Below are 115,343 nucleotides of genomic sequence, written 5' to 3'. Positions count from 1 at the left end.
CCGGCGTGCCGCTCAATAATAGCCTGGCATGGCGACCGACGATTTCCTCGGCCGGATAACCGGTAATATCCGTAAAGGCGTCGTTGACCCGAACGACGGCGCCGTGGGGATCGGCAATCAGGATGGCCTCGTGGGACTGAAACGTCGTCGCGGCGACGCGCAGTTCGTTCTCCTGGCGCTTGCGCCGCTCGATCTCGATGTTCAGGGCTTGATTGCTGCGTAGCAGGTCGCGGGTTTTCAGTGCTACCAGTTCTTCCACCCGGGCGGTGCGGCCGGTGATCAGCATCAAACCGAACGCGGTCAAGGCCGAGAACACGAAGCCGCCAAGCAGCAGCCAACGCGCGTTCCAGGTGTGCTGAAGCGCATAGAACTCTGGCGCCGGCCGATAAATCAAGGTCCAAAGACGGTCCGCAAAAGCGATGGTTTCTCGTTTTTCGAAAGCAGGCAAATGCAGACTGTCGAAGCGGTTCTGGGTTTGATTGTCGAATAGCGGAGTATCGCCCTCCTTGATCGCCAGAACCAGCCGACTGTCCGGTAGTAGCGCGCGCGGATGGGCGATTTCGTCGCTCAACGTGAACACGCTGGCGAGCATACCGATTAATCCGGCTCGGCGTTCGGACGCGGACCGACCGACGCCGCTGGCGTATACCGGCGTATACAGCGCCCAAGCGCGATCTCCGCGGCGGGCCAATGTCGATTCGCCGCTGCCCGCCGCCGTCAGAATCGCGGCGGCGGCCTCGGGTTCGCTCGCGGCATCAAAGCCATCGGGCTGGCTGGTGCCGACCCGATAGAGTTGGGGGAAATAGTAAGGGCGGTGTTCGGCGGCCAACCAGCCGCCGGCGGAATACTCGAGTACATCTAGGCGATACTGGGCTTCGAAACCCAGTCGATCTTCGGCGCGCACCAGCGGCAACCATTCCAGCGCTAAAAACTCGGGATGAGCCTCGAGCAGCGCTTTGCCAAACACATTGAATTGCTCGCGGCCGATGAATTTGTTGCTGTCGAATAGCGCCCGCAACGTGCGGTTGACTGACAGGTGATCGGCGATGTGTTGGCGCAGCGTCGCGCTCAGCAATGCGGTTTGCTTGCCGAAGCCATCCCGGAGACGTTGAATCTCTTGGTGCCGGTTAAACTCGAAGGCGGCGGCGACCAAACCGACGCATACCAGGAGCGGCATCACCACCGACACCCGCCGACGCCGCCAAACGTGGCGCGGCGCGGCAATGAAGGGTAACAACAGCGGCGTGAAAATCACCGTGCCTATCGAATCGCCGACCCACCAAACGCCCCAATTGAAGGCCAGATCGGCCGGCGCGACCAATCCTCTGCTGAACAAGTAGGTACAGCCGACCGTCGCGGAAACCAGGCAACTGAGGATGGCCAATGCAAAAAAACTGACGATGTGCCGGCTATCCATCAAGGGATTGAATTGCCCCAGCCAGCGCCGGATCGAAAAAGCGCCCAGCAGGGCTTGGCCACAGGCGCCGAGCGCGGCGGTAGCGCCCAACCACAATGGCGCCAGATTATCTTCGAATAGCGTTGGGTTTAAAAAGGCGTGGACCTGCGCGGCCAAAGCGCCGAGGAACAATCCGGGCAGGATGGTTTTGCCGTAAACCAGCGTCACGGCCAGGGCGATGCCGGCCGGCGGCCACACTGGGCTGGCGTAGTTGGGCGGCGTCGTTAGCAGGCCACCCAGGTAACCGCCAACGAAATACGCCAGCGCCACCGTCAAATTCGCCAATATAAGTTTCAGTGCGGCAGGCATGATAGAGGCGCTGTTTTAGGTCGAAAGCCTCTAATCAGCGGATTCGCCGAAACGGCGGGTATCCAAATCGTAAGCCTGGCCAAAGCCGGCGATATACCGGCCGTGGATAGGGGTCAGCGCCAGCAACCGAAAATCGGGCAAGCTTCGCAGCAATGCCACGGTCGCGCCCAAGCGTTGCTGCATCGAATCCAGCACGCTGCCGTATTCACCGCTATCGGCCTCGACTTCCGCGACCCGACACTCGAAACTGGCCCGGCGCCGAGCAAGGGATTCGCGGCGTCCGCTTCCGGTTCGATCAGCAGAACGCCGGCCCGACGATGCGTCAGCAGGTTACCGGTATGACTGGCCAAGGCGCTAACGAAAATGTGGAACGCGCCGCGATCGAACAGAAACGGCGCGTAACTGGCTTCAGCGTGATGTTGTTCGGAGCGGGTCGCCAGCATCAAGCTATCCAGACGCGCGATTAAGGCCAGGCATTCGGCGTCCGGTTGCGGTGAATTCATTGAAGGGCGGGCGAAAGTTGCGGGTGGCGAAAGCAATCGACGGTGTGGTCGTTGACCATGCCGACCGCCTGCATATAAGCATAGCAGATGGTTTTGCCGACGAATTTAAAGCCGCGCTTTTGCAGATCCTTGCTCATTCGCGCCGATGCTTCAGTGTAGGCCGGAATCTCGGCGTGAGCGCGCCACCGATTTTGCACGGTTTGACCATCGACGAAATCCCAAATGTAGCGGTCGAAGCTGCCGTAGGCTTGACGGACCTCCAAAAAGGCTTTGGCGTTGGCGACGGCGGCCTGGACTTTCAGTCGGTTGCGGACGATGCCGGGATTTTGCAACAGCCCGTCTATTTTGCCCTGATCGTAAGCGGCGATTTTCAGCGGATCGAAGTCGTCGAACGCCGTACGATAAGCCGGCCGCTTGTCCAGTATCGTTCGCCAGCTCAAGCCGGCCTGGGCGCCTTCCAGAATCAAGAACTCGAACAGCCGCCGGTCGTCGTGCAGCGGCACGCCCCATTCGTGGTCGTGGTAATGCTCTTCGTTGGCGCTGGCCAGCGCCCAGACGCATTTGCCGGCCATCAGTCTTTGTTCATCAGCTTTTTCAGATCCGCGAAGGGGTTGAAGGTAGCGGTCGGCGACTTGCCGTCCGAGCTGCCCTTGCTACCGTAGCGCACTTGCTCCTCATAGCGTTGATGCTCGTTGTCGTGGCAATACAAGCACAGCAATTCCCAGTTGCTGCCGTCCGGCGGATTATGGTCGTGATCGTGGTTGACGTGATGCACCGTCAATTCGCGCAAGTTCTTGTGGTCGAATTCGCGAGCGCAGCGGCCGCAAATCCACGGAAACAATTTCAGCGCTTGCTCGCGGTAGCCTTTTTCGCGCTCTTCCTTGTAACGCCGGGCCTCGGCGATGATGTGATAGGCTTTGTTGTCCGACATGTCGATACTCCTGGGTCAGCCGCCGGTCGCGCTCATGTGCCGCAGAATGACCGGCTGTTCATGGATGTTGAATTCGTGCTTTTCCGGCTTGATGCGCATCGCCGCGACGATAGCCTGTTGCAAGACCGCCAAATCGCCCGGATGCGCGCGGACCACCGCCTTCAAATCGACCGAATGTTCGTTGCCCAGACACAGTAATAGCCTGCCTTCGGCGGTCAGGCGCACCCGATTGCAAGCGGCGCAGAAATTGGCGCTGAGCGGCGAAATAAAGCCCACCCGGCTGGCACTGCCAGCCACCCGAAAATACGCCGACGGGCCGCCGGTCGAGTCGGCGATGGCTTCGAGTTTGAAGCGCGGCCGTAAGTCGGCGCGGATCGCCTCGCTGGGATAATAACTGTCGCCGCGCCGGTGTTGATCGACTTTGCCCAACGGCATTTCCTCGATAAAACTGATGTCCAGACCGCGCTCGACCGCGAATTGCACCAGATCGCCGACTTCCGCGTGGTTGCGATCCTTCATGACGACCGCATTCAGCTTGATGCGCTCGAAACCCGCCGAGCGGGCGGCCTCGATGCCGGCCAGCACTTGGCCGAGTTCGCCGGTACGGGTCAAGGCTTTGAATTTGACCGGGTCGAGGGTGTCCAGGCTGATGTTGATGCGTTTCACGCCGGCGGCACGCAAGTCGCCGGCCATATCGGCCAGATGCGAGCCATTGCTGGTCAAGACCAATTCGTTAAGGCCGGATATGGCGCCGATGTTGCGTAATAAATCCAACGCACCGTTACGCACCAGCGGTTCGCCGCCGGTGACCCTAATCTTGTTGACGCCAAGGCCGACGAAGGCTTCGCAGATGAATTGGATTTCTTCCAGACTGAGAATTTGCTTGCGCGGCAGAAACGTCATGTCTTCAGCCATGCAGTACACGCAACGAAAGTCGCAACGGTCGGTAATCGATACCCGAAGGTAATTGACGACCCGCCCGAAGCGGTCTGTCAGTTGGAAGGGTCTAATCGCTTGTACGGAGCCCATCGAAATTGTCCGGGAAAAGAGGCGAAAATTCTACCACAGACTCGCTCGGCGGCCAGTTACGGCGGCCAAGCTCGGCTGAAAGTGCGGCGATAGACCTTGGTGGACGGGATGGGTTCAGTTATCCACCGGTTTCGCGGCGACTTTCCGGTAAGTGCGCGAGCAGAAAATCGCCGATTCGTTGCTCCAGCCAAAATGCCGGCCGCCACGGCAAACGGCCGCCTACGAAACCGACGTGGCCGCCGCCGCCACAAACCTGCAACGTCACGCCGGACGCCAACTCGGCGGCGGCCGGTAGCACCGCCGGCGTCATGAACGGGTCGTCCTCGGCCTGCAGAATCAAGGTTGGAACCTCGATTCGTCCCAGAAATTGGCGCGAACTGGAGCGTCGGTAGTAATCGTGCGCGTCGCTGAAACCGTGCAGCCGCGCCACCACCCGGTCGTCGTATTCCCAAAACGAACGGATCGGCGCCAGATCGCCCAAGTCGTCGAGCAAGCCGGCTTGCTCGATACGGCCCAGGCGGTGCAGATGGCGACGCTTGGCGACGATGTATTGTTTTAGCTCGCGCAATAGATAATCGCGATAGATTCTGGATAGGCCGCGATCCAAGCGGTCGGCGCACAGATTCAACATCAACGGCACGGACACCGCGACGGCGCCGAATAGCTCAATCGAATCGCGTCGTTCTCCCAGCCATTTCAACAATACGTTACCGCCCAGCGAAAACCCGACGGCCGCCAACGCGGTGTCCGGTAGGCGCCGGCGCAACGTGCGGTAGAGAAAATCCACATCCTCGGTGTCGCCGGAATGATAGCTGCGCGCCAGCCGATTCATCTCGCCGCCGCAACCTCGAAAATTCAGGGCTACGCTGCCGATGCCGAGTAGATGGAGTCGCCGCTGCACGCCGACGATATAACCCGAACGGCTACTGCCGGCTAGGCCGTGCAGCAAGATCGCCAGTGTGGGTTGCCGGTCGTAGAGCCAATCCAAATCGACGAAATCGCCGTCCGGCGTCTCCAATCGCTCGCGCCGCAAGTCGATCGGTGCTTCGACGCGGCGCAGCAAGGCTGGATAGATAGTTTGCAAATGGCGGTTGTTCAGCCACCAAGCTGGGCGGAATTCGTTGGACATTGACTACCGCGGCATTTCAGGCGAACCGCGAAACGGTTCGGAGGCGTCCCGAGAATCGCCAACCGAGCGGCCAAGAACCCAATCGGGACCAAGCCGCTCAACCGAGGCCGTCAGTTTGGAATGTAAGGACATCATTGAAACATTCGTTCGGTAATCGGCCGATTCGCCGCCCGGTCGGCCTGGTGTTACCATGATCTCATCTCAAGCTGGTTGCGTTGACCGACGAGCATAGACGATTTACCGGCCACAATGCCAGAACCCGCACCCGATTCGCTCACGATGTCCAGACCCGTTGCCGTTAAGCCCAAGAAACTCGCCGCGCCGGCTCGCAAACCGAAGCCTGCGGGGCCATCCGCTCGCAAACCTCGGCGTAAACCGCCGCCGGCCCCGCCATCCGACTGGCGTTTGCTGGCGGCCGAAGCCGTCGGATTGGGCTTGGCCGCCGTGTTGGCGACGATGGTGGTGCTGGGCTATTCAGCGAGCTGGTTATCCGGCTCGGGATTTTTAGCAGCTTGCTACCGTTTGCCGGCGGCGTCGTGGCGTTGATCGTGACAGCGGCCTTGTTGTTGGTCGGCTGGTATCAATTGCGCGTGCCATTGGCGCGGCGGTTGGCGCAGCTGCCGGCCGGCCTGGCGCTGAGCCTGGCGCTGGGGATGCTGTGGTTTGTGTTTCACGACGGCTATACCCCGGTATTCGGCCACTTTCGCACGTTGGTTGGCGGTAAGTCCGAGGCTGAGCGAGTGACGCTGGCTCACCAGGTTTACGCCGCTTACCGTCGCCACGAAATCGGCGGCCTGCAAAAACTGCTGCAACGCGCCGACGCCTACCGTTCGGCGATCCGCGAAGCTGCCGACGCCATCGGCGTCGACGAGCACCTGTTGCTGGGGGTAGCCGCCACCGAATCGTCGTTTTTACCGCGCGACAGTCATGACGGCGGTAAAGGTTTGTTCCAGATTACCGCGGTACCCAAGTTCATCACCCGTCGAGCCGCCGATTTACTCGACGTGGCGGAACCGCAAGTGAACGATCCGCGCCATAACGCTTATCTGGCGGCCGCCACGTTAAAGCACTATCTTGAGGAAATGCGCGGCGATTTGTTTCTGGGTTTGCTGGCTTACAACATCGGGCCGCGCAACGGTGGTTTGCGCTTCATCATGCAGCAATACGGCGCGACCGATTTCGTGACGATGCAGCCCTATTTGCAAACCCTGCCGCGCGACTATCCGATCCGGGTTTTGTCCTACGCGCTGGCTTTCAAGCTGTGGCAACGGGACGGCAAATTGTTGGCCTACGAAGAAGGCGATAATGCCGTCAAAATCCAGCAGCTTGGCATACCGGGGTTTTGATCGCCAGGGCTTAAACGCGAGCCTCGCGAAGTCGGCGGGAATGGGTCAGCGGAAACTCCACGGATTTGAAGATCTACGACATTCGAATTTCTAGGGTTGCCAATAACCGCTCATTGGCCGATCTTGGACATGGGTGCGGCAGGTTAGCTTGTATCGCCTGTCGCCATATCCGCTGTTATTTGTCCGGGCTGGCCGTCGGCAAGCGCATCAGCACAAGCACCAACACCACTCCAGGCAGGCCGATCACGGCTGAATACACGAAAAAAGCATGGTAACCGAACTGCGCGACCACTTCGCCGGAAATACTGCCGATCAATTTGGCTGGCAAGGTCATCAACGAGCTGAACAAAGCGTATTGGGTGGCGGTGTAAGCCGTATTGGTCAGACTGGACAGATAGGCGATGAAAGCCGCCGAGGCAATGCCGCCGCTAAGATTGTCGGCGCTGATTACGCCGGCCAATAAGCGGGTATCCGGCTCTACAACCGCCAATGCGGCGAACAGCAAATTGGTGGCGGCTACAATCACGGCCCCGAGCAACAGAGGTCGCATGATGCCGAACTTCATCACCAGAACCCCGCCCAGCGAAGTACCGAGGATGGTCATGAAAAAGCCAAAAATTTTGCTGACGTCGGCAATATCCTTTTTACTGAAACCCAGTTCCAGATAAAAGGGATTTGCCATCACGCCCATCGCGATGTCGCTCATCTTGTAAACCGCGATCAGCAGCAATATCAGCAACCCGGTTCTGCCGTTTCGCCGGAAAAACTCGACAAACGGGCTGAGCACCGCATCCGACAACCACCCCGCCAATCGCTTGAGCGGCGAAGACAAATCGGCGACACCCAGCGCCGATTCAAGCGATGCTTCCAACAGCCGCTCTTCAGCCGCTTGCTTGTGAGACGGCTCTTTAACCAGCAGCGTCGTGATGATGCCCAACAACATCGACGCGGCCATGACTTGGTAAGCCAATCGCCAACTGGCGAATTCGGCGATATAAAAAACACCGGCTCCGGCGGCCAATAACGACAAGCGATATCCAAATACATACATGGCGGCCATCGCGCCTTGAAAGCGGACAGCGGCCGCCTCGATTCGATAGGCATCGATGGCGATATCCTGGGTCGCCGAGCAAAAAGCCACACAGACGGCCAGCAATGCGACATCCGCCAAGTGACCTACCACATCCGCACCGCTGATCGCCCACAGGCCAACCGCGATGCCGAGTTGCGCGCTCAGTATCCAACTACGCCGCCGCCCTAGCCAGGAATCCAAAAGTGGTAGCGGCAAACGATCGACCACCGGCGCCCACAACACTTTGACGGAATAAGCGACGCCGACCAAGCTGAAGTAGCCGATGACCGACAAATCGACGTGTTCGTCGGCCAGCCAAGCGGAGAGCGTGGTCGAAATCAACGAAAAAGGCAGGCCGGCCGAAAAACCCAGAAAGATCATCGCCGCGACCCTCGGCCGGGTATAAACAAAAAAAGCGCTGTGCCAACTACCAGAAGTATTTGACACGCGCTTTCCTTGGTTTACAACGACAATCCGACCGACGGCGCTTAGCCGTTGATCAGATAATGGGTCAAAATACTAGCCGCATAGCCAGCGGCGATAACCGGCGTCCATTTCAAGTGACTGAAGAAGGTGTACTTATGATTGGACTGCCCCATCAGCGCCACACCCGCGGCCGATCCGACCGAAAACAGCGAACCGCCGACGCCAGCCGTCAATGTCACCAACAACCATTGGTACAAGTCCATGTCCAGATTCATGTTCAGCACCGCGAACATCACCGGAATGTTATCGACGACGGCGGATATCACACCGACCAGGATGTTGGCGGTGGTTTGGCCCAAGCCGTCGTACATCGCGGCAGACAGCAACTCCAGATAACCGATGTAACCCAGACCGCCGACAGCGAAAACCACGCCGAAGAAAAACAGCAACGTATCCCACTCAGCTTCTTTTACCCGATCAAAGACATCGAGACGCACTTCATCAGCCGCGGAGAAACGAACCTTTACGTAATAAATGAATAGCATCAGGATGGACAAACCCGCCATCATGCCCATGAACGGCGGCAAATGCAGAAACTGTTTGAAGCTAACCGCCAAACCGATGGTAACGCCAAACAAACCGCACACCACCCAACCACCGGGCTTCAATTCAACAGCGGCCTCGTTGGTTGCTTCAGGCTGTCCGCTTGGAACCGCTTGCGCCATGAAAAACGCCGGCACCACGAAATTCACGACCGAAGGAATGAACAACTTGAAGAAGTCGAAAAATTCGGCATAACCGGCTTGCCAAACCATCAGGGTCGTAATGTCGCCGAATGGGCAAAACGCGCCGCCGGCATTCGCGGCAATCACCAAATTGACGAAACCGACAGAGACGAATTTTTCGTTATCCGCGCCGACCGCCATGACCACGGCGCCGACCAGCAAGGCAGACGTCAGGTTGTCGGCTACCGAGGACAGGAAAAAGGTGATGATGCCGGTGATCCAGAACAGCTGTTTGTAGCCGAACTGCTTTCTGATCAACCAGGATCGTAACGCTTCGAAGACGTTGCGCTCGGCCATGGTATTGATATACGTCATCGCCACCAGCAGGAACAGCATCAATTCGGCATATTCCTTGAGGTCGTGCTCGAATGCGCTGTGCAGCTCTTCGCCGGATACGCCAGCGTCGTGAGCCAAAATCGCCACGTGCGCCCAAATGACCGCCGCCGCGAATATGACCGGTTTCGATTTGCGCAAGTGAGTAAATTCCTCGGCCATGACGAAACCGTATGCAACCAGGAAAATCAGAACGGTATAGACGCCCCGCTCGGTTCCGGTCAGCCCCAGATTCTTAAATTCTTCGGCCATGGCGAGTTCCGGTAGGAACAACAAACCGGCCAAAATCAACAATGCGCGCAACAAGATAGCCCCCTTATCCTCTATATGTTCTAGTCGTTATCAAAAGCGGAAAAATCTAACCGGGCATGGTACCACCATACAATATTCTTTGTCATTTAATCCCAGCGAGTATAATATTCAATTACCTATCAAATTAGTCAGTAAAGCGATCCGCCCACCTAAATGTATCAATACAATCAAAGAGATCAAACACTTATCGAAGAGCGAGTCCGGCAGTTCCGCAGGCAGACCGAACGATTTTTGAACGGGGAATTGGACCCCGATCAGTTCCGCGCGCTACGCCTAATGAACGGCCTTTATATCCAAACGCACGCGCCAATGTTGCGCGTCGCGGTGCCTTACGGATTACTGTCGTCTCGACAATTACGCAAACTTGCGTCGGTGGCGCGCGACTATGATCGCGGCTATTGCCATTTTACGACACGCCAAAACGTTCAATACAACTGGCCGGAACTTTCCCGAGTACCCGATTTACTCGCAGAGCTCGCGACCGTGCAAATGCATGCGATTCAAACCAGCGGCAACTGCCTGCGCAACACCACCTCGGATCATTTGGCAGGCATATGCCGGGACGAGATAGAAGATCCGCGCCCTTATTGCGAACTTATTCGGCAATGGACAACCTTGCACCCCGAGTTCGCGTATTTACCGCGTAAATTCAAGATCGCGGTCAGCGGCGCCGGTCATGATCGCGCCGCCGTGCAATTCCACGATATCGGGGTCTACCTGATAAAAAATGAGCAGGGTGAAACCGGCTTTAGAATTTTGGCGGGTGGCGGCTTGGGCAGAACGCCGATTATCGGTCAAACCGTCAAAGGCTTTCTGGAGAAAAAGCATTTGCTGTCCTACCTGGAAGCCATTGTGCGGATTTACAACTTGTTTGGTCGGCGCGACAACAAATACAAGGCCCGCATCAAGATCCTGGTCAAGGAAACCGGATTGGAAAAATTTACGGCGATGGTCGAGGAGGAATGGCTCAGAATCCGCGATTCCTTGGTGCTCGGCGACGAACGTATCGAGGAAATCAAGACCCAATTCGCGCCGCCACCCTACCGCGACTTTACCGGGGACGACACCGGCTTTTCGGCGAAACAAGCCGAGGACGGCCGTTTTGCGAAGTGGGTGAAGCACAATACCGTCGAACACAAAATCCCTGGCTATCGCGGGGTTTACGTGTCGTTGAAAGCGCCGGATTCGCCACCCGGCGACATTACCTCGGAACAACTGGACGCACTGGCCGAGCTTGCCGATCGCTACAGCTTCGGCGAAATCAGAAGCACGCACCGGCAAAATCTGGTGCTGGCCGATGTCGAGCAAGCCAGTCTGTACCAGCTCTGGCGGCAATTGGACGCGCTTAAGCTAGCCACGCCGAATATCGGCACCGTCACAGATATGATCTGCTGCCCAGGACTGGACTTTTGCTCGCTGGCCAACGCCGGATCGATCGGCGTGGCCAAGGAAATCAACGAAGCCCTGGATGATATCGATTACATCCACGACATCGGCGACCTGAAGATCAATATGTCCGGCTGCATGAACGGCTGCGCCCATCAAAGCGTCGGCCACATCGGCATTCTAGGCGTCGACAAGCATGGCGAAGAGTGGTACCAAATCACGCTCGGCGGCTCGTCGGAAAATGACGCGGCGATCGGCGAACGCCTGGGTCCGGCAATCGCCAAAGCCCAAATTACGGCCGCGATCACAACGATACTCGATGTCTACTTGCAACTGCGTCAGGAAAACGAAGCTTTTCTGCAAACCGTCTACCGCGTTGGCCTAGAACCATTCAAAGCAAAAGTTTATGCAAATCATTAAAGACCGTACATTAACCACGGACGCCTGGCGGTTTCTCGCTGACGATGCCGAGATCCCCGGCGATAGCGACGTCACCGTGACTCTTCAACGCTGGCTGAACGACAAAGCCGTCCTTTCCGGCCGGACAGGTCAAACCGGCGTGCGCATCGAGCCCGATGACAATATCGGCGACCTCGCCGGCGACCTACCCAATTTGTCGCTGATCGAGGTGGATTTCCCAACCTTCACGGACGGCCGAGGCTTTTCCCTGGTCCGGTTGTTGCGCGATAAATACGGGTACAGGAGCGAAATCAGGGCTGTCGGCCAATTTTCGGCGGATCAGGTTTTTTACCTTTCCCGCGTGGGCGTTGACACTTTCGCGCTAGCGGATGAAGCGCAAGCCCAAGTCGCCTTGGCAGCGTTTAACGATTTTAGCGTTACCTATCAACCCTCGGCTCGTTGAAGCCACCCACACTACTACTCGGGGCGGACGTTTAAACGCCGCGCCGTAAACAAACAAAAACCCGGCGACCTCTTGGCCAGCCGGGTTTTTTATGCGACTACGCAGCCGCCTACTTCTTGATGATGGCGATGCCTTTCAGCAAATTCAGCGCCTCATGCAACGGATAGTCACGCACTTCGGTTTCAGTGTCGCTACCGTCTTTTTGCAATACGTCCTTGGCGTCTTCCTTATCGTCCTCGTCCGCTTTTTTATCCGGTTTCGCATTCCCGTTGGTCAAATGGTGGGTCAAATCAGCCTCCTTGATCGACTCCAATTTGGCCTTATCCAACGCCTCCAGCTTGAAGCGGGCCAGCGTGACGTCGGGTTCGATACCTTCCGCCTGGATGGATCGACCCGAAGGCGTGAAGTAACGGGCCGTTGTAAGCTTCACCGCCGCGCCATTGCTGGTAGGCAATATGGTTTGCACGGAACCCTTGCCGAACGATTTTTCACCCATGATGATCGCGCGCTTATGGTCTTGCAGCGCTCCTGCGACAATTTCGGATGCCGAAGCCGAGCCGCCGTTAATTAGCACGACGATGGGCGCGCCGTTAATAACGTCATCCGGCGTCGCATTAAAACGCATTTCAGAATTCTTGATTCGGCCTTCGGTATAGACGATCAGACCGGATTCTATAAAGGCATCGCTGACATCGACCGCGGCGTTCAACACGCCGCCAGGGTTATTGCGCAAATCCAACACCAAGCCTTTCAGCGGGCCTTCGTTTTCTTTCTTCAATTCGTCCAGTGCGTCCAGCAGGCCTTGGCCGGTGCCCGATTGAAAACTGCTGATCCGCAAGTAGCCGTAGTTTTTCTCCAGCAAACGGTTTTTGACGCTTTTAACCTTAATGATGTCGCGGGTCAGCGTAAATTTCAACGGTGCTTCCTCTCCTTCGCGGATGACCGTTAGCACGATGTCGGTGCCCGGTTCGCCGCGCATCACTTTCACGGCATCCGCCAACGTCATTCCCTTGACCGGCTTGTCATCCAAGCGAACGATCAAATCGCCCGCCTTGATGCCGGCCTTTTGAGCCGGCGTGTCGTCGATCGGCGAAACCACTTTGACAAATCCGTTCTCCATCCCGACCTCGATGCCCAGCCCACCGAATTGACCGGTCGTGCCCTCTTGCAGCTCTTTATATTCCTCGCTGGCCAGATAAGCCGAATGCGGATCGAGGCCGGACAACATGCCGCGAATCGCATCCTCCAGTAACTTTTTATCGGATACCGGTTCGACGTAATCCTGTTTAATCCGCCCGAAAATCTCGGTGAAGGTTCTCAACTCGTCGAACGGCAACGATTGCAGGTCGTCGGCCTTGGCCGCCGCCGGCGCGGGCTTTTCCGCCCAAACGCTGCTGCACAAGCTAATCGCCGAACCTAAGATAAAGCCGACCAGTAAAATTAAAAGATTTCTGTTATTTAACATTTGTATTAAAGCTCCAACGACCTGATTCCTGTAAATAGATTAACCCTTGGCTGGCTTCCGGCACCACTGTGCTGGGTCGACGGGCCGGCCTTGCTTCCTGATCCCAAAATACAACGCCGCCTGAGAACGTCCGCCGCTGCGCCCAACCGAAGCCAAGACTTCGCCGGATTTGACATGATCGCCAACACTCTTGTGCAAACTTTGGTTGAACGCGTACAAGCTTAAATAGCCGTGCCCGTGATCGATGATGATCATCAATCCGTAACCGCGCAGCCAATCGGCATAAACAACCCGGCCGGCGGTAATTGCCCGAATTTCGGCGCCTTCGGGCGCACTGATTACCACGCCATCCCAGGTGGTTTCGTACCGACGTGACCCGAAATGCTCGACGACCGCGCCTTGCACCGGCCAAGGCAACCGACCTTGCAATTCCGGGAAGGGTTGGCGCCCCGCCTCCGGTTCCTTGACGGAGCGAATCTGCTCCGAAGGTTTTCCAGGCTGTTTGAGTGGGCTTGGTGCCGGAGGTTCCGGCGCTGGCGGGGCAACTCTCTCGGCATTATCATCAGTTTTTTGCAACGATGCCACCAAGGCCTGTAATTTTTTCTCGTCGCCGATTAAACGATCCAATAAATGCCGCTTTTCGGCGTGTTCTTTTTCCAGGCTCGCCAATAATTGCTCGCGCTGGACTTTCAGCGTCCGCATGGACTCGGCCTCCTCCTGTTTCTTCTCGAGCGAGACTCGCAGCAGTTGGGATTCGGTGTCGTTTCGCGCTTCTAACTGCCCGAGAACCCGGCTATCCTCCGCGATCGCGTGCAGTTTCTGTAAGCGCGCCTTGCCGATATAATCCGAATACACCCGCATCCGCCCAGACAGAGCCGGGTCACGCTGGTTCAGCACGACTTGTAAGCCTTTACTGTCTCCGCCCATCGCGTAGACCGCACGGATCAATCCCGCCAATCCTTTTTCCTGACTACGCAGATCTCTTTGAGTGTCGGCGAGTTTGGTTCGTATCTCTTGCAGCGATTGCTCATGCGCCTTGATCTCAACGCGAATCGTGCGTAACGCATTGGCAGCCTCGCCATATTGCCGTTCCAGTTTTTGCAGTTGATCTAGCAATCGACTTTTTTCCGCTTCCAGCTCGCGTACGTCGCCGCCGACGTGTTGAATCTTGTCATGAATCTCGGCCAAATCTCGGCTATCGGTATTCTCGGCACGAACCGGAATTGCCAGGCTCAATCCTGCCAGAAGAATCGACAAACGCAGGCAAACACGCATGGTTCAGGCCATAACCCGAAAAAGATAGGACGCTCGCATCAAAACAGGCGCGCTCGGCATATGTTCCCGAATATTAGGCGCCATCCTTGCCCCTTGCCGTCCAACCGGAAGCCAAAATCCCCGCGGTTTTACACTTCACCATTCATGGACCATTTATCTGTAAGGAAAAATCGCGCCGCCATTTAACGGATTTGCACGAAGACTATATTTTGGCAGCCATGAGCCAAGGTATTGAATTCGAAGGCTCACTCTGTTAGATTTGCACGCCTTTGACTGCTGCGGTTTCTGGCGATAGGCCAAAGGCTTGTGCTTCGGCATTATACAGCACAGAGATGGTGTCATCGCTTGAAAGCACCTGACTCGCCGCCCAATTCTTAGCTCATTTCGGGATCAATGGAAGAAATAGACCACAGCAATTCCTACGACGACCAGGACATCAGTCGCGCCGCCTGCTGCTTGAAAGCGATGTCTCACCCGTTACGCCTCAAAATTCTTTGCGTGTTGGGCAGCAACTCAATTAGCGTCCAGGATATTGTGGAGCAGGTCGGCACCAGCCAGAGCAACATTTCCCAGCATTTGGCCATTTTGCGGGACAAAGGCATCCTTGATTACAAAAAGGAAGCAAACCGCGTTTACTATTTTATCGACGACGAACGCGTAATACACCTGATCCAAATGATGCGCAGCGTGTTTTGCAGCACTTGAATTTTAGTTTCCGAAACCTCAACAGAATTTAACGATGGACCAATATATCGAATTTGCCACCAACCACTATTTGCTTGCCTTTTCGCTGGTCTGCGTCATTTTTTTGCTGATCCAGGATTTGATTTCCAACTCGTTCAATAAATTCGAAAGCATCTCCCCGCTGATTGCGGTGACCAAGATGGACAATACCAACAGCGTGGTGGTGGATGTCCGGGAGTTGAACGAATTCGGCAAAAGCCACATCGAGAACGCCATTAACATCCCATTAGGCAAACTGGAGGAGAAGCTGGCCTCGCTGGAAAAACACAAACAACACCCGGTAATCGTCACCTGCCAAACCGGCGCGCGTTCGGCGGCGGCATGCAAGACGCTGACCAAGGCGGGTTTCGAACAAGTATTTAACATGACCGGCGGAATGCAATCCTGGGAAGACTATAAACTGCCGGTCAAAATCAGCAAAACTCAATCCTAACCCACAACACCGAAGGGAAACTCATGGCCGAAATCAACGCCCAGACCGACAAGCAGTTCGTCATTCAAAAGATTTATACCAAGGACATTTCTTTTGAAACCCCCAACGCGCCGAAAATCTTTACCCAGAAATGGGAACCCACGCTGGACTTGAACCTGGGCACCCATGTCAACGCGATAGACACCTCGGTTTACGAAGTGTCGCTGACCTTGACGGTTACCGTCAAAGTGGGCGAGGCCACCGCATTTTTAGTTGAAGTCAATCAGTCGGGCATTTTCATGATCGCCGGATTCACCGATCAGGAAATGGGGCCGATGCTAGGCAGCTTCTGTCCCAACATTTTGTTCCCTTACGCTCGAGAAGTCATTTCCGACTTGGTCAGCAAGGGCGGCTTCCCACAATTGATTCTGGCTCCGGTCAATTTCGACGCGCTGTATATGCAGCAATTACAACAAGCTCAAGCTCAGCAAGCTCCTGAAGATAAAACCTTAAACTAAGCCGTTTTAATGCCGCCCGCGATCAGCATATTCGGTGCCGGTTCATGGGGAACGGCTCTGGCGATTCAAGCCGCCAGAAACGGCAGCGCCACCATGCTGTGGGCTCACAATCCACGGCATGTGGCCGACCTAAATACCGATCGGCAAAACCGGCGCTATCTGCCGGACAAACCGTTTCCGGCCAACCTGGCCGTCACCAGTAATCTGAAACAGGCGGTTGAATTCAGCGACATTTTGCTGATATCGGTTCCCAGTCACGCGTTCCGGAACACTTTGACCGCAATCAAGCCGATGCTAGACGAGTCGCCGAAAATTGCCTGGGCGACTAAAGGCTTTGACGGCGCGGAAGGTGCGTTACTCAGCGATGTTGCCGCCGACGTTCTGGGGCATGGCGCGGCGACGGCGGTACTATCGGGCCCAACCTTCGCTCGGGAAGTCGCCGACGACCTACCCACCGCACTCACCGTTGCATCGATTTCCGAACCTTTCGCGGCCGAACTGGCCGGAATTCTCCACAATCAACGCTTTAGAGTTTATACCAGTACCGACATCGTCGGCGTGCAAGTCGGCGGCGCGTGTAAAAATGTCCTGGCGATAGCGGCCGGCATTGCCGACGGCTTGGGGTTTGGAGCGAACACGCGCTCCGCGTTAATTACCCGCGGCCTTAGCGAAATTATCCGCCTTGGTATTCGCTTGGGCGGCCAGCCGGATACCTTTATGGGTTTGGCCGGTCTGGGCGATTTAATTCTAACTTGCACCGACGACCAGTCGCGCAACCGCCGCTTCGGATTAGCCTTGGGACAGGGTAAGAGCCAGAGTCAGGCGCTGGCCGACATTAATCAGGCCGTGGAAGGTATCTCCGCCGCGCGCCTGACCCAGACTCTCGCACAAAAACATCTCGTCGAAATGCCCATCACCGAGCAGGTTTACAACGTATTGTTCAATCAGCTCGCTCCGCTACAAGCCGTTCAAAATCTGCTGGGTCGTAATCCGAAATCGGAATATTGACCTGTCGCACCGACCTCCCGGTCATCAATACGCAATTCATTTTAAAAACAGGGGTATTACGCCCCACGGATTGTGCGTTGCCTAACAAATTCCCGTTAAGGTTTTGATAAAAATCGAGTTTCACTCGTTTCCCTGGATTTCGGGGTTTTTCCCAGCCAATCCTGTCTAAGTCATTGTAGAAAAAGAAAGAATTTAATCTAAATGCCTCTTGACTAACCCACCGTTGAAAACTATAGTGGTACAAAAGTGCTATAAAGTGGTTTAAAAGGGAATTTTTTGGAAATTTGAGGCGTATCTTGTTTCGAGGCATTAGTTCAATCAGTTTGGATGCGAAAGGGCGCGTTGCGATTCCTACCCGGTACCGGGAGGAGTTACAAGAGTGCTGTGACCGCCAAATGGTTGTGACTGTCGCCGTCGACGACAAATGCATAGGCGAGCCGGGCTGCCTGTGGCTGTACCCGCTTCCCGAGTGGGAAAAACTCGAACAAACCATCAGCAAGCTGCCGACGCTTAACAAGATGGCCGGCAAATTGCGCCGATTTGTGATTGGCAACGCTTCCGAATGTGAAATGGATACTCAGGGCCGCTTGTTGCTGCCGGAAAAGCTCAGAGAGTTTGCCGGCATGGAGAAACATATTGTTTTGGTCGGTCAACTGAACAAGTTCGAGATCTGGAACGACGAAGCCTGGAAGGCCAAGGAACAGGAGTGGATGGACGGCAACGACACCGAGGGCCTTGAAGAACTCGGCTCCTTGTCGTTCTGACCGGGATGTCCGGCCACCAGACTGTTTTATACGAAGAAGCCCTGCGGGAACTCCGGATAAAACCTAACGGCGTCTACCTGGACTGCACCTTCGGGAGAGGCGGCCACAGCCGCGGTATCTTGACCCGGCTTGGCGAATCCGGCCGACTATTGGCCACGGACCGCGATTACGATGCGATTGTTAGCGCGACCGCCGACGAACTGAAAGCGGATCCGCGCTTCAGCCTTCATCACGCTTGCTTCTCGGAGCTGGCTTCCGTGGCGGAGCAATCGGGCTGTCACGGCAAATTGGACGGCATCTTGATGGATTTGGGCGTTTCTTCGCCGCAACTGGATAAGGCCGAACGCGGTTTCAGTTTTCTCCGCGACGGCCCGTTGGACATGCGCATGGACTCGCAACGCGGCCCGACGGCCGCCGAATATCTGGCCAAGGTAGAAGAATCGGAACTGGCAAGAATTTTTTTCGAATACGGCGAAGAACGCTATTCGCGCAGAATAGCCAAGGCCATTGTCACCCAGCGGCAATCGCACCCGCTGACGACGACAGCGCAATTGGCCAAACTAATCGAAGACAACGTGCCGTTCCGAGACAAACACAAACACCCGGCCACACGCTGTTTCCAGGCCATCAGGATAGAAATCAATCAGGAATTGGAACAGTTACGCACCGCCCTGCGGCTGGCGCTGGAGGCGTTGGCGCCGGAAGGGCGATTAGTCGTGATTTCGTTTCATTCGCTGGAAGACCGCATTGTGAAGAACTTTATCCGCGACGAGGCCGGCGCGAAGCACGACCCAGGCAAATTACCGGTCCGGGAGCGCGATATTGAACAAGGCCGACTGCGCAAAATCGGCAAGGCGATTCGCGCCCAGTACGACGAATTGCAAGCCAACGCCCGCGCGCGTAGCGCGGTAATGCGCGTGGCGGAGAAACGCTGATGGCTATCGCTCGAAATATTTTCCTGACGGCGTTAGTGGCGATGTTGCTGATCTCGGCGATTGCAGTGATCTACAGCAAGTACGAATCGCGACTGTTATTCATGGAAATTCAGAAAAAGGAAAAGGAACTTGACGATTACGAAGTGGAATGGGGTCGCTTGCAACTGGAATTGACCACCTTGACCGAGGAAAACCGAGTGGAGATCGCGGCCCGGCAAAGGCTGATGTTGACGTTGCCAGCGCAGGACAAAATCATCTACATAAAACCGTAAATGCGTATTACCACGGGGGCGGTCGGGTTGCCGCAAAGTTCAGATTTTGTGATTCGACGCCGCATGTTGTTGACGTTGATGCTGGTGGCGATGTCGGCCTTGATCGGTCGTGCCGTGTATTTGCAGGTGCTGGACAAGGAGTTCCTGCAAGACAAGGGCGACATGCAGCACATCGACATCGTACCGGTGCCGGCCTATCGCGGCCAAATTCAGGATCGAAACGGCGAACCGCTGGCGATCAGCACACCGGTGCAATCGATCTGGGTCAATCCGCGACAATTGAAAGACGCCGAACAGGACAAGCTGACGCCGATGGCGAAAATCCTCGGCTATCCAGAAAAGGAATTACGGGCGCAGTTAAAAAAAGAGAAAGACGCCAACAAACGCTTTTTGTATCTCCGCCGGCAGATCAATCCGGATGTGGCTGAAAAAGTCAAGGAACTCGATATTACCGGCGTGTATTTCGAGCGCGAGTTCAAGCGCTATTATCCGGCCGGCGCGGTTTCGGGGCATTTGTTGGGATTCACCAACATTGACGATGTCGGCCAGGAAGGCATGGAGCACGGTTACGAACATATCTTGCGCGGCCAGCCCGGCAAAAAACGGGTGATTAAGGACGGCAAGGGCCAAATTATCAAGGATGTCGAAAATATCGAAGAAGCGGTACCCGGCCGGGATTTGGTCCTGACCATAGACGAGCGCATCCAGTATCTGGCATATCGGGAATTGCAGAACGCCATGCTTCAAAACAAGGCGCATTCGGCCTCGCTGGTAGTGTTGGACGCCAAAAACGGCGACGTGCTGGCCACGGTCAGCCAACCGGCGTTCAACCCGAACAACCGTAAGGAACTGAGCAGCAACCGTTATCGCAACCGGGCGATGGTAGACAGTTTCGAGCCCGGCTCGACGGTCAAGCCTTTCGTCGTCGCGGCGGCTTTGGACGGCGGCTATATCAGCCCGAACGTGATGATAGAAACCCACGGTGCCTATCACCTGGGCCGCAACGTCGTCAAGGACGTGCATAACTACGGCACATTGGATTTGACGCATGTATTGCAAAAATCCAGCAATATCGCGGTCACCCAAATCGCGATGACGATGCCGCCGGAATATTTTTGGGGAATTTACAGCAAACTCGGCTTCGGCACCTCGGCCGGCGTCGGTTTTCCGGGCGAAGCCAGCGGCACGCTATTGGATTATCAGAATTGGCATGAATTCGACCAGGCGACGCTGTCGTTCGGTTACGGCGTTTCGACCTCGGTATTGCAATTGGCCCGCGCCTATACCGCGCTAGCCGACGACGGCGTGCTGCATTCGGTCACCTTGTTGAAGCGCGACGAGGACCCGGACGCCCAACGCGTATTCAAACCGGAAACCGCCCGCCGAGTTCGGGACATGCTGGAACACGTGATCAGCAAGGAAGGCACCGCCTACCAAGCTCGCGTCGAAGGTTACCGCGTTGCCGGCAAGACCGGCACCGTCAAAAAAGCGATGGCCGGCGGCTATACCGAAGACAAATACCTGTCGGTGTTCGTCGGCATGGCGCCGGCCAGCAACCCGCGCTTCATCATCGCGATCGTCGTCGACGAGCCGACCAGCGGCCAGTATTACGGCGGTTTGGTCGCCGCCCCGGCGTTTTCGCGGGTGATGGCCGGCGCATTGCGGGTTTACGGGGTCGAACCGGACGGCGTCGACACCATGCATTTACTGTTGAGCAAACGATGAAATTGACCGAGCTACTTTCAGGCTACGCCACCGCCACCGACGATATCGACATCGCCGGTCTGGCCTTGGACAGCCGGCAAGTTCGCCCCGGCGACGCCTTCATCGCGCTGAACGGCTCGAACCAACACGGACTGACTCATGCCGGCCAAGCGCTGATTAACGGTGCTATTGCCATCATTTACGACCCGGCCGGCCGGCCGGAACAAGCGGCCGTTACGCCCGGAATAACCGCCGTCGCGGTCGCCGGATTGAGCGAGAGCCTGGGCGACATCGCCGCACGGTTTTACCAAAAGCCGTCCGACCGCTTGACGGTCATCGGCGTGACCGGCACCAACGGCAAGACCACTTGCAGCCAATTGATCGCCCAAGCGCTCGAAGCTTGCGGTGTGATCGGCACGTTGGGCTGGGGCGAGGTCGATAATTTGCAGCCGACCGCCAACACCACGCCGGACGCATTGGCGGTGCAACAAATGTTGGCCGAACTGCTGCGGCGAAACAAACGCGCGGTGGCAATGGAAGTCTCATCGCACGGACTGGAACAAGGCCGAGTCAACGGCGTGACATTCGCCGGCGCGGTGTTCACCAATTTAAGCCGCGACCACTTGGATTACCACGGCACGATGGCCGACTACCTGCAAGCCAAGTTGAAGTTGTTCGGATGGCCGACGCTGCAATTCGCGGTAGTCAACCTCGACGACGCCTGCAGCGCCGAAGTTTTGGCGAGCATCGCGCCGAGCGCTACGCACTGGACTTACAGCAAATCCGGCAAAACCCTGGCGGACGCACATGGCGTGGTCGCGGAAAACATCGAGTACCACGCCGACGGCATCGCATTCGACGCGGTGTACCAAAAGCAACGCCTACGCGCCGTGACCGGCATCGCCGGCGATTTTAACTTGGAAAACCTGCTGGCGGTGTTGTGCGTATTGCTGGCGACCGGCCATGAGTTCGCGAGCGCGGTTGCCAAACTGGCCGATTTGCGCGCGATTGCCGGCCGCATGGAACGCTTCGGCGGCCAGGACAAGCCGACGGTATTCGTCGATTACGCGCACAGCCCGGACGCGCTGGAAAAAGTATTGCGTGCGGTCAAGGGCGCTCGCCGACTGAAAGTCGTGTTCGGCTGCGGCGGCGATCGCGACAAGGGTAAACGACCCCAAATGGGCCGGATCGCCGAAACCTGGGCGGATCAGGTCATCGTTACCGACGACAACCCGCGCCACGAAGCGTCGGCCGACATTATCAAAGACATTTTAAGCGGCTGCGAAAGCCAAAAAATTACCGTAATCAACGACAGGGCCACCGCCATCGTCACCACCATTCAACAAGCCCAAGCCGACGACTGCATCGTCGTGGCCGGCAAAGGCCACGAAGACTACCAGGACATCGCAGGCGTCAAATGGCCGTTCAGCGACCAGGCCGTGGTTCGCCAAGCGCTGGCCGAATGGAGGGCGCCGTGAACCTAAACCTAATCGACATCGCGGCGGCCGTGGCCGGCAGCTTGACCGGACCGGATCGAACGATCAGCGGCATCGGCATCGACACCCGTACCTTACAGCCCGGCGATTTATATATCGCGATCAAGGGTCGCCAGTTCGACGGTCACGATTTCACCGCCAATGCGGAAGCGGCCGGCGCGGCGGCATTGTTGGTCGAGCGCCCGGTCGAATCGAGCCTACCGCAAATCGTCGTCGCCGACAGCCATTTGGCGTTGGCCGAGTTGGCCGGCCACTGGCGCCGGCAATTACCGGTGCGGGTAGCCGGCGTCACCGGCAGCAACGGCAAAACCACGGTCAAGGAAATGCTCGCCGCCATCTTCGCCACCCAAGGCGAAACACTGGCCACTCAGGGCAATTTGAACAACGACATCGGCGTGCCGCTGACCTTGTTGAAATTACGTGAATCCCACCGCTACGCCGTCATCGAAATGGGCGCCAACCACCCCGGCGAAATTGCCTACACCAGCCGGCGTGCCCAGGCCGATGTTAGCGTCATCACCAACGTCGGCCCGGCCCATATCGAAGGCTTCGGCGATACCGACGGCGTGGCCAGAACCAAGGGTGAAATCGTCGAGAATCTAGGCGCGGCGGGCATCGCGGTTTTAAATCGCGATGACGCCTACTACGACTACTGGCTGAGCTTGGCCGGCCAGCGCAAGACCGTGTCGTTCGGCTTGACGCCAGCCGCCGATATTCGCGCCGAACGGATCGAAACCGCGCTGGACCCGGCAGGCTTCGACACCCATTTCGACCTGATCGCCGGCGCCGAGCGCCTGACCATCCACCTAAAGCTGGCCGGCGCCCATAACGTCAAAAACGCGCTGGCCGCTTCCGCCGTGGCCCTGCAATTCGGCATTCCGCTTGCCGACATTCGGCGCGGCCTGGAACAACTGCGGCCCGTGACCGGCCGCATGCAGGCCTTGCAAGGCAAGCTGGGCAATATCGTCATCGACGACACTTACAACGCCAATCCAGCCTCGTTGAAAGCCGCACTGGACGCGGTACCTGTCCGGCAGCAGCCGCTATGGCTGGCGCTGGGCGCTTTCGGCGAACTGGGGCCGGAAAGCCCGCGACTCCACCGCGAGATGGGCGAATTAATCAAAGCCGCGGGCGTGACGCGCCTGTTCGCGACCGGCGAACTGACTCGCCATACCGTCGCCGCGTTCGGCGCCGGCGGCGATTATTTCGACACACAACAACAATTAATCGACGCGCTGACGACCGCGCTGGCCGGTTCCGAAACCGTATTGGTGAAAGGTTCTCGGGCCCAGAAGATGGAAAACGTCGCGGCGGCGCTCACCCACCCCTTTAGAGCAGCCTAATGTTACTTTTACTCGCAGACTACCTCAGCAGTTTGGACAGCGGTTTCCGGGTCTTACACTATCTGACCTTCCGCGCGATTTTGGGCGTGTTGACCGCGTTGGCGATGTCGTTTTTGATCGGTCCGGCGATGATCGAAAGACTAACTCGCCGTAAAATCGGCCAAAGCGTGCGCGACGACGGCCCGCAAAGCCATTTATCCAAATCCGGCACGCCGACGATGGGCGGCACGATGATCTTGTTTTCGGTGGCGATCAGCACCTTGCTGTGCGCCGACCTAAACAACCGTTACGTCTGGGTAGTATTGGTGGTGACCTTGGCGCACGGCGTGATCGGCTTCATCGACGATTATAAAAAAGTGCTGCTCGGCAACAGCGACGGCTTGTCCGCCAGGGCCAAGTATTTCTGGCAATCGGTGGTCGCGCTGGCGGCCGGCATTTATTTGTACAACACCGCGCAAGTCCCCGCCGAAACCCAATTCATCGTACCGTTTTTCAAACACGTCACGCTGGACATGGGGTGGAGTTACGTGGTGCTGACTTATTTCGTCATCGTCGGCTCCAGCAATGCCGTCAATTTAACCGACGGCCTGGACGGCCTGGCGATCATGCCGACCGTGATGATCGCCGCCGCGCTGGCGATCTTCGCCTATTTGTCCGGCCACGCCAATTTCGCTCAATATCTACAAATCCCGCACATTCCCCGCTCCGGCGAATTGGTGGTGTTTTGCGCGGCGCTGATCGGCTCGGGCCTGGGCTTTTTATGGTTTAACGCCTATCCGGCCATGGTCTTCATGGGCGACGTCGGCGCGCTGGCCCTAGGCGCAGCGCTGGGCATCGTGGCGGTCTTGGTACGTCAGGAAATCGTGCTAGTCATCATGGGCGGCATCTTCGTCGTCGAAACCGTGTCGGTCATCATCCAGGTTGCCTCCTATAAAACCCGCAAGAAACGGGTATTCCTGATGGCACCCATTCATCACCATTACGAACTGAAAGGCTGGCCGGAACCCCGCATCATCGTCCGCTTTTGGATCGTATCGGTCATCCTGGTGCTGATCGGCCTGGCCACCCTGAAACTGAGATAAGCATGGACATCGACGCGTTACTGGCCAAACTGGAACACCACTTCGCGCTGACCGCGGCGAACAGCAAGCTGTTGATCGTCGGACTGGGCGCGACGGGCCTGTCGGTTGCCCAATTCCTGCAAAAAACCCCGTTGAAATTCGCGGTCGTCGACAGCCGGAAAAATCCGCCGCTGATCGATGTCTTGCGCGAACAAATGCCTGACGTGCCGGTGTTCACCGGCGGTTTCGATCAATCGGCCCTGGCCGTCGCCACCCATCTGGTCATCAGTCCCGGCGTGTCGCTGGCCGAGGCCGCGATTTGCCAAGCCATACAAGCTGGTGTCCGTGTCATCAGCGATATCGATTTGTTTGCTTGCGCGACCGATAAACCGGTCGTCGCGATTACCGGCTCGAACGGTAAAAGCACCGTCACCACGATGCTGGGCGACATGGGCAACGCGGCCGAGGTTAAAACCGCGATCGGCGGCAATCTGGGCACGCCGGCGCTGGATTTATTGCAGCAAGACGCCGATCTATACGTGCTGGAATTGTCCAGCTTTCAGTTGGAACGGACCACCGCGCTGAACGCGGCGGCCGCGACGGTGTTGAACGTGACGCCGGATCATCTGGATCGCCACGCCGGCATGGCCGACTACGCCGCCGAAAAACAACGGGTATTCAGGGGCGACGGCGTGATGGTGTTGAATCTCGACGATCCGCTGGTGATGGCGATGCGCGAAGCCGACCGCCCCTGCCTGACCTTCTCGATCCGCGACACCGCCGACTTCTATCTGCGTCGCGGCGAAACCGATTATTTGATGCAGGGCGAGCAAGCCCTGATGGCCGCCAATCGCTTGCGCCTGGAGGGCAGCCACAACCTCGCCAACGCGTTGGCGGCGCTGGCGCTGGGCCAAGCGGTCGGTTTGAGCATGACCGCGATGTGCGACGCATTACGCAAGTTCAAGGGACTGCCGCACCGAATGCAGAAAATCGCCGAAAAAGCCGGCGCGCACTGGGTCAACGATTCCAAGGCCACCAACGTCGGCGCCTGTATCGCCGCGTTGCAAGGCTACGAACGAAAAGTGATTCTAATTGCCGGCGGCGACGCCAAGGGCGCCGACATGAGCGAACTGGCACCGGCCGTTGCCGAAAAGGCCAAGGCGGTCGTCGCGATGGGCAAGGATGCCGATCTGATCGCCGCCGCGTTGCAAGAGCGCGTGCCGGTCCATTTCGCCGGCAATATGAAGGAGGCGGTCCGGATCGCCGCCGGTCTGGCCGGCGAAGGCGACACGGTATTGCTGTCGCCGGCTTGCGCCAGTCTGGATCAATACCGCAGCTACGTGGATCGCGGCAACAAATTCGCCGAAGCGGTGATGGAACTGCCGTCATGCTGAAACCGACCCCGAAACCCCGCGCGCAAAATCGGCTCCACGTCGATCCGGTGTTAATGCTGGCTTGCTTCAGCCTGCTCGGCGTGGGCTTCATCATGGTCGTGTCCGCCTCGCTACATTTGGGCGTCAAGATGGCGGAAGACATTTCGCATTTTCCGTTTAAGCAATTGGTGCACATCGCGCTGGGCCTGGGTTTTGCCGCCGCTGTATTGAATGTGCCGATGAAAAGTTGGGAAAAAATGGGCCAGCCGCTGTTCATCGCCGGACTGGTATTGCTGTTGGTGGTGCTGGTGCCGGGGGTCGGCGTCCGCGTCAACGGTAGTATTCGCTGGCTATCGATACTCGGCCTGCGGATTCAGGTTTCCGAAGTGGTCAAATTCATTTCGGTCATTTACATGGCCGGCTATATCACTCGGCACGGCGATCATGTCCGACGCTCGATTTTCGGCCTGCTTCGACCGTTGATGCTGTTCTCGGTAGCCTGCATGTTGCTGCTGCTGGAACCGGATTTCGGTTCGGCCGTGGTCATTTTGATCATCGCCATGGGCATGATGTTTCTGGGCGGCGCGCGTTTGTCGCCTTTCGTCGTACTGGTGGCTTCGGTTTCGATGGCCGCCGCGATGCTGGCCTACACCTCGCCGTATCGCTGGAAGCGGGTGATCAGCTTTCTGGACCCGTGGGAACACGCCAGGGACAGCGGCTATCAGCTGACCCAGGCGCTGATTTCCTTCGGCCGCGGCGAGTTTGCCGGGGTTGGCCTGGGGAACGGCCTGCAAAAACTGTTTTATCTGCCGGAAGCCCACACCGACTTCTTGTTTTCGGTATTGGGCGAGGAACTCGGCTTGTTGGGCGTCATTCTGGTGGTTGGCCTGTTCACGGCGTTGTTGATCCGTGCCTTCGCGATCGGCGAGCAAGCCCAACTCGCCGGCCTGCAGTTCTCCGGCCTGGTCGCTTACGGCCTGGGCATTTGGTTCGGCTTTCAAGCCTTCGTCAACATGGGCGTCAACATGGGCATCCTGCCGACCAAGGGCTTGACCTTACCGCTGATGAGTTACGGCGGCGGTAGCATGATCGTCATGTGCGGAGCGGTGGCGGTGTTGTTTCGGATTCATTACGAGGTGACCGAACACAACAAGAACAACGTGAAAGGGCGGCCGGTATGAGCGGGCACATTTTAATCATGGCCGGCGGCACCGGCGGCCATGTCTTCCCAGCATTGGCCGTCGCCCAAGAGTTGCGCGAACGCGGCTGGCGGGTCAGTTGGCTGGGCACAGAGAAAGGCCTGGAAGCCAAGGTGGTGCCTACTCACGGTTTCGAAATCGATTGGCTGGCCGTGGCCGGCCTACGTGGCAAGGGCTTGCTCGCCAAGCTGGCCGGCGCCTTACGTTTACTAAAAGCCTGCTGGCAGGCGCGAACCATCTTGCGGCAACGCCATCCCGACCTGGTTTTAGGTATGGGCGGATTCGTCGCCGGTCCGGGCGGTTTGATGGCGAAATGGTTGGGCATCCCGCTGATAATCCACGAACAAAATCGGGTGCCCGGCACGACCAACCGCTGGCTAGCCCGTTTGGCGGCCCGCGAGGTATTGGAAGCATTTCCGAACAGCTTCGAAAGTGACGTCGGCGCCATCTGTACCGGCAATCCGCTCAGACAGGCTTTCGCCGAAATCGCCGATAAATCCGAATGGACGCCGAGCGCCGGCAGAAATGTCCGGATTCTGGTGTTGGGCGGCAGTCAGGGCGCGAAAGTCTTGAACGAGACGCTGCCGGACGCCCTGGCCGGCCTGGACAAACTGGACGTCAAACACCAAACCGGCGGCGCCATGCAAGCCGAGGTCGCGGCGCGTTACCGCGAGTTGGCAATGAACGCCGAAGCGCTAGCCTTTATCGACGACATGGCCGGCGCCTACCAATGGGCGGATCTGATCGTTTGCCGGGCCGGCGCGATGACGGTCAGCGAAGTGGCCGCATGCGGGCTGCCGGCGATTTTCGTGCCGTTGCCGCACGCGATCGACGACCATCAGAACGCCAACGCTCGCTATTTAACCGAGGCCGGCGCCGCGCTGCTGCTGCCGCAATCCGAATTGAACGCGCAAAACCTGCGCAAGGCTATCCAACAAGCGATGACCGCATTACCTGAAATGAGCCGCGCCGCCAAGGCCCTCGCCCGCCCCGACGCCACCCGAACCGTCGCCGACTTGTGCGCCGAGTTGCTTAGCCTAGAGGCCGCGTCATGAACCGCCCCAGCATTCCCGCCGCCAATCAGGCGCTCGGCGATATCGACAAAATCCATTTCGTCGGCATCGGCGGCACCGGCATGAGCGGTATCGCCGAAGTGTTGAGCAACCTGGGCTACAGCGTGTCCGGCTCCGACATCAAGGCGTCGCCGGTGACCGATCGCCTGGCAAGCCTGGGCGTCAAAGTCTATTTCGGCCATCGGGCCGAAAACGTCGCCGATGTCGATGTCGTGGTCACGTCGACCGCCGTCGACCGTAAAAACCCGGAAATCGTCACCGCTTACGAAAATCGGGTTCCGGTGATTCCCCGCGCGGAAATGCTGGCCGAACTGATGCGCTTCCGCTTCGGTATCGCCGTCGCCGGCACCCACGGCAAGACCACGACCACCAGTTTGACGACGATGATGCTGGCCGAGGGCGGCCTGGATCCAACTTTCGTGATCGGCGGGCGCTTGAACAGCGCCGGCGCCAACGCCAAGCTCGGTTTGGGCAAATATCTGGTCGCCGAAGCCGACGAAAGCGATGCCTCGTTTTTGTTCCTGCAACCGATGATGGCGATCGTCACCAACATCGACCAGGACCACATGGAAACTTACGGCGGCAGCTACGGCAAACTGAAGGAAACCTTCCTGAAGTTCTTGCACCAACTGCCGTTCTACGGGTTGGCGGTGATGTGCATCGACGACCCCGGCGTTTGCGACGTGCTACCTAACGTGTCCAAACCGGTGAAAACTTACGGCGTCAGCAGCTACGCCGACGTGCGAGCGGTCGACATCCAACAAGACGGTCTGCGCACCCACTTCACGGTACTGCGCTGGGGCAATTTGCCGGCGTTGCAAGTCACGCTGAATTTGCCCGGCTGGCACAACATGCTGAACGCGCTGGCGGCGACCACGATCGCCACCGCGCTGGGCGTGGCCGACGAGGCCATCGTCAAAAGTCTGGCCGAATTCAAGGGCGTAGGACGGCGGTTTCAAATCAACGGCGACATCGAATTTGCCGGCGGCAAGCTGACGCTGGTCGACGACTACGGTCATCACCCGCGCGAATTGGCCGCGACCTTGGAAGCCCTGCGCCAAGCCTGGCCGACACGCCGCAAAGTGGTGGTATTTCAACCGCACCGCTATACCCGCACCCGCGATCTGTTCGAGGATTTTGTCGACGTCTTGTCCGGCGTCGACGTGCTGATCTTGCTGGATGTCTATTCCGCCGGGGAAGCGCCGATCACGGGCGCCGACGGCAAGGCTCTGAGCCGTTCGATCCGAACCCGCGGTCAGGTCGATCCGGTGTTCGTGCAAAACCGCGAGGACTTGCCGACGATATTGGCCGGTATCGTTGCCAAGGATGATGTGATTTTGACGATGGGCGCCGGCAACGTCGGCCAGATCGCCGCCGATCTGCCGCAAAAACTGGCCGAGGCGCTGGCCTCCCAGAGGCTGGCGACATGATGGCTACCGCGACCTGGAAAGGCACTTTGCTGACCGACGAGCCGCTGGCCAAGTACACCAGTTGGCGGGTCGGCGGCCCTGCCGAGCGCCTGTATGTACCAGAAAACAAAGCCGACCTGATCGCGTTCATCGCCGAGTTGCCGGTCGAAGAACCCTTGTATTGGTTGGGGCTGGGCAGCAATCTTTTGGTGCGCGACGGCGGTGTCAAAGGCACGGTGGTCCACACCCGGAATCGATTGAAAGACCTGTATTTGCTCGATTCCGAACGCGTCTACGTCGAAGCCGGCGTGCCCTGTGCCCACGTCGCCCGGTTTTGCAGCGATCTGGGGCTGGTCGGCGCCGAGTTTTTGGCCGGGATTCCCGGCACGATGGGCGGTGCATTGCGGATGAACGCCGGTGCCTTCGGCGGCGAAACCTGGCGTATCGTCGATAAAGTGGAAACGATCAACCGCGCCGGCGCCGTCGCGTTGCGCAATCACGGCGAATTCGAAGTGGCCTACCGCTCGGTGCAAGGCCTCAGAGACGAATGGTTTTTATCGGCCCAATTGCTGTTGCGTAAGGGCGATAGCGAAGCCAGTCAGCAACACATCAAGAGTTTGCTGGAAAAACGCAACGCCAGCCAGCCGACCAACAAGCCCACCTGCGGCTCGGTGTTCAAAAACCCGCCCGGCGATTACGCGGCGCGGCTGATCGAAGCCTGCGGCCTGAAAGGCTACGCGGTCGGCGGCGCTGTGGTCTCGGAGAAGCACGCCAATTTTATCGAAAACAGCGGCAAGGCCAGTTCGGCGGACATCGAAACCCTGATCGAACTGATCCAAAACCGGGTACAGGCGCAATTCGGCGTTGTGCTGGAAACCGAAGTTTGCCGGATAGGTGAGAAACAATGAAACCCTTGCAAATCAAAAACCCGAGCGAATTCGGCAAGGTCGCGGTGCTGCTGGGCGGCACCGCCGCCGAGCGGGAAGTGTCGCTGAACAGCGGTAATGCGGTTTACCAGGCGTTGAAAGCCGGCGGCGTCGACGCCGTGGCGATCGATGTCACCGCCAGCCCGATCGACGCGTTGGCCGGCCAGCGCTTCGACCGAGTTTTTAACGTGATCCACGGCCGCGGCGGCGAGGACGGCGTGTTGCAAGCGGTGCTGGAAGCATTGGGATTGCCGTATACCGGTTCCGGCGTGCTGGCCTCGGCGTTGGCGATGGACAAACTGCGCACCAAATTGTGCTGGCAAGGCGCCGGTCTACCCACGCCGCGCTGGTTTTTGCTGACCGGCGACCAGGACCTCGACACCTGCATCAATGCCCTGGGTTTTCCTGTCATCGTCAAGCCGGCCCAAGAAGGCTCCAGCATCGGCATGAGCAAGGCCCACAATCGTGAAGAACTGGCTGCCGCGCTGAAACTGGCCAGCCAATACCGTTGCGATGTGTACGCCGAACAATGGATACAAGGCCAGGAATACACGATAGGCATGCTCAACGGCGAGGCGCTGCCGGCGATCCGGCTGGAAACGCCGCACACTTTTTACGATTTCGACGCCAAATACCGTGCTAACACCACTCAATATCACTGCCCTTGCGGCTTGGACAATGAACGGGAAAAAGAACTGCAAGCCCTGGCATTGAAAGCCTGTCAGACCGTCGGCGTCAGCGGCTGGGGCCGGGTCGATGCCTTCATCGACGACAGCGGCCGGCTGCAATTGATCGAAGTCAATACCGTGCCGGGCATGACCGACCACAGCTTGGTACCGATGGCGGCCAAGGCGGTGGGCATCGATTTCCAAGAACTGGTCTGGCGAATTTTGGAAACCAGTATGGTGGCGAGCGGTGATCAGGCTTAGGACTTTATTGCTCGCGGCCTTGCTGTGCGGCGGCGGTTGGTGGGGCTGGCAAAAAGTCAGTACCGGCATGCTGCGCAACCAGCCGATCCGCTACGTGAAGATCGAGGGCGCCTTTCAATATACCGATAAGGAGCGCCTGAAACAGGTGTTGGCGCCGCAAATGAAGCTGGGTTATTACCATGCCGATATGCAGGCGGTTCATCAGGCCATTAAGGATTTGCCGCTGGTGGACAAGGTGGACGTCAAGCGGGTCTGGCCGGACGCGGTGCATATCAAAATCGTCGAGCACAAGCCGGTGGTTCGCTGGGGAAGCAATGCTTTGCTGAACAAGCAGGGCGATGTGCTGACCCCGGACAATATCGAACCGTTTCGGCATCTGCCTTTGATTACCGGTCCGTCCGGTCAAGAGAAGAAACTGCTGGAAATCATGAAGGGCGTTTATATCGTCTTGAAGGATAAATCGTTGCAGCTGGCGGAGTTTCACGTCAACGAGCGGCGCGCCTGGCGGCTCAAGTTGGCCAGCGGCTTGGAAATGCAGTTGGGCCGCAAGGCGCCGCTGGAAAACATGCAACGCTTTTTAAAAACGATGGATTTGTTGGGCGCCGAGCAAGTGGCCATGATGGCCAGCGTCGATACCCGCTATCCGAACGGATACGCGGTGACCTGGAAACCGGAAGTGGCTGCCATCGATTGGAAAGCCATTGTGGAAAAGAATAAGAACTTGATTTAAACGCTTACAGAGCAAACGAAAATGGCCAAAAAGACAGATCGAAATATTTTAGTGGGGCTGGACATCGGCACGTCCAAGGTCGCGGCCATCGTCGGCGAGTACCGGGGCGGCGATGAAATCGAAATCATCGGCATCGGCACGGCACCGTCCAAGGGCCTTAAAAAAGGCATCGTCGTCAATCTGGAATCGACCGTGCACTCGATCCAGCGCGCGGTCGAGGAAGCCGAGCTGATGGCCGGCTGCCAAATCAAATCGGTGTTCGCCGGGATTGCCGGCAGCCATATTAAAAGTCTGAATTCGCACGGCATCGTCGCGATCAAGGAAAAGGAAGTCACCCAGCACGACATCGACCGGGTGATCGATTCGGCCCGGGCGGTGGCGATTCCTGCCGATCAGAAAATCCTGCACATCCTGCCGCAGGAATTCGTGATCGACCAGCAGGAAGGCATCAAGGAGCCGATCGGCATGTCCGGCATCCGTTTGGAAGCCAAGGTACACATGGTGACCAGCAGCGTCAGCGCCGAACAAAACATCGTCAAATGCATCCGCAAATGCGGTTTGGACGTGGACGACATCGTGCTGGAACAACTGGCCTCATGCTCGGCGGTGTTGACCGACGACGAAAAGGATTTGGGCGTGTGTTTGATCGACATCGGCGGCGGCACCACCGACCTGGCGATTTTTTCGGAAGGCGCGATCAAGCACACCGCTGTGATCCCGATCGCCGGCGACCAGGTCACCAACGACATTGCGGTCGCACTACGTACTCCGACCAAGAACGCCGAGGACATCAAGCGCCAATTCGCCTGCGCGCTGACCCAACTGGCCGATCCGCAGCAAACGATAGACGTGCCCAGCATCGGCGACCGCGAGCCGCGCAAGATCTCGGCGCAAAATCTGGCCGAGATCGTCGAGCCGCGCTACGAGGAATTGATGCTGCTGGTGCAGGCCGAACTGCGCCGCAGCGGTTACGAAGATTTGATCGCCGCCGGCATGGTCATCACCGGCGGCAGTTCGCAAGTGAAGGGTTTGACGGAGTTGGCGGAGGAGATATTCCACATGCCGGTCCGCATGGGTGTTCCGCTGCACGTGTCGGGATTGACCGATGTGGCGGAAAACCCGATTTATTCGACCGCGGTAGGCTTGCTGCTATACGGCAAGGACCATCATGGCCGGGCGTTGGGGTTGAACGAAGAAGGTCTGGATTTGTTTTCGAAAATCAAAAGCTGGTTTCAAGGTAATTTTTAATTGTTTGTCTGGAGGGCGTAAAAATGAAATATGAATTATTGGACAGTAGCGGCACGGCGGTTATCAAAGTCATCGGCGTCGGCGGCGGCGGCGGCAACGCCGTCAATCACATGGTGGAAACCGGCATCGACGGCGTGCAATTCATTTGCGCGAATACCGATGCCCAAGCCCTGAGACAAATGAGCGTGGATACCATCGTGCAACTCGGCGTGGAACTGACCAAGGGTCTGGGCGCCGGCACCCGGCCGGAAGTCGGCCGCGCCGCCGCCGAGGAAACCCGCGAGCGTATTCGCGAAGTCATGGACGGCGCCGACATGGTGTTCTTGACCGCCGGCATGGGCGGCGGCACCGGCACCGGCGCGATCTCGGTATTCGCCGAAGTCGCCAAGGAACTGGGCGTGTTGACCGTGGCGGTGGTCTCCAAACCCTTCGACTTCGAAGGCACCAAAAAGAAAGCGGTTGCCGAGTCCGGCTTGCGCGACCTGGAAAAACTGGTCGATTCGTTGATCATTATCCCTAACCAAAAACTGCTGCCGACACTGGGCAATAACCGTTCGCTGGTCGATTCGTTCCGGGTCGCCAACGACGTGCTGCTGGACGCGGTACAAGGCATCACCGAGCTGATCACCCATCCGGGTCTGATGAACGTGGACTTCGCCGACGTCCGCACCGTAATGTCCAATATGGGTAGCGCGATCATGGGTACCGGCGTCGCCAGCGGCGAAAACCGTGCCCGTCTGGCCGCCGAAAAAGCCATCGCCTGCCCGCTCTTGGAAGACATCAACCTGCAAGGCGCGCGCGGCATTCTGGTGAACGTCACGTCCAACGGCGACCTGGGCTTGAACGAGTTCGACGAAATCGGCAGCATCATGCATGCGTTCGCGTCCGACGATGCCGACATCAAAATCGGCATGGCGGTCAATCCGGCCATGGGTACCGAAGTTAAGGTCACCGTCGTCGCCACCGGAATGGGCGAAAAAGTCAAGGCGGCCGCGCCGATCAGTCTGGTCAAGAAAGTGGCGGCCGGCGAAGTCGATTACGGTCAATTGGAAAAACCGACCGTGATCCGCCAACAAAAACAGGAATCGGCCCGCGAATCGCGATTCGGCGCTCAACCGCGCAACGATGTCGATCTGGATTACTTGGACGTTCCGGCCTTCTTGAGACGCCAAGCCGACTAAGCAACGCCGACTCCGCCATGAGGCGACCGGACCGGGGCCAGGGGAGAGCTATCGCATAAACTGTGGTAGACTCCCCGCTTTGTTTTACCTTTTTATCGGCACTTCATGATTAAACAGCGTACCTTAAAAAACACCATCCGGGCCACCGGCGTGGGTTTGCACACCGGCGACAAGGTCTATCTGACTCTGCATCCTTCCGATCCGGACACCGGCATCCGCTTCCGCCGGGTCGATCTGGACCAACCGGTGACGATTTCCGCCCGCCCGGAGAATGTCGGCGAAACCAAATTGTCGACGACGCTGGTACGCGACGGCGTTAAAGTATCCACGGTCGAGCACCTGCTGTCCGCCCTGGCCGGTCTGGGCATCGATAACGCGATCATCGACGTCAGCGCCGCCGAAGTACCGATCATGGACGGCAGCGCCGGTCCCTTCGTGTTTTTATTGCAATCCGCCGGCGTGGTCGAACAAGACGTGCCCAAGCAATACATTCGCATCAAGCGGGCGATTCGGGTCGAGGAAGGCGATAAATGGGCGGCCTTTGAACCCTTCGAAGGCTTCAAGGTGACATTCACGATCGATTTCGAGCACCCGGCGTTTTCCGAACACTTGAAAACGGCGGTGATGGATTTTTCTTCGACCACCTTCGTCAAGGAAGTCAGCCGTGCCCGTACCTTCGGCTTCATGAAGGACATCGAATTTCTGCGCGAAAACAATCTGGCGCTGGGCGGCAGTCTGGATAACGCCATCGTCGTCGACGACGATAAAGTGTTGAACGAAGACGGTCTGCGCTATGCCGACGAATTCGTCAAACACAAAATCCTCGATGCGATCGGCGACCTGTATTTGCTCGGTCACAGCCTAATTGGCGAATACCAGGGCTTCAAGTCCGGTCATGCGTTAAATAATAAATTGTTGTTGAGCCTGCTCAACGACCGGGATGCTTGGGAAATGGTGACTTTCGACAGCGTCGAGGAAGCGCCGATTTCGTTCATGCACTCCGCTCAGCCATCCGCCCGCGCGGCCGGCTAAATCTCCGCCAATCGGCGGCGGTCAGCGCTCGCGCAACCGCCGCCGCAAGGTCGCTCCCAAGCGGTTTAACGCCGCCGCCAGCTCGTCCCCTTCCGCTCCGCTTTCCGCGGCAATCCGTTCCGCCGTTTCCGGCGTCGGCAAGTTAGCTTGCCGCACGCGCTCAACCGCCTCGGCTTGCAGTATCCTGAGTTGCACGTCGTTGACCGATTGCCGACCGGCTTGCAGACCCAGCGCCAGTATCGCGTCCCGAAAAAACCGAATTTGCGATGCCCAGGCCGCGCTATCCACGTACAGCAACAAGCGATTACCGGACAGCACGGTATGAAGGACATGCCCTGCCAAGGCTTCCGGCAATACCGCCCTGACTTTAGCCAACAAAGCCTGCTGCTCGCCGAGCCGGGCAAAGCACATCGCCAACGGGCCGATGTCGTATTCGTGAATCGATTTAAACGCGGGTGCGGGTTTCTTCATGCCGGCGGATACCTCTTGGAATCATTGGCGGAGATAGTAACCGGCCCGGCGCGATCCGCCAAACCGGCGGACAGAATCGAGCTGTCCCAAGCTCGGCGTTATGATACGCTGTCAGCATGAGGGTTGGCCGCCGGTGATGGCCGACCGCCGAACCGAAACCACACGTTCAGGAGATTCGAATCATGAAGTCCGCCGTCCGTTTTTTGCTGGCCGTCTGTGTGGCGCTGGCAACGACCCAGCCGGCCGCCGCCGCCGACCTGACCCGGGCCGAAGTTCAACAGCTGTTGGCCAAGGCCGGCCAGCAACACCCCGCCGACTTACGCCGCAAGGATTTGAAGGGCGTCGATTTGTCCCATCTGGATTTTCGCCATGCCGACCTGTGGGGCGCCGATCTGCGCCGCGCCGATTTCAATCACAGCAATCTGGCCGGTTTGACGCTGGATTTGACCGTGATGACCGGTATTAATCTAAACGGCGCCAACCTGAGCCGCACCAGCATCTTCGGCGTCAGCCTGATGCATGCCGATCTGCGCGGCGCCGACCTGAGCGGTAGCCGGGTCGTCGCGATCATGGACGGCGCGAACTTGAGTGGCGCCAACATCAGCGGCGCCGATTGGGCCGCCGACATGAAAAACCAATCCATGGGTCTGATGCGCGCCAGCCTGAAAGGCGCCAACCTGAGCGGCGCCAATCTCAGCCAGGCCAAACTCGGCCGGGCCATGCTCAAGCACGCCAAACTGATGCAAGCCAATCTGCGCGGCGCCGATCTCTATTCGGCCGACATGGACGGCGCCGACCTGAGCGGCGCCGACCTGACCGATGCCAATTTTTCGGCGACCAAACTGCACGATGCCATTTTTACCGGCGCTGTCACCGATGGTGCCCGCTTCGACGGCGCCCAGCACAAACCCAATTTCCAATAATCATCGAGATTCGACATGCCACTTCCCGCGCAACTGACCCGGCGTAAAAGCGTTGACGCCCTGACCGGCGTCGAACACGGCCTGAAGCAGACCCTGACCGCCAAGGACTTGACCTTGCTCGGCATCGGCGCGGTTATCGGCGCCGGGATTTTCGTATTGACCGGCATCGCCGCCGCCAAATACGCCGGCCCGGCCATCGTGGTGTCGTTCATCCTGGCCGGCATCGCCTGCGGACTGGCGGCGATGTGCTACAGCGAATTGGCAGCGATGATTCCGGTGTCCGGCAGCGCCTACAGCTACGCCTACGCGACGATGGGCGAGTTGATGGCCTGGATCATCGGCTGGGATTTGGTACTGGAATATGCGTTGGCCAGCAGCACGGTGGCGATAGGCTGGGCCGGTTATCTGACCAGTTTTCTGGATGCGCTGGGGCTGCATCTACCCACTTATCTGACCACGGCCTACTTGGCTAATCCCGAGGCCGGTTTCATTAACTTGCCAGCAGTCTCCGTGATCTTGCTACTGACCGGGCTGCTGGTGACCGGTATCCGCCAATCGGCGATCTTCAACTTCGTGATGGTGTTGATTAAGCTTTCGGTGATCGTGGTATTCATCATTGCCGGTTCCGGACATATTCAAACTCAGAACTGGGCCGACTTCACGCCGTTCGGTTTCGGCGGCGTACTGACCGGCGCCGGTGTGATTTTCTTCGCCTACATCGGCTTCGACGCGGTATCCACCGCCGCCCAGGAAGCCATCAACCCGCAGCGCGACGTACCGATCGGCATCATCGGCTCGTTGGCGGTCTGCACCTTGCTTTATATTTTGGTGGCCGGGGTGTTAACCGGCATCATTCCGTACACCGAGCTGAACGTGCCGGCGCCGATTGCACTGGCGGTCGATCATGTCGGCATGAGTTGGTTGTCGCCGATTATTAAAATCGCCGCCATCGCCGGGCTGACTTCGGTGATGTTGGTGTTGCTGATGGGGCAAAGCCGAATCTTCTTCTCGATGGCCAAGGATCAACTGCTACCTCCGCTGTTCGCCCAAGTACACCCTAATTTTCAAACCCCGTATTTATCGACCATTCTGGTCGGCATCGCGGTCTCCTTACTGGCCGGCTTCATGCCGATCGAGAAACTCGGCGAATTGGTCAGTATCGGCACGCTGTTCGCGTTCGTGCTGGTGTGCGGCGGAGTCTGGATTTTGCGGAACAGTCATCCGGAAATGGAACGTCATTTTAAATGCCCGGCGGTACCGTACGTGCCGATTGCCGGTATTTTGGTGTGCTTGAGTTTGATGGCAGGCCTGCCGGTCGACACTTGGATCAGGTTGGTGGTGTGGTTGCTGATCGGGTTTTTGATTTATTTCGGTTACGGCATAAAACACAGCCAATTACGCCGCTAGGCTGGGGCGCCGGCCGTGCAATCCCGGAGGAATGCGGGCAAACGCTACGTCCACCGCCAGGAATTCCGACTATATTGTTAGTGCCGAAAGCGCTTCGGTATCGGCCGTCCGCCGCAGTCGATCGGCCGATACCGCAATGCGGGCATCCGTCAGCCCAGGAGTCGTTTATGTTGCAAAGTTTCGGCTACGCCGCCTTCGATCCCCAGTCGCCGTTGCGGCCGTTCGCCTTTCAACGCCGGGAACCGGGCCCTAGCGATGTGTTGATCGACATCGCCTACTGCGGCGTCTGCCACAGCGACTTGCACCAAGTGCGCAACGAGTGGCAAGGTACGACCTTCCCTATCGTACCCGGCCATGAGATCGTCGGCCATGTCGTCGACGTCGGAACCGAGGCCGGGGATTTTAAGCCCGGCGACCGGGTAGGCGTCGGCTGCATGGTGGACTCGTGCGGCACCTGTCCGGATTGCCTGGATCATCAAGAACAGTTTTGCAACGCGACCGTGTTTACCTATAACAGTCCGGACCCGCATACCGGCACGATGACTTACGGCGGCTACTCGAATCGGATCGTGGTCGACCGGCGTTTTGTGTTGCGGGTGTCGGATACACTGGCGCTAGCCGGCGTTGCGCCACTGCTGTGCGCCGGCATCACCACCTATTCGCCGCTGCGGCATTGGCGGGTCGGAGCCGGCCACAAGGTCGGCATCGTCGGTTTAGGCGGGCTGGGGCATATGGGCGTTAAATTCGCGCATGCCTTCGGCGCCGAGACCGTGTTATTCACCACCACGCCGGAAAAGGCCGCCGACGCGCAACGTTTAGGCGCCCATCAGGTGGTTGTTTCCAAGGACCCGGAAGCGATGCGCCGACATCTCGGCAGCTTCGATTTCATTCTGGATACCGTCGCCGCCGCCCACGACCTGGATGCTTATCTGAGTCTTTTAAAGCGTGACGGTACCTTGTGTCTGGTCGGCGTGCCGGAGCGCCCGCATCCGTCGCCCAACGTCGGCAACCTGATTTTCAAACGCCGTTCGCTGGTCGGTTCCTTGATCGGCGGCATCCGCGAAACCCAGGAAATGCTGGATTTTTGCGCCGAACACCGTATCGTCGCCGATATCGAATTGATCGCAATGCCTGATATCGACGCGGCTTATCGGCGCATGCTGAACAACGACGTAAAATATCGCTTCGTGATCGACATGGCGACGCTGCCCGTCCAATAAGCACGGAGACGGCCATCGCCAATCGTTGCTCCGCGGAACTTTTCGGGCCGAAAGTACCGGCCACTTTTATGCCGTTTCCACTCGCGAATTGCCAATGCCGACATCGCCTCGCGCGCTAGCCGCGACCTTGTTTCGCCGTTTCGTATTGACCGCCGCGATCGCGGCCTCGGGTTGGCTTGGCCTGGCCCTGGCGGTACCGCCCGGCTACGCCAGCCCGATCTGGCCGCCGGCGGGTATCGGACTGGCGGCGCTGTTGATTTGGGGAAATCGCGATTGGCCGGCGATTTGGGTGGCGGCTCTGCTGATCAATCTCGGTCACGCCAGCGAGACCCTGGGCCATTTTTCGCCGCAGGTCGGTTACGCCGCGATATCGGTTGCCTGCGGCACCACCTTGCAAACGTTGTTGGCGGCCCAGTTATCGCGACACTGGCTCTGTCCCGGTGTTCCGGCCTTGAACCGGGGCGGGCAAATTCTTCGCTACACCTTGTTGGCCGGGCCGTTGTCTTGCTGGCTGGCACCTAGCGTCGGCGTGGCCAGTCTGTGGTATTTCGATCTGCTGACCGAACAGGCCGCGCCGGCGAGTTGGTGGAATTGGTTTGTCGGCGATTGCTTCGGCGCGGTGATTTTGTCGCCGCTGATGTTTTGCCTGTTCGCCCGGCCCCAGCCGTTTTGGCGCGGCCGTTTGGTAACGATAGGGCTACCGACCCTGAGTCTGTTAGCTGGGCTGGTCGTGGTTTTCTTTCAGGTGCAGCGGGTCGAGGAACAGCGGCTGCGGCAGCAATTCGAGGCGAGCGCCGCCGCAATCGGCAAAGCGCTGGCCGAACACCTCAATCAGGCCGTCACGGCTTCGTTGTCGCTACACAGTCTGTTTCGGGCCTCGAGTTCGGTGGAAGCCGACGAATTCGCGATATTCGCCGACGGCGTGCTGGCCCGGAATCCGGATATTCTGGCCCTAGCTTGGGCGCCGCGAGTTGGCGCGGCCAACCGCGCGGCGTTCGAGGCCAAGCTTAGGCTGCGCGCGCCTGCCGCCGCCGGCATTCAGGATTTGCAAGCCGACGGCGCGTTGACGCCTGCCGGCACGCGCGATGAATATTACCCGATGTTGTACGTCGAGCCGGCAGCCCCAAATGCCGACCTGAAGGGGATGGATCTCGGCTCCGAACCGAAACGCCGGCAAACCTTGGCCCGAGCCCGGGCCAGCGGCGATCTGAGCGCCGCTACCAACGTGGGTCTGGCGCAATTCGGCGGTCAGGAAAACGGCATGCTATTGGTGATGCCGCTGTTCGAACCCGGCGAAAACGGCGAGCTGGCCGGCTATACCTACACCGTGGTGCGTACCGGCGCGCTGGTCGCGGCCGCGTTGCGGGGCCTGCAAACGCACGGTTTGAATGTGGTGCTTAATGACCCGGACGGCGACGAGGGGGCCTCGGATCTGTTTGGCGTCGCGCACCGCACGATCTCCATGCCGGCCGATATTCGACAAAGCCTGACGCTCGGCGATCGCCGTCTGGAAATCGTCGTACAAGCCGACGCCGACTTTATTTCGGAACAATCGTCCTGGCTACCCTGGACCGTCTTGATGGGCGGGGTGTTGTTCGCCGGGTTGTTGAACATCTATCTACTCTCCTCGACCGGACGCGCCGAATTCGTCGAAGCCTTGGTCGAAGCCCGTACCGCCGAATTGGACATCGCCAACGCCAATCTGAAAAAAGCCTTCGCGGATCTGGCCGAACAAGAAGGTAAATTACGCGGACTTTACGAACTGTCGCCGCTGGGTATCGCGCTGCTTGACCCCTCCGGCAACTTGCGGGAGTTCAACGAAGCGTTTCGGGATATCACCGGATACACCAGCGAGGAACTTAACCGCACCGCGCTACCCATGCTGCTTCCCGCCGACCTGACGATAGGCCCCGCCGATAGCAAGCGCTTCAGCCCCTACGAAATCGGGTTTTTACGGCCGGACGGGCGCGAACGGCTATTGCGTTTGAACGGGATGCGGCTGGCGAGCCGCGACGATGCGCCCGCCCTCTGGACCATCGTCGAAGACATCACCGAGGCGCACGCCGGCGCGGAAGTCCTGAGGCAGAGCGAATTGAAGTACCGAGAGTTGTTCAACGTTTCGCACGAAGCAGTGATGGTCGTAACGCCCGCCGGATTCGTGGATTGCAATCCGGCCACGCTGGCTCTGTTTGGATACGATAACGCCGCGACCTTTTGCGGTCTGCATCCGGCCCAAGTCTCGCCGCCATTCCAGCCGGACGGTCGTCACTCCTACCCGGCCGCCAACCAAATCATGGCGCAAGCCTTGACCCACGGTTTTCAAGAATTCGAATGGGAACACCTACGCGCCGACGGTACTGCGTTTCCGGCGCAAGTCACCTTGTCCGCGATCTCACTGGACGGTCAGACCGCGTTACAGGCCGTGGTCCGTGACCTTAGCGAGCGAAAGCGAGTGGAGCGCGCATTAATTGCCGCCAAGGAATCCGCCGAAGCAATGGCGCAGTCAAAATCGGCGTTTTTGGCCAATATGTCGCACGAAATCCGCACCCCGATGAATGCCATTCTCGGAATGTCGCTGCTGGCGCTGAACAAACCGGTCAGCGACGAGATTCGCGATTATCTGGAAAAAATCCACGCTTCCGCCGACAGTCTGCTAGGCATACTCAACGACATTTTGGATTTTTCCAAAATCGAAGCCGGCAAATTGGCGATACAGCCGGCACCGTTCAGCCTGCCGACCTTGGTTGAAACCTTGAGAACGCTGTTTGCCGGCAGCGCGGCCGGTAAACAATTGGGTTTCCAGGTGGACTTGGAAGCCGATCTGCCGACGATGGTGATAGGCGACGCACTGCGCGTGCAGCAAGTACTGGCCAATTTGCTCGGCAACGCCGTCAAATTCAGCTACCACGGCGACATCGCGCTACGCTTGCGCCGCGCCGGAACCGCAGGGGAATTGATTCGTTTCGAAGTCGAGGACCACGGAATCGGCATCGCCGAGCAGGATCTGGACAAATTGTTTACACCGTTTTCGCAAATCGACAATTCGATCACCCGCGATTTCGGCGGCACCGGCCTCGGACTGGCGATCAGTCGACAATTGTTAATGTTGATGGGCAGCGATTTTGACGTCCGCAGCAGGCTGGGTAGCGGCACGGTGTTCGGGTTCGAGCTGAATCTGCCTATCGCCGAGACCCTGCCGACCCCAGCTCTCCCGGAAGCCGGCGCTCGGCATCAAACCGGTCTGGCCGCCGAAATGCGGGCGCGCGGCGCGGCGTTGCGCGGGGCGCGCATCCTGGTGGCGGAAGACAATCCGGTCAACCAACGCGTGGTGTCCGAGTTCCTGCAGCTGGCCGGGATCGCGGTGGATCTGGCCGGCAACGGCCAGCAGGCTGTCGACCTAGTACGTCAACACCGCTACGATGCGGTACTGATGGACATCCACATGCCCTTGGTCAGCGGCTTGGAAGCGACCGCCCGTATTCGAGCCGAATCAAACCAAGCAGACGTTCCGATCATTGCGCTGACCGCCGGCGTGACTAGGGTCGAACAGGAGCGGTGTGCCGCCGCCGGCATGAACGCCTTCATCGCCAAGCCGGTCAAGCCGCTCGAGTTGATCGAACGGCTTTGCGAAGAGCTGGGCCGCCCCTCAATGGTCGACGTTGGGGTAGCGTCAGTCCCGCCGCCGCATGCGCCGGAGTTGGTGAAGTTGAGCGCCGCCGGTTTCGATTTCGGTCCGGTGTTGACGCTGCTCGGCGGCGACGAATCCAGCGTGTTGGAGATGCTGCGCGCCTTTAAAACTCACGCCGAAACCGATATGGCGCGGATCGAGCGGACTGTGGAACGAGGTGATTTGGCTGAAGCTCATCGCTTGTTGCATGCGCTGAAAGGCTCTGCCGGCAATCTAGGCGCCACGGCACTTTACCAAGCGGCGGTCACATTGGACGAAGGGATGAGTCGCGGGATATTGCGGGAAGCCGACTATCGGCGGTTTCGGCTGGCGGGGCGGGAGACTTTGACGGCTCTCGCTAGATTGGATGCGGAGCGGGACGGATAGGCGGCGCGGCTGGCGCACCGCCCAAGCCTTGCGGATTAACGGGCCTTGATCAGTTCGACATCGAAAATCAGCGCCGAATTGGGGCCGATGTCGCGACCGGCGCCGCGCTCGCCGTACGCCAGTTTAGCCGGGATGAACAAACGGTATTTGGCGCCTTCCTTCATCAATTGCAGACCTTCTGTCCAACCGGGAATCACCCGATTCAACGGGAACGAGGCCGGTGCGCCGCGTTTGTAGGAACTGTCGAATTCCTTGCCGTCTATTGTCGTGCCTTGGTAATGGACGGTGACGTTGTCGGTTGGGCCGGGTTGCGCGCCGCTGCCTTCGGTAACGACTTGATATTGCAAGCCGCTGGCCGTGGTGACGATGCCGGGCTTTTTAGCGTTTTCGGCCAAAAAGGCTTCGCCGGCGGCGAGATTTTCGGCGGGGGTAGTGGCGTTGGCCATCGAGAACATGACGAATCCTATAATAAATGCGGTTAAAGTAGCGACGACGCGCTGTTTTACGGTTTTCACGATAACTCCCTGCGGTTTGGTGAATGGTTTAGTTTATCAGTTTTCGGCGTTCAGCTCCTGTCGGCAACCGCTTAATTGCGCGTCGTAATTGAGTGCGCGACGGTGAACTTTTTGCGCCGTATTCAATAGCCAAGGTTTCTGCAAATAGCTGCTACGCCGGTATCCGCCCTGGCCTTCGTGATAAGCCAGATAAAGATGGTGGGTGTCGGACGCGGAAATACCCAGCATGTCGCGAGTGGTGGCGCAGTACCAGGCCACGAAATCGCAACTGTCGGCGAAGTCCTCGCGATCGGCCCAGCCTTTCCCGGTTTTCCGCCTATAATCGGCCCAGGTTTCGTCCTTGGCTTGCGGGTAACCGTAGGCGCTGCTGGACCGGAACCAGGGAATAAATCCTAAAATCGTCGGCCTAGGCGGTTCAGCGTCCGCGACGAAACGGCTTTCCTGATGAATGATGGCCATTTGCACCGCGATGGGCACGCCCCAACGCCGCGCCGAATCGAGCGAGGCCTGGTACCAGTCCTCCTTTTCCCGAAAAATTTCACACAGATTTTCGGTGTTTTTCGGCGGCAGACTGGCGCAGGCCGAGAAAAGCGTTAGACTAACGAAACCGATTAGTTTATTTTTCATGCCCTAATACCCCTAAGTCACTCAGGACTCCCGACCGGAAGCCCCCGCTATCAAAAAGGACAGGCCATGCCCATCGTTGAAAACCGCGCCTACCGAAAAAACCTGACCAGCCAGGGCTTGCTCTATCTCGGGTATCAGGAACATCCGATCAAAATCGTCAATCTCTCGCTGACGGGGCTATTGGCGGAATTGGTGGATACGCCGCCGGGAAACGGCATTAAGGACATATTCAGCGCCCTGCAAGTTTCGCCTATCGTCGATATTTATTTACCGGAAATGCGCGTCGTGGGCGAAGCGGAAGTGGTTAGAGCCGAAGCGACCGAGCAGGGCTTTCAGATTGCGATCGAGTTTCGCCATTTATCCTACGATGCCGACCAGCTACTGTATTCCCGGCGTGCCTACCGCAAGTCGATGACCGAGCCGGGGCATATTGTGCTGGACGGCGTCGATTATGCGTTTAGCACCGAAAACGTTTCGGTCGACGGTTTGATGATCAGGATGTTCGGATTGGTAAAAGTGCAACCGAACAGCATCGCCGATTTCGACTTCAAACATCTGGAACTGCAGGGCCAGGCCAAGGTGATCTGGGTGGAACACGACGAGTTTTCGACGCTGATCGGTCTGCAATACCAACATCTGGCGCGCGGCGATTTCAAGGGTATCCCGAATTTTTCCGTCGCCGGTTTACAAGCCGCGGGCTAGATCGCGCTTGCGCCAGTAGTCCTTGGCAAGCTGTTCGGCCTCCGCTTGACTGCCAGCGCGGCCGAGCAGCTTTAGCGCCACTGCCGCGGTGCCGGTGATCGAGGCCACCGCGAATTCGTCGTCAATCTCGCCGCGCCAGACTCGGGCCAATAATTGCGGGTCCAGTTCTTCGGCTTTCATATGACGGCGCTCGAACAGTGCAGGCCAGACCTCGTCGCTCAGCTCGTCGCCATGCACGCTTTGCACCAAACATTCGACATCCGGGTTACGCTCGGTCTCGCCGCCTTCGCCTTTTAATACCGCCATGTGCGCTTGGTTTAACAACAACGCCGCTTTTTGATGGACCTGGCGATAGCTCGGATGAAATATGCCCTGGATACTGTGACTGGCGTCGAACGGATTCAGCAATCTGACCAAGGTATGCACCGGCGAGCGCAAGCCCATGATAGGCCGCAGATTGATCATGTCGAACAACTTGGGGCAGATGTATTCCAACGACAAATAGCTGAAATTACCCCGTTGCAGTTGGTCGGCGGCCTCGGCTATCGACGCCGCCGGCGGCAAGCCCAACGCGTTCAAGACGTTTTCGGTATACAGACGGCCGTGGGTGTGACCGCCGGCACCGTGCATGAACACCTTGATGCCGTTATCGGCCAACAACAAGGTCGACAGCAAAAACCACGGTAAGTGTCGGCGCTTGCCGGCGTAGGACGACCAGTCCAGGTCCACCTGGATGCCATGATCGCAGTGAAAACTCTCCCTCGCGGCCGCGACGAAACCGGCCAGTTCCTCGCAGGTTTCTTCCTTGACCCGCATCAGCATCAAAAACGCGCCGAGCTGGATCGGCTCGACCTGACCGTCGGCCAGAATCATTTTCATCGCCCGATAGGCTTCGTCTTGGGTTAACGGCCGGGCGCCTTTCTTGCCCTTGCCGAGGATTTTGATGAATTCGGCGAACGGGTGTTCTTCGGTAGTCAGCGTCATGACAGGGAAAGCGGGAAGTAGTGGTCGATTAACAACGCGGCGAAGATCAGCATCAAGTAAACGATCGAGTAACCGAAGGTGCGCATCGCGGTCTTATTGTCCTTCTTGCGCATCATCTGCACCGCGTAATACAAAAAGCCCAGGCCCAACAATACCGCCGACGCCAGGTAAATCAAGCCGGTCATGCCGGTCAGATAGGGCAGCAGCGTGGTAATCAGCAGCAATATCGTGTATAGCAAGATTTGCAGGCGGGTGAATTCGACGCCGTGGGTAACCGGCAGCATCGGAATGGAAACCTTGGCATATTCTTCGCGTTTGGCGATCGCCAACGCCCAGAAGTGCGGCGGGGTCCAGACGAAAATAATCAAGAACAGCAACAGCGCGTGCGGATGTACGGTGCCGGTCATCGCCGCCCAGCCCAACACCGGCGGAGCCGCGCCGGCCGCGCCGCCGATCACGATGTTCTGCGGCGTGGCTTTTTTCAGATAGATGGTATAAACAAAGGCATAACCGATTAAGGACAGAAACGTCAGTACCGCCGTCAATACGTTAACCAGTCCCGCCAACAAGCCCATCGCGAACAAACCGATCGCCGCCGCGAACAGCAGTACCTGACGGGAATTCAGCTCGCCGGTCGGCAGCGGCCGGTTGCGGGTACGGGCCATTTCGGCATCGGCCTCTTGGTCGATGAAGTGATTGATCGCCGCCGCCGACGAAGCCGCCAAGCCAATGCCAATCGTGGCGTAAACGAACAAGGCCAGCGGCGGCATGCCTGGTACGGCCAGCAACATGCCGACGATCGCGGTAAACACGATCAATGCCACGACTCTGGGCTTGCAGAGTTCCAAATAGTTCTTCCAGGATAACGCGGGTTTGTCCGTCATTCGGCTGCGGATGGATTTCGGTTTCGGCAAACATATAGAATAACAGTGAACCTCTGATTATTAAAACAATCACAGGCGCTCACCATTCCAAGCAACGAGGGAACTATGAAACACAGGCTCGCAGCGTTAGCGCTGCTTTGCCCTGCCATCCTGGCGAGGGCCGAGGACAGCAAGGTACACGAACACGTATTCGGCAATGGCTTGAAACTACTGGTAAAGGAAGACCACCGCTCGCCGGTGGTGGTTTCGCAGGTGTGGTACAAGGTCGGCGCCAGTTACGAACCCGGCGGCATCACCGGTATTTCGCACATGTTGGAACACATGATGTTCAAGGGTACCGAACAATATCCGGCCGGCGAATTCTCCCGAATCATCGCCGCCAACGGCGGCAGCGAGAACGCCTTCACCGGCCAGGATTACACGGCGTATTTTCAGACACTGGAAAAATCCCGGCTGGAAATCAGTTTTAAGCTGGAAAGCGACCGGATGCGCAACCTGAATCTGAAAGCCGACGAGTTAAAAAAGGAATTGGAAGTCGTCACCGAAGAACGCCGGATGCGCACCGACGACCAGCCGCGCGCCAAAGTCCACGAACAATTCATGGCGACCGCGTTTACCAACAGCCCCTACCAAAATCCGGTGATCGGTTGGCCGTCCGACATCGCCAATTACCAGATCGAAGACCTGCAAGCCTGGTATCAACAATGGTACGCGCCGAATAATGCCACTTTGGTGGTAGTCGGCGATGTCGATGCCAAGCAAGTCGAGCAACTGGCCGAACAATACTTCGCACCGCTAAAACCCAGCACGATCAAGCCGGTCAAGCCGCAAGCCGAATCCGAACAGCGCGGCGTGCGCCGGATCACCGTCAAGGCGCCGGCCAAATTGCCTTACGTGATGCTGGGCTACAAAGTGCCGGTCTTGAACACCGCCAAACCCGAATGGGAAGCTTACGCGCTGGAAGTGCTGTCCGGCATCCTCGACGGCGGCGACAGCGCCCGCTTGCCGGCCCGTTTGATCAGGGGCAAGCAGATCGCGGTATCGGCCGGAGCCGGTTACGACTTGACCTCGCGCTTGTCGGACTTGTTCCTGCTGGAAGGTACCCCGGCCGAAGGTAAAACCGTATACGACTTGGAGTACGCCTTGCTCGACGAGGTTTATCAACTGAAGAACGAGCTGATCGACAAAGAGGAATTACAACGCATCAAAGCTCAGGTACTGGCCAGTTCGGTCTACCAAAAAGACTCCAATTTTTATCAAGCCATGCAACTCGGCACGCTGGAAACGGTTGGCATCGGCTGGCAAAAGTCCGACGACTACGTTGCCAAGGTCAATCAGGTCACCGCCGAACAGGTGCGCGAAGTCGCGCGTAAATATTTGATCGAAGACACCTTGACCGTCGCCTACCTCGATCCGCAGCCGATCACCGAATCGGCCAAACCGAAAAAACTGTCAGGAGCCCGTCATGCGTTTTAATTTATTCGGTCTGATTCTGCTGCTGCTCAGCCAGTCGGCTTGGGCCGCCGCCAAAATCGAACATTGGCAAACCGCGCAAGGCAGCCGGGTTTACTTTGTACATACCGGCGGCCTGCCTATGGCCGACATTCGGGTGGTGTTCGACGCCGGCAGCGCCCGCGACGGCGCCCAATTCGGCATCGCCTCCTTGACCTCGGCCTTGCTAGACAGCGGTGCGGCAAACTTGAGCGCGGACGACATCGCCCAGCGTTTCGAGTCGGTCGGCGCGCAGTACGGCGCCGGCGTCAGCGAAGACATGGCCTGGCTGTCGGTGCGCACCCTGACCGACCGAGCCTTATTCGACAAGGCATTGGCGACGTTCGAAACCGTGCTCAGCCAACCGGCGTTCAACGAAGCCGATTTTCAGCGCGAAAAAGCCCGCACCTTGGCCGGCCTGAAACATCGAGAGGAATCGCCCGGCGAAATTGCCGGCATCGCGTTCAACAAGGCGGTTTTCGGCGACCACCCCTACGCGCATCCGGAAGCCGGTTTGATCGAAACGGTCGCGCCGTTGACCGCGGCCGATTTGAAAGCCTTTTACCAGCGCTATTACGTCGCCGCCAACGCGATGGTCGTGATCGTCGGCGATTTGAATCGGCAACAAGCCGAGCAAACCGCGAATGCGGTACTGGCAAAGTTGCCGAAAGGCGAAAAACCGGCCGAAATTCCGCCGGTAACCATGCCCAGCCAGACCAGCGAACAACACATCGAATTTCCGTCGACCCAAACCCACGTGTTGGTCGGCCTGCCAGGTACTTATCGCAAAGACCCGGATTACTTCACGCTTTACGTTGGTAATCACATCCTGGGCGGCGGCAGCATGGTATCGCGCTTGTTCGAAGAAGTCCGGGAAAAACGCGGCCTGGCCTACGGGGCCTACAGCGTGTTCGCGCCAATGTATCGGCAGGGACCGTTCATGATGAGCTTGCAAACCCGCAACGATCAAACCGGGCAAGCCCTACAGGTGCTGCGGCAAACCTTCGCCGAGTTTTTGGCGAAAGGCCCTAGCGATGCCGAACTGACCGCCGCCAAGCAGAACATTACCGGCGGCTTCGCGCTACGCCTGGATACCAACGCCAAGCTCAGCGACTACGTGGCGATGATAGGCTTTTACCAGCAACCCTTGGATTATCTGGACACCTTCCAGAGTAAGGTCGAAGCGGTGAGCGTCGAGCAGATCAAGGATGCCTTCGCGCGCCGGGTGAAACCGGAGTTGCTGCAAACCGTTACGGTCGGCGGCGCGGCCGCCAAACCCACGCCCGCGAAGCAAGCCAAAGCAACCGAGGCCGAGGCCGGCGAATAAGCATGGCGAACCGGATACGCATCATCGGCGGCCAGTGGCGCGGCCGGCAAATCCTGTTCGAGGACGCGCCGGGCTTGCGGCCGACGCCGTCCCGGATTCGGGAAACCTTGTTCAATTGGTTGCAGCTTGATGTCGCCGGCAGCCGCTGCCTGGATTTGTATGCCGGTAGCGGCGCGCTGGGTTTCGAAGCGGCCTCGCGAGGCGCCAAGGAAGTCTGGCAAGTGGAAAACCATCCGAACGCCTGCCGCTGGATCAGAGACAACGCCGGCACGCTCGCGGCCAGCTCGATCAACTTGGTCGAGCGGGACGTGTCGACCTTTTGCAAGGCCCCGCGCGGGCCTTCGATCTGGCGTTTCTCGATCCGCCATTCGGCCGTGACTTGGCCGGCCCAACTTGCGAGTTGCTGGAAACCGCCGGCTGGTTGAGCGTTTATGCAAAAATCTACGTCGAAACAGAAAGCAATCGACCGCTGCCGGTCTGGCCGGACGGTTGGCGGTTATTGAAGGCCAAGACGGCCGGCGAAGTCGCCTACAGCCTGTTGCAACGCTGCTAAGGCTTTCGCGATCCGGATGGGTTAAAATGCGCGCCTTTTTCCTATGGCCCCAAATCCATGAACATTACCGCGATTTACCCGGGTACCTTCGATCCGGTTACCAACGGCCATCTGGATCTGATCGCCAGAGCCTCCCGACTGTATCGGCAAGTCATCGTCGCGGTGGCGGTCAGCAAGGGGAAGAATCCACTATTCTCGTTGGACGAGCGGGTGGCCTTGATTCGCGAGGTCGCCAGCGAATTCCCGAACGTCACCGTGATCGGCTTCGACACCTTGTTGGTCGATTGCGCCCGTAAGCACAAAGCCAGCGTCATCATTCGCGGCTTGCGGGCCGTTTCGGACTTCGAATACGAATTTCAATTGGCGGGAATGAACCGCCGGCTGAATCCGGATATCGAAACCGTATTCCTGACCCCGGCCGAACAATACGAGTTCATCTCGTCGAGCATGATCCGCGAGATCGCCCAATTGCACGGCGACGTGTCCAGTTTCGTGCCCGAGCCGGTCAAACAACGTTTAATCGCAAAATTTAAATCGGAGTAACCATGGCACTGCTTATTAGCGATGAATGCATCAACTGCGACGTCTGCGAACCGGAATGCCCGAACGGCGCCATTTCGCAAGGCGAGGAAATCTACATCATCAACCCCAGCTTGTGTACTGAATGCGTCGGCCACCACGACAAGCCGCAATGCATGGAAGTCTGTCCGGTGGACTGCATTTCCAAGGACCCCGGCGTCGTCGAGGATCAGGACAGTCTTTACCGCAAGTATTTGAAGCTGACCCGTTAATTTCGGCCGACTCGACGTCCGCTCGCGACCACTAAGTGGACGATGCGACGTCGATACCCGCCGAATGTTGGGATTATCGAAACATGTGATTCGCACCGCCGAGCCTAAGCCGATCGCCAGCCGGTTGCACGACTATTTGGAAATCGCCCATCTTTACGGTTATTGCGTGAAAGCGGCGCCGAGAAACGGCCGAGTACTAGAGGGCAATGGCGTCGATACCGTCACAATCGCCGACAAGCGCGAGGTTTTATTGTTGGACACCGACGGCATCGAAGCCTTGACTTTGGCGAAGCTGGAAATGCCGACACCGGGTGCGACGTTTACCGACCAAGCGTTTTAGAATAACTTAATTGGCGGCTTGAGCCGCGGCCCTCGGTGTGTCTGTAAATGCCGAGGGAAAAATCTATACGATCTTAATCTTGAACGATTGCGCGGCTTAGCGTGGCGCCGGGGCGGCGCGATTACCCCGCCCCAGCGATACCGACCATTTAACGCCCGATCGCGTAATAGCCCAAACCGAACTGTTTGACCAACCGGGGTTCGTACATATTCCGGCCGTCGAAGATCACTTTGTCCTTCAATTGCTTGCTCAGATCGTCGAAATCCGGGCTGCGGAATTGTTTCCACTCGGTAACGATGATCAGCGCATCGGCGTCGTTTAAGGTATCGGTCTGTTTAGGACAATAAACCAGTCCTGCTTTGTCGCCGTAGATACGGTGGGCTTCTTCCATCGCTTCCGGGTCGTAGGCACGTACCGTGGCGCCGGCGGAGATCAACGCCTCCAGCAGGACCCGGCTGGGCGCTTCGCGCATGTCGTCGGTGTTGGGCTTGAAGGCCAGGCCCCACAACGCGAAGGTTTTGCCCTTGACGCCGTCGGGATAGTGCGCGGAGATTTTTTCGAACAAGCGGTGCTTTTGCCGGTCGTTGACATTTTCGACGGCACTCAACAATTCGGCATGATAGCCGTAGTCGCGAGCGGTGCGTTCCAGCGCCTTGACGTCTTTGGGAAAGCAAGAGCCGCCGTAGCCGCAGCCGGGATAAATGAAGCTGTAACCGATCCGGCTGTCCGAGCCGATCCCGTGACGAACGTGCTCGATGTCGGCGCCCAGACGCTCGGCCAGGTTGGCCAATTCGTTCATGAAACTGATTTTGGTGGCCAGCATCGCATTGGCGGCGTATTTGGTCAGTTCGGCGGAGCGAATGTCCATATTGATGACCCGCTCGCGGCTACGGTTGAACGGCGCGTACAAGGCTTTCAGCAACTCGGCGGTGCGCGGATTGTCGGTGCCGATGATGATGCGGTCCGGCTTCATGAAGTCATCCAGCGCCGAACCCTCTTTCAGGAATTCCGGATTGGATACCACGTCGAATTCCAAGGCTTCGCCGCGTTGCGCCAGGACATCGACCACGACTTGCTTGACTTTGTCGGCGGTACCGACCGGCACCGTGGACTTATCGACGACGATTTTGTAATCGGTCATGTGCTCGGCAACGCTTTTGGCCACCGCCAACACGTATTTCAAGTCGGCGGAGCCGTCTTCGTCCGGCGGCGTGCCGACCGCGATGAATTGAAATAAACCGAAATCCACGGCTTCCTTGACGTCGGTGGTGAAGCTCAAGCGGCCGGCAGCCATGTTGTCCTTAACCATTTCTTCCAGACCCGGCTCGTAAATCGGGATAATGCCTTGTTTCAAACGTTCGATTTTGCTGGCATCGACATCCATGCACATCACTTGGTTACCGACCTCGGCCAAGCAAGCACCCGTTACCAAACCTACATAACCGCTGCCAAACACTGTAATTTTCATTGTTACACCTTGTAAACTAATTGGAATTTCGCTGTTGTTTCAATCGGTACAGCGCCGAAATATCTTCGTCGCCATAACCCTTAGCCATTAACTTGGCGTAGTCCGCCAAGGTCATTACCGTCAACGGACTGGCCATGCCGGCATGCTGCGCCATCTGCTGGGCGATCTTCAAATCCTTGTGATGCAGGGCGAGTTTGAAGCCCGGCGGGAACAAGCCTTGCGTCATCGTTTTGCCCCGGTGATCCAAAAACCAGTTGCCGGCGGCGCCGCCGGCGATGACGTCGATCACTTTATCCATCGGCAAATCCTGAGCGTCGGCAAACGCCAGCGCTTCGGTCACGGCCTGATTGATGCCCGCCACCATGATTTGATTGACCGCCTTACAGGCTTGGCCGGCACCGACTCCGCCTAGGTGTTCGATGCGCTTGGTCATGGCCGCCAATAGCGGGCGAACCTGCTCCAGCACCTGGGCATCGCCTCCCACCATCATCGCCAAGCTGGCGTTACGGGCGCCTTCGACGCCGCCGGACACCGGGGCGTCGAGGAAGTCGGCGTGCCGGGCCGCTAGCCTTTGCGCGGCCTGACGCGCGGTATCACCGGACACCGTGGACATGTCGACCACCACACTCCCAGCCCGCACGGTTTTGCAAATCGCGTCGACCACCGCCAATACGTCTTTGTCGGCCGATACGCAGACGAACAACACCTCGACCCGCGCCGCCATTTGCTCGATGCTCTCGCAGGCTTCGATGCCGAGTTCGGCGGCCAGCGCCGAGGCTTTGTCGCCGCTACGATTATAAACCGCCGCCAAGTGGCCGGCCTTGGCGAGGTTAATCGCCATGCCCCGCCCCATGGCGCCCAAACCGATAAAACCCGCTTTCATTCGTACTCCGTTGGCTTGCGTCGGCTAACGCCGTTATTTATCCAGATAAGTATAGGCGTTTAGTCCGACCAGCAATTCTTGCTCGAAAGCGTGCTTTTGCTCGGCGCTTAACGGGGCCTGGTCCAGTTTGCGCCGGTAGGCCGCTTTCAATGCGGTGGTATCGATATGCACGTAATCGAGCAATTCGCTGACATCCTCGCCTTCCATGAATTCGCCGAAGCGGTAACCGTCGCCGTCCAGTTCGACGTTAATCGAATGGGTGTCGCCAAACAGATTATGCATGTCGCCCAGAATTTCCTGGTAGGCGCCAACCATGAAAAAGCCGATCAAATAATCGTCGCCGGCGGCGATGGCATGCAGCGGCAGCGTGTTAGCGATGTTTTGGCAATCGACGTATTGATCGATACGGCCGTCCGAGTCGCAGGTCAAATCCTGCAACACCGCGCGCCGGGAAGGCGGCTCGCTCAAACGATGAATCGGCATGATCGGGAAAATCTGGTCGATACCCCATATGTCCGGCATCGATTGAAACAGTGAGAAATTGCAAAACACCTTGTCGGCCAGCTTCTCGTCGAGTTCCTGCAAAATTTCGCGGTGATGGTGGTTATCCAAATTCAACTGCGCCTGGATTTGTTGGCACAAACCGACATAGCGCTTTTCGGCGTCGGCCAGTTCGGCCAGACCGATGTCGCCCTGCACGAAACGGGCGCGGGCTTCGGCCATGTCGAACTGAGCGTTGTGATAAGCCTCGCTGACGTTGCCGAAGCGCCCGACTGCGGGCGCCGCGCCGTGCAAGGTTTCGACCTCGGTGACGTTGGTAATCAGCACCGCATGGTGAGCGGTGATGGCGCGGCCGGACTCGGTAATAATGTCGGGTTGCGGCAGACCGTAGGCGCGGCTGGTTTCGGCAAAGGCGCGGACGATATTGTCGGCGTATTCGCGCATGCTGTAATTGATCGAACATTCCCTACGCGAGCCGCTGCCGTCGTAATCGACGCCCAAACCGCCGCCGGCATCGACGGTGGTGATGTTGGCGCCCAAGTCGCGCAATTGTCGGTAAAACTGGCCGGCTTCCTTCAATGCCAGTTTGATGTCGTGGATGTTGGCGATTTGCGAACCCATGTGAAAATGCATCAAGCGCAGGCAATCGAGCATGCCGACCTGCTCCAGGCGGGCCACCAATTGCAGGACCTCGTTGGCGTGCAAACCGAATTTGGATTTTTCGCCGCCGCTGTTCTGCCATTTGCCGGCGCTGATCGTGGATAGCCGCACCCGCAGGCCGATCAGGGGCTGAACTTGCAACTTGGCGGCTTCTTCCAGAATCAGTTCCAGTTCGGACGGTTTTTCGATGACGATGAACACCGCCAAGCCCATCAATTGGCCCATTAGCGCCATCCGAATATAAAACCGATCCTTGTAGCCGTTGCAGACGATGGTGCCGTTGGGCTTGGCCAACCCCAAAATCGCCAACAACTCCGGCTTGCTGCCGGCTTCCAGGCCGATATGCTCGGCCGACACGATGCTTTCGACGACATTGCCCTGCTGATTGACCTTGATCGGATACACCGGCGTATAGCGGCCGGCATAGTCGTGATGGGCACGGGCCTGGTCGAAAGCTTGTTGCAGCCGGCGGATGCGGTCCGGCAGAATATCGGTGAATCTGATCAGCACCGGCAGACTCAAGCCTTTGTCCTGCAAGGCTCCGGCTACCTCGAACAAGTCGATTTCCACCTGACTAGCGCCGCTCGGTTTGACGCTGACATGCCCCCGGTCGTTAATCGAAAAATAGCCGTCGCCCCATTGTTGGATCGCGTATAGCTGTTTGGCCTGTTCAATCGACCATGCGGATGTCGGCACCTAAGCTCCCCGTGCTGTCATAAAGTGGTGGCAATTCTAAAGTATAATGCCGCGAATTTTATGACTTTTTGAGGACAACACATGCTCGACGCCACCTGGTTCAGCGAAGCGCAAGAGCCATCCGGCTCCGCCTTTTCATTGAAAATCAAACGCAAGCTGCACGAGGAGCAATCCGAGTTTCAGTTTCTGGAAATCTACGAGACCGAACAATTCGGTAATCTGATGGTCATCGACGGCTGCACGATGGTCTCGACCCGCGACAATTTTTTCTACCACGAGATGATGAGTCACCCGGTGCTCTACACCCATCCCAACCCGAAAAGAGTCTGGATCATCGGCGGCGGCGATTGCGGAACTTTGCGCGAGGTGTTGAAGCACCCGAATGTCGAGCAAGCGGTGCAAATCGACATCGACGAACGCGTTACCCGCTTGGCGGAAATTTATTTCCCGGAGCTTTGCGAATCCAACCAAGACCCCCGCGCCGATTTGAAATTCATCGACGGCATTAAATGGGTCAAGGACGCCGAGCCCGGCAGCGTGGACATCATTATCGTCGATAGTACCGACCCGGTTGGCCCCGCCGAAGGTTTGTTCTGCGCCGATTTTTACAAGGATTGCTTCCGGGCCTTGAGCGAGAACGGTATTGTCGTTCAACAAAGCGAATCGGCCTTGTTGCACATGAAAATCCTGAAAGAAATGCGTGCGGAAATGCAGGCCGGCGGTTTCGGCAGCCTGCAAACCATTTTCTTTCCGCAATGTATTTATCCGTCCGGTTGGTGGAGCGCGACGATGGCCGGCAAGGGCGATCTAGCCAAGTTCCGTGAAGCGGACGCCGCCGCCAAGCCGTTCGAGACCGTATACTACAACAGCGACATCCACCAAGCCAGCCTGGCCTGCCCCGAGTTTTTCAAGAAAGCCTTGGCCTAACACCGGCCGGCATCCGCCATTCCGCGCCGGTCCCCAATGGGGCCGGCCGCTGAAATCTCCGCGAATCAACGCCCAGCACGATGACTGGATGCGAAGCTAAACCTCCCTCCCTTGCCAACCGACAAGCCGCGTCGTTTGAAACCTGCTCGTCTACCGCCAGCGGAAATTGCTTGAGTCGCGTGTCGGCCGTCGGCCGATATGTGCGTTAACGTACCGATCCACCGTAATGACCGTGTTAAGTTCTGCCATTGTTTCGGGCGGGTGACTAAAAGAGTTTGCGAGCTTTACAAACAGCTATCGCCGGACTCGCGCAAAGGGATCACGGCAATGTAGTATCTGACCCTTCTGCATTCATCTATTTCCAAGCGAGCTAAAACATGGCCGACACTCCCGGAACCCATTCAGGTGCCGATGCGTTGACGCGAGCCGTCAGCCATGGCCCGGCGCCCAAAACCCCGCCAAGTGCCGATAGCGGCGGCACGCCGCCTATCGTTGCGGTCGGTGCGTCGGCGGGGGCTGGAAGCCTTGGAACAATTTTTCGCTGAGGTTCCGGCCGCCTGCGGCGTGGCCTTTGTCGTCGTCCAACATCTCGATCCCCATCATCAAGGCATGCTCCCGGCATTGTTGCAGCGCGCCTCGCAGTTGACCGTCATTCAGGCCGGCGACCATATGCCCGTCAAGCCCGATTGGGTATACGTGATTCCGCCCAACAAGGATTTGTCGATCCAGCGCGGGAAACTGCGTTTGCTCGAACCTCGGGTGCTAAGGGGCTTGCGATTGCCGATCGACGCGTTTTTCAAGGCGCTGGCGGACGATCAGCACGAGCGGGCGATCGGCGTGATTTTGTCGGGCATGGGGTCGGACGGTACGCTGGGCTTACGCGCGATCAAGGAGAATGCCGGCTTGGCAGTCGCGCAGTCGCCGGAATCCGCTCAATTCGACTCGATGCCGCGTAGCGCCATCGACGCCGGTTTGGCGGATATCGTGGCGCCGCCGCGAGTACTGTGGGAAAAGATCCTGGCTTATCTAAAGCACAGTCCGCGCGGTTTGCACGCAACGCCTGAAACGGCGCCGGCCTCAAAGAGCCGCAGCTCGCTGGAACAAATCCTGATTCTGCTGCGCGATCGTACCGGTAACGATTTTTCTCTGTATAAAAAATACTATGTATCGCCGTATCGAACGGCGCATGGGTTTGCGCCAAATCGACGCGATCGCCGGATATGCGGACTATCTGCGCGAGAATCCTCAAGAGTTGGATTTATTGTTCAAGGAATTGCTGATCGGCGTCACCAGCTTTTTCCGCGATCCGGAGGTTTGGGCGTCGCTAAAGACCGAGGTCATTCCGGCGCTGTTGGCCGAATATCCGGCCGGCAAGGCCTTGCGGGCCTGGGTGCCGGCTTGCTCGACCGGCGAGGAAGCGTATTCGCTGGCGATGATCTTCAAGGAAGTGTTAGCGGAAAGCCAGAGCCCGCGTCCGTTCAAGCTGCAAATCTTTGCCACCGATCTGGATCAGGATGCCATCGACAAGGCGCGGCAAGGCTTCTTTCCCGCGACTATCGCCGGCGAGGTGTCCGAGGATAGGCTTAGCCGCTTCTTTAATGTGGACGGCGGCGGCTACCGCATCAAAAAGGACATTCGCGAGATGGTGATTTTCGCGCCGCACAACGTGATCATGGATCCGCCGTTTACCAAGCTGGATCTGCTTTGCTGCCGAAATCTACTGATTTACCTGAGTCAGGAATTGCAGCAAAAACTGATTTTGCTGTTCCACTATACGCTCGCCAGCCACGGGATATTGACGCTCGGCAACGCCGAAACGATCGGGAATGCCAGTCATTTGTTCAGCGCGACCGACCATAAATTAAGACTTTATCGGCGCATCGATACGCCTTTTCCGTTGAACGTCGATTTCCCGACCAAATATTTCCCCGTCGCATCCATGATCGAAGATACCGAAAAACACCCGCCTATCGCCAATTTGCAAACCTTGGCGGATCAATTGCTGTTGCAACACTTCGCTCCGGCGGCGGTCTTGGTTAACGCCGACGGCGACATTCTTTACATCAGCGGACGCACCGGTAAATATCTGGAGCCTGCCGCCGGCAAGGCCAATTGGAATATCCACGCGATGGCCCGCGACGGTTTGCGGCACGAACTGATCGGCGCGCTCAAAAAAGCCAGAACTCAAGCCGACGTAGTGCAGGTCGCCGGCCTGACGGTCGCTAACGACGGCGGCGGCCAAACCGTGAATTTGTCGGTGCAGGCCATCCACAAACCCGATGCGTTAAAGGGCATGTTGATAGTGGTGTTTACCGACGTTGCCGCGGCACCGGCCGGTAAAGTGTCGCGCAAATCGCCGAACGCGGCGCAGACCTTGCTTCAGGCGGAGCTACAGCACACCCAGGAAGATTTACAAACCCTGCGCGAGGAAATGCAGACCTCGCAGGAAGAACTGAAATCCGCCAACGAAGAACTGCAATCGACCAACGAAGAATTGCAGTCCACCAACGAGGAATTGACCACCTCCAAGGAAGAGATGCAGTCGTTAAACGAGGAGCTGCAAACGGTCAATGCCGAGTTGCAAATCAAGGTCGACGATTTGTCGCGCGCCAGCAATGACATGAATAATTTGTTGAATAGCATGGAAATCGCCACGGTGTTCCTGGACGGCACGCTGAATATCCGCCGTTTTACCAGTCACATCGGCCATTTGTTTAAGTTGATCGCCGCCGATGTGGGGCGGCCGTTGTCCGACATCGTCACCGACCTGGACTATCCCGATCTACAACAGGATGCGCGGGAAGTGTTGCGAACCTTGGTGTTCGTGGAAAAGCAGATCAGAGCGAGCGACGAACGTTGGTTCAAGGTGAGGATCATGCCGTACCGGACCCAGGACAATTTGATCGACGGCGTGGTTATTACCTTTATCGATATCTCCGAAACCAAGAAGCTGGAAGCCGAATTAAGGAACAGCCATGAAAAATCGGAATGACACGATTCGCACGAAAGTCGAGCTGCGCCAACGAGCCGAACGGCAGTTGGCCAATACCGCGCCGGACATGCCGGTTGATCCGCAAGACCGCTCGCTGCACGAGTTACAAGTGCATCAGATCGAACTGGAAATTCAAAACGAAGCGTTGCGGGAAGCCCGCGGCCTTGCCGAACAAGCGTTGGAGCGCTACGCGGAATTGTTCGATTTCGCGCCGATCGCCTATTTTACGTTAGGCGACGACGGCGGCATCCAGCAAGCCAATTTCAAGGGCGAACAATTATTGAAGCTGCAGCGCTTCACGGTTGACGGGCGACGCTTCGCAGATTTCGTTGCCGGCGAATTTCGGCCTGTGTTCGATCAATTTCTGGAGCAGGTGTTTGCCGGAATCGCCGCGCGGCATTGCGAGATCGTTCTGGCAGCGGCCGGAACTTCCCGTTGGGTGACTATCGAGGCGATTGCCGATCGGAAAAATCGAACCTGTCTGGCGGCGGTCATCGACATCACCGAGCGCAAACGCAACGAACAAGAAGTACAGTTGGCCGCGACAATTTACCTGGCGCTCTCGGAGGCGATTATGGTGGCCGATGCCGACAACCGCATTGTCGCGATCAATCCGGCGTTTAGCTCGCTGACGGGATATTCCGCCGACGAAGCCATCGGGCAATCCACCTCATTGCTGAAATCCGGTCGCCAAGATCAGGCGTTTTTTCAGGCGATGTGGCACAGCTTGCATCAAACCGGCCAATGGCAAGGCGAGCTTTGGAACCGCCGCAAAAACGGCGAGGAATTTCTGGCGCGTTTATCGATCAGCACCGTCTACGGCGACAGCGGCCAAATCGTTCGCCGGGTGGCGATGTCGTCCGACATCACCGAACAACGCCGAGCGGAAGAAATCATTCACAGACAGGCCAACGTCGATCCTTTGACCGGCCTGCCTAACCGGCGTCTGTTTCTGGATCGCTTGCAACGCGCGATTGGAAAATCCCGCCGCGGCCACCAAAAATTGGCGCTGATGTTCTTGGACCTGGATCACTTCAAAGACATTAACGATACCTTGGGACACGACGTGGGCGACCGTTTGCTCGAGGAAACCACGCATCGTCTGATGGCCTGCATCCGCGAGACCGATACCCTGGCGCGGCCGGGCGGGGATGAATTCACGCTGATCATGGGGGAATTGCAAGACCTTAACAGCATCGATCGGGTGGCGCAGGCGATTCTGCGGACCATGACGGCGCCGTTCAAATTGAAGGATGAGCTTTGCTACATCTCCATCAGCATCGGCATCGCGCTGTATCCGGACGATGCCGACTCAGTGGAGGATTTACTGAAAAATGCCGATCAAGCCATGTATGCCGCCAAGAAGCTGGGCCGCGGCCGGTTTTGTTACTTTACGCCGGCAATGCAGGAAGCCGCCGAAATTCGCTTGCGGCTGACCAACGACCTCCGCCACGCGTTGGCCGATCAACAAATCTGGGTGGCGTATCAACCGATCGTGGATTTGGCTACCGGCGAAATCCGGAAAGCCGAAGCGCTGATCCGCTGGGAGCATCCCACTCGCGGCCGCGTCAATCCCGCCGAATTTATTCCCATCGCCGAAGACACCGGGCTGATCACCGAAATCGGCTCCTGGGTGTTTCATCAAGTGGCCGAGCAAGTCGCGGTTTGGCGCCATCGTCACAGCGCCCAGTTTCAGATCAGTATCAATAAATCGCCGGCGCAGTTTCATAACAATAGCGACAAATTGGGCGATTGGTTCGAACACTTGCAACGTTTGGGTTTGCCGGGCGGGTGCATCGCGGTGGAAATTACCGAAGGTTTGTTGCTGGACGCTTCCAATACCGTTACCGAGAAACTGCTGGCTTTTAAAAACGCCGGGATGCAGACGTCGTTGGACGATTTCGGCACCGGCTATTCGTCGCTATCCTATCTGAAAAAATACCAGATCGATTTCTTGAAGATCGATCAGGCTTTCGTGTCCGGTTTGACCGCGCATTCCACCGATATGGCCTTGTGCGAGGCGATTATCATGCTGGCGCACGTATTGGGCATAAAAGTGATCGCCGAAGGCGTGGAAACCGAGGTGCAGCGCGATTTATTAATGCAGGCCGGCTGCGATTACGGGCAAGGCTACCTTTTCTCGAAACCGGTGCCGGCGGCGGACTTCGAAAAGCTGTTCAGCTCGACTCGGGCCGATGGTGGACCGCGATTTCAACAGCGTTGAAGGACTCTCGATGACAATCTCATCGGCGTTTTCGACCCATTTTCCGGTTTCGCTAGCCCGCTGCAGGGTAGGTTGACCGGATATGGCTACTAGGCTCGCGGTGGGACGGACAATATCGCGGCGCAGTTTCAAACCAGGCGAGCGGCCAAACCGACTTTTTTCAAAATGGGTGCGCCTGTCAGTGTAAGCGTTGGCGCCAATACCCTACCCGCCATCGTGTCGGCGCGCTCGCTATCGGCGCGGCCTCCGCAGCTCCACCGTTTCAGGCAAATGCAGACACCAAACGCCGGAGGTTTTACAATATTGGCCTATGCTTGACTACACCCTTAAACACTAACGACGGAACAGGGTTACAATGCCGCCATGACCAGCACTCCCCCGGATAAGACCCAGCAAGACTCGGCGAACACGCTGGTGACCAAACTGTCGGAAGCCGGCAGGACCCGAACCGAGCTGGAGCCTTACCTGATCATGCTGTCGGGGCATCATCAAGGCAAACAGTACAAACTGGACAAGCCGCAAATCAGTTTGGGGAGGGGGCGGATGCCGACATCTGCGTGCCGGACCCAAAAATCTCCCGCCAACATTGTGCCTTCATCCGCTATCCCGGCTACATCGTTATCGCCGACCTCAACTCCACCAACGGCACCTTCGTCAACGGCAAACGCATCCAAAAGCAACGCATCGATTTGCTGGATAGGGTCCGGGTCGGCGATTTATACCTGAAGATCGATTATAAGCGCTTCATAGAAGCCCGCTCCGAGGAGGAACTGTACCAAGCCGCCAATATCGACGCGCTGACCGGCATCCTGAACCGCAATGCATTTATGATGCGGGCTCAACAAGAGTTGGCGTTTTGCAAACGTGCCGACGCTCGAATGACCATCGTCATGTGCGACGCCGATCATTTCAAACAGAAAAACGACACCTACGGCCATTTGGCTGGCGACCAGATTCTCAGGGAATTGGCGAATATCCTCGGCGCGGAAATGCGCGAGGAAGACTTGGTGGCCCGCTACGGGGGCGAGGAATTCATCATGCTGCTACGCGAATCCAGCGTTGCAGCCTCGGTCGCCTGGGCCGAGCGTATTCGTTTAACCGTGATGAACCATAGTTTCCGTTTCCAAAACCGCTACATACCGACGACCATATCGATCGGTATCTGCAGCCGCCCCATCGATCCGTTCCTGACGCTGGAAGCCATCATCCAAGCCGCCGACGATGCGTTGTATCTCGCCAAGAAAAACGGCCGCAATCGGGTCGAAGTTGCTGGCGACTGAGCTGAAAAGAAGGTCCCCTGGCGACCGCTAAACCCTAAATGTCCGCTGTCACGGATGCTTTTCCGGTGATCGCTGCTATGCTTAAGCGGCTATGCGGAATTACCTTATGCAACATAACGGGAGCACTGTCATGAAAATCCATCCATTTCTCACCACCTGCCTGCTTTCCGGTTTCCTGTTGACACCGGCGGCAAACGCACACGAAAACGGTTATTTGCACGACTTTACCGACAAAATTAATCAGGGCTTTTTTAATATGGCGCTGGGCGTCGGCGAGCTGCCGAAAAACATCGTCAATATCAGCAGCGAACAGAATATTCTGGTCGGCATGAGCTGGGGTTTGTTGCGCGGCGTTGCCCACACCGTCGGCCGAACCTTGGTCGGTACCGTCGAATTTATCAGCGCGCCGATCCCGAGCGATGAATTCATCTCCCCGGCCTACGTCTGGGAACGCTACAGCGAAGACACCCGCTATTTCGGTCTGCACCTGCCCGGCTATTGGACCCATTACGGTCCGATGGACGACGGCGAGTAACGGCGCACCACCACGACGAGGAGAACACCATGAAAACGCAATCAGTTTACTTGCCACTCGCGGTTTTAGCCGTGTCCTTGACGGCCTGCACCACACCGAAACAAGATACCTCGGAATTAAAAGCACAAATCGACGCCTCCATGGCCGGCCATTACGGACAATCTATCCTCCACGAGGAAAAAGCCGAAGAAAACCTGGAAACCGCCAATCACATTCTGGAGCATTGGGAGAAAGGCTACTATTGGAATATCGACGAGAAGCAACAGGCTCAGGCCGCCGCGCGAGCCGCCGCCGAGCATAAATTGCAGTCAGAGAAGGAACTGTGCGCTTGGTTGACCGAAGTTCACGGCCACAACCATCACCAGAACGAGCCGATCCACCACGTCGCAGCCTATTTCAAAACCGGCAGCGCGGTACCGTTCAAAACGGATCACGGCGGCATCGGCCATCTCGGTCACTACCTTGGCGCGCATCCGGATGCCAAGGCGGCGGTCACTGCATCGGCCGACACGGTCGGCAAATCCAACGACAACATGGCGCTGTCCAAACGCCGCGCCGATACCGTGGTCAAGTTATTGATCGATCACGGCGCCAAGGCCGAGCAATTGACCGTCAGCGCCACCGGTGAAGGCCAAGGTCCAGACAATACGCCCAACCAGGATTATCGGGTCGCCACGATTACCACCAGCCATCCCAAATACCTCGATTGTCCCAATCTGAAATAAGCCTTTGACTCTCCCGACCCGCGCCCGATGGGCGCGGGCTCGGCCTGTATCACATCTGGTCGGCCGCCTGCTTTTGGCGTTCGGCACTTTCGAAAATTTGTTTTTCCGCGTCCCTGGCTTGTTCGACCGGCTTTTGCAGCGCCTCGGCGACCGCTCGGCCATCGCCGCCGGCGCGTGGCTCGTCCGACGGCTGATCGGCAGAACCGCAACCGGCGATAACCAGCATCAGCGTCGAGCAGACCACTGTCCTAGCCGACCGTCTCACGAGGCCTCCCGGTCGCTTCGCGGCCTATCGAGCACCTGTTTAACGGCTTCGGCAATCGCCACCTCGACGTTGGCGGTCATTCGTTGATATTGGCTGTCGTCAACGTGTATCCCCTTGTCGATCGGATTGCGCACGTAACACGGCGTTAATCGGTTCAAGGCCAGGCAAGCCACGTCTTCCCGCAAGCCGCCCCCTCCGGTAATTCGCCGGATTCGGCCATTTTCCATAACCGGTCGACGACCAATTGCTCGTAATAATTGACGATGTTGAGCATACAAACTCCTGACTGAAAACAAATGCAGGTTAACCATAGCCCAGATTCGGACGAGCGCGGTTCATTGCACGATTTCCGCCATTCGCAACAATTTGGAACTGAGTTTCAAACCGGCATCCCTGACCGCCGGCAAATTCACCACCAACTTTAATTTATTGTCGCGCAACGTAAATTGCACCATGCCGCCGCGGCGGGCGAAATCCTCGACATCGCTGACCAGCAGTACGTGGCGGATGCGGGCATATTCGCTGACCGCCTTCGACAATACGTGGAGATCGCTTAAAAACAGGATGCGGCAATTGTCGATGTTATCGCCGAGCGACACGTGTACGACGCGGTTGTCGATTTGCCAACCTTCCAAAACCGGTAAATAGTCGCGTAGCGGACTGTCGCCCAACAGACAAATATTGACTGGCGCCGATTCCGGCCATTCCGCCAATTCCGCGAAATGAAACAAATAGGCCGTCTTTAGCTGATACTCCTGATTGGATGGCACGCTGTCGCTGGCAGCGACCCACGAAATCGCCGCCACGGCCAACAGCGAAATCCAGCCAACGCGCCAGCGCGCCAGCACGCCCACGACCGACCGGTTAAAACCGCCAGGATACTTGGGCAAAATAACCACGCTGCAATTGACTGACCGATTGTATGTACAGAATGTCGCTAAACTCGGGATGGTAGGCGTCCAGCAAATTTTGGCCGCTGACCGAAAACTCCAAATTCCGGTGCGGATGCCAACCCAGGCGCAAATCGAGGGTAATGTAATCCGGTATTTCGCGTTGATCCACATAAAGCCTATCGACATAGCGCGCCCAGGCGTCCAGTTCGATTTCGCTGGTCAGGTTGAACAGCGAGCGCAGCGACAACTGATGGCTGGGATTGAAGTGCTGCTCGGTCAGCGGATCGCGCAGCCAGGATTGGCTACGGTCGTATTCGATATCGAATTGGTTGGCGCTGTATGAGGCCTGCAGGCGCCAATCGTGGTTGACTCGATAGTTGGCCGACACTTCCAGTCCGTAGCTTTTGACTTGCCGCTCGTTGCCGACCGTAGCTTCCAAAGTGCCGGGAATGGGATCGTTGAAAACTTGGCCGGTAAATCGAGTGCCCTGCATCCGATCGTAGATGTTGTAAAACAGCGCGGTATCGATATCGAAGGTATCGGTCGCCTGCCAGCGCCAACCCAACTCGTAGGCCATCAAGTTCTCGGTCAACATGTGGGGATTGGCAATGGCTTCGAAAAACCGGTCTGTACCGGGAATCGTCTTGTACAGCCGAATGCTGTGCTGGGCTCGATTCGGCAAGACCACCGCCCGCGATATCGCCGCCCACAGGCTGTGGCGACGGTCCGGCGTCCAAATCAAACGGGCATTCGGTTCGGTTTCCCACCCGGTGTAAGTGAAATGCTCGACCCGGTTGGCTAGCGTCAATTTGACGTCTTCGCCCAAATCGATTTGATCCTGCAGAAACAGACCGACGTTGTGCTGAGTGAATTCGGCCGGCAAAAAGCTCAAGGTCAGGGTATTGTCGAAACGATCGTTGATCATTTGATAGTTCAAACCCCACAACCAATGGTGGGCGCCGTCGGACGGCAGGCTGTCCTGCCAATCCAGCACGTATTGCGATCGACTCATTCGGTTCATCGCCAACGTCCACTCGGTTTGGGTGAACGCCATGTTCAGGCGCCAATCGTGGCCGCTGTCGGTCCGGTGTCGCCAATCGCCTTGCAGACTGCCGGTCACGCCGTCGCGGCCGAAGTCGTCGGAGCGCCAAGCGGGCGGATCGATACTGGTCACACCGATGTAGTCACCCTGTAAACGGTAACGCGCCACATTGGCTTCCAGCATCCATTGATCCCGTTCGCCGGTTTGACCGTCCAGCCGAAAATTGGCGTTTTGCGCGTTCATATAGTCGGCGGTATCGCCGGCACCGTTCAGCCGCGCGCTGGCGTCGCGGTTGACCGCATTCAAGGTGCCCCGCCAATGTACCCCGTCCGTCAGTTGGCCGCCGTAGCGAACCCCGCCGAAACCGCGCTCCTCGGTGCCGCCGCCGCCGTACAACAAGCCGCCCTGGGTGTCGCGAGCCGAGCGCGTTACGATGTTGACGGTGCCGTTCACTGCGTTGGCGCCCCATAAGGTACCGCTGGGGCCGCGCAGCACTTCGATACGCTCGATGTCCTGCAGCGCCGGATTCTGCTGGCCCCAATACACCCCGCTGATCAACGGGTCGTAAACGCTGCGGCCGTCGATCATCACTTGTAGTTTATTGGCGTATAGATCGTTGAAGCCGCGCGCGCTGACGGCCCAATTGGATGCATTGATTTTCGCCACGTTCATGCCCGGCACCATCCGTAACACGTCCGGCAGGCTATTGGCACCGGAACGGCGTATATCTTCGCCGGTAATCACGAAGGCCGCCGCAGGACTGTCCTTGACCGATTGCTGGCGACGCGCCAGACCGGAGACATCCAACTCAGTCAGTTCCTCCCAACTCAGCGGCAGCAGTTCGGCCGTGGAACTGATCGCATCGCTGCCCTCGTCGGCAACGGCCGGTCGGCAAGCCGTGCCTAACAGGCAAAGTATCAGGATCGAATATCGGCAATCGCCAGTGTCGCGCATGACCAATCACTCTCGGTAAGCAATTTACCCGAACATTATACGTTAGCCGGCGCTTCGGCATGCCGATAGCATTGACGGCGCCAAGACCGAACAACATCATCAGCCCCGTCGCCGCGAATATTGGTAAATCGCATCGGGTTTCCAATCCTTTTCGGATACGCCATCGATTCGACTCGCCCCAGCACTATCGGCGCGATCGAGCGCCAAGGGAATGCTTTAGCCTATCCGGTACCGGGATTCGACAATTCAAGCTTACTCGGTCCGTAACGCCCGCAACGGATTCAGGCGCGCGGCGCGGATCGCCGGCACCACGCCGGCGGCGACGCCTATCGCCAACGACAAAAAAAACGCCGAGATCAGATATCCCCAGGCTAGTTCCACCGGTAAACCCGGCAACAGCGTTCGCACCGCCAGCACTACGCCGACGCCGACCGCGAGGCCGCCCAAGCCGCCGCTCATGCTCAACAGCAAGGCTTCGCTGAGAAACAGCCGGAACACCGTACCCCGCTCGGCGCCGATGGCACGCAACAAGCCGATTTCACCGACTCGCTCCGAAACCGCGATGGTCATGATCGTCAATATACCCACCGAGCCGACCAACAGCGAGATTCCGCCCAGCGCGCCAACCGCCATGGTCAGCACGCCCAGCACCGAATCCATTTTTTCCAGCATCTGATTTTGGCTGACCAGCGTGAAATCCTCGCTGCCGTGCCGCGCGATCAATCGGCGCTTGATGGCCTGTTCCACGGTCGCCACGCTCGCTTCGCCGCTATACAACAGGTCGATCTCCATCAGGCTCTGCCGGTCGAACATTTCCATCGCCTTGTCGGCGGCGACAAATACCGTGTCGTCCAGGTCAAAGCCCAGCATTTGGCCTTTGGCCTCCATGACGCCGACGATCCGGAACCGGTCGTTGCCGATCCGCAGCCGTTGGCCGAGCGGACTGCTGCGTCCGTACAATTCGCGATACACCTTGCTGCCCAGCACCGCGAAAGCCCGCGAGGCATGGTCGGCGGAATCGGGCAGAAAGCGGCCGCTGGCGACCCCGAGTTGCCAGACTTGCGGTAAGGCCGCGCCTACGCCAAACACATTGGCGCGGCGCTGGCGATTGCCGGCTTCGATCCGGGCGTTGCCCTGCACCAACGGCATGGCCGCGACGACATTGTCCAGCCGGCCCAAGCTGACCGCATCGGCCACCGACAACGGCCGCACCGTACTGATCGTCGCGCCGGACAAGCCAAAGGTGGTGGTCTTGCCGGGAAACACCGCCAGCAAATGGGTGCCGAACTGGGTAAATTCCGCTAACACGAAACGGTGTATGCCTTGGCCGATCGCGGTCAGAATCACGACCGCGGCGATGCCGATGATCAGACCCAGCGCGGTCAGCAAGGAGCGCTGCTTATGGCTGAACACGCTGGTCCGCGCCAGCATTAAGGTATCTAGCCAGCTCATGATTAGCGCCGTCCCAAGGCCGTCACCGGGTTCAGACCGGCCGCCTTACGGGCCGGCAACACGCCGAAGCCCAGGCCGGTCGCCAGTGCCACCGCCAGCGAAGCTGTCCAAGCCCAAGCCGGCAAATGCAGCGGGAAATTAGGATACCACCAGCCCAGCGCGGCGATACCGGCGTTGCCCAATAGATTGCCCACTAAAGCGCCGGCCAACGACAACAAGGCGGCTTCGGTCAAGAACAGCGCTTGCAGCTCGGCGCGCCGGGCGCCCAAGGCCTTCAACAGACCGATTTCGGCGGTACGCTGGCTGACGCTGACCAGCATCACGTTCATCACCAGCACGCCGGCCACCGCCAGGCTGACCGAGGCGATGCCGGCCACCGTGTAAGTCAGTGCGCTAAGAATCTTGTCGAAAGTGTTAACCACGCTGTCTTGAGTAATCACGGTAATGTCGTCCTCGCCTTCATGGCGCGCTTGGATGATGCGGCGCACCTCGTCGACAGCTCGGTGCATCGCCGCTTCGCTATGCGCCTCGATCAGAATTCGGAACAAGGAGTGACTATCGAACAAGGCCTGCGCCGAGGCCACCGGCACGATCACCAGTTCGTCGAAACCGGTACCGATCGACTGGCCTTCCTCGGCCAGCACGCCAACGACCCGGAAGCGGCGGTCGTTGATTCTAAGCCATTCGCCGACCGCTCGACGTTGGCCGAACAAATCCTCGCGGATTTTCTTGCCGATGACGCAGACCGACAGTTCCCGCCCAGCGGCGGCTTCGGGCAGAAATCGGCCCTGGGCGACCGTTAAATGTCGCACCCGCAGCAAGGCATGGGTCGAACCCATGATGTTGGTTTCCCGCTCCAGGCCGGCCACCGACACCGGCGCCGAACCGATATTGACCGGCGCGATCGCGGCGATATTGCGGCTGCGGAACAGGGCTTCGGCGTCTTCCAGCGTCAGATCCCGCGGCGTCTCGCCGAGCAGCGGGGGTGGCCGCCGGTGGTTTCGCTACGGCCCGGCAATACAATCAACAAGTGGGTGCCCAGCGACTCGAATTCGTTGACGACATACGTGCGCGCGCTGTCGCCCAACGCGGTCAGGATGTTCACCGATGCTACGCCGATACTCATCGCCAGCACAATCAACCCGGCCCGTAATGCTTGGGCTGCGATGGCCTTGCCGGCTTGGAGCAGGATGTCTCGCAACAGCATGGGTTGACTCCGAGTGAAGAGGGAATTCAAAAAGGCGGTAACCATTCAGCGCGAAGTAAAAAACACCTTCTCCCGACGGAGCAGGGGAATGAACACCTCAGCGTCAGCTACGCCGTTCGCTGAGCGGAGTCGAAGCGATATCGCTGGCTTCGGCTCCGCTCAGCCAACGCCTTATTTCAGCTCCGCTCAGCCAACGTCCTATTTCAGCTCCGCTCAGCCAACGTCTTATTTCGGCTCCGCTCAGCCAAGATCTTATTTCGGCTCCGCTTTGACAACTGCTTACATCGACTGTAACCGTTCAACTTAACGCCAATGGCAACCAACTTACCCCAAGCGACATCTGAACAGTTAAAAAAGGCGAATGTTTGTCGCTATTCTGGCGGTAAATGCCGCCCGCGTATACCTCCAACCCGAATCGGGCCGCCGAAGCACCGTCAAAAGCAGGTAAACTAAGCCTTTATCCATTCACCCGACCGTGTCCAAATCCACTTCGCCGCCGGCCGCCCGGCTCGTTTCCAGCGCCGCGCGCCGTCGGCAAACCTTGGGCTTGCTGGACATGATTGCCGCCTGTTTATTGTTCTCGTTGATGAACGCCGGCGTTTACGCCAGCCAACGACTGGACCCCGGCTTGCCGGCGGTGATGGCCAGCTTCATTCGGATTCTGTGCAATCTTGCCGTACTGATCCTTCCCGCATTGGCAGGCCGTCGGCTGACGGCCTTGCTGGGCGACTGCCGGCCATCGCTATGGTTACGCGGATTGTTCGGCGCCAGCGCGCTGATGCTGTCGTTTACCTCGATCGCCTGGATCGGTCCCGGCGAAAGCACGTTTTTAACCTCCAGCAGCGGCGTGTTCGTCGCCTTGCTCAGCCCCTTCCTACTGGCGCAGAAGAACTCGTTGGCGGTCTGGCTGGCCATCGTCGGCGCCTTTAGCGGGGTCGGTTTGCTATTCGACTTTCAGCAAAGCGGCAATTTATTCGGCCAGGCCACCGCGCTCGGCGCCGGTTTGCTGTCGGCGCTGGCCTATTTGATGTTGGCGAGGGCCGGACGCAGCAACCCGGCGACCACGGTAATCTTTTATTTTTGCTTGGCGGCGCTAATCCTGCACGCCGCCTATTTTACAGCGTTCGGCTTCCGCTGGCCGGCCAGTCCGGAGAGTTGGGGCTTGCTGATCGTGGTCGGTCTGCTCGGCAGCGGCGCCCAGCACTTTCTAACCCGCGCCTACCAATCGGCACCGGCGGCCTTGGTCAGCTCGGTCGGTTATCTGACGCCGGTGCTGAGTTTGAGCTGGGGCGCGATCTTCTTCGAACAAATCCCCAGCTCAACCGCGCTGCTCGGCGCGGTGTTGATTTTATTGTTTGGCGTGTTGTTGCCATTTTTGCGCTAGCGGCGGGGATTTGCTAGCCATTTGCAGCCATCTTTCGCAACTTTCGAATTGATGATTCCATTTTTGCGATCAGGAAATCCGCCATGTTGCTTAAGTTTGCTTTCGGCGCGAGACGACCATCAAAAAAAGCATAAAAAAGCCCTCGCCAACTGAATGTCGGCGAGGGCTCGGTCGGTCCGGTTAGTTATTCAGCGTCCATTTCGTCGGCCGACAGCTTCTGGCCGGGGATGTAGTTGGGGGCCACGCTGATCAAAATGGTCAGGAAGGTCGCAATATACGGCACCGACTGCACCACCAATACCGCCACCCACAAGCGGCCGCTCAGATTGTCGAACTGTGGCTCCATCCGCATCGCGACCGCGCCTGCCAGCAGCAGGATCAGCAGTAACAGTTCCTGCCAGATAATCAGCAAACCGGCAACTAGCGGGCCTTGCTGCTCGTATTTGGGCGTCCGCATGAACGGTTTACCGGATGTAAACAAGCCTTGCAAGGTGCCGCGCGCCACGGTGTGGGTCAACGACAAACCGGCCAAGGCCGCGCCCAAGGCTTGCCAGAGCGAGCATGCCACCCTGGCCTTATACAGCCACAGCCCACGCAGGATCTTGAACGCGAACAAACCTATCGTCGGCAACAGAAAGGCGTTGACCGGCAACTCGCTATGTTTCGGATCGTAAAGCAGCAAGGCCGTCAACACTAAGCTGGTACCGGTGAACAGTAGGGCCAACGCGTCGGAAAACCAGGGCAACCAACCGGCGACGAAGTAGTAGCGCTGCGCCGACGTCAACGAGGACTTCTTATTGGGCAGGAAATGCCGCCAATGTTGCTTGATGATCTGCATCGCACCGTAGACCCACCGGAAACGTTGGGTCATGTAACCGGAAAACGTATCCGGCATCAGACCGCGACCGAAGGATTCCTTGCAATAAACCGAGTCGTAACCAGCCTCGTACAAGCGCAAACCCAGTTCGCTATCCTCGCAGATACACCATTCGCCCCACGGACCGACTTTTTCGAAAGCCGATTTGCGGATCATCGTCATCGTGCCGTGCTGAATAATCGCGTTGTACTCGTTGCGCTGCACCATGCCGATATTAAAAAATCCGGCATATTCCCAATAGCACATATTTTTGAAGGAACTTTGGTGAGAATCCCGGTAGTCTTGCGGCGATTGCACAAAGCCGACGTTTTCCTGATCGAAGTAGGGCACCATGGCTTTCAGCCAATCCGGCGACAGGATGTAATCGCTGTCGATGACCGCGATGATTTCTGCGTCTTCGGCGGTGTTTTCCAGTGCGTAGTTGATCGCGCCGGCTTTATAGCCCGGCCAATTGTCCAAATGGAAGAAGCGGAATTTCGCCCCCAACCGGTCGCAATCGTCGCGGACCGGCCGCCAAACCGCCGGGTCCTTGGTATTGTTGTCCATCACCAGGACTTCGAAGTTCGGGTAATCGACCTTGGCCAGCGCGTTCAGCGTCTTGCGGACCATTTCCGGCGGCTCGTTATGGATCGGCAAATGAATGGACACTTTCGGATAGCGGAAATCCGTCGGCGGCGTTAACGGCGTAAAGGTACGTCGGCCCTTGCGGTGCCATAACACTTCGGCGATTTCCAGACTCTCGGTCAACAGCACCAAAATCGCCATCGCCTGCATCATCAACAAAATCGCCCAAAACACCACGGAGAATCCGGTCTGATATTGCGCGGCGGCGATAGACGCGGACCAAAACAGTACCGACGCCGCCAAGTTGGCGACGATGCCGAAAAACAGCTTGCCGGGTAGCTTCAAGCTCTTGCGGGTGAATAGGAACGCCGCCATCAGGATGATGCTCAACAAGGCCGCGCCGCTGGCCCAGTTGCGCCAAGTCGGGTTGGCCAGCACGTCGCCTTCCATCGGAAACTTGGGTTCTCGATCGACGTTGAACACGCCCCAATAAGCGCCGGCGGTCCCTTCGATCTCGATTTTCCAAGGTTGGTCGAAGGCTTCGACAACGTAATAAATCAGCTTTTCTTCGGTGGCCCGGTTCAAAAATCCGCGCAAAAATTTAGCCTGATTGGCCAACGAAGCGGTCGAGTGTTTGTAGGGCTGTCCGTCCGACGGCCAACCGACCTCGGAAATCACGATTTGCTTGCCGGGGTACATGGCTTGCAATTCGTGATAGCGCATGAATACGTAATCGACCGCCTCTTCGATCGGAATGCCTTCCCAGTAGGGCAGAATATGCACGCCAATGTAATCTACTTCGGCAACCAGCTCGGGATGGGCTTCCCATACGTCCCAGGTTTCGGCGGTACTGACCGGCTTCCAGGTGCGTTTTTTCACCTCGCGGATGTACTCGATCAACTCCTCTATTTCGACGTTCTTGCGGATCTGGGTCTCGTTGCCGACCAGCGTGCGAACAATGGCTTTCGGATATTGGTTGCTAAGCTGGATCAGCGCTTCGATTTCCCGGCGGTTTTTCTCGCGGTCGTCGTCTATCCAGGCGCCCATCGCCAAGTTCAAGCCGTTCTTGGCCGCCAGTTCCGGCACGACTTCCATGCCTTCCAACGCGGTATAGGTTCTGATCGAATGCGCCTTGTCCGACAGCAGGTTAATGTCTTCGGCGATTTGTTCCTGGGTCGGGTACTTGCCTTCGCGCGGGTTGGAATCTCGACGCATCGGGCTAAAGGTCAGCCCCATCATGGTTTTATTCCAGGACGGGATTTTTAGGGGATTGTTAATGTAGGACCAGATACCGAGGTTGACGGCAACCAGAAACACCAATGAAAAAAAGGTGGCAATTTTGGCTTTCATTTCGGGTGACAAACTCCGCTAGGGAAAAATTATTGTTGTTATGGCGGTTATCGAGACGCATCGGTCGCACCGACGGACGTTAACGCCGCCACGCCGGGCATTCCCGGCGGACGGCGAATCGGAGGGCACCTCCCGGATCGTCCAATACCGCGATACAGCCACCGGTATTGGAAGCGAACGCGCTTAGGCCAGTCTTAAGCGCTCCGGAGAGACAAAGGAACGATTACTTGAGAGAGACCGTTTCAACGCGGCCTTTCATTTCGATGTTGAGTTTATCTTCCTTAGCCAGCCAGCCCAAGGCCCGCTGTACCTCGTTTTTGCCCAAACCAGTCTCGGTGGTGATTTTGTTGACACTGGCCTCACCGTTGGTATTCAAAAATTGCCAGATTTTTCCGGCCGCTTCACCAATTATCTCTACCATTTCAGCTCCTCACACTTTAAGCAACAAAAAAATCGGGTATTCGGTCCGGCGCCACGCGGCAGACATGCAACAAACGCTAAAGCACTATTAACGTTCGTCGGGCAACACAATATTGAGTTCCAATGTTTCCTGATTGCCATCCTGCTCGAAATTGACGGTAATCGCATCCTGACTGACATTGACGTATTTACGAATCACCGCGAGCAACTCCTGTTGCAATTGCGGCAGATAAGAAGGCTGATTTCGCGAGGCGCGCTCGTGGGCGACCAGAATTTGCAGCCGTTCCTTGGCCAACGATGCGCTACTGGGCTTGGATGACCGGAAATAATCTAACAGACTCATCACTTACTCCCGAACAGCTTGCTAAACAAGCCCTTCTTCTCTTCCTCTATGAATCGGTGGGGACGATCCTCGCCCAAATAACGCGCGACGATGTCGGCATAAGCCTGACCGGCGTCGCTTTGCTCGTCCAAAATCACCGGGGTGCCCGAGTTGGAGGCATTCAATACCGACTTGGACTCGGGAATCACGCCCAACAGATGCAGCGACAAAATTTCCTGCACGTCATCCACGCTCAACATTTCGCCCAGCTTGACCCGATCGGGGGAATAACGGGTCAGCAACAAATATTCCTTGATCGGCTCGTCACCCTTCTCGGCGCGGCGCGACTTGCTAGCCAGTATACCCAGCATTCGATCCGAATCGCGCACCGACGACACTTCCGGGTTGGTCACGACGAAGGCATCGTCGGCAAAGTACATGGCAAGTGTAGCACCGCGTTCGATTCCAGCGGGCGAATCGCAAACGATGTATTTAAAATCCTTGGCTAGTTCTTCGAGAATGCGCTCGACGCCTTCCAGGGTCAGCGCATCCTTATCGCGGGTTTGCGAGGCGGGCAAGATATAGAGCTGATCGCAACGCTTGTCCTTGATCAGGGCTTGGTTCAAGGTTGCTTCGTTGTTGATCACATTGACCAAATCGTAGACCACTCGCCGTTCGCACCCCATGATCAAATCCAGATTACGCAGACCGACATCGAAATCGATAACAGCGGTTTTATGGCCTTTCTTGGCCAAACCCATCGCGATAGCCGCGCTGGTGGTGGTTTTACCCACGCCGCCTTTTCCTGATGTTACTACGATAATTCTGGCCAATGTCGTTCCTCCTAGAAATCTAAAGTTCTTTGATGATCAGCTTCTGGTTCGCCAGACTGATTTGTACCGGTTTATGCGGGGCGTGCTGACTCAAATCGTCGCGGAGCTGGTAGGTGCCGGCAATCGAAATCAACTCGGCTTGCAAATCGGAACAAAAAATCCGACTCTCGGCATTGCCTAGCACGCCAGCCAAGGCGCGTCCCCGCAACGAACCGTAGACATGGATGTTGCCCTCCGCCATGATTTCGGCACCGGCACTGACAGTCGCGGTCACGATCAAATCGCCTTTGGCGTAAACGCGCTGTCCGGAACGTACCGGTTGAGTGATTAATTTATTTTCGACGTTCGACGCGGCGGGGGCCGATGGTGGTGGCTCCGGCGTCGGCAATGGCTGCTTGGCGGGCTCTTTGCTGATTAGCGGAGTATTGCTACCGTGCAGCGAATGCACCGGCAGATTCATCGCCAGCGCTACTTGGTTTTGTTGCTCGTTACCGCCGCGGATGCCGACCGGCATGAACCCGTGGGAACGCACGGTCGCCACGATGTCGGCGAAATCTAGCACCAGATTCTGCGCGTTGAGCTTTTGCAAATCGATCAACAACGGCGAATTGCGAAAGAACTCCGGGGCCTGGGCGACTTTTTCCTTGAGTTGCTCGTCGATGGCGGGCAAGTCGTTTCCGGACAGCAGCAGCACCGGGACGGTCAATGAGGTGCTTTTAAACTCCAAAGCTGTTTTTTGCGAGTTAATGGTGCCGGTGGACATCGATTTGGGAAAATCAGCTCATGTATGACCCCGAATGTTAGCATTTTCCGTGACAAAAAGCACAATCGCTTACAGTAAAAACAGCGTCGCCAAACCTAAAAAGGTCATAAAACCAACCACATCGGTGACCGTTGTCAACAGCACCCCGCCAGCCAACGCCGGATCGACACCGATTTTTTGTAACAAAACCGGAATCGCCACACCGGAAAAGGCCGCGCACACCAAATTGATCAGCATCGCCGCGCCGAGCAGGATACCAATGTGCGGATTGTGAAACCAAACTCCGGCCACGGCGGCGACGACGACCGCCCAAATCAGCCCGTTCAACAAGCCGACCGAAATTTCCTTGAACAACAAGCCGCGAGCGTTGCCGCCGCTGATCTGGCCCAGCGCCAAGCCTCTAACCACCAGCGTCAAGGTTTGACTTCCGGCGATACCGCCCATGCTGGCGACGATCGGCATCAATACCGCCAAAACCACGATTTGCTGTATCGTATCTTCGAACAAATCGATGACCCAGGCCGCCAGAAACGCGGTCAACAAATTGACGCCCAGCCACAAGGCCCGGCGTTTGGCGCTGGCCACGACCGGTGCGAACATGTCGTGTTCCTCGGTCAAGCCGGCCATGCTCATCAGCGAATGATCGGCTTCTTCGCGAATCACATCCAGGATGTCGTCGATCGTAATCCTACCCAACACTTTACCGTCGTCGGCCAGTACCGGTACCGACAGCAATTTGCGCCGCTCGAACAGCGCGGCCACGTCTCGGCTCGGGGTTTTGTAGGAAATCCCCGGACTCTTGGTATCCATCAACTCGGAAACCTTGGTGTGCGGATCGTGCGTCAACAACTGGCTGATCGCCAACACCCCCTGAAAACTATCCTTGCGATCGACGACGATCAGGCTGTCGGTGCCGGCCGGCACCCGGCCGCGCAACCGCAAATAGCGCGACACCACATCCAAGGTGACATCCGCCCGTATCGTCAATACCTCCCTCGACATCAAGCCGCCCGCCGTATGCTCGCCGTAACTTAGCGCTTGTTCGAACCGATTGCGGTTGTGCACTCCGATCGATTCCATAACCTGAGACAGCAAGGGTTCCGGCAAGACATGCAACAAGTCCACCATGCCGTCGGCACCCATTTGCTCGGTCGCGGCCATCAAATCCTTGCGGTCGGTGATCGCCAACAACGCGGTCGCGACTTCGACATTCAACTCGATCAACACCTCGCCCATGACACCGGGCGGAATCAAACGCCACAGGCTGGCGCGCGGCTCCGGTTCCAGTGCCTCCAGCACGAATGCCGCTTCGGCCGGATATAGCGAACGCACCAGATTGCGAATTTCGATCTGCGAGCCCTTGGCCAGAATCGCCGTAGCGCGCGCCAAGAGATGTTCGCCGTTTTCCGGCAGGGTGGGTGTTGTCATAAGCTGAAACCGGAAGGTTAGGAGGCCGGGAAACGTAACTCCCGATGCCTGACGATAATGTTAGGGGTAAGGGTTTTAAAGTGTTGCCCCAGCGTCTCGACCAAGTATACCGAACGGTGTTGACCGCCAGTGCAGCCGATCGCGATCGTCAGGTAGCTGCGATTGTCGGACTCGAAACGCGGCGCCCAACGGCCGACGAAATAACCGACATCGTGCAGAAATTCCTTGACGGCCGTTTCGTGCTGCAAAAATTCGACCACTTCGGCGTGTTTACCGGTCAAACCCCTTAGCTGCGGCACCCAATACGGATTCGGCAAACTGCGGGCGTCGAACACGAAATCGGCATCCAGCGGCATGCCGTATTTGAAGCCGAAAGACTGAAACAAAATGGACAGCGAACTCTTGCCTTTCTCGCCCAAGCGGTTTTTCAACAAGTCCCGCAACTGATGGTAATGGGTAAAACTGGTATCGATGACGATATCCGCGATCACCGCCACCGGATGCAACATTTGCCGTTCGATGTCCAGCGCCTCGCGCAACGGCAAGCTTTCGGTGGTCAACGGATGTTTGCGCCGAGTTTCGCTGTAACGCTTCAGGATGATGTTTTCGTCGGCTTCCATGTAAACCACTTCGCAATCGATACCCTTGCCGCGAATAAATGCGATGCAATCGGGGAAGTCCGCCAGTTTTTCGGTGCGATTGCGAGCGTCGATGCCGATCGCGGTCTTGGCGTACGTGGCCGGCGCCTTCGCCATCACGTCGTCGACAAATTGCTGCAACAGCACCACCGGCAGGTTATCGATGCAGTAGTAACCGCAGTCCTCCAGGGTATCCAGGGCGATACTTTTTCCGGAACCGGACAAGCCGCTGACGATGACGAGTTTCATGATGAGAATTCGAGGCGGGGACGCCAAACCGTCCCCGCGAACCGATAGGAATTAACGGTGATTTTGGTTTTTTCTTTGTGTTTGACGATTTGTCTGTCCAGTTTATCGACCATGTTATCGATCGCGACATACATATCTTCCTGGACATCCTCGGCATACAGTTTGGCGCCGCTGATTTGCACGGCCGCTTCGGCTTTTTGCTCCAGTTTCTCGACGGTCAAAATCACGTGAACGTCCACGACGTTGTCGAAATGACGCTTGATCTTGCTGATTTTGTCTTCGACATGAGCTTTTAACGAATCGGTAACTTCTACGTGATGACCGGTGATACTAACTTGCATGGAATACTCCTGTTTTTAAAAATTATGCTTCCGTACTCAGATAAGCCTTTTCCGCTGGCTGGTTGGCGGTATCGACATCGCTTCCCGGTATTTGGCAATGGTGCGGCGGGCGACGTTGATGCCTTTTTCATTCAATAAGTCGGATATTTTACTATCGCTTAATGGCTTGGCCGGGTTTTCGGAACCGACCAATTCTTTGATCAGCGCCCGAATCGCGGTCGCCGAACATTCTCCGCCGCCATCGGTACTGACATGGCTGGAGAAGAAGTATTTGAATTCGATGACGCCGTGCGGCGTGTGCATGTATTTTTGGGTGGTGACCCTGGAAATCGTCGACTCGTGAAGTTCCAGTTCCTCGGCGATATCCCGCAACACCATCGGCTTCATCGCGATCGCGCCGTGCTCGAAAAAATCGCCCTGCTTTTCGACGATGCTGCGCGCGACCCGCAACAAGGTGTCGTTGCGGCTGTGCAGGCTTTTGATAAACCAGCGCGCTTCCTGCAGATGGTTTTTCATGCTGACGTTGTCCTGGCTGTTGTCAGCCCGCTTGATCATCCCGGAATAAAACGGATTAATCCGTAATTTCGGGGCGATTTCCGGATTCAGATTGACTTGCCACGCCCCGGCTACCTTCGCGACGAACACATCGGGCACCACGTATTCGACGCTGACTTCCTGGACTTGACCGCCAGGCTTGGGGTCCAAGGTGCGGATCAAGGCCAACACGCCCCGCAACACGTCCTCGGTCATACCGACGCGCTTGATCAAGCGGGCCTGATCGCAAGTCGCCAGTAAATCCAGATGTCGTTTAACAAAATCCAGCGCCTCCTCCCGGTAGGGTGTCGTCGCCGGCAACTGCAGCAACTGCAAACGCAGGCAATCGGCCAAGTCCAAAGCCGCCACGCCGACCGGGTCGAAATTCTGCAGCATGTGCAACACGGCCTGAACCTCGTCGATTTCCAGATTGTCGAGCTGCTCCTGCAAGCCCTGACAAATGTCGTTCAGATCGGTGGCGATGTAACCGTCGTCGTTGATGGCATCGATAATCGCCGCCGCGATCGCGTAGTCGCGGTCGGAGATGGGCAGCAACTCCAATTGCCAGAATAAATGATCGTGCAGACTTTCGGACTTGCTGCGGAAGCTTTCGAATTCCGGCGTGTCGCCGTCGTCTCCGCCACTGGGCAAACTGCTTTCGTAAACATCGTCCCAGCTGACGTCGACCGGCAATTCGTCCGGCATGTCGGTTTGCGACCCCTCGCTGGTGACTTGATCGGGGTTTTCGGCTTTCTTTTCTCGAAAATCCAAATTCAGCGACTCTTCCTCTTCCACCTCCAGCATCATATTGGATTCAAGCGCCTGCTGGATTTCCTGCTGCAAATCCAGGGTCGACATCTGCAACAATTTGATCGCCTGCTGCAATTGCGGCGTCATCGTCAGACTCTGACCGATACGGAGTTGTAAGGATTGCTTCATGTGTATTTAAAAATCTATAAGCTAAATTTATCGCCCAGATACACTCTGCGCACTTCCGCATTGTCGACCAGTTCGCGGGATACACCCTCCGCGATAACCTTGCCGTCATTCAGGATGTAGGCGCGATCGCATATCTCCAATGTTTCTCTGACCTTATGCTCGGTAATCAAAATACCGATGCCGCGCTGCTTCAGATGCGCGATGATTTTTTGCAATTCCAGCACCGAAATCGGATCGACGCCGGCAAACGGTTCGTCCAGCAAAATAAATTGCGGCTCGCTGGCCAAGGCACGGGCGATTTCAACCCGGCGCCGCTCGCCGCCGGACAAGCCCAGCGCCAGTTGCTTGCGCAAATGGTTGATATTAAATTCCGCCAGCAGTTCGTCAATCATTAGCTCGATCTGACCGTCGGTCAAGTCGTCGCGAATCTGTAACACCGCCCGCAAATTATCCGCCACGTTCAATTTGCGAAACACCGACGCTTCTTGGGCCAGATAGCCTATCCCCAAGCGAGCCCGCCGATGCATCGGCTGGTAGGTGATGCGCTGATCGTCCAGGTAAATATCGCCCTTATCCGCCCTAATCAAACCGACCAGCATGTAAAAGCTGGTGGTCTTCCCGGCGCCGTTGGGGCCAAGTAAGCCGACGACTTCGCCGGTATCGACCTGCAAACCGACACCATCAACCACGTTACGGTTGTTGTAGCGCTTGTACAACTGCTCGGCAAGCAAACGCGCCATTACGGAGCCTTTTTGGTCTTGGGTTGGATCACCGAATGCACCCGCTTGCCGTCGGTGCTCTGCTCGCCGGCCTTCAACAGCGAGTTCTTGGTATCGTACTCGATATACTCGCTGGACTGTTTGGCGTCGCCCTGCCAAACCGAGGCGTTCTTCATGAAAATCAGCAGATTTTTTTCCGGGTAGAATTCGTTGACCAAGCCTTCGCCGTGCATTTCGTCCTTGCCGACGGCGGGCAACTGTTTGAAGCGCGACGGCTTACCGGTGGCAATTAGCTTGGTGATGGCTCCGTCCTTCAGGTAAACCACCAACTGATCGGCATCGATACGAATCGTGCCTTGCGTCGCGACGACGCCGCCGGTATACGTGCTGACCTGGGTTTTCTCGTCGTAGACGGCATTGTTCGAGTCGATGTAGATCGGTTGTTCCGAATCCGACTCCAGCGCAACGACCGCCGGCGCGAGCCATAACAGGCTCCAACCCAGCATTTTACTTAATTTCATAGCGACCTTTCACTTTGGACAACAATTTCAGGTGAATCGGACTGACGAAAGTCGCTTCCATACCTATTCCCGCCGTTTTATTGGGCGGGCCGATAATTTCGGCCCAAGCCGCTGTCTCCGCATAATGGCTGGCGAGATTAACCCGCAAATCCGAAGTATTGACGGTCAGCGCCGCGTTGGTTTTGGACGCCTCCCGATTGATAAAAACCGTGCCGTTCAATTGCAAATGTTCGCCGTCGGCGGCCATCACGCCACTATCGGCTTTAATCACCCAGGGCATTTGGTTGGGGTTGTACAGCGTCATCACCGGCTTTTGCAAATGGGTGCTGCCGTCGGTTTTAAAATGCTGCATCCGCTCGGCGGACAGCTCGTTTTTAGCGATACCGTCCAGACCCATTTCCTGTTTGTAATAGACCTCGCTGAAAAAATCGGGACTGTTTTCCTCGATCTTGATCTGCTCCTGACGCAGCTCATGCATTTCCGCCAGCCACCAGGACAACGCCGCCGCCAGCGCGACGTAAGCGTACACGGCCAGATTGCGGATGCGTCCCTTCATAGATAGGCCTGCAAAACCGAATCGAAACGCCCCTGCACCTGCATGATCAGATCGCAAACCTCGCGCACCGCGCCCAGTCCGCCGGCCGCTTCGGTTTGCCAGTCGGCGTAACGTTTGACCGCGAAATTGGCATCGGCAACCGCCACCGCGAAACCCACCTGGCGCATAATCGGCAAATCCAACACATCGTCGCCGACATAGCCGACCTGCTCGGCTCGCAACCCCAACAACTCCAGAATCTCGGCGAATGCGGCTCGCTTGTTCTCGTGGCCCTGGTACACGTGTTCGACGCCCAGACCACGCATGCGCAACGTCACCGAATTCGACTTGCGGCCGGAAATGACCGCCACCTCGACGCCTGTCTGCCGCAACAACTTGATACCGTGCCCGTCGCGGGCATGAAAACATTTATATTCTCGCCCCTCGTCGTCGAAAAACAGCCGGCCGTCGGTCAACACGCCGTCGACGTCCAAAATCAACAGCTTGAGGTTTTCAATGACTTGCAGCTTTTGTCTATCCAATCCGAACATGTGACGATACCTTCAAACGATGCCGGCCCGCAGCAAGTCGTGGGTATTGAGCGCACCCTGCAAGACCCGCTCGTGATCGACAACCAACAAGGCGTTGATTTTTTTGGTTTCCATAATGCGCATCGCCTCCGCCGCCAACATTCCGGCATCAATGACTGTGCCGGGTCGGCTCATGACTTGCGCGACTTGGGTAATGTGAACATCGAGATTTTTCTCCAGCATCCGCCGCAAATCGCCGTCGGTAAAAACTCCCACCACCTTGCGATCGGCATCGACCACCGCCGTCATGCCCAATTTCTTTTCGGTCATTTCCAGCAAGGCCCTACTAACCAACGCGTCGTCGGCCACCGCCGGCACTTCGTCGCCGCGATGCATCATATCCTCGACCCGCAACAGCAGGCGCTTGCCCAGGCTACCGCCCGGATGCGACAACGCAAAATCGTCGCGGGTAAAACCGCGGGTTTCCAATAAGGACACCGCCAACGCGTCGCCCATCACCAGGGCCACCGTCGTACTAGCGGTCGGCGCCAAGCCCAAAGGACAAGCTTCCTGTTCCACCGAGACGTCCAGATGCACGCTGGCCATGCGGGCCAACGTCGAATCGGCATTGCCGGTCATCGCCACCAAGGGCACTCCCAGTCGCTTAATGATAGGCAAGATCGTCAAAATTTCCCCGGTCTCGCCGGAGTTGGATAATGCCAACACCACGTCCTGGCGAGTAATCATACCCAGATCGCCATGGCTGGCCTCGCCCGGATGTACGAAAAACGCCGGCGTCCCGGTGCTGGCCAGCGTCGCGGCAATCTTACCGGCAATATGCCCGGACTTGCCCATGCCGGTCACGACCACCCGTCCCTTGCAGTCCAACAACAAATGGCAGGCCCGAACGAACGCCTCGTCGATCCGTTCCGCCAGACGCGCGACGGCCTGCATTTCGGTCTGAATCACCGCCAGCGCCAAGGCCTGAATATCGTTATCGCCGCTCACCCGTTACCCTGCCCCAAAACCGCAAAATAAAAAGGAACCATTATTGCATGTAACCGCCGGTAATTTCACGCAACACTTACATCCCAGCGACGATTACACCGCAAAACCGGGCGCGCAAATTCTCAATATTAACCTAACGATCATGAAACGATTTGTCACTGCGGACAATGAATAAGGAAGGGCGTCGTAGCGGATTCAGCGGCGATCGAAGGCGTTCCGATCCAGGTATGCCGGTCCTTTGCCCAATGGCTTTCATAAACAGTCACCAAAATTGGGAAAAAATCCGCAAGCTCACGACAAATCCAACCGTCGCAAGACTTGCCGAGCGTGCAAGCTGGCGGCGAACGACAACCCGAATTCGGCCAACATCCGGCACCTGGAAACAGGCGCTAGACTTCTCGATCGAGAAGATCACCGCGATGACGGACCATGCAGCACATCGACAAAATCATCAAATTCCATAATCTGCTAAAACACCGGCGCACACCGATTTCCGGAAAAGAACTCGATAAACAACTGGGATGCTCAAAATCCACTCGACAACGCCTGACGAAGGAACTGCCCGACCATTTAAACGCGCCGCTGATCTGCAACCGCTCGGCGGGCGGTTATTACTACGACCGTACCGACCTGCGTTACCCGTTCGAACTGCCCGGCATTTGGCTGACCGCCGACGAGCTGCAAGCCTTGATTGCCTGCCAGCATCTGCTCGGCAACCTGGCGCCGGGATTGTTACGCAACGAAATCGGCCAACTCCGCGACCATCTGCAAAAATTACTGGACCGCTCGCCGGGCATCAAAACCCAGAAACTGAGCCGGGTCAAAATCCTCAGCCACGCTTACCGCTGCCGCGACGGCGACTTGTTCCTAACGCTGGCCCAAGCCCTGTTCGAGCAACAACGGCTACTGGCTCATTACCACGCCCGTAGTGACGACCAAACCAGCGCACGGACCATCTCGCCGCAAAACCTGGTTTTATATAAAGACAACTGGTACTTGGACGCCTACTGCCACCAACTCGACGAACCGCGCACCTTCGCGCTGGACCGAATCAGGTCCGCAACCGCCAGCGGCGAACCGGCGCTTCTGCTGGAGCCGGACACACTGCAACAACACTTCGCTCCGCCTACGGCATCTTCGCCGGCACCCCAAAACATACCGCCATCCTCAATTTCTCCGCCAAGGCCGGCCGCTGGGTAGCGGACGAAACCTGGCATAGCCGACAAGAATCCGAGTGGCTGACCGACGGCCGTTACCAACTACGCATCCCCTTCAACCGCCACGAAGAATTGCTGATGGATATTCTGAAATACGGCGCCGAGGTGGAAGTGGTGGAGCCAGGGTTTTTGCGGGAGTTGGTGAAGGCGGCCGCAGAGAAAATGTTAGCGATGTATCGGTCGAATATCCGCGCTGACCGTGCGAGTTTGGTCAATAAACTGATCAAATTACCCGGCATCAAGGTCTGTCTGGAAGCCACCGGTATTTACCATTTCGATCTTGCTATTGCGCTACATGACGCCGGCATTCCGGTGATGGTGGTTAATCCCAAGGCTTCGCATAACTTCGCCAAGGCCTTGATGAAAAACAGTAAAACCGACGCCGTCGATGCCAATACCCTCGCCGAACATGTCGAGCGCATGGATTTCGTCGCCTGGACTCGACCGTCGAATCAGACCTTGGTCTTGCGTGGTTTTGCTCGCCGCATTGATGCGCTGACTAGTCAAAAAGCCGCCGCGAAAAATCATCTGCATGCGCTGAGTGCCACTCAGGAAACCCCGAAGGCCCTGCTGCGCGATGCCAAGCTGGCGATCAGTCAATTGGAAAAACGCATCGATATCCTGGCCGATGAAGCGATGGCTTTAATCGACCAGCATCCGGAACTTCAGCGCATATTCGAACTGTTGACCGGCATCAAAGGCATTGCCCAAACTAGCGCTATTGCCTTGATGGGCGAACTGCTGCTATTGCCGCACAACCTGACGCATCGCGAGTGGGTCAAGTTTGCCGGGCTCGATCCCAAGGCCTTTGAGTCGGGCAAAAGCGTACACAAGAAAATGCGGCTATCCAAGGCCGGTAACCGGCATATTCGTTCGGCGTTGTATATGCCGGCCTTGAGTGCCAAACAGCACGATCCGCATGTGCGGGCGTACTTCCAGCAAGAAACCTTTGCAAGCCGTCTGCGCCGTCATGCGTAAATTACTGCATGCGATCCATGGCATGCTGAAGTACGATCAGCCGTTCGACAACACACGGTTTTATGCCATTCCGGTACCAAATGTCGCGCAATAAAGAAACGACGAAATTTGTTGATTTTGAACAGAGTATCTACGAGCTGAAGCGGGTGGACCGGATAATTGACAGCTTTATCGGCGGATGACGCTTCGCTTATCCGCCCTACGGCCCTGGTCGCCGAAACCTTGCCGTTCGGCAGGATAACGTTTTCCAAAAAGCTCGACGGTTTGCTGGAGGCTCGGGCGTAGTCGAAAATTTCTTGATGATTTCCAGGGAGCTCGAACGCTGGCGTAAATAACGCCAACGTTTGAGCTAGAAACCAGAATCGCCGAGTTCGGAACATCCGTCGTCGCGTTCCGGACCGCAAGCGGCCGCATGAACCCGCCGCGCTAGCGTCGTCGCTAAAAACGAATGCCGGAACCGACCGAAATCCGCCGCTTTTGCGGATGGGCGATCAGATACCTTCGGGCAATTTCGCCGCCATCATTTCCCGCCGATCCAGTTTTATGCCGTCGGCAACGAAACTGCCGTCGCCGACTGCGTGCAGGGTGCGGCGTTCCGCACGTTCGTCGTCCAGATAAGCGGCCAGCCCGTCCAACACGACAACGTTGTGGCGTTCGACGATCTCGACCACCCGGCATTCGATGTTCGCCAAGCATTCTTGGATTAAAGGCGCCGCGACGTGCTGGCCGCGTAGCGCGGTCAAACCGAATTTGGCGAATTTGTCGGTATCGCTGCCAGAGCAAATGCCTATGCCGACCACCCGGTCGAGCAAATCCAGCGTCGGAATCGCCAGCACGCAGGCCTTGGTGTCGCACAACGCTTGGTAGGAATGGTTCCACGGCCCGGTTGCGATCGCGAACTTGGGCGAGAAGTCCAACACCATGGTCCAGGAAACCGTCATCACGTTGTCGCGCCGGCCGTCGTTGGTCGTCACCCACACCACCGGGCCTGGTTCGATCAACGTGAAGGCTTGGTTGAGGGGCTGGGTTTTCATCCGGCTAGACTCCGAAAGGGGGACGCCGGTAAAGCCGTCACAGCTTCACAAGCGGTCGTGATGCATCGCGTACCACGGGTACAGGCATAAGCTTATCACCGTAGCGAAGCCGGAAACAACGCGGTAGGTTCCTATCGGTCGGTATTACGTAGCCGCGATGCAGAGTTAGCGGAATCGAGGGTGTGAGCGGTTCTGTCACGTGACTAACATCGGCGACTTGTAGGGGTATGTCTTCGACATCCTCGATTCCATCAAGGTTTGATTATTGATAGAAACAAATTATTGATCCTATAAAATGATAGTCTTCATTGCCCTGTAAACCAAACATTTCGATATATTCGCAATCGGGTTGTGGGACAATACCTCGGCGAATAGTAAAAACTTGAATGTTATATCTAGTATTATTGGGCATGGAAAGACTGGCGATATATTTTTTATAGCGATTAGTAATTCTATTTATATTGGTAAGTTCTTTCGCGTCGCACCAAGTGTTTTTGCAGCTGTGTAAAGCGGCAAATAAACTAAACGGAAGTTCCGACAGTCCCGTATTGGCAGCGAGAGAGAAGTATTCTAAATTTCTTTCTAAATCTTCGATAATTTTTGCTTTTGAAGGATTGAAGCCCTTAACCTCAATGGCACAATATGGTTTGTCTAAAATATGACCGTCAGTGTAAACGGCTATATCAATTTTGCCGGCCCGTTTTGTGTTTAAATTTCCTTGCCTTAGTTCTTCAGTATATCCAAAAGGGTTGTTTGAGTACTTTTTCGAAAGCAATGGAGGACAAGAAGATGAGAATTTTTTCGTGCTATGCTCTAAATGTATTTTATATGGTCCGCCAAAGTCTTTATTCATCGCGGCAATAGATTTTGCTATATTTACAGTAATCAAGTATTCCGCATTAATCAAGTTAGTATCGTCATCCGAAAACATACGCGCGTCGTTACACGATTGATTTAATGCGGTCTTTAACCTGTCGATAAATTTATTCATTTGTTTTCCTGATTACCCATAGGTCTCAGCCAATTTGAAGGCCGTAAGGCGTAATCGTAGGGCGTCAATAGGCGAAGCCGTATTGCGCCACATGTTGGCTTTTAATCATTCGGCGCATTACGCTATCGCTAATGCGCCCTACGCGGGCTGTTAATGACGATGAGCACCAAGAACAGATATTTCATGTGAACAAGCTTCCCATATATTGCCTAACGCCTAGCTCACCCGACGAAAACCGCGCAGCGGTTTTTGGTCGGGTGGAGCGACGTGTTAGGCCCGACAGCGCTAGGGCGAAAGAGGAATGGGGGCTGCGGCGATGACATCAGAAGGCTCTTGAGTTTGTTCTTCACCATTTTCTGCTAGCAAATCGACCTGTTTTATAGGCTCAAGTGCTTCGAGAATTGCAAGCACCGGAAAATGCGCGCGATCAGACAGCCATTTAGCAACTTCTTGGTCATCATAGTAAACAAGTGCTGCTGGGCTTGGCTGCTTTCCGCGAGAAGCGACGAGATGTTTCATGATTTGAAATGTCGCTCCAAACAACTGCATGAACTCAATGTTGTAAGGTAGTGGGCAATGTATAAGCGAGCCTATCATTCGAGGCTCCTCATTTGGCCTTGCCTCCGGGTAGATAGCTATTCTTAGCCCGGGAGCCTCTTCAATTTGAGCCTTATTTGTTTTCAAGGTTGTTGCAACCCAACAGTCTGTCTGCGGATTGCCAAGAAATAAATCGGCTTTCCAAACACCTCGGATGCTTGCGGGAAGGCTTTGCGCGATAGTGCTTTGCCTCATTGCAAGAGCGATATTTTCGATATGCCGTATTAAAAACGTGGGTCTAGCTTGAGTTCCAGGAAGCAACTTTGAATTCTCTGTCAGTATGCTTTTGGCGCTTTCGATAATTGACTGATTTCCACCCTTTTCTGCCCCAAATAGAATTGACTCTGCTTGGTTGCCAACTCTGCAAAATTGATCCAGTACGTAACTGACTTTACTGTATATGGATGGTTGTCTTCCTCTGATGGAGTGGTGTAGTGCATATTCAAAGCAGATTCCATAATCACCCGGATGTTCGTTGTAGACTCTGCAAAACATTTCGAATGTGATTTTTTCATACCCCCGGCTTGCTCGACAATATCTCCCTTGGTAGAAAAGAGCATTCCTCGGAGGATTGGAATGACCATCGCAAACCGAGCTCGAATGGGCTCAGTAACGTAATTTGTTTGAACTTCGAGAGTGTATTTCATAGTCTCCCCGAGTATATATGCCTAACTAGTTATTAGATGGTTCCGTATATCTACCGAAAATGGCTCCCAAAGCGACAATTTATTGATCAGCATAGGAATTTCCCTTCTGTATATCATCGGAGTCTAGCTGGTGTGCCAGGGTTACATCAACTTGCTCGCATTGAATCAAATTGAACGATAGGCTGCAACCGCGCGCAGGCCGGTGCGCAGCGATACCGAATTCACCTCTCCCCCAACAACGCATAACAAGCCGGGGTCAAAATCAAGCTGGCGGCCATGCCGATCAGCAGGCCGGCGGACAGCGACAGCGTCATCGGGATCAGGAATTGGGCTTGGGGGCTGGTTTCCAGCAGGGTGGGCAGGAAGCCGGCGAAGTTGGTCAGGAAGGCCAATAGGATGGGCCGGAAGCGGGAACAGCAGGCCTCGGCGATCAGCACGTCCACCGGCCGCTCGTCGCCGTCGTGCTGGCGCAGATAGTCCAGCAACACCAGGCTGTCGTTAACGACGACGCCGCTAGCGGCGATCATGCCGACCAAGGATTCCATCGACAGCGGCAGGCCGGCCGCCCAGTGGGCCAGCACCGCGCCGCACCAGGCCACCGGCGCGGCCAGCAGAAAGATCAGCGGTTTGGCGTAGGAGCGAAACGGCACCGCGATCAATGCGTAAATCACCAACAGCGCGATCAGCGTGTTTTTGCCGAATGCGGCCAGCAGCTCTTTCTGCTCTTGGCGTTGCTGGCCGATTTTAACGTTCAGGCCGGGAAAGCGGCTTTCCAGCGTTGGGAAGACGTCGCGTTCCAGCACCGCGTAGACTTCGTTGGCGTCGGCCACGGTCGGATCGACCCTGGCCTGGACTTTCAGTACTCGTTGCCGGTCTTCGCGAATGATGCGGGCGTAGCCTCGCAGCACTTCCACATCCGCCAAGCTCGCCAGCGGCGCGCTGGCGCCGTTGGGCAGACGCACCGGTTGGGCTTGCAGTTGCTCCAGCGAGCGGCGCTCGCGCAGCGGAAAACGCACCATCACCTTGACTTCCTTGCGGCCGCGCATGAAGCGATGCACTTCCTCGCCGTAGTAGCCGTTGCGGACCTGTTCGGCCAGTTGTTCCAGGCGCATGCCCAGCCGTTCGGCCTCGGGCTTCAGGGTTAAATGAATTTCCGGCTTGCCGGGCTCGCCGGAATCGATCACGTCGTAGGCGCCGCGAAAGCCCTTGATTTGTTGCTTGAGTTGTTCGACCGCTGGGCCGAGTTGGGCCGGATTGTCGGCGCCGACCGTCAGTTCCAGGTCGTAAGGTTCGTCGCCTTCCTTGAAAATGAAATCCACCTGGCCGATTTGAATCTCGCCGATGCGCTTGCGCCAGTCGCGGATGAAATCCTCGACCTTGATGCGTTGGCGGCCCGCCGCCGACAATTCCAACCACAGTCCGCCGCCGTGTTCCCAGACGATGGTTTCGACGCCGACAATCACGCTATGCTCGGGATCGTGACCGCGCTTGCCGGCGCCGGGCGGCACGCCGTCCAGTTCGTCGCGCAATTCAAACAAGGCGTTTTCGACGCGGGTGGCCAGGGCTTGCGCCTCGCTGTAGGGCGCGCTTTGCGGCAGCCGGATCGAGACCCAAAAGCTGTCCTTGGACACGTCCGGATTAATCGATTGACGGACCCGGTCGCTGGCGACCAAACCCCAGCAAATAATCAGCAGGGCCGCGAACAGCGCGACGGTCAGATAGCGCCAGCGCAAGGCCGCCGCCAGTAGCGGCCGGTACACCCGCTCGACCAAACGGTCCAGGCCGCCGTTCAGCCGCGCGCGCAGCCGGTGCAAGGCGTTGCCCGTGGTCGGCGCCTGTACCGGCGCGACCAGATGCGAGGGCAGGATCAGCAGCGCCTCGATCAGCGAAAACACCAGCGTCAGGATCATGATCAGACAGATCGGCCGCATCATTTGCCCTGCCCAACCCGGCAAATACAAGCCCGGCAGAAACGCGACCAACACGATCAACACCGACAGGGTCACCGGCAGCGCCACCGCGCGCACGCCGTTGACGGCGGCTTGCAGCGGGGTTTCGCCGCCATCGATTTGCCGGCTGTGTACGCTTTCGCCGATGATGATGGCGTCGTCCACCAACACGCCCATCGCCAATAAAAAGCCGAACAGCGACAGCATGTTCAGCGAAATATCCAGCGCCGGCATCAGCCAGAACGCGCCCAGTACCGACGTGAAAATGCCGACGCCGGCCCACAAGGCCACCCGCGCCCGCAGGAACAACGTCAACACCAAACACACCAGTAAAAAGCCGCTCAGGCCGTCCTCGAGCAAGGTGCCGATGCGCTCGTCGTAGGCCTGGGAATCGTCCCACCAGCTAATCAGCCGTAAACCTTCCGGCAGACCGGCGCGGATGGCCTCGATTTCAGCCTTGACCTTGCGCGCCACCGCCACGCTGTCGCGCTCGGTGTGGATTTCCCAGCCCTGCGCGGTTTCGCCGTTGTGGCGCCAGTCGTACAAGCGTTCCTCCAGGCCGTCGCGGATCGTGGCAATCTGGTCCAGCCGCAGCCGGTTGCCGTCCGGCAAGGTCTTGACGATCAGCGCGCCGACCGCGTCGGCATCCTTGGCCCGACCAGCCACCCGCAACAACAATTCGCCGTCCGGATTGCGGATCAGGCCGCCGGGCAGGTCGACCGACGCCGCCCGCACCGCTTGGGTGACTTCGTCCAGCGTCAATTGATATTTGCGCATTTGTTCCGGCGCGACTTCGATGCCGATTTCGTAAGCCCGTTCGCCGTAATTGCGCACCCGGCTGACGCCGGGGATGGTCGACAGCTGTTGCTGAATCCGGTCGCCGAACTGTTGCAATTTGAAGGCATCGGTGTCGCCGTGCAGCGCCACCCAAATCACGCCGTCGTCGTCCTTGCGGTCGGCCGGCAGTACGTCGATTTTTTCCAGTTGCTTGGGCAGACGCGGAATGGCTTGCACCCTGGCGCGCAACAAGGCCATCATTTGTTCGCGATCCCGGTCGGGCCGAATTTCGACCGATACCAGACAGGTATCGCCCTGGATTTCGCCGTGCAAATGCTTGATACCGGGCAAGTCCTGAATCGCTTCCTCGATCGGGATACACACCGATTCCTCGACTTCGGACGGTCCCGCGCCGGGGAAGGTGGTGGCGATCTCGATCTGATGCGGACTGAAGCGGGGAAACACTTCCTTGTCGACGTCCAGCATGCCGATCACCCCGCCGGCCAGAATCAGCAGCATCAGCAAATTGGCCGCGACCGGGTTGCCGGCAAACCAGGCCAAGACCCCGCCCCGGCGGGCCGCGCCGTGCGAGCGGCTCATGGCCGTTCTGCCGAGACTTCGACCCGCATGCCGGCCACCGGCATCGGCATGTCCGAAACCACGATGCGCTCGCCGGCGTTCAGGCCGGATTTGACGATGACCCGGCCCGGCTCGCCGCGCAGAAGCTCCACGTCGCGGAAGGTCAGGCGTTGTTCGGCATCGACCAGCTTGACTTGACCTAGATTGTTCAAGGCATTGCGCGGCAAGGCGTACAGTCCGGCCCGAGCCACCCCTTCGATCTCGGCTTGCACGAACAAGCCGCTCAATAGCGGCGCTCCGCCGTCGCGGCTGTTATCGGGTTGTTCGACCTGCGCGACTAGAAACAATTGGCCGCTGCTGCTGTCCAGCTCGGCTTCGCCGCGAACGATGCGCCCCCGCCAGGTTTGCGGATGGCCGGCCACCTCGGCGCTCAAGGTCACCGCCGGCCATTGCCCGGTCCGGCCGGATTGACCCAGCGGCAAATCCAGAAATGCCAGTTCGTTGATGCCGACCGGCAGCCGGATTTCGGCGATGTCGTTGGCGTAAATCCGGGCGATCGTCGCGCCGGCCGGCAGAAACTGGCCGCGGCCGACTTGCTTATTCAGCACCCGGCCGGAAAACGGCGCGCGGATTTCGCAGCGACTACGGTCCAGCTTGGCCTTGGCCAGATCGGCTTCGGCGGCCTGCAATTTGGCTTCGGCTTCGGCCAGCTGGGGTTTGCGCAAGGCCAGGTCGCTGGCTTCGCCCTCACCCAGCGCCTGCCATTCACTGCGGGCTTGCTCGGCCTGGGCGCGTTCGTTGATCAACACCCGTTTGGCTTCGGCGATCTTGGCCTGGGTCGCGACGATGGCGTAATCGTAGTCGCGCGGATCGATGCTCGCCAGCAGCTCGTCGGCCTTGAAGAAGCCGCCGGACACCAGGGCCGGGTGCATCTTCTCCACCTTGCCGGCGACTTGGGCGATCAAGTCGATGGCTTCGCGCGGCGCGACCACGCCTTGCGAATGCACGTTCAATTTCAAGGTTTGCGGCTCGGCTTTGATGACCTCGACACGCGGCACCGGCGGCTCGGCCGGCGCCGGCAGACTGCCGGGTCGCAACGCGATCATCGCCCAGGCCGCGCCGACCGCGGCGGTCAGCACCACGGCCGGCAAAATCAGTGGTAACCATCGGGATTTTTCGTTCACACCGGGCCGCCCAAGGCCAAATACAAGTTAATGCGATTGGTTAATAACTGCCGCCGCACCGCCAGATGCGCGCTTTGCGCATTCAAGGTGCTGCGGTAGCTGTCCAGCAAGGTCAGAATTTCGATCAAACCTTGCTGATAGGAATATACCGCCAACTTGCGGCTGGCTTCGGTTTGCTCGACCGCCTCGCGCAGCGCGCGTTCCTGATCGCGCAGCCTGGCCTCGGCGGCTAGTGCCTGTTCGACTTCGCGAAACGCGTTCAGCGCCACGCTTTGGTATTGCTGGTAGGCGTCGCGGACGCGGGCTTCGTTCAGGCGGATGTCGGCTTGCAAGCGGTCGCCGGTGAACAAGGGTTGGGCCAGACCGGCCGCCAAGTTCCAGGCCGCCGAGCGCGGATCGACGATGTCGGCCAGGGCCGGCGTACTGGTGCCGCCGCTGCCGGTCAGCGTCACGCGCGGCAGCAAGGCTTTTTGCGCGCTTTCCAGCCGGGCGTCGGCGGCTGCCAAGCGCCGAAACGCGGCGGCGATATCGGGGCGGCGTGTCAGCAATTCCGCCGGCAAGCCGACCGCCAAGGCCTGGGGCGTTTCCGGCAAGGCCCTGCGGCCGGCCAATTCGCCGTCGGGGTAGCGGGCGATCAGACTCTGCAAGCGCTTGGCCAGAATCTGCACGCCGTTAAGCGCGCTGGCCGATTGCGCTTCGGCGTTGGCCAGATCGGTCAGGGCCAGACGCAAGTCCAAGCCGCGGGTCAGGCCGCGATTGAAGCGGCCGCGGATCAAATCGACGATCACGCGGCGATCCTTGACCGACTGGGCGGCGACTTCGGCTTGCCATTGCGCTTCCAGCCATTCGAAGTAGGTCTGGGCGATCGCGGCGGCCAGCGACAGACGCGCGGCGGCGTAATCGGCGGCGCTCGCGTCGGCCTCGCGTTCCTGGCCGATTTGGGCGGCCTTGATTCGGCCCCACACGTCCAGCTCCCAGCTGGCGCTGAACAGCGCGCTGAAGGCGCCGGACTCCACCGATTGGCGGCCGTCGGCGTCGCCGCGCTGGTAGCCGGGAACGAAGGACAGTTGCGGCCAGCGACCGGAGCCGGCGATCACGGCTTGTTCGCGCGCGGCATCGACCCGCGCGGCGGCGGACAGCAGGTCGAAGTTCTCGGCCAGCCCCACCCGGATCAGCGCGTTCAGTTGCTCGTCGCCGAAACCGGCCAGCCAGCCGGCTACCGGTTCCTGCACGCTCGCCGCTTCTCGCCATTGCGCGGGCACGGCCAAGGTCAACGCGGCCGGATCGCGTTCCGGCGCGGTTTCGCAAGCGCTTAGCACGCCGGCCAGACTGCCGACCAGCGCCGCGCGGCGGACATTGAATTTCGGTATTCGAATCAAGCGATGAGCGATTTAATGGGTTTTAGGACGGCGCTTTTTCAACCAGATGACCACGCCGGTGACCGACAGCATCACAATGGTCAAACCCAGCAGGCACACGAAGATCCGGTAGGGCATGCCGAACACGTTGGCCATGTGCAAGGCCGCCAGCCAAGCGGTAATGGTATTGCCATTGTATTGGCCGCTGGGCAACAGCAGCATTTTTTGCGCACCGCTGACCGCGTCGATCACCACCCGCAATTGGCCGCCCTTGTCTTGGAAATCCAGGTCGCTACGCGCGCTGTATACGTAAAAGCCTCGGCCGGCGTTATACCAGATCGCCGCAGGTTGCAATACCGCGAAGCCTTGCTCGGCCCCGGCCTTGCGCGCGGCGGCATCCGCCAACTCAAAGGCCTCGCCGATCACGACCGGCGGGTTTTGCAAGGGTTGCGGCAATTCGGGAATGTCGGTCCAGGGCTGCCGGAAATCGCTGACCGTCTGCATCACCTTGGCGTAAACCGTATCGCCCAAGTTCATGTACACACTGGACCAGGCGAAAGCCAATAACGCGATCCACACCCACAAACCGCCGGCGCGGTGCAAGTCGTAATTGATGCGGAACGACGAGCCGCGCCATTTCACGGCCCAGGCCGGCCGCCAGCGCCGCCAAAACGACGGGCCGCGGCGCGAGCCGTTAGTGGCTTGGCCGGCAGGGTCAGATAAAAACCGACGAAACAATCCAGGGTCCACACCAGCGCGGTGATGCCCAATGTCCAGGCGCCGATGTCGTCCAGGGCCAGGTTGTAATGCAGTTTATAGATAAAGGGCATCAAGTTGTTTATGCCTTCGGTAATCGAGCCCCAGTGCCGTCGGCCCAGTTCCGCGCCGGTGTAGGGGTCCAGTATCACTTGATCGAAATCCAATGCCAACGGTTGGCCGGTTTGGGCGTCGTTGTTGGGCGAAACGCCGATATCGACGTGGCGCGGCGACAGCCACAAGGAGGCTACCCGCGCGCGGCTGCCCAAGGCGTGTTCGGCGCTATCGAGTAACTGCGGAATCGGCAAGGTCTGCCGCCCGGCGGGTTCGGCGTATAGGTGCGGGCTGATCAGGCCGTCCAATTCCTCGTAGAAGGCCAACAGACTGCCGGTCAAACCGACCACGATCAAAAACGCGGTCATCGCCAAGCCGGCATAACGATGCACCAGCACCCAAAACGGGCGAATTTTCATAAGCTCTCCTTTTCGATTCGGACTTAGCAGCCGTTAGTTTGACACTCAATCTAATAAGACGACTGAGACCGCAAAATCCCCACCAAAACAGCCGATTATTTGGGCTGGCGGTTGAAGACGGGAAATTTACCCGGATGTTCGCGGCATTCGCGCGAGGGGCGATCGGCTCAATGCCGGCCGATTCACTGGTCTGGGCGCTAGGTTGACGCCGTTAGCGAAGACTGGGACGAAATTGGCGGCATGTCGCGATAACCCGGCTGAATAGGCTCGCCCGAATCTTCGCGTTACGCGTTCTCGGCGGAAAATGAATGGTCGAAGCGCTGAGGGGGGGGGGCATTCCCCACACGTCCGAAAATCGCGCCGATTTATTGCTCTCTGCGCTGGTATGTCCAATTAGGGTTATATTTTTCAGGCGACGCGAGGGGCTGGGTGTTCGCATTGAATGCGAGATCGAAAATCTTTCCAAAATTTAGGCATATGCTAGGATAGGAGTGTGTGCATATATGCTGGCAATTTTGCATGGCAATTAGAGTGGTTGTAGATACAAATGTCCTGGTTGCCGGCTTGATCGGCGGTAAAGGACCGAATCGAGAAGTTCTTCGCCGTTGCCTCCAAGGCGATTTACAGCCCTTTGTCGGCAACGCACTTTACCTTGAATATCAAGACCTTCTTAATCGGCCGAAGATTCAGGCTCTTTGCAACCAAACTTCGGTGGCTTTGCAGGAATTTCTTGATGGTTTTGCACAGGTTTGTACCGCAATCGACGCCCGCTACTTATGGCGGCCCAATTTAAAGGACGAAGCGGATAATCATTTGGTGGAACTGGCGATTGCCGCTCGTGCCGCTTACATCATCACCAACAATGTGTCGGACTTTGCCCATGCCGAGCTTAAACGTTTGGGTTACGAAGTCGTGACACCGGAGCAAATATTGAGGTTATTAAGATCATGACAACCTTATCCATTCGATTGCCCGACGATATGGTCGAAAGGCTGAAAAACATAGCCAAGGTCCGCGACATCAGCCTCAACAAGCTGATGTTCGAGTTATCCACCCAAGCCTTGGCGGAAGAAGAAGCCAAACAACGCTTTCTAGCCGCCCAACTGCGAGGCGACCCTAAGCGGGCTTTACGGTTGTTGGACGAATTGGATGCTCTGGGGCTTTAAGAAGCCTGTAATTTGTAGGGTGCATTAGCGGCAGCGTAATGCGTCGCATGATTAAAGGCCAACATGCGGCGCAATACGGCTACGCTTATTGACGCCCTACTATTCGCCTTACGGCCTTAAGCAGTCGCAATATGTCATTTGCTGAAACCACAGCAGCGTTTGAATTTCTTTCCACTTCCACAAGGGCATAATTCATTTCGACCAATTTTCCCTGACGATCTAATTGCATTAGTAATGCGCTTTTCTTTGAGCTTTTCCCCTGCTTGTTTCAATCGGTCACGTTCTGTAACTGACAAACCTTCAAGGTTAATGATTGACCAATCTAAACCAATAAGTGTGCCATCGTTGTCATATGAAAGCTCCAGCAATGAACGATCAGGATCGTTGGTACTTATCAAGACCGTACGAACGTGGTGGATTGCATTAGCGCGGTCATATTGAGTAACGTTTGGCATACTAACAAAAATAGTTAACCGAACCTCTCCATGGGTTGACATCGGCAAACATCGTCCCCGCGATGGTAGGTCGTTTAACTCTGTCTCAATCCAGTGAAAAAGCTTTTCTCGCCAATCGCCAGAGAGATCAAGCAAGTAGCTCGCTATATTCGAGCGTCCCGGAATTGAGCTTAAGTTAAGAAAAGTTAATACTTCACGCAGCCGAGGCGGCATTTTCTGCACTGGTAAAACCGGTGTCGTTTCTCCAATTAGCTTTTTAGAGAAGTACCGATCCACCTCTGATCGGTAACCGTGGTAGCGAAGCGTGTCCAATTTGTCTTTCGAACAATTCTCTGCATGCATGGAATAATTGTTATGCTCTAAATATAGCCCGAGATGATCGAGTTCATCGTCCAACTCTAAACGATTGGAAATTGCAGCTAGCATGCGCTGTTCTACAAAGTGTAGAAACTCAAGCGGCCCTTGGAATATGTCTGCGTAAACTCGTAAATCAGACAGAGAGAGTGACCAAATCGGATCGTTGCTGACGTTTACTCCTATTTTGTGAAGATGTTGAGCCTGAGCGGCAATTTCCGTAAACGAGTCAAGCGTAACAGCGCAAATCGTAATAACCCTTAATCCTCGCTTCCTTAACTTGGCAATTTCCCTGTGATTTACATCAAAGATAGGAACTTCTTCCGAACCCTGCAAATATTTTACAAAACGTTGTCCTTGCTCGACTGGGCTTTGGACCAACGCCTTTAAAGATGATATGTATGCCGGTAGGTCAGTTGCAGGCGACGTATACGTGAACGCTCCTGCTTTGACTTCGATTACAAATAGATGGTCGTCGAATAAAATTAGACAGTCGGCCTCACACCACTTCTTTGAACCACCAGCGTTTGCTTGCGATTGGTAATAAACTTCTGGGTAGACTGTAGCACCTGGTAGTAGTCGCTCGAAATATTGGATCGGCAATGCTTCGGATACCGTCTTTCGCCCAGCAATCCAAGTCTGCTTTTCTGCTTCAGACCGGAGATAGATTTTCTTTTCAATTTGCCTAAAAAAGTTATCAAACAAACTATGAATATCAAAACAATAATAATGTCCCCCAAGCTTTATGAAGGGGCGCTTGAATGTCGGCCAAATTCTTAGTGGCCAACCCTTAAACTCTCCGGCAGCCAGAAATTCCTGATCTTGACCAGGCATCCACGAGAACTCTTCAAGAAAAACAGTGGGGAGATTAGTGAGTCGCCCAACATCAAATAAAGTCATCCCAAACAATGAACTCATGCTGTTTTCAAGTTCCTCTCTGCAACCAAGGCGGTCACACGAAATTTGCATTAGCTCAGGAATGCTTTTGCCTTTTTCAGATACTCCATCCTCTAAGAGTAACTGCACATCATCCATAACCTCTAATTGCAGACTTCTAAGCGACTCCATAGCATCCTGAACCCCAAAGGTTAGGCTATGCCAGATTTTTTCGAGTTCAGCTATCAAATCCTCACCAGAAATCCCAAAGGCTCTATGGATAATATCCGATTGAGGAATTAATAAGTCTGCGAGCGATTGAACTTGATGAACTTGATAGTTATCGCCTCGCACATTGCACCAGTGCATCTGCGATTTAAAGAGGAATGTCTCCATTGCATCATCGAAATCATCGCCGGATAATTTCCTTTTAGCCGTAGCGCAAATGTGATATTCGAAATTGATTTTCTGAAACAGCTTCTGAACTTGAACGGAGAGATATTGCCAGTCTTCCTCGGAAACTTCATCTTGTTGCTCTAAACTGGGGGGCGATGCGGCGATAATGCTTTGCACATAATCGACCATCCGCATCGCATGGGCATCTTCCATTCCAACATCGACCTCTACTTCAATATGCTGGCAAGACATAAGCAAATTAGTCCAAGCACGATGTAGAAGTTGTTCCGCTGGTAGCCTTTGCACAGCAGATACAATTCTATCAACGAGTTCGTCTATTTCTTTAACGACAGCGGGGTATTGCCTAGCCAATTCTTGCTGCATCTTTTCATGCTGCCCCTTCACCCAGTTGGACCTAAATACGACATTTTTTCCATACCGCGCAATTTGAATAGGGCCTGATGAAAAGATTTCATCAGGCCGTACAACCTTTTTTTCTTCAAAAAATTCACCGCTTTCAAATTATTAAAGACAATAAGTGGCGCACGACCGGAGGTCCTCCGCCAGCTCAGGACGGAGACGGTAGCCTAACGGATTTCCAGCAATGGTTTTGCATTGCCCAAATAACTCTCTGACAAAACTAAGTGCGCGCCGGGGATTATCTTGGGCAATGTAATCGCCAATCGCTTCGATGTCGCTTTCAGCCAGTGGCGTGACAATCAGCTTGCTCACTGGCTGTCGAATTGTTGCTGATACTTTGATTCCAATCGTGCGAACACGCTATCGGCTGGGGTGCCGGGCCCACTGGCCTTGCCTGCGGCGATTTCCGCTTTCAGGGCTTCCAGTTGTAAAGCCTGGCGTTGCTGTTGTTCCTCCATCAGTCGCAAGGCCGCACGCACCACTTCACTGGTGTTGTTGTAGCGACCACTGGCGATCTGGTCTCGGATGAAGGCTTCAAAATGCGGGCTTAGTGCAACGCTGGTAGGCATGAGGTCTCTCCTAACAATTATTAATTGTTATTTGACTCGTCTTAAATAGGGCTGTCAATTGTCTAAGGTCAGGAGCAGGCGGTAAACAGCATCCGCCGCATCGTTCGCGACTGGCGCACCCGGTAGATGCTGCGAGATACGGCTGTTGCCGCAGTAATCTCGTTTAAGGAGCGGATGAAATAAGCTTTAGCAACAACCGGCAATCAGCGCGCTCTGTAACAGGCCACCGCTAACGACCCAGCGGATCAGCTCTGATTTGGTTTCGACGATTTTTAGCTCGACATCCTTAATGCGTAAATCCAACGATTGGTTGGTTACTAGGCTATCCAGCTCGAAATCGTGTTTTGCCCGGTCAAGCGTGGAGGCTACCGCCAATTTTTGCAGCTTGGTAATAATTTCCGCCTGCGCCTCGCTGAAGCCGGCACCTTCAGCTCTATCGGCGGATTCCGTCCGAAAACGCCGACGCAAAAAAAGCCCCCGATCCGGTCCCGGACGGGGGCTGTGGAAGTACAGAGCACTTAACAACGGGAGGCACTACGAACTTACAGCAACGCCGGAACACTGCGGTCTAGCGGTTTCCGACGTTCGCGCGTCCGTGCGCTCCGAAGATGCCGGCTCGACCGGCACCCGAGTTAAAACCGGGACATCGCTCGCGCGGGCTTGGCTTGTTGCAGATTGCTGGCTAACGCGGCGGCGCCGAACAAGGCCATGGATAACAGCCATTGCTCCAATACCAATCCAAAAATGCCGGCTGAAAAGAACGCGCCGGTCGCGATATCTCTGTATAAAGAGTCGGCCTTTTTCATTTCTGCTCCTAGACTGCATCGAGTCGGTTAGTGAAGTTGGTTTCACTTTAGGCCTGAGCGGATTTATTTACAATACGCATTTTTACAGATTTAAAATTTCCAAATAAGAAACAAAATTCTTCCCACAAGGACAGTCGCTCTTGTTAATATCTTTAGGATTGGCTGGAAACCGTCATTAACTTGTAAAGACGGCCGGGAATGGCGTCACCGGCTGGGAGACGACAAGTACGCTTAGGCCTCGTTCTCGCGTCAATCCATGCGTCGCAAAACCGTCAGCGGCGCTTGCCGCACCACGCCGCGCACGCCCCAGAATCCCGCCAACCCCACGCCCAGCATCCCGATCAACGGCAACGCCAGCCACAGCGTCACGTTGGGCCGGTACTCGATCTGCATCACTCGGTTATACAAGGCAAACAACACCGCTTCCGACGCGATCACAGCCAATACGCCGGCCGCTCCGCCCAACACCGCGAACTCGATCCAATGGCCGCGCCGCAAGAAGCCGCGGCCGGCACCGAGCGTGCGCAACAAGGCGCTCTCGCGGATGCGCCGGTCCAGGCTGGCGTAAACCGCCGCGAACAATACGGTAAACCCGGCGGCCAACGCGAAGTACAGCAAGACGTCGATGGCGCGGGTCAGTTGGGTCAGGATGGTTTTGAACTGCTTCAACAACAGATCGACTTCCAGGATCGTCGTCGCCGGAAAGCGCTTGACCAAACCGGTCAACAGAGATTTTTGCGATTCGTCCAGATAAAAGCTGGTCATGTAGGTGGCCGGGAAGCCGGTCAACGTGCCGGGCGAGAAAATCATGTAAAAATTCGGCTGCATCGTATCCCAACGCACGCTGCGCAGATTGGCGACCGTCGCGGTCAAGCGCTCGCTGCCGACCGTGAAACTCAATCGGTCGCCGGGATGAATACCCAGATTGTCGGCCAGCTTTTGTTCGACCGATACCTGGCCGGGCGGCAAGTCCCGCCAGGCGTCGCCGGCGACGACGCGGTTATCCTCGGGCAATTGCTCGGCCCAGGTCAGGCTCAGTTCGCGTTGGGTCGCCGCTTCGCCGGTGCTGTCCTTACTAACCCGGCGCTGCACCGCTTCTTGATTGATCTCGATTAGACGTCCCCGCACCACCGGGTAGAACGGGCTGGCGGCGATGCCGAGGCCGGCGATGTCCCCACTAAAACCGCCGACCTGGTCCGGCAGAATGTTAAGCGCAAAGTGGTTGGGCGCCTGGTCCGGCAATTGCTTTTGCCACTCGGCGATCAAATCGGACCGTACGGTAAAGCTCAAGGCCATTGCCGCCAGGGTTACGCCGAAGGCCAGGATTTGACCGATGCCGGCTGGGCCGTGACTGATCAGGCCGCGCAAGGCCATGCGCCAGCCCAGATTCATGGCCGGCAGCGCGCGGCGGGCGGCGCGCAGCAGGCCGTAGAGCAACAAGCCCAGCAGCGCCAAGGTCAGCGCGCCGATGCCGAGTATCGTCGCGGTCATTTTCCAATCGCCGGTATAGCGCCAGATCAACGCGCCCACCACGCTCAGCGCCAGCCCGTAAATCAACCAGCCGCTGGCCGGCATCGGTTCCAGATCGCGGCGTAATACCCGCAGCGGCGCGACCCGGCGCAGCCGCAACAGCGGCGGCAATGCAAAACCCAGCAGAATCGCCAAACCGGTGGCGAAGCCGAAACCGACCGCCAGCCAGCCGGGGTCGGCAACCCGCGCCGGCAATAAATCGCACAGCATCAGGAACAAGCCGTGCTGGGCCAGCCAACCCAGCAGCGCGCCGCTGCCGCTGGTGACGATACCCAACATTAAAAATTGCCCCAAGTACAGCGCCACGATTTCACCCTGCTTGCAGCCCAGGCAGCGTAACAGCGCGGTAGCGTTGAAATGCCGCTCGGTGTAGCGGCCGGCGGCCATCGCGATCGCGACGCCGGCGATTAAAATCACCACGACGCTGGACAGGCCCAGATAGCGCTCGGCCCGGCTCAACGCCGAATCCAGTTCCGGCCTGTCGTTACGCACGTCCAGCAGGCGTTGCGACGGGTTCAATTGCGGCTTCAGCCAGTCGCGGTAAGCGTTCAGCGCCGTTTCGTCGCCACTGAATTGATACGCGAAGCGCACCCGGCTGCCCGGTTGAACCACGCCGGTCGCGGCCAGATCGGCCAGCGCCATCATCACTCGCGGCGAGAAACTGTACAGATCGCCGCGCCGATCCGGCTCGTAGCCCAGCACTCGAGTCACGGTCAGCACGGCCTCGCCGACGGTCAGCCGGGCGCCCGGTTCCAGTTTCAAAGCTTGCAGCACCCGCTTGTCGACCCAAACGGTGCCGGGTTCCGGACCGGCGTGGACTTCGCTCAAATGATCGAACGCGCCGTCGCCGGTTTTCAGGTAGCCGCGCAACGGATAACCGCCGCCGGTCGCCTTGATCGAGGCCAACAACATCTCGCCGTTCTCCAGCAACATGCTTGGGAATTCGACGGTTTGCGATTGAGCCAAGCCCAGTTCGCCGGCCTTGCCCAGCCAGGCCGGATCGATCGCGGCCGGGCCGGCGACGGCTAGGTCGCCGGCCAGAAATTCGGCGGCCTGCAGCGTCATCGTGCGCTGCAGTCGGTCGGCGAACAGCGCAATCGCGGTCGAACTGGTCACCGCGATCAGCAAGGCCATCACCAACAGTGTCAATTCCCCGGAACGGCCGTCGCGCCACAGCATTTTCATCGCCAAGCGAAAGCGCTTCATACGATGCTCCCGGCTTCCAGCCGTATCGTGCGCTGGCAACGCGCCGCCAAGCTCATGTCGTGGGTTACCAGAATCAGGGTCGTGTGTAATTCCTGGTTCAATTCGAATAATAATTCGACGATGTGCGCGCCGGTGTTGCTGTCCAGATTGCCGGTCGGCTCGTCGGCGAACAAAATCGCCGGCCGGCCGACGAAGGCTCGCGCCAACGCGACGCGTTGCTGTTCTCCGCCGGACAGTTGCCGAGGCGTATGTTGCAGCCGCTTACCTAGGCCGACCCGCTCCAGCAAGGTTCGGGCGGCCGGTTCGGCGTTCGCGTTCCCGGCCAGCTCCAACGGCAGCATGACGTTTTCCAGCGCGGTCAAGGCCGGCAGCAATTGGAAGGACTGGAACACGAATCCGACCAACTCGTTGCGCAGCGCGGCCCGGCCGTCTTCGTTCATTTGGGTCAAATCGCGGCCGGCAACGATCACCGAGCCGCTACTCGGGGTGTCCAGCCCGGCCAGCAGACTCAACAGCGTGGACTTGCCCGATCCGGATTCGCCGACGATCGCGATGCTTTCGCCCGGCTTGATGATTAAATTCACCGATGCCAAGATATGCAAATCCCCATCCGAGGTGGGAACGGTTTTGCCGAGACCTTCGGCGACAATGACAGGTAGAGCGGCTGTGCGATTAATTGACATGACTGGAATGGTCCTTGCGATGGTATTAAGTGTGGCACCCGCCGGGGCCGCGGCTAAGACGATCGTGGTGTTGGGAGACAGTATTAGTGCCGGTTACGGCATCGAAGTTCAGCTCGGCTGGGTCGCGCTGCTGCAAAAAACTGGTCGACGCCGGCAGCCCCCATGCGGTATTCAACGAGAGTATCAGCGGCGACACATCGGCCGGCGGCTTGGCGCGTTTGGAGTCGATCTTGGCGCGTCACAAGCCCGATGTCGTGGTGCTGGAGTTGGGCGCCAATGATGGTTTGCGCGGCCTGTCGCCGCAAGAAATGAAGCGTAATCTGACCGAAATCGTCAACCGTTCGCGACACATCGGCGCTGAAGTGTTGTTGCTGGCGATGAAGATTCCCCCCAATTACGGCAAACGCTATATCGAGATGTTTTACGAAGTTTACCCGCAATTAGCCGGCGAGCTACAGTTGGCATGGGTGCCGTTCATTTTGGAAGACATTGCGCTGAAACCGGAACTGATGCAGGCCGACGGCCTGCATCCCAACGCCGACGCGCAACCGGCGCTGGTCGAGAAAATTTGGCCGTCCTTGCTTCCGTTGCTGAAATAGCCGCCGTCAACCGGCGATGAACGGCGACTTCCAATTGCCGGAACGGTAACGTTCCAGATTGTCGCGAAATACCCCGGCGCCGCGGTATTCCCAATAGCCGGACAATTGGCCGAGGTTGTTGCAAAAACTGCGGACCATGACGATGACCGGCACGTAAAACCAATAGCTGGGCCGCAAGTCGGGGTTGTTGCGCTTTAAGGTGGTGATGACCGGATTGACCAGCGTGAAAAACATGAAGCTCAGTACCGCCATCGCGATCAACCAAAAACCGAAGAAACCGAAGCCCAGCAGCAGCGCCAGCATCCAGATCACGTGGTTGCGCAAGTGATAGAACACCGTTTTCAAGTCGGTTTGGCCAATCCGCCCGGTCCCCTTGCCGTACAAATAATATTGCTTGGCGAGTTTTTTCAGATTCGGTCGTGGGCGCCAGGAAATCACCGCTTCCGGCGCTACCGCCACCTTGCAGCCCAAGGCCTTGGCGCGCTGGGCGAATAAGGTGTCTTCGGCGGTGTACAGCCATTCCGGATAACCGCCGGCCGCCAGCCAGACGCTTTTGCGGAATGCCGAATTCCGGCCGTGAAACACCCGTTCCTCCTCGTTGGCGGCGTTGCCCGACGTGGATAGTTTGCCGGCGAAGAACTCGAAGTCGTTGATGCTTTCGACATTCCTGACCCCGGTCACGGCGCCGTAGTTCGGGTCGTTCAGCAAGGGTTGCACCAGCGCGGCCAGCCAGCCGTCCACCGGCCGGCAACCGCCGTCGGTGACGGCGACAATATCGCAATGGCTGCGGGCGATCGCGATATTGCGGCCCTGGGCAATATTGACGCCCGGCTCGACAAAGAACTTAACGTTGCGATGTTCGGCCGCGTAAGCGTTCAGCACGTCCAATGTACCGTCGCTGGAGCCGCCGTCGACGATGACGATTTCATCGGCGCGCAAGCTTTGCCGCAAGAAAGCGTCCAGCAATTGCCGAATGCTTTCGCGTTCGTTTAACACCGTGGAAATGATGGCTATAGTTGGTCTTTGCATGGGCTGCACACTTACCTTTTGGGGTTGATCGGAGCGACTCCGCCGCTACAAAGGATTGTCGAAATAGTCGCCGTCGAGTCCGCTACGATACCAAGCTTCCGTTACGGCGGCGGGTAACGGCGGCTCGCTAAAAACATGGTAACGATTGCCCTGCGACGGCAGGGCCTCGTAACCCAGGTCGCGAAACACCGACGTCAGCCAGGGCGCCGCGACCTCCAGGTTGATCCAGGTCATACCGATTTCCCGCCAGTAGGCATATAGGCGATAAAGCAAGGCCGGCAGGGCTTCGCTGTCGTCGAGCCGGTAAAACACATCGCGCAACACCGCCATGTCGATCCCGTCGCCGAAGGCTTGCCGGTGCCAGACGGCGTAAGCTCTCAATCGCCCGCTAGCGTCGCGCAAACCCATTAGTTTCAACGGACAAGTCGGAAAATCGAATATACGCCAATTCAAATACCGGCTGCTTCTTTCCAGACAGGAGACATAGCCGCCGCGTGCCTGGTTCCACAATACGTCGTACTCGTCGCCGCAACGGGTTTCCTCGGTCAGATTGAAGCCGGCGCGGCGCAGTTTGGCATCGCGAAGCAACAGACTCAAATCGAACAGCGAGCCGATGATTCGGCCGGCTGCGGTGCCGACCCGTTTTTGCCACGAGGCCTTGAAGCTGCTCCGCAAGCGGAAAAAATCGTTGCTGTCGCCGCCGATCGCCGCATACCCGAGTTTCCGGTAGGCTTTTTGGGTAACGACGCCGGCCGAGGTACTGCTGGTCATCGCCGCGAAATGTCGGCATTGATCGATCAGCTCGGTCCCTATACCGCGACCGCGATAGGTCGAATCGACACTGGTGTTGGCGGCGAAGGCGATAACGGTCGATTGGCCGTCCAGCCACCACGGCTGGGCGAAGATGGCCCGAAACCCGATCAGTTTGCCCTGGTCCCGGACGCCGACGCCGATGCCTGGAAAAGCGGCCTGCCACGGGTTGTTGAGAATTCGGCGCTCCAACCAATCGCCGACGCATTCCGGCGTTTGCTGAAACTCGGTAAAACTGTTCAATACCACCTGAATGCAGTCCGGAATATCGGCCGGACCGATGAATGAATAGCTGAAATTGTCTGCCTGATCGGGCTTGGACATGGAGATTCTCTAAAACTGGACGGAAAACGCGGCGGCCCAAGGCTCGCGCGCTACCCGGCAATCATAGTAGAAGCCCGGCGGCTTTGCCAGCGCCGGCGCCGCCAGTCCTTAAGTCCGGCTCTCCATTCAAGCTCGCGCTAATCGCTTGCCGACGGCCGCCCGTTTTTGTAAGCCCAGTAAAGTCAGCATGCCGCTTAGAAACAGCCAGGCGGCCGACGGCAACGCGCCTTTTAGATCGATAGATCGGGTCTCCTCGACGATCGGTTGAAACACGCTATTCAGTAACAGGGGAAAGTCGATGTCGATACTGCTAGTACTGACGCTACCGATTGCCGTGATCGCGCCGCCCAAGGTTTGCTCGGCTTCGAATCGAACTTGTTCGAAAACCGCTTCCGCTAAATCCCGAGCGGCGCCGACGCTAAGCGGCGCGGCGTCGGCGGCAAGCGCGGCGCCGCCTAAACCGATGCTTTCGTTACCGTTGGCCGGCGTGAGATTGGCCGCTAAACCCGCGTCCGCCCATAATGGACAGACTAACAAAATAACAGTCGAAAACCGCGTGATGCTCTCCATATAAACTCCCTATCAATATTCCAAAACCGATGGCTCGTGTGTTTCCCCTTCGAACCCGCGCGATCGGCCGCTTCAACAAGCCGGACTCAGGCGACCGTCATCCCGATCAGTAGTTTAGCAACTAACACGCCAGATGCCAGTCTCGATGGCCCATTTTTTTCAGGCGGACCGTGGCTTCCGGCGAACTGGCTCCAGGACTCGCCGTGACGAATGCTGGATTGCCGACAAATATTGCCTGGCACTTGTTGCACATACAACAATTCGGTCGGCGCCGACATTGATCGCCGCGAAGGTCCGCCCCGGCACGTCCCGAATCTCAGGGAAATCCCTCAGGGAAATACGGTTGAAAGATCGGCGCAACTTGCTACAGTAGCCGGCAGGTCGCCAACTCAAGGACTCCCGCCATGCTACGCAAAATCCTGATCGCCAATCGCGGCGAAATCGCGGTGCGGATCATTCGCGCCTGCGCCGAAATGGGTATCCGCTCGGCGGCGGTCTATACCGAGGCCGACCGGTTTGCATTGCACGTCAAGAAGGCCGACGAGTCGTATTGCATCGGCAGCGAGCCGGTCGCCGGCTATCTCAATATCTACGGTTTGGTCGATCTGGCGCTACGCACCGGTTGCGATGCCATCCATCCCGGCTACGGATTTCTGTCGGAAAACGCGCTGTTCGCGACCGCCTGCCAGGAACGCGGCCTGGTCTTCATCGGCCCGTCCGCCGAAGTGATCCGCAAGATGGGCGACAAGACCGAAGCTCGCGCGGCGATGCGGGCCGCCGGCCTGCCGGTCACGCCCGGCAGCGACGGCAACGCGGCCGATGTGGAACAGGCGCTGCAAGTGGCGGACGCGATCGGTTATCCGGTGATGCTGAAAGCCACTTCCGGCGGCGGCGGGCGCGGCATCCGCCGCTGTGACCATGCCGACGAACTGCGTCAGCAGTATCCGCGGGTGATTTCCGAAGCCGGCAAGGCCTTCGGCAGCGCCGAAGTGTTTTTGGAAAAATGCATCGTCGATCCGCTGCATATCGAGGTGCAAGTCCTGGCCGACCAATTCGGCAATACCATCCATCTCTACGAGCGCGATTGCTCGATTCAGCGCCGCAACCAGAAGCTGATCGAAATCGCCCCGTCGCCGCAACTCGACGAAGCCCAGCGCCAGTATCTGGGCGGTCTGGCGGTGATGGCGGCCAAGGCGGTCGGCTATACCAACGCCGGCACCGTCGAATTTTTGCTGGATCGCGACGGCCGCTTCTACTTCATGGAAATGAATACCCGCGTCCAGGTCGAACACACCATCACCGAGACCATCACCGGCGTCGATATCGTCGAAGAGCAGATTCGCGTCGCCGCCGGTTTGCCGTTGCGCTTCCGCCAGGAAGAGATCGTTCGGCGCGGCTATGCGATTCAATTCCGGGTGAACGCCGAAGACCCGCAGAACAGCTTTCTGCCCAGCTTCGGCCATATTTCCCGCTACTATGCGCCGGGCGGGCCGGGCGTGCGCACCGACACCGCGATTTATACCGGTTACGAAGTGCCGCCGTTTTTCGATTCGATGCTGGCCAAGGTCATCGTCAGTGCCATGACCTGGGAAGACGCGCTCAATCGCGGCGAACGGGCGTTGCGCGACATGGGCTTGTTCGGCATCAAGACCACTATCCCGTATTACCTGGAAATCCTGCGCCATCCGGATTTTCGGCGCGGCCGCTTCAATACCGGTTTCGTCGAGGCGCACCCGGAATTGGTCAACTACTCCAACAAACCCCGCCCGGAAATTCTCGCCAGCGTGCTGGCGGCGGTGGTTGCGTCCCACACCGGCTTGTAAGCCGAGGAGCTAGCGATGAAAAAAGTCTATGTCACCGATGTGATTTTGCGCGACGCTCATCAATCGCTGATCGCCACCCGCTTGCGTACCGAAGACATGTTGCCGGCCTGCGCGCTGCTGGACGACATCGGCTATTGGTCGCTGGAATGCTGGGGCGGCGCCACCTTCGACGCTTGTTTGCGTTTTCTGAAGGAAGATCCGTGGGAACGTCTGGCAAAATTGAAAACCGCTCTGCCCAACACCCGGCTGCAAATGCTGTTGCGCGGCCAGAACTTGCTCGGTTACCGGCATTATTCCGATGACGTGGTACGTAAATTCGTCGAAACCGCCGCCCAAAACGGCATAGACGTATTCCGGATTTTCGACGCGCTGAACGACATCCGCAATCTGGAAACCGCCGTCTCGGCCGCCAAGGCCGCCGGCAAGCATGCCCAGGGCACGATTTGCTACACCACCAGTCCGGTCCACGATATCGCCAGTTTCATCGCGCTGGGCAAGGGCTTGGCCGACCTGGGCTGCGATTCGATAGCGATCAAGGACATGGCCGGCCTGCTGACGCCCTATCGGGCCGGCGAGTTGGTCAAGGCCTTGAAAAACGCGGTCGATCTGCCGCTGCATCTGCACTGCCACGCCACGGCCGGACTGGCCGAAATGTGCCAGCTCAAGGCCATCGAGGCCGGTTGCGAGCACGTCGATACCGCCTTATCGTCCTGGGCCGGCGGCACCAGCCATCCGCCGACCGAAAGCCTGGTCACCGCGTTGCGGGGTAGCGAATACGACACCGGTCTGGACTTGGACAAACTGCAGGCGGTTAACCAATACTTCGCCGAAGTCCGCAAGAAATACCGGCGCTACGAAAGCGAATTCACCGGCATCGACACCCGCGTTCACATTTTTCAGGTGCCGGGCGGGATGATTTCGAACCTAGCCAATCAACTGAAGGAGCGCAATGCGCTGGACCGGATCGGCGAGGTGTACCGGGAGATTCCGGCGGTGCGCAAGGACCTTGGCTATCCGCCGCTGGTGACGCCGACTTCGCAAATCGTCGGTACCCAGGCGGTCTTGAACGTGTTGACCGGCAAGCGCTACGAGACCATCAGCAACGAGGTCAAACGCTACCTGCACGGCGGTTACGGCAAGGCGCCGGCGTCGGTCGATCCGGAACTGCTAAAGAAAGCGGTTGGTAAGGAGGAGCCGATCGACTGTCGGCCGGCCGATCTGCTGAAGCCGGAATTTGTACATCTGCGCGGCGAGATCGGCCATCTGGCCTTGAACGACGAAGACGTACTCAGTTACGCGATGTTTCCGGAAATCGGCAAGCAATTTTTGGAATTGCGTTCGACCGGCAATTTGGTCCCGGAACCTCTGGAACTGGAGGCCCCGCCGGAGGCTGTGGACAACAAGAAAGCGCCGACCGAATTCAACGTCGCGCTACACGGCGAGTCCTATCACGTCAAAGTCACCGGCGCCGGCCCCAAAAACCAGAGCCTGCGGCATTTTTACTTCACCGTGGACGGCATGCCGGAAGAAATCGTCATCGAAACCCTGGACGAAATCGTGCTGGATGGCGGCGCCCAGGGTGCGGTGAAAAGCGCGATCGCCAGCAAGCGGCGCCGGCCGGCCGCGCCAGGCGACGTGGTCACCAGCATGCCTTGCAACATCATCGACGTATTGATCCGCGAAGGCCAAAAAGTCATGGCCGGCCAGGCCTTGCTGGTGACCGAAGCGATGAAAATGGAGACCGAAATCACCGCCCCGCTGGCCGGCACCGTCAAGGCGATTTTCGTTGCCAAGGGTGATGCGGTGAATCCGGACGAGGTGTTGATCGAAATAATTTAACACCCAACCGCCGGCTCGGAAGGTAAAATAGGCCGTTTGCTATCGAGACCGGCATCCTCCAAACACAACCAGCCGCGCGCGGCCGGGAGGAGCATCCGGCTCCAGTCTCATCGTTTATCTAGCCGGCAAAGACATTGACCCCGACTCCCGTCACTGAACAATCGATTAATCAGGCCGCCGATTTGTTGCGGCGCGGCGAATTGGTCGCCTTTCCGACCGAAACCGTCTACGGCCTGGGCGGCGATGCCGCCAATCCGGCCGCGGTCGCCAAAATCTTCGCGGCCAAGGGCCGGCCGGCCGACCATCCGCTGATCGTGCATATCGCCTCGGCCGAGCAACTGACCGACTGGGCCGTCGAGATTCCGGACGCCGCACTGAAACTGGCCGCGCAGTTCTGGCCAGGCCCGTTGACGATGATTTTGAACAAGCGCCCGGACGTGCCGGACGCCGTGACCGGCGGTCAAACCACGATCGCGGTGCGGGTGCCGTCCAACCCGGTCGCGTTGCAGTTATTGCAAGCCTTCGGCGGCGGGATCGCGGCGCCGTCGGCCAACCGCTTCGGCCGGATCAGCCCGACCCAGGCCGGCCACGTCGCCGAGGAATTGGGCGATCGCGTCGCCTGCATTCTGGACGGCGGCGCTTGCTCGGTCGGCGTGGAATCGACGATCATCGATCTCAGCGACGGCCAGCCGGCCATCCTGCGGCCGGGCCGGATCACCCGCAGCCAGCTCAAGGCCGCGCTGGGTACCGAAGTCCGCCTGTCGCCGCAGAGCAAAATCCGCGCGCCGGGCATGTTGGCGGTGCATTACGCGCCAAATACGATGGCCTTGCTGTGTCCTGCCGATACCTTGATCGCGATGACCGACGAGCTGTGCGGCCAGGGCAAGCGCATCGGCATTCTGGCCTTCAGTCCGGCCATCGCCGAGATTCCCTGCCCGAACCTGATCAAATTGCCCGAGCAAGCCGAACACTACGAAAGCGCGCTGTACAGCGCCTTGCGCGAATTGGATAGCCGGCAACTGGACACGATTTTGATCGAGCAACCGCCCGACAGCGAAGCCTGGGCCGCCGTCAACGACCGTTTGAGCAAAGCCACGGTGTGAAATGACCGACGCCGAATGGATGCGCCACGCCATCCGCCTGGCGCAACGCGCCGAAGCGCAAGGCGAGGTGCCGGTCGGCGCGCTGTTGGTGCTGAACGAGCGCTGCATCGCCGAAGGCTGGAACCAGCCGATTCAAAGCGAAGATCCTACCGCCCACGCCGAAATCGTCACGCTGCGCAAGGCCGGCCGGGCGCTGCATAACTACCGCTTGATCGACACCACCTTGTACGTGACGCTGGAACCCTGCGTAATGTGCATGGGCGCCATCGCCCACGCCCGCGTCAAACGTCTGGTGTTCGGCGCCTACGATCCTAAGCGCGGCGCGGTCTGTCATGCCCTGCAACTCAGCGACGCGCCGTTTTTGAATCATCGGGTGGAATGGAGCGGCGGCGTGCTGGAGGCCGACTGCGCCGAACTACTCAGCGATTTTTCCGAGCCCGGCGCCGTTAACGACATGCATCAGTTTCTGGGTCGAAGTAGGTCGAAATGGTGCAAACTCAGGGGGATATCGTAGACTCCCCGGAATTTGGCTCGGGTAACGCGACGGTTTGACCGCGCCGAGAATTCCGTCGGGCGCAAAGGCTGCGGCCTGCCATGCGACGGTCATGTGGGGCTGGGGCTTGGTAGCGCCTCGCCCGTTTCTGGAACCAGCCAAAGAGAGCAAGCGATGGGAAAGCGTTACACCGAATTGTCCGATAAACACATGCAATTCATCCGCGAACAAAAGCTGTTTTTCGTCGGCACCGCCACCGCCGACAGTCGGGTTAATATCTCGCCCAAGGGCATGGACTCGTTCAAGGTGCTGGGGCCGGCACGGGTGGCCTGGCTGAACGTCACCGGCAGCGGCAACGAAACCGCCGCCCACGTGCGAATCGCCCCGCGGATGACGATCATGTTTTGCGCCTTCGTCGGTTCGCCGTTGATCTTGCGCTTATACGGCAACGCCCGTGTCGTGCATCCGGGCGATGCCGACTGGCCGGACTTGTTCGGCAAATTCCGGCCGCTACCCGGCGCCCGGCAAATCTTCGATGTAGAAATCGACTTGGTGCAGACTTCCTGCGGAATGGCGGTGCCGTTTTTCGATTACGCCGGCGAACGCGAACAGTTGTCCGATTGGGCGGAAAAACAAGGCGAAGACGGCATCCGCCGTTATTGGCAAGACAAAAACCAACTCAGCATCGACGGCCTGCCGACCTATATCGTCGAAAAAGCGGTTGAAATCGCCGAGTACAAACCGAGGTTTGCATGCCAAACCGCCAAGTACGCGGAGTACAAACCTAGGTTTGTATTCCAATCATCGGTGAATCGGCCTTTGGTGCGG

General features: G+C 57.6%; 111 protein-coding genes and 2 pseudogenes (2 of these 113 running past the window's edge). 55 read left to right on the top strand and 58 right to left on the bottom strand.

Features of this window, described 5'->3' with window-relative positions; genetic code table 11:
* The 6 genes from ACP4CD_RS18735 to ACP4CD_RS18710 all read right to left on the bottom strand — a co-directional run.
* Positions 1-1,765, bottom strand: partial view of an EAL domain-containing protein gene (locus ACP4CD_RS18735; protein ID WP_426992058.1) — the 5' portion only. 1,517 nt of this gene lie to the left of the window's left edge; 1,765 of the gene's 3,282 nt are visible here — the first part of the coding sequence; its start codon is at positions 1,763-1,765; its stop codon lies off the left edge, out of view.
* 113 nt (positions 1,766-1,878) lie between these two features.
* On the bottom strand, positions 1,879-2,268 hold the full coding sequence (locus ACP4CD_RS18730; protein ID WP_426992057.1) for a pyridoxamine 5'-phosphate oxidase family protein: 390 nt from the start codon (positions 2,266-2,268) through the stop codon (positions 1,879-1,881).
* Complete coding sequence (locus ACP4CD_RS18725) at positions 2,265-2,840, bottom strand: DNA-3-methyladenine glycosylase I (protein ID WP_426992056.1); 576 nt, start codon at positions 2,838-2,840, stop codon at positions 2,265-2,267. Before ACP4CD_RS18725 ends, ACP4CD_RS18730 begins: the two co-directional genes overlap by 4 nt.
* A complete protein-coding gene (locus ACP4CD_RS18720) occupies positions 2,840-3,199 on the bottom strand; it encodes a YajD family HNH nuclease (protein ID WP_064029196.1) in 360 nt (119 codons plus the stop codon). The genes ACP4CD_RS18725 and ACP4CD_RS18720 overlap by 1 nt, the downstream gene beginning before the upstream one ends.
* A 15-nt stretch (positions 3,200-3,214) precedes the next feature.
* Positions 3,215-4,228: a GTP 3',8-cyclase MoaA gene (gene moaA / locus ACP4CD_RS18715; RefSeq protein WP_426992054.1), complete on the bottom strand. Its 1,014-nt coding sequence runs from the start codon at positions 4,226-4,228 to the stop codon at positions 3,215-3,217.
* Positions 4,229-4,346: 118 nt separating this feature from the next.
* Positions 4,347-5,357, bottom strand: a complete 1,011-nt coding sequence (locus ACP4CD_RS18710; RefSeq protein ID WP_426992053.1) for a hydrolase — start codon at positions 5,355-5,357, stop codon at positions 4,347-4,349.
* Between the two features lie 279 nt (positions 5,358-5,636).
* On the opposite strand from ACP4CD_RS18710, the gene ACP4CD_RS18705 reads away from it, so the two are divergent.
* Positions 5,637-5,903: a hypothetical protein gene (locus tag ACP4CD_RS18705; RefSeq protein WP_426992052.1), complete on the top strand. Its 267-nt coding sequence runs from the start codon at positions 5,637-5,639 to the stop codon at positions 5,901-5,903.
* Positions 5,870-6,703, top strand: a complete 834-nt coding sequence (locus ACP4CD_RS18700) for a lytic transglycosylase domain-containing protein (RefSeq protein WP_426992050.1) — start codon at positions 5,870-5,872, stop codon at positions 6,701-6,703. Before ACP4CD_RS18705 ends, ACP4CD_RS18700 begins: the two co-directional genes overlap by 34 nt.
* 175 nt (positions 6,704-6,878) lie before the next feature.
* Here ACP4CD_RS18700 and ACP4CD_RS18695 read toward each other — a convergent pair whose 3' ends face one another.
* Together ACP4CD_RS18695 and nhaD are read right to left on the bottom strand one after the other, a co-directional pair.
* Positions 6,879-8,222, bottom strand: coding sequence for an AmpG family muropeptide MFS transporter (locus tag ACP4CD_RS18695; protein WP_426992049.1), 1,344 nt, complete (start codon positions 8,220-8,222; stop codon positions 6,879-6,881).
* Positions 8,223-8,263: 41 nt separating this feature from the next.
* On the bottom strand, positions 8,264-9,571 hold the full coding sequence (gene nhaD / locus ACP4CD_RS18690; RefSeq protein WP_175463725.1) for a sodium:proton antiporter NhaD: 1,308 nt from the start codon (positions 9,569-9,571) through the stop codon (positions 8,264-8,266).
* A 213-nt stretch (positions 9,572-9,784) separates the two neighbouring features.
* On the opposite strand from nhaD, the gene ACP4CD_RS18685 reads away from it, so the two are divergent.
* Together ACP4CD_RS18685 and ACP4CD_RS18680 are read left to right on the top strand one after the other, a co-directional pair.
* A complete protein-coding gene (locus ACP4CD_RS18685; RefSeq protein ID WP_426992047.1) occupies positions 9,785-11,437 on the top strand; it encodes a nitrite/sulfite reductase in 1,653 nt (550 codons plus the stop codon).
* Entirely contained in the window at positions 11,424-11,879 is a 456-nt protein-coding gene (locus tag ACP4CD_RS18680) for a DUF934 domain-containing protein (protein ID WP_064029180.1), read from the top strand. The genes ACP4CD_RS18685 and ACP4CD_RS18680 overlap by 14 nt, the downstream gene beginning before the upstream one ends.
* 109 nt (positions 11,880-11,988) lie before the next feature.
* On the opposite strand, the gene ACP4CD_RS18675 is transcribed toward ACP4CD_RS18680, so the two are convergent.
* Both ACP4CD_RS18675 and ACP4CD_RS18670 read right to left on the bottom strand, forming a co-directional pair.
* Complete coding sequence (locus ACP4CD_RS18675) at positions 11,989-13,344, bottom strand: S41 family peptidase (RefSeq protein WP_071159051.1); 1,356 nt, start codon at positions 13,342-13,344, stop codon at positions 11,989-11,991.
* Between the two features lie 39 nt (positions 13,345-13,383).
* On the bottom strand, positions 13,384-14,619 hold the full coding sequence (locus ACP4CD_RS18670) for a murein hydrolase activator EnvC family protein (protein ID WP_426992046.1): 1,236 nt from the start codon (positions 14,617-14,619) through the stop codon (positions 13,384-13,386).
* A gap of 393 nt (positions 14,620-15,012) precedes the next feature.
* On the opposite strand from ACP4CD_RS18670, the gene ACP4CD_RS18665 reads away from it, so the two are divergent.
* The 21 genes from ACP4CD_RS18665 to lpxC all read left to right on the top strand — a co-directional run bounded on the left by ACP4CD_RS18665 (position 15,013) and on the right by lpxC (position 35,976).
* Positions 15,013-15,324 carry an ArsR/SmtB family transcription factor gene (locus tag ACP4CD_RS18665; protein ID WP_064028508.1) on the top strand — a complete coding sequence of 104 codons (312 nt, stop codon included), beginning with the start codon at positions 15,013-15,015 and terminating at the stop codon, positions 15,322-15,324.
* Between the two features lie 34 nt (positions 15,325-15,358).
* Entirely contained in the window at positions 15,359-15,796 is a 438-nt protein-coding gene (locus ACP4CD_RS18660; protein ID WP_064028506.1) for a rhodanese-like domain-containing protein, read from the top strand.
* A gap of 23 nt (positions 15,797-15,819) precedes the next feature.
* Positions 15,820-16,293: a protein-export chaperone SecB gene (secB, locus tag ACP4CD_RS18655; RefSeq protein WP_064028504.1), complete on the top strand. Its 474-nt coding sequence runs from the start codon at positions 15,820-15,822 to the stop codon at positions 16,291-16,293.
* A gap of 9 nt (positions 16,294-16,302) precedes the next feature.
* Positions 16,303-17,301 (top strand): NAD(P)H-dependent glycerol-3-phosphate dehydrogenase, encoded by a 999-nt coding sequence (locus ACP4CD_RS18650; protein WP_426992044.1) that lies wholly within the window; start codon positions 16,303-16,305, stop codon positions 17,299-17,301.
* 296 nt (positions 17,302-17,597) lie between these two features.
* On the top strand, positions 17,598-18,065 hold the full coding sequence (gene mraZ, locus ACP4CD_RS18645) for a division/cell wall cluster transcriptional repressor MraZ (protein WP_064028500.1): 468 nt from the start codon (positions 17,598-17,600) through the stop codon (positions 18,063-18,065).
* A gap of 5 nt (positions 18,066-18,070) precedes the next feature.
* Complete coding sequence (rsmH, locus tag ACP4CD_RS18640) at positions 18,071-19,000, top strand: 16S rRNA (cytosine(1402)-N(4))-methyltransferase RsmH (protein WP_426992042.1); 930 nt, start codon at positions 18,071-18,073, stop codon at positions 18,998-19,000.
* On the top strand, positions 19,000-19,272 hold the full coding sequence (gene ftsL / locus ACP4CD_RS18635; RefSeq protein ID WP_064028496.1) for a cell division protein FtsL: 273 nt from the start codon (positions 19,000-19,002) through the stop codon (positions 19,270-19,272). Before rsmH ends, ftsL begins: the two co-directional genes overlap by 1 nt.
* Positions 19,273-20,997, top strand: a complete 1,725-nt coding sequence (locus ACP4CD_RS18630; RefSeq protein ID WP_064028494.1) for a peptidoglycan D,D-transpeptidase FtsI family protein — start codon at positions 19,273-19,275, stop codon at positions 20,995-20,997.
* Positions 20,994-22,454 carry a UDP-N-acetylmuramoyl-L-alanyl-D-glutamate--2,6-diaminopimelate ligase gene (locus ACP4CD_RS18625; protein WP_168028364.1) on the top strand — a complete coding sequence of 487 codons (1,461 nt, stop codon included), beginning with the start codon at positions 20,994-20,996 and terminating at the stop codon, positions 22,452-22,454. The genes ACP4CD_RS18630 and ACP4CD_RS18625 overlap by 4 nt, the downstream gene beginning before the upstream one ends.
* The gene (locus tag ACP4CD_RS18620; RefSeq protein ID WP_426992041.1) at positions 22,451-23,815 is read left to right on the top strand and encodes a UDP-N-acetylmuramoyl-tripeptide--D-alanyl-D-alanine ligase; all 1,365 of its coding nucleotides are present in this window, start codon (positions 22,451-22,453) and stop codon (positions 23,813-23,815) included. The genes ACP4CD_RS18625 and ACP4CD_RS18620 overlap by 4 nt, the downstream gene beginning before the upstream one ends.
* Positions 23,815-24,897 (top strand): phospho-N-acetylmuramoyl-pentapeptide-transferase, encoded by a 1,083-nt coding sequence (mraY, locus tag ACP4CD_RS18615; RefSeq protein WP_064028490.1) that lies wholly within the window; start codon positions 23,815-23,817, stop codon positions 24,895-24,897. The genes ACP4CD_RS18620 and mraY overlap by 1 nt, the downstream gene beginning before the upstream one ends.
* Before the next feature lie 2 nt (positions 24,898-24,899).
* A complete protein-coding gene (murD, locus tag ACP4CD_RS18610) occupies positions 24,900-26,270 on the top strand; it encodes a UDP-N-acetylmuramoyl-L-alanine--D-glutamate ligase (protein WP_426992039.1) in 1,371 nt (456 codons plus the stop codon).
* Complete coding sequence (ftsW, locus tag ACP4CD_RS18605; RefSeq protein ID WP_071159063.1) at positions 26,264-27,430, top strand: putative lipid II flippase FtsW; 1,167 nt, start codon at positions 26,264-26,266, stop codon at positions 27,428-27,430. Before murD ends, ftsW begins: the two co-directional genes overlap by 7 nt.
* Positions 27,427-28,503, top strand: a complete 1,077-nt coding sequence (murG, locus tag ACP4CD_RS18600) for an undecaprenyldiphospho-muramoylpentapeptide beta-N-acetylglucosaminyltransferase (RefSeq protein ID WP_426992038.1) — start codon at positions 27,427-27,429, stop codon at positions 28,501-28,503. Before ftsW ends, murG begins: the two co-directional genes overlap by 4 nt.
* Positions 28,500-29,951 carry a UDP-N-acetylmuramate--L-alanine ligase gene (gene murC / locus ACP4CD_RS18595; protein WP_426992037.1) on the top strand — a complete coding sequence of 484 codons (1,452 nt, stop codon included), beginning with the start codon at positions 28,500-28,502 and terminating at the stop codon, positions 29,949-29,951. The genes murG and murC overlap by 4 nt, the downstream gene beginning before the upstream one ends.
* Positions 29,948-30,838, top strand: coding sequence for a UDP-N-acetylmuramate dehydrogenase (murB, locus tag ACP4CD_RS18590; RefSeq protein WP_426992035.1), 891 nt, complete (start codon positions 29,948-29,950; stop codon positions 30,836-30,838). The genes murC and murB overlap by 4 nt, the downstream gene beginning before the upstream one ends.
* The gene (locus ACP4CD_RS18585; protein WP_071159067.1) at positions 30,835-31,785 is read left to right on the top strand and encodes a D-alanine--D-alanine ligase; all 951 of its coding nucleotides are present in this window, start codon (positions 30,835-30,837) and stop codon (positions 31,783-31,785) included. Before murB ends, ACP4CD_RS18585 begins: the two co-directional genes overlap by 4 nt.
* Positions 31,772-32,515 (top strand): cell division protein FtsQ/DivIB, encoded by a 744-nt coding sequence (locus ACP4CD_RS18580; protein WP_064028476.1) that lies wholly within the window; start codon positions 31,772-31,774, stop codon positions 32,513-32,515. Before ACP4CD_RS18585 ends, ACP4CD_RS18580 begins: the two co-directional genes overlap by 14 nt.
* Before the next feature lie 21 nt (positions 32,516-32,536).
* The gene (gene ftsA, locus ACP4CD_RS18575; RefSeq protein ID WP_064028474.1) at positions 32,537-33,763 is read left to right on the top strand and encodes a cell division protein FtsA; all 1,227 of its coding nucleotides are present in this window, start codon (positions 32,537-32,539) and stop codon (positions 33,761-33,763) included.
* Between the two features lie 23 nt (positions 33,764-33,786).
* Positions 33,787-34,944, top strand: a complete 1,158-nt coding sequence (gene ftsZ / locus ACP4CD_RS18570) for a cell division protein FtsZ (protein WP_064028472.1) — start codon at positions 33,787-33,789, stop codon at positions 34,942-34,944.
* 105 nt (positions 34,945-35,049) lie between these two features.
* A complete protein-coding gene (gene lpxC / locus ACP4CD_RS18565; protein ID WP_064028470.1) occupies positions 35,050-35,976 on the top strand; it encodes a UDP-3-O-acyl-N-acetylglucosamine deacetylase in 927 nt (308 codons plus the stop codon).
* A gap of 21 nt (positions 35,977-35,997) precedes the next feature.
* Here the strand turns inward: lpxC and ACP4CD_RS18560 are convergent, their stop codons facing one another.
* A complete protein-coding gene (locus ACP4CD_RS18560; RefSeq protein WP_426992033.1) occupies positions 35,998-36,447 on the bottom strand; it encodes a DciA family protein in 450 nt (149 codons plus the stop codon).
* Positions 36,448-36,629: 182 nt separating this feature from the next.
* Here ACP4CD_RS18560 and ACP4CD_RS18555 point away from each other — a divergent pair, with 182 nt between their 5' ends.
* The 4 genes from ACP4CD_RS18555 (at position 36,630) to ACP4CD_RS18540 (ending at position 44,051) form a co-directional block, all read left to right on the top strand.
* On the top strand, positions 36,630-37,370 hold the full coding sequence (locus ACP4CD_RS18555; RefSeq protein ID WP_426992032.1) for a pentapeptide repeat-containing protein: 741 nt from the start codon (positions 36,630-36,632) through the stop codon (positions 37,368-37,370).
* 15 nt (positions 37,371-37,385) lie between these two features.
* Complete coding sequence (locus ACP4CD_RS18550) at positions 37,386-38,777, top strand: amino acid permease (protein WP_426992031.1); 1,392 nt, start codon at positions 37,386-37,388, stop codon at positions 38,775-38,777.
* Positions 38,778-38,944: 167 nt separating this feature from the next.
* Positions 38,945-39,997: an NAD(P)-dependent alcohol dehydrogenase gene (locus ACP4CD_RS18545; RefSeq protein WP_426992030.1), complete on the top strand. Its 1,053-nt coding sequence runs from the start codon at positions 38,945-38,947 to the stop codon at positions 39,995-39,997.
* 94 nt (positions 39,998-40,091) lie between these two features.
* A complete protein-coding gene (locus ACP4CD_RS18540) occupies positions 40,092-44,051 on the top strand; it encodes a CHASE domain-containing protein (RefSeq protein ID WP_426992029.1) in 3,960 nt (1,319 codons plus the stop codon).
* Positions 44,052-44,086: 35 nt separating this feature from the next.
* On the opposite strand, the gene ACP4CD_RS18535 is transcribed toward ACP4CD_RS18540, so the two are convergent.
* Positions 44,087-44,506, bottom strand: coding sequence for an FKBP-type peptidyl-prolyl cis-trans isomerase (locus ACP4CD_RS18535; RefSeq protein ID WP_302848351.1), 420 nt, complete (start codon positions 44,504-44,506; stop codon positions 44,087-44,089).
* 96 nt (positions 44,507-44,602) lie between these two features.
* Positions 44,603-45,193, bottom strand: coding sequence for a hypothetical protein (locus ACP4CD_RS18530; protein WP_168028379.1), 591 nt, complete (start codon positions 45,191-45,193; stop codon positions 44,603-44,605).
* A 66-nt stretch (positions 45,194-45,259) separates the two neighbouring features.
* On the opposite strand from ACP4CD_RS18530, the gene ACP4CD_RS18525 reads away from it, so the two are divergent.
* Positions 45,260-45,895 carry a PilZ domain-containing protein gene (locus tag ACP4CD_RS18525; RefSeq protein ID WP_064028454.1) on the top strand — a complete coding sequence of 212 codons (636 nt, stop codon included), beginning with the start codon at positions 45,260-45,262 and terminating at the stop codon, positions 45,893-45,895.
* Here ACP4CD_RS18525 and ACP4CD_RS18520 read toward each other — a convergent pair.
* Both ACP4CD_RS18520 and cyoE read right to left on the bottom strand, forming a co-directional pair.
* The gene (locus ACP4CD_RS18520; RefSeq protein ID WP_426992028.1) at positions 45,878-46,879 is read right to left on the bottom strand and encodes a glycosyl transferase family protein; all 1,002 of its coding nucleotides are present in this window, start codon (positions 46,877-46,879) and stop codon (positions 45,878-45,880) included. The two genes, ACP4CD_RS18525 and ACP4CD_RS18520, sit on opposite strands and share 18 nt — an antisense overlap.
* Positions 46,876-47,775 carry a heme o synthase gene (gene cyoE / locus ACP4CD_RS18515; protein WP_426994709.1) on the bottom strand — a complete coding sequence of 300 codons (900 nt, stop codon included), beginning with the start codon at positions 47,773-47,775 and terminating at the stop codon, positions 46,876-46,878. The genes ACP4CD_RS18520 and cyoE overlap by 4 nt, the downstream gene beginning before the upstream one ends.
* Positions 47,776-47,868: 93 nt before the next feature.
* Between cyoE and ACP4CD_RS18510 the strand changes: the two genes are divergently transcribed.
* From ACP4CD_RS18510 to ACP4CD_RS18480, 7 genes are all read left to right on the top strand, one after another.
* On the top strand, positions 47,869-49,239 hold the full coding sequence (locus tag ACP4CD_RS18510; protein WP_426992027.1) for a M16 family metallopeptidase: 1,371 nt from the start codon (positions 47,869-47,871) through the stop codon (positions 49,237-49,239).
* Positions 49,229-50,581 carry a M16 family metallopeptidase gene (locus tag ACP4CD_RS18505; protein ID WP_426992026.1) on the top strand — a complete coding sequence of 451 codons (1,353 nt, stop codon included), beginning with the start codon at positions 49,229-49,231 and terminating at the stop codon, positions 50,579-50,581. Before ACP4CD_RS18510 ends, ACP4CD_RS18505 begins: the two co-directional genes overlap by 11 nt.
* Positions 50,582-50,583: 2 nt before the next feature.
* Complete coding sequence (locus ACP4CD_RS18500; protein WP_426992024.1) at positions 50,584-51,006, top strand: RsmD family RNA methyltransferase; 423 nt, start codon at positions 50,584-50,586, stop codon at positions 51,004-51,006.
* Positions 50,901-51,134, top strand: a complete 234-nt coding sequence (locus ACP4CD_RS18495; protein ID WP_426992023.1) for an RsmD family RNA methyltransferase — start codon at positions 50,901-50,903, stop codon at positions 51,132-51,134. Before ACP4CD_RS18500 ends, ACP4CD_RS18495 begins: the two co-directional genes overlap by 106 nt.
* A gap of 57 nt (positions 51,135-51,191) precedes the next feature.
* Positions 51,192-51,677 carry a pantetheine-phosphate adenylyltransferase gene (gene coaD / locus ACP4CD_RS18490; protein WP_071159082.1) on the top strand — a complete coding sequence of 162 codons (486 nt, stop codon included), beginning with the start codon at positions 51,192-51,194 and terminating at the stop codon, positions 51,675-51,677.
* A gap of 2 nt (positions 51,678-51,679) precedes the next feature.
* The gene (locus tag ACP4CD_RS18485) at positions 51,680-51,925 is read left to right on the top strand and encodes a YfhL family 4Fe-4S dicluster ferredoxin (RefSeq protein WP_064028440.1); all 246 of its coding nucleotides are present in this window, start codon (positions 51,680-51,682) and stop codon (positions 51,923-51,925) included.
* Between the two features lie 64 nt (positions 51,926-51,989).
* Positions 51,990-52,265 (top strand): Rho-binding antiterminator, encoded by a 276-nt coding sequence (locus ACP4CD_RS18480; RefSeq protein WP_313730321.1) that lies wholly within the window; start codon positions 51,990-51,992, stop codon positions 52,263-52,265.
* A 148-nt stretch (positions 52,266-52,413) separates the two neighbouring features.
* Here ACP4CD_RS18480 and ACP4CD_RS18475 read toward each other — a convergent pair whose 3' ends face one another.
* The 3 genes from ACP4CD_RS18475 to speA are packed head-to-tail and all read right to left on the bottom strand — an operon-like array spanning position 52,414 to position 56,473.
* Positions 52,414-53,733 carry a UDP-glucose dehydrogenase family protein gene (locus ACP4CD_RS18475; protein ID WP_281021680.1) on the bottom strand — a complete coding sequence of 440 codons (1,320 nt, stop codon included), beginning with the start codon at positions 53,731-53,733 and terminating at the stop codon, positions 52,414-52,416.
* 16 nt (positions 53,734-53,749) lie between these two features.
* Positions 53,750-54,616, bottom strand: a complete 867-nt coding sequence (locus ACP4CD_RS18470) for an NAD(P)-dependent oxidoreductase (RefSeq protein ID WP_071159088.1) — start codon at positions 54,614-54,616, stop codon at positions 53,750-53,752.
* A 33-nt stretch (positions 54,617-54,649) separates the two neighbouring features.
* Complete coding sequence (speA, locus tag ACP4CD_RS18465) at positions 54,650-56,473, bottom strand: biosynthetic arginine decarboxylase (RefSeq protein WP_426992022.1); 1,824 nt, start codon at positions 56,471-56,473, stop codon at positions 54,650-54,652.
* 81 nt (positions 56,474-56,554) lie between these two features.
* On the opposite strand from speA, the gene speE reads away from it, so the two are divergent.
* The 7 genes and pseudogenes from speE (at position 56,555) to ACP4CD_RS18430 (ending at position 65,156) form a co-directional block, all read left to right on the top strand.
* On the top strand, positions 56,555-57,400 hold the full coding sequence (speE, locus tag ACP4CD_RS18460; protein ID WP_071159092.1) for a polyamine aminopropyltransferase: 846 nt from the start codon (positions 56,555-56,557) through the stop codon (positions 57,398-57,400).
* 435 nt (positions 57,401-57,835) lie between these two features.
* Positions 57,836-58,351, top strand: a pseudogene (locus tag ACP4CD_RS18455) (chemotaxis protein CheB); the annotation flags it as partial.
* A 235-nt stretch (positions 58,352-58,586) separates the two neighbouring features.
* Entirely contained in the window at positions 58,587-60,392 is a 1,806-nt protein-coding gene (locus tag ACP4CD_RS18450) for a CheR family methyltransferase (RefSeq protein ID WP_426992020.1), read from the top strand.
* Positions 60,376-62,616, top strand: a complete 2,241-nt coding sequence (locus tag ACP4CD_RS18445; RefSeq protein ID WP_426992019.1) for a putative bifunctional diguanylate cyclase/phosphodiesterase — start codon at positions 60,376-60,378, stop codon at positions 62,614-62,616. Before ACP4CD_RS18450 ends, ACP4CD_RS18445 begins: the two co-directional genes overlap by 17 nt.
* A gap of 557 nt (positions 62,617-63,173) precedes the next feature.
* Positions 63,174-63,896, top strand: a complete 723-nt coding sequence (locus ACP4CD_RS18440) for a diguanylate cyclase (protein ID WP_426992018.1) — start codon at positions 63,174-63,176, stop codon at positions 63,894-63,896.
* 130 nt (positions 63,897-64,026) lie between these two features.
* Entirely contained in the window at positions 64,027-64,431 is a 405-nt protein-coding gene (locus tag ACP4CD_RS18435; protein ID WP_281021686.1) for an exosortase system-associated protein, TIGR04073 family, read from the top strand.
* A gap of 29 nt (positions 64,432-64,460) precedes the next feature.
* On the top strand, positions 64,461-65,156 hold the full coding sequence (locus ACP4CD_RS18430; RefSeq protein WP_064026732.1) for an OmpA family protein: 696 nt from the start codon (positions 64,461-64,463) through the stop codon (positions 65,154-65,156).
* A 49-nt stretch (positions 65,157-65,205) separates the two neighbouring features.
* Here the strand turns inward: ACP4CD_RS18430 and ACP4CD_RS18425 are convergent, their stop codons facing one another.
* The 7 genes from ACP4CD_RS18425 to ACP4CD_RS18395 all read right to left on the bottom strand — a co-directional run bounded on the left by ACP4CD_RS18425 (position 65,206) and on the right by ACP4CD_RS18395 (position 70,969).
* The gene (locus ACP4CD_RS18425; protein ID WP_157197795.1) at positions 65,206-65,421 is read right to left on the bottom strand and encodes a hypothetical protein; all 216 of its coding nucleotides are present in this window, start codon (positions 65,419-65,421) and stop codon (positions 65,206-65,208) included.
* Entirely contained in the window at positions 65,418-65,606 is a 189-nt protein-coding gene (locus ACP4CD_RS18420; RefSeq protein WP_426992015.1) for a late competence development ComFB family protein, read from the bottom strand. The genes ACP4CD_RS18425 and ACP4CD_RS18420 overlap by 4 nt, the downstream gene beginning before the upstream one ends.
* 150 nt (positions 65,607-65,756) lie before the next feature.
* Positions 65,757-66,311 (bottom strand): YfiR family protein, encoded by a 555-nt coding sequence (locus tag ACP4CD_RS18415; protein WP_426992013.1) that lies wholly within the window; start codon positions 66,309-66,311, stop codon positions 65,757-65,759.
* Positions 66,286-68,310, bottom strand: coding sequence for a TonB-dependent receptor plug domain-containing protein (locus ACP4CD_RS18410; protein WP_426992012.1), 2,025 nt, complete (start codon positions 68,308-68,310; stop codon positions 66,286-66,288). Before ACP4CD_RS18410 ends, ACP4CD_RS18415 begins: the two co-directional genes overlap by 26 nt.
* A 252-nt stretch (positions 68,311-68,562) precedes the next feature.
* Positions 68,563-69,762 carry an ABC transporter permease gene (locus ACP4CD_RS18405; RefSeq protein ID WP_426992010.1) on the bottom strand — a complete coding sequence of 400 codons (1,200 nt, stop codon included), beginning with the start codon at positions 69,760-69,762 and terminating at the stop codon, positions 68,563-68,565.
* Positions 69,763-69,764: 2 nt separating this feature from the next.
* Positions 69,765-70,676, bottom strand: coding sequence for an ABC transporter permease (locus tag ACP4CD_RS18400; RefSeq protein WP_426994708.1), 912 nt, complete (start codon positions 70,674-70,676; stop codon positions 69,765-69,767).
* A gap of 38 nt (positions 70,677-70,714) precedes the next feature.
* Positions 70,715-70,969: an ABC transporter permease gene (locus ACP4CD_RS18395; protein WP_426992008.1), complete on the bottom strand. Its 255-nt coding sequence runs from the start codon at positions 70,967-70,969 to the stop codon at positions 70,715-70,717.
* A 475-nt stretch (positions 70,970-71,444) separates the two neighbouring features.
* Between ACP4CD_RS18395 and ACP4CD_RS18390 the strand changes: the two genes are divergently transcribed.
* A complete protein-coding gene (locus ACP4CD_RS18390) occupies positions 71,445-72,353 on the top strand; it encodes a DMT family transporter (protein ID WP_426992007.1) in 909 nt (302 codons plus the stop codon).
* A gap of 184 nt (positions 72,354-72,537) precedes the next feature.
* On the opposite strand, the gene ACP4CD_RS18385 is transcribed toward ACP4CD_RS18390, so the two are convergent.
* The 14 genes from ACP4CD_RS18385 to ACP4CD_RS18320 form a co-directional block, all read right to left on the bottom strand.
* Entirely contained in the window at positions 72,538-75,144 is a 2,607-nt protein-coding gene (locus ACP4CD_RS18385) for a glycosyltransferase (protein ID WP_071159101.1), read from the bottom strand.
* A gap of 223 nt (positions 75,145-75,367) precedes the next feature.
* Positions 75,368-75,565 (bottom strand): winged helix-turn-helix domain-containing protein, encoded by a 198-nt coding sequence (locus ACP4CD_RS18380; protein ID WP_064028147.1) that lies wholly within the window; start codon positions 75,563-75,565, stop codon positions 75,368-75,370.
* Between the two features lie 87 nt (positions 75,566-75,652).
* Entirely contained in the window at positions 75,653-75,907 is a 255-nt protein-coding gene (minE, locus tag ACP4CD_RS18375) for a cell division topological specificity factor MinE (protein WP_064028145.1), read from the bottom strand.
* Positions 75,907-76,719 (bottom strand): septum site-determining protein MinD, encoded by an 813-nt coding sequence (minD, locus tag ACP4CD_RS18370; RefSeq protein ID WP_064028142.1) that lies wholly within the window; start codon positions 76,717-76,719, stop codon positions 75,907-75,909. The genes minE and minD overlap by 1 nt, the downstream gene beginning before the upstream one ends.
* Positions 76,720-76,738: 19 nt before the next feature.
* Complete coding sequence (gene minC / locus ACP4CD_RS18365) at positions 76,739-77,482, bottom strand: septum site-determining protein MinC (protein ID WP_071159105.1); 744 nt, start codon at positions 77,480-77,482, stop codon at positions 76,739-76,741.
* A 69-nt stretch (positions 77,483-77,551) separates the two neighbouring features.
* The gene (mgtE, locus tag ACP4CD_RS18360; RefSeq protein ID WP_426992005.1) at positions 77,552-78,910 is read right to left on the bottom strand and encodes a magnesium transporter; all 1,359 of its coding nucleotides are present in this window, start codon (positions 78,908-78,910) and stop codon (positions 77,552-77,554) included.
* Between the two features lie 17 nt (positions 78,911-78,927).
* Entirely contained in the window at positions 78,928-79,797 is an 870-nt protein-coding gene (gene rapZ / locus ACP4CD_RS18355) for an RNase adapter RapZ (protein ID WP_064028138.1), read from the bottom strand.
* Complete coding sequence (gene hpf / locus ACP4CD_RS18350) at positions 79,794-80,138, bottom strand: ribosome hibernation-promoting factor, HPF/YfiA family (RefSeq protein ID WP_426992004.1); 345 nt, start codon at positions 80,136-80,138, stop codon at positions 79,794-79,796. The genes rapZ and hpf overlap by 4 nt, the downstream gene beginning before the upstream one ends.
* 36 nt (positions 80,139-80,174) lie before the next feature.
* On the bottom strand, positions 80,175-81,611 hold the full coding sequence (locus tag ACP4CD_RS18345) for an RNA polymerase factor sigma-54 (RefSeq protein WP_168028407.1): 1,437 nt from the start codon (positions 81,609-81,611) through the stop codon (positions 80,175-80,177).
* Between the two features lie 14 nt (positions 81,612-81,625).
* Positions 81,626-82,351: an LPS export ABC transporter ATP-binding protein gene (gene lptB, locus ACP4CD_RS18340; RefSeq protein WP_426992002.1), complete on the bottom strand. Its 726-nt coding sequence runs from the start codon at positions 82,349-82,351 to the stop codon at positions 81,626-81,628.
* The gene (gene lptA, locus ACP4CD_RS18335) at positions 82,351-82,851 is read right to left on the bottom strand and encodes a lipopolysaccharide transport periplasmic protein LptA (protein ID WP_064028129.1); all 501 of its coding nucleotides are present in this window, start codon (positions 82,849-82,851) and stop codon (positions 82,351-82,353) included. The genes lptB and lptA overlap by 1 nt, the downstream gene beginning before the upstream one ends.
* Positions 82,838-83,407, bottom strand: coding sequence for an LPS export ABC transporter periplasmic protein LptC (gene lptC, locus ACP4CD_RS18330; RefSeq protein ID WP_064028127.1), 570 nt, complete (start codon positions 83,405-83,407; stop codon positions 82,838-82,840). Before lptC ends, lptA begins: the two co-directional genes overlap by 14 nt.
* Positions 83,404-83,937, bottom strand: a complete 534-nt coding sequence (gene kdsC / locus ACP4CD_RS18325) for a 3-deoxy-manno-octulosonate-8-phosphatase KdsC (protein WP_064028125.1) — start codon at positions 83,935-83,937, stop codon at positions 83,404-83,406. The genes lptC and kdsC overlap by 4 nt, the downstream gene beginning before the upstream one ends.
* 12 nt (positions 83,938-83,949) lie before the next feature.
* Complete coding sequence (locus ACP4CD_RS18320; RefSeq protein WP_281021693.1) at positions 83,950-84,924, bottom strand: KpsF/GutQ family sugar-phosphate isomerase; 975 nt, start codon at positions 84,922-84,924, stop codon at positions 83,950-83,952.
* Between the two features lie 429 nt (positions 84,925-85,353).
* On the opposite strand from ACP4CD_RS18320, the pseudogene ACP4CD_RS18315 reads away from it, so the two are divergent.
* Positions 85,354-86,249, top strand: a pseudogene (locus ACP4CD_RS18315) (helix-turn-helix transcriptional regulator); the annotation flags it as partial.
* Positions 86,250-86,303: 54 nt separating this feature from the next.
* Complete coding sequence (locus ACP4CD_RS18310) at positions 86,304-87,119, top strand: IS110 family transposase (protein WP_426994707.1); 816 nt, start codon at positions 86,304-86,306, stop codon at positions 87,117-87,119.
* Between the two features lie 491 nt (positions 87,120-87,610).
* On the opposite strand, the gene ACP4CD_RS18305 is transcribed toward ACP4CD_RS18310, so the two are convergent.
* The 9 genes from ACP4CD_RS18305 to ACP4CD_RS18265 all read right to left on the bottom strand — a co-directional run bounded on the left by ACP4CD_RS18305 (position 87,611) and on the right by ACP4CD_RS18265 (position 97,464).
* On the bottom strand, positions 87,611-88,153 hold the full coding sequence (locus tag ACP4CD_RS18305; RefSeq protein ID WP_426992001.1) for a flavin reductase family protein: 543 nt from the start codon (positions 88,151-88,153) through the stop codon (positions 87,611-87,613).
* Positions 88,154-88,415: 262 nt separating this feature from the next.
* Positions 88,416-89,144, bottom strand: a complete 729-nt coding sequence (locus tag ACP4CD_RS18300; protein ID WP_426992000.1) for a hypothetical protein — start codon at positions 89,142-89,144, stop codon at positions 88,416-88,418.
* A gap of 285 nt (positions 89,145-89,429) precedes the next feature.
* Positions 89,430-89,741, bottom strand: a complete 312-nt coding sequence (locus tag ACP4CD_RS18295) for a hypothetical protein (protein WP_426991999.1) — start codon at positions 89,739-89,741, stop codon at positions 89,430-89,432.
* Positions 89,742-90,016: 275 nt separating this feature from the next.
* Positions 90,017-90,388, bottom strand: coding sequence for a hypothetical protein (locus ACP4CD_RS18290; protein ID WP_426991998.1), 372 nt, complete (start codon positions 90,386-90,388; stop codon positions 90,017-90,019).
* Positions 90,389-90,609: 221 nt separating this feature from the next.
* Positions 90,610-93,714, bottom strand: a complete 3,105-nt coding sequence (locus ACP4CD_RS18285; RefSeq protein WP_426991997.1) for an efflux RND transporter permease subunit — start codon at positions 93,712-93,714, stop codon at positions 90,610-90,612.
* Entirely contained in the window at positions 93,711-94,877 is a 1,167-nt protein-coding gene (locus ACP4CD_RS18280; protein WP_426991995.1) for an efflux RND transporter periplasmic adaptor subunit, read from the bottom strand. Before ACP4CD_RS18280 ends, ACP4CD_RS18285 begins: the two co-directional genes overlap by 4 nt.
* Complete coding sequence (locus ACP4CD_RS18275; RefSeq protein WP_426991993.1) at positions 94,874-96,256, bottom strand: efflux transporter outer membrane subunit; 1,383 nt, start codon at positions 96,254-96,256, stop codon at positions 94,874-94,876. The genes ACP4CD_RS18280 and ACP4CD_RS18275 overlap by 4 nt, the downstream gene beginning before the upstream one ends.
* A gap of 12 nt (positions 96,257-96,268) precedes the next feature.
* Positions 96,269-96,877, bottom strand: coding sequence for a PepSY-associated TM helix domain-containing protein (locus tag ACP4CD_RS18270; protein WP_426991991.1), 609 nt, complete (start codon positions 96,875-96,877; stop codon positions 96,269-96,271).
* Positions 96,874-97,464, bottom strand: coding sequence for a PepSY-associated TM helix domain-containing protein (locus tag ACP4CD_RS18265; RefSeq protein ID WP_426991989.1), 591 nt, complete (start codon positions 97,462-97,464; stop codon positions 96,874-96,876). Before ACP4CD_RS18265 ends, ACP4CD_RS18270 begins: the two co-directional genes overlap by 4 nt.
* A gap of 519 nt (positions 97,465-97,983) precedes the next feature.
* Here ACP4CD_RS18265 and ACP4CD_RS18260 point away from each other — a divergent pair.
* Positions 97,984-98,415, top strand: a complete 432-nt coding sequence (locus ACP4CD_RS18260) for a putative toxin-antitoxin system toxin component, PIN family (protein WP_071159163.1) — start codon at positions 97,984-97,986, stop codon at positions 98,413-98,415.
* Positions 98,412-98,630 carry a CopG family ribbon-helix-helix protein gene (locus ACP4CD_RS18255; RefSeq protein ID WP_426991987.1) on the top strand — a complete coding sequence of 73 codons (219 nt, stop codon included), beginning with the start codon at positions 98,412-98,414 and terminating at the stop codon, positions 98,628-98,630. Before ACP4CD_RS18260 ends, ACP4CD_RS18255 begins: the two co-directional genes overlap by 4 nt.
* Positions 98,631-98,764: 134 nt before the next feature.
* Here the strand turns inward: ACP4CD_RS18255 and ACP4CD_RS18250 are convergent, their stop codons facing one another.
* From ACP4CD_RS18250 to ACP4CD_RS18220, 7 genes are all read right to left on the bottom strand, one after another.
* Positions 98,765-101,095, bottom strand: a complete 2,331-nt coding sequence (locus tag ACP4CD_RS18250) for an SEC-C metal-binding domain-containing protein (RefSeq protein ID WP_426991985.1) — start codon at positions 101,093-101,095, stop codon at positions 98,765-98,767.
* 141 nt (positions 101,096-101,236) lie between these two features.
* Positions 101,237-101,443, bottom strand: a complete 207-nt coding sequence (locus ACP4CD_RS18245) for a type II toxin-antitoxin system RelE/ParE family toxin (protein WP_426991983.1) — start codon at positions 101,441-101,443, stop codon at positions 101,237-101,239.
* Entirely contained in the window at positions 101,440-101,700 is a 261-nt protein-coding gene (locus ACP4CD_RS18240) for a type II toxin-antitoxin system ParD family antitoxin (RefSeq protein WP_426991982.1), read from the bottom strand. The genes ACP4CD_RS18245 and ACP4CD_RS18240 overlap by 4 nt, the downstream gene beginning before the upstream one ends.
* Before the next feature lie 186 nt (positions 101,701-101,886).
* Complete coding sequence (locus ACP4CD_RS18235) at positions 101,887-102,168, bottom strand: DUF1640 domain-containing protein (protein ID WP_426991981.1); 282 nt, start codon at positions 102,166-102,168, stop codon at positions 101,887-101,889.
* Positions 102,169-102,332: 164 nt separating this feature from the next.
* Positions 102,333-102,506, bottom strand: a complete 174-nt coding sequence (locus tag ACP4CD_RS18230) for a hypothetical protein (RefSeq protein ID WP_281021708.1) — start codon at positions 102,504-102,506, stop codon at positions 102,333-102,335.
* Positions 102,507-102,755: 249 nt separating this feature from the next.
* Positions 102,756-105,242, bottom strand: coding sequence for an ABC transporter permease (locus ACP4CD_RS18225; RefSeq protein WP_426991979.1), 2,487 nt, complete (start codon positions 105,240-105,242; stop codon positions 102,756-102,758).
* Entirely contained in the window at positions 105,239-105,925 is a 687-nt protein-coding gene (locus ACP4CD_RS18220; protein ID WP_064023871.1) for an ABC transporter ATP-binding protein, read from the bottom strand. The genes ACP4CD_RS18225 and ACP4CD_RS18220 overlap by 4 nt, the downstream gene beginning before the upstream one ends.
* Before the next feature lie 86 nt (positions 105,926-106,011).
* Here ACP4CD_RS18220 and ACP4CD_RS18215 point away from each other — a divergent pair, with 86 nt between their 5' ends.
* Positions 106,012-106,524 (top strand): arylesterase, encoded by a 513-nt coding sequence (locus tag ACP4CD_RS18215; protein ID WP_426991977.1) that lies wholly within the window; start codon positions 106,012-106,014, stop codon positions 106,522-106,524.
* Between the two features lie 6 nt (positions 106,525-106,530).
* On the opposite strand, the gene ACP4CD_RS18210 is transcribed toward ACP4CD_RS18215, so the two are convergent.
* From ACP4CD_RS18210 to ACP4CD_RS18200, 3 genes are all read right to left on the bottom strand, one after another.
* On the bottom strand, positions 106,531-107,553 hold the full coding sequence (locus ACP4CD_RS18210) for a glycosyltransferase (RefSeq protein ID WP_071159149.1): 1,023 nt from the start codon (positions 107,551-107,553) through the stop codon (positions 106,531-106,533).
* 45 nt (positions 107,554-107,598) lie between these two features.
* Complete coding sequence (locus ACP4CD_RS18205; protein WP_426991975.1) at positions 107,599-108,687, bottom strand: GNAT family N-acetyltransferase; 1,089 nt, start codon at positions 108,685-108,687, stop codon at positions 107,599-107,601.
* 126 nt (positions 108,688-108,813) lie between these two features.
* Positions 108,814-109,257, bottom strand: a complete 444-nt coding sequence (locus ACP4CD_RS18200) for a hypothetical protein (RefSeq protein ID WP_071159146.1) — start codon at positions 109,255-109,257, stop codon at positions 108,814-108,816.
* Positions 109,258-109,661: 404 nt separating this feature from the next.
* Between ACP4CD_RS18200 and ACP4CD_RS18195 the strand changes: the two genes are divergently transcribed.
* The 5 genes from ACP4CD_RS18195 to ACP4CD_RS18175 form a co-directional block, all read left to right on the top strand.
* Positions 109,662-111,080, top strand: a complete 1,419-nt coding sequence (locus ACP4CD_RS18195) for an acetyl-CoA carboxylase biotin carboxylase subunit (RefSeq protein ID WP_426991973.1) — start codon at positions 109,662-109,664, stop codon at positions 111,078-111,080.
* Positions 111,081-111,095: 15 nt separating this feature from the next.
* On the top strand, positions 111,096-112,919 hold the full coding sequence (oadA, locus tag ACP4CD_RS18190) for a sodium-extruding oxaloacetate decarboxylase subunit alpha (protein WP_426991971.1): 1,824 nt from the start codon (positions 111,096-111,098) through the stop codon (positions 112,917-112,919).
* 134 nt (positions 112,920-113,053) lie between these two features.
* Positions 113,054-114,022 carry an L-threonylcarbamoyladenylate synthase gene (locus ACP4CD_RS18185; RefSeq protein WP_426991970.1) on the top strand — a complete coding sequence of 323 codons (969 nt, stop codon included), beginning with the start codon at positions 113,054-113,056 and terminating at the stop codon, positions 114,020-114,022.
* Between the two features lies 1 nt (position 114,023).
* Entirely contained in the window at positions 114,024-114,536 is a 513-nt protein-coding gene (tadA, locus tag ACP4CD_RS18180; protein WP_426991969.1) for a tRNA adenosine(34) deaminase TadA, read from the top strand.
* 153 nt (positions 114,537-114,689) lie between these two features.
* Positions 114,690-115,343, top strand: the 5' portion of a protein-coding gene (locus tag ACP4CD_RS18175; RefSeq protein ID WP_426991967.1) for a pyridoxamine 5'-phosphate oxidase family protein. Its footprint extends 57 nt past the window's final position; only the first 654 of its 711 coding nucleotides appear in the window; its start codon is at positions 114,690-114,692; the stop codon falls past the right edge of the window.

Origin of the sequence: Methylomonas stagni, from assembly GCF_050154735.1 — a bacterium.
Lineage (GTDB): Bacteria > Pseudomonadota > Gammaproteobacteria > Methylococcales > Methylomonadaceae > Methylomonas > Methylomonas koyamae_A.
Note: the sequence above shows the minus strand (reverse complement) of the source record. Positions and strands in the feature narration are given on the sequence as shown.

Coding starts and splice junctions, on each gene's coding strand:
- ACP4CD_RS18680 (WP_064029180.1), top strand. CDS start 11,424: ATGCAAATCATTAAAGACCGTACATTAACCACGGACGCCTGGCGGTTT.
- ACP4CD_RS18665 (WP_064028508.1), top strand. CDS start 15,013: ATGGAAGAAATAGACCACAGCAATTCCTACGACGACCAGGACATCAGT.
- ACP4CD_RS18295 (WP_426991999.1), bottom strand. CDS start 89,741: ATGATAGGCTCGCTTATACATTGCCCACTACCTTACAACATTGAGTTC.
- murG (WP_426992038.1), top strand. CDS start 27,427: ATGAGCGGGCACATTTTAATCATGGCCGGCGGCACCGGCGGCCATGTC.
- ftsA (WP_064028474.1), top strand. CDS start 32,537: ATGGCCAAAAAGACAGATCGAAATATTTTAGTGGGGCTGGACATCGGC.
- ACP4CD_RS18705 (WP_426992052.1), top strand. CDS start 5,637: ATGTCCAGACCCGTTGCCGTTAAGCCCAAGAAACTCGCCGCGCCGGCT.
- ACP4CD_RS18410 (WP_426992012.1), bottom strand. CDS start 68,310: ATGCGCGACACTGGCGATTGCCGATATTCGATCCTGATACTTTGCCTG.
- kdsC (WP_064028125.1), bottom strand. CDS start 83,937: ATGTTCGGATTGGATAGACAAAAGCTGCAAGTCATTGAAAACCTCAAG.
- ACP4CD_RS18380 (WP_064028147.1), bottom strand. CDS start 75,565: ATGGTAGAGATAATTGGTGAAGCGGCCGGAAAAATCTGGCAATTTTTG.
- ACP4CD_RS18405 (WP_426992010.1), bottom strand. CDS start 69,762: ATGAGCTGGCTAGATACCTTAATGCTGGCGCGGACCAGCGTGTTCAGC.
- ACP4CD_RS18230 (WP_281021708.1), bottom strand. CDS start 102,506: ATGAAAAAGGCCGACTCTTTATACAGAGATATCGCGACCGGCGCGTTC.
- minE (WP_064028145.1), bottom strand. CDS start 75,907: ATGAGTCTGTTAGATTATTTCCGGTCATCCAAGCCCAGTAGCGCATCG.
- ACP4CD_RS18535 (WP_302848351.1), bottom strand. CDS start 44,506: ATGTTCTCGATGGCCAACGCCACTACCCCCGCCGAAAATCTCGCCGCC.
- ACP4CD_RS18255 (WP_426991987.1), top strand. CDS start 98,412: ATGACAACCTTATCCATTCGATTGCCCGACGATATGGTCGAAAGGCTG.
- ACP4CD_RS18285 (WP_426991997.1), bottom strand. CDS start 93,714: ATGAGCCGCTCGCACGGCGCGGCCCGCCGGGGCGGGGTCTTGGCCTGG.
- ACP4CD_RS18220 (WP_064023871.1), bottom strand. CDS start 105,925: ATGTCAATTAATCGCACAGCCGCTCTACCTGTCATTGTCGCCGAAGGT.
- moaA (WP_426992054.1), bottom strand. CDS start 4,228: ATGGGCTCCGTACAAGCGATTAGACCCTTCCAACTGACAGACCGCTTC.
- ACP4CD_RS18205 (WP_426991975.1), bottom strand. CDS start 108,687: ATGTCCAAGCCCGATCAGGCAGACAATTTCAGCTATTCATTCATCGGT.
- ACP4CD_RS18730 (WP_426992057.1), bottom strand. CDS start 2,268: ATGAATTCACCGCAACCGGACGCCGAATGCCTGGCCTTAATCGCGCGT.
- ACP4CD_RS18210 (WP_071159149.1), bottom strand. CDS start 107,553: ATGCAAAGACCAACTATAGCCATCATTTCCACGGTGTTAAACGAACGC.
- coaD (WP_071159082.1), top strand. CDS start 51,192: ATGAACATTACCGCGATTTACCCGGGTACCTTCGATCCGGTTACCAAC.
- ACP4CD_RS18650 (WP_426992044.1), top strand. CDS start 16,303: ATGCCGCCCGCGATCAGCATATTCGGTGCCGGTTCATGGGGAACGGCT.
- ACP4CD_RS18480 (WP_313730321.1), top strand. CDS start 51,990: ATGTTGGGATTATCGAAACATGTGATTCGCACCGCCGAGCCTAAGCCG.
- ftsW (WP_071159063.1), top strand. CDS start 26,264: ATGCTGAAACCGACCCCGAAACCCCGCGCGCAAAATCGGCTCCACGTC.
- rapZ (WP_064028138.1), bottom strand. CDS start 79,797: ATGAAACTCGTCATCGTCAGCGGCTTGTCCGGTTCCGGAAAAAGTATC.
- ACP4CD_RS18625 (WP_168028364.1), top strand. CDS start 20,994: ATGAAATTGACCGAGCTACTTTCAGGCTACGCCACCGCCACCGACGAT.
- ACP4CD_RS18675 (WP_071159051.1), bottom strand. CDS start 13,344: ATGTTAAATAACAGAAATCTTTTAATTTTACTGGTCGGCTTTATCTTA.
- ACP4CD_RS18555 (WP_426992032.1), top strand. CDS start 36,630: ATGAAGTCCGCCGTCCGTTTTTTGCTGGCCGTCTGTGTGGCGCTGGCA.
- murB (WP_426992035.1), top strand. CDS start 29,948: ATGATGGCTACCGCGACCTGGAAAGGCACTTTGCTGACCGACGAGCCG.
- lpxC (WP_064028470.1), top strand. CDS start 35,050: ATGATTAAACAGCGTACCTTAAAAAACACCATCCGGGCCACCGGCGTG.
- ACP4CD_RS18685 (WP_426992047.1), top strand. CDS start 9,785: ATGTATCAATACAATCAAAGAGATCAAACACTTATCGAAGAGCGAGTC.
- ACP4CD_RS18660 (WP_064028506.1), top strand. CDS start 15,359: ATGGACCAATATATCGAATTTGCCACCAACCACTATTTGCTTGCCTTT.
- murD (WP_426992039.1), top strand. CDS start 24,900: ATGGACATCGACGCGTTACTGGCCAAACTGGAACACCACTTCGCGCTG.
- ACP4CD_RS18290 (WP_426991998.1), bottom strand. CDS start 90,388: ATGAAATACACTCTCGAAGTTCAAACAAATTACGTTACTGAGCCCATT.
- mgtE (WP_426992005.1), bottom strand. CDS start 78,910: ATGACAACACCCACCCTGCCGGAAAACGGCGAACATCTCTTGGCGCGC.
- lptB (WP_426992002.1), bottom strand. CDS start 82,351: ATGGCGCGTTTGCTTGCCGAGCAGTTGTACAAGCGCTACAACAACCGT.
- ACP4CD_RS18430 (WP_064026732.1), top strand. CDS start 64,461: ATGAAAACGCAATCAGTTTACTTGCCACTCGCGGTTTTAGCCGTGTCC.
- lptC (WP_064028127.1), bottom strand. CDS start 83,407: ATGAAGGGACGCATCCGCAATCTGGCCGTGTACGCTTACGTCGCGCTG.
- ACP4CD_RS18395 (WP_426992008.1), bottom strand. CDS start 70,969: ATGCTGTTGCGAGACATCCTGCTCCAAGCCGGCAAGGCCATCGCAGCC.
- ACP4CD_RS18505 (WP_426992026.1), top strand. CDS start 49,229: ATGCGTTTTAATTTATTCGGTCTGATTCTGCTGCTGCTCAGCCAGTCG.
- ACP4CD_RS18445 (WP_426992019.1), top strand. CDS start 60,376: ATGAAAAATCGGAATGACACGATTCGCACGAAAGTCGAGCTGCGCCAA.
- ACP4CD_RS18310 (WP_426994707.1), top strand. CDS start 86,304: ATGTTAGCGATGTATCGGTCGAATATCCGCGCTGACCGTGCGAGTTTG.
- ACP4CD_RS18725 (WP_426992056.1), bottom strand. CDS start 2,840: ATGGCCGGCAAATGCGTCTGGGCGCTGGCCAGCGCCAACGAAGAGCAT.
- ACP4CD_RS18200 (WP_071159146.1), bottom strand. CDS start 109,257: ATGGAGAGCATCACGCGGTTTTCGACTGTTATTTTGTTAGTCTGTCCA.
- rsmH (WP_426992042.1), top strand. CDS start 18,071: ATGTCCGGCCACCAGACTGTTTTATACGAAGAAGCCCTGCGGGAACTC.
- ACP4CD_RS18265 (WP_426991989.1), bottom strand. CDS start 97,464: ATGAAAATTCGCCCGTTTTGGGTGCTGGTGCATCGTTATGCCGGCTTG.
- ACP4CD_RS18435 (WP_281021686.1), top strand. CDS start 64,027: ATGAAAATCCATCCATTTCTCACCACCTGCCTGCTTTCCGGTTTCCTG.
- ACP4CD_RS18560 (WP_426992033.1), bottom strand. CDS start 36,447: ATGAAGAAACCCGCACCCGCGTTTAAATCGATTCACGAATACGACATC.
- ACP4CD_RS18585 (WP_071159067.1), top strand. CDS start 30,835: ATGAAACCCTTGCAAATCAAAAACCCGAGCGAATTCGGCAAGGTCGCG.
- ACP4CD_RS18500 (WP_426992024.1), top strand. CDS start 50,584: ATGGCGAACCGGATACGCATCATCGGCGGCCAGTGGCGCGGCCGGCAA.
- hpf (WP_426992004.1), bottom strand. CDS start 80,138: ATGCAAGTTAGTATCACCGGTCATCACGTAGAAGTTACCGATTCGTTA.
- ACP4CD_RS18710 (WP_426992053.1), bottom strand. CDS start 5,357: ATGTCCAACGAATTCCGCCCAGCTTGGTGGCTGAACAACCGCCATTTG.
- ACP4CD_RS18550 (WP_426992031.1), top strand. CDS start 37,386: ATGCCACTTCCCGCGCAACTGACCCGGCGTAAAAGCGTTGACGCCCTG.
- murC (WP_426992037.1), top strand. CDS start 28,500: ATGAACCGCCCCAGCATTCCCGCCGCCAATCAGGCGCTCGGCGATATC.
- ACP4CD_RS18630 (WP_064028494.1), top strand. CDS start 19,273: ATGCGTATTACCACGGGGGCGGTCGGGTTGCCGCAAAGTTCAGATTTT.
- ACP4CD_RS18470 (WP_071159088.1), bottom strand. CDS start 54,616: ATGAAAGCGGGTTTTATCGGTTTGGGCGCCATGGGGCGGGGCATGGCG.
- ACP4CD_RS18720 (WP_064029196.1), bottom strand. CDS start 3,199: ATGTCGGACAACAAAGCCTATCACATCATCGCCGAGGCCCGGCGTTAC.
- ACP4CD_RS18385 (WP_071159101.1), bottom strand. CDS start 75,144: ATGAAAGCCAAAATTGCCACCTTTTTTTCATTGGTGTTTCTGGTTGCC.
- ACP4CD_RS18510 (WP_426992027.1), top strand. CDS start 47,869: ATGAAACACAGGCTCGCAGCGTTAGCGCTGCTTTGCCCTGCCATCCTG.
- ACP4CD_RS18250 (WP_426991985.1), bottom strand. CDS start 101,095: ATGCAGCAAGAATTGGCTAGGCAATACCCCGCTGTCGTTAAAGAAATA.
- ACP4CD_RS18305 (WP_426992001.1), bottom strand. CDS start 88,153: ATGAAAACCCAGCCCCTCAACCAAGCCTTCACGTTGATCGAACCAGGC.
- ACP4CD_RS18240 (WP_426991982.1), bottom strand. CDS start 101,700: ATGCCTACCAGCGTTGCACTAAGCCCGCATTTTGAAGCCTTCATCCGA.
- speE (WP_071159092.1), top strand. CDS start 56,555: ATGCTCGACGCCACCTGGTTCAGCGAAGCGCAAGAGCCATCCGGCTCC.
- ACP4CD_RS18485 (WP_064028440.1), top strand. CDS start 51,680: ATGGCACTGCTTATTAGCGATGAATGCATCAACTGCGACGTCTGCGAA.
- ftsZ (WP_064028472.1), top strand. CDS start 33,787: ATGAAATATGAATTATTGGACAGTAGCGGCACGGCGGTTATCAAAGTC.
- mraY (WP_064028490.1), top strand. CDS start 23,815: ATGTTACTTTTACTCGCAGACTACCTCAGCAGTTTGGACAGCGGTTTC.
- ACP4CD_RS18670 (WP_426992046.1), bottom strand. CDS start 14,619: ATGCGTGTTTGCCTGCGTTTGTCGATTCTTCTGGCAGGATTGAGCCTG.
- ACP4CD_RS18450 (WP_426992020.1), top strand. CDS start 58,587: ATGGGTTTGCGCCAAATCGACGCGATCGCCGGATATGCGGACTATCTG.
- ftsL (WP_064028496.1), top strand. CDS start 19,000: ATGGCTATCGCTCGAAATATTTTCCTGACGGCGTTAGTGGCGATGTTG.
- ACP4CD_RS18225 (WP_426991979.1), bottom strand. CDS start 105,242: ATGAAGCGCTTTCGCTTGGCGATGAAAATGCTGTGGCGCGACGGCCGT.
- ACP4CD_RS18530 (WP_168028379.1), bottom strand. CDS start 45,193: ATGAAAAATAAACTAATCGGTTTCGTTAGTCTAACGCTTTTCTCGGCC.
- ACP4CD_RS18195 (WP_426991973.1), top strand. CDS start 109,662: ATGCTACGCAAAATCCTGATCGCCAATCGCGGCGAAATCGCGGTGCGG.
- secB (WP_064028504.1), top strand. CDS start 15,820: ATGGCCGAAATCAACGCCCAGACCGACAAGCAGTTCGTCATTCAAAAG.
- ACP4CD_RS18540 (WP_426992029.1), top strand. CDS start 40,092: ATGCCGACATCGCCTCGCGCGCTAGCCGCGACCTTGTTTCGCCGTTTC.
- ACP4CD_RS18345 (WP_168028407.1), bottom strand. CDS start 81,611: ATGAAGCAATCCTTACAACTCCGTATCGGTCAGAGTCTGACGATGACG.
- lptA (WP_064028129.1), bottom strand. CDS start 82,851: ATGAAATTAAGTAAAATGCTGGGTTGGAGCCTGTTATGGCTCGCGCCG.
- ACP4CD_RS18300 (WP_426992000.1), bottom strand. CDS start 89,144: ATGAATAAATTTATCGACAGGTTAAAGACCGCATTAAATCAATCGTGT.
- nhaD (WP_175463725.1), bottom strand. CDS start 9,571: ATGGCCGAAGAATTTAAGAATCTGGGGCTGACCGGAACCGAGCGGGGC.
- ACP4CD_RS18525 (WP_064028454.1), top strand. CDS start 45,260: ATGCCCATCGTTGAAAACCGCGCCTACCGAAAAAACCTGACCAGCCAG.
- tadA (WP_426991969.1), top strand. CDS start 114,024: ATGACCGACGCCGAATGGATGCGCCACGCCATCCGCCTGGCGCAACGC.
- ACP4CD_RS18475 (WP_281021680.1), bottom strand. CDS start 53,733: ATGAAAATTACAGTGTTTGGCAGCGGTTATGTAGGTTTGGTAACGGGT.
- ACP4CD_RS18520 (WP_426992028.1), bottom strand. CDS start 46,879: ATGACGCTGACTACCGAAGAACACCCGTTCGCCGAATTCATCAAAATC.
- oadA (WP_426991971.1), top strand. CDS start 111,096: ATGAAAAAAGTCTATGTCACCGATGTGATTTTGCGCGACGCTCATCAA.
- ACP4CD_RS18260 (WP_071159163.1), top strand. CDS start 97,984: ATGGCAATTAGAGTGGTTGTAGATACAAATGTCCTGGTTGCCGGCTTG.
- minC (WP_071159105.1), bottom strand. CDS start 77,482: ATGTCCACCGGCACCATTAACTCGCAAAAAACAGCTTTGGAGTTTAAA.
- ACP4CD_RS18545 (WP_426992030.1), top strand. CDS start 38,945: ATGTTGCAAAGTTTCGGCTACGCCGCCTTCGATCCCCAGTCGCCGTTG.